Annotated in this window: 100 protein-coding genes and 2 pseudogenes (2 of these 102 running past the window's edge); 35 read left to right on the top strand and 67 right to left on the bottom strand. The window is 72.0% G+C overall.

Features of this window, described 5'->3' with window-relative positions; genetic code table 11:
• A protein-coding gene (locus AB0E67_RS06805; protein ID WP_362021944.1) for a 5'-nucleotidase C-terminal domain-containing protein crosses the window boundary here: on the top strand, positions 1–1,394 show its 3' portion. It extends 412 nt beyond the left edge of the window; only the last 1,394 of its 1,806 coding nucleotides appear in the window; its start codon lies off the left edge, out of view; the stop codon is at positions 1,392–1,394.
• A gap of 217 nt (positions 1,395–1,611) precedes the next feature.
• Here the strand turns inward: AB0E67_RS06805 and AB0E67_RS06810 are convergent, their stop codons facing one another.
• Entirely contained in the window at positions 1,612–2,154 is a 543-nt protein-coding gene (locus AB0E67_RS06810) for a nucleoside-triphosphatase (RefSeq protein WP_362021947.1), read from the bottom strand.
• Between the two features lie 250 nt (positions 2,155–2,404).
• On the opposite strand from AB0E67_RS06810, the gene AB0E67_RS06815 reads away from it, so the two are divergent.
• The gene (locus tag AB0E67_RS06815) at positions 2,405–3,430 is read left to right on the top strand and encodes an alcohol dehydrogenase catalytic domain-containing protein (protein ID WP_362023524.1); all 1,026 of its coding nucleotides are present in this window, start codon (positions 2,405–2,407) and stop codon (positions 3,428–3,430) included.
• Positions 3,431–3,444: 14 nt separating this feature from the next.
• A complete protein-coding gene (locus AB0E67_RS06820; protein WP_362021950.1) occupies positions 3,445–4,077 on the top strand; it encodes a GPP34 family phosphoprotein in 633 nt (210 codons plus the stop codon).
• Positions 4,078–4,162: 85 nt separating this feature from the next.
• Here AB0E67_RS06820 and AB0E67_RS06825 read toward each other — a convergent pair whose 3' ends face one another.
• From AB0E67_RS06825 to AB0E67_RS06850, 6 genes are all read right to left on the bottom strand, one after another.
• Complete coding sequence (locus tag AB0E67_RS06825; RefSeq protein ID WP_362021953.1) at positions 4,163–5,581, bottom strand: SidA/IucD/PvdA family monooxygenase; 1,419 nt, start codon at positions 5,579–5,581, stop codon at positions 4,163–4,165.
• Complete coding sequence (locus AB0E67_RS06830; RefSeq protein WP_362021956.1) at positions 5,578–6,978, bottom strand: aminotransferase class V-fold PLP-dependent enzyme; 1,401 nt, start codon at positions 6,976–6,978, stop codon at positions 5,578–5,580. The genes AB0E67_RS06825 and AB0E67_RS06830 overlap by 4 nt, the downstream gene beginning before the upstream one ends.
• A 465-nt stretch (positions 6,979–7,443) precedes the next feature.
• The gene (pepN, locus tag AB0E67_RS06835; RefSeq protein ID WP_362021959.1) at positions 7,444–9,963 is read right to left on the bottom strand and encodes an aminopeptidase N; all 2,520 of its coding nucleotides are present in this window, start codon (positions 9,961–9,963) and stop codon (positions 7,444–7,446) included.
• Positions 9,964–10,338: 375 nt separating this feature from the next.
• Positions 10,339–10,614, bottom strand: coding sequence for a hypothetical protein (locus tag AB0E67_RS06840; protein WP_362021961.1), 276 nt, complete (start codon positions 10,612–10,614; stop codon positions 10,339–10,341).
• Entirely contained in the window at positions 10,611–10,808 is a 198-nt protein-coding gene (locus AB0E67_RS06845; protein WP_362021963.1) for a hypothetical protein, read from the bottom strand. The genes AB0E67_RS06840 and AB0E67_RS06845 overlap by 4 nt, the downstream gene beginning before the upstream one ends.
• A gap of 124 nt (positions 10,809–10,932) precedes the next feature.
• Positions 10,933–12,117, bottom strand: a complete 1,185-nt coding sequence (locus AB0E67_RS06850) for a helix-turn-helix transcriptional regulator (protein ID WP_362021965.1) — start codon at positions 12,115–12,117, stop codon at positions 10,933–10,935.
• Positions 12,118–12,261: 144 nt separating this feature from the next.
• On the opposite strand from AB0E67_RS06850, the gene AB0E67_RS06855 reads away from it, so the two are divergent.
• Complete coding sequence (locus AB0E67_RS06855) at positions 12,262–12,831, top strand: flavoprotein (RefSeq protein WP_362021968.1); 570 nt, start codon at positions 12,262–12,264, stop codon at positions 12,829–12,831.
• A 345-nt stretch (positions 12,832–13,176) separates the two neighbouring features.
• Positions 13,177–13,452, top strand: coding sequence for a hypothetical protein (locus AB0E67_RS06860; protein WP_362021970.1), 276 nt, complete (start codon positions 13,177–13,179; stop codon positions 13,450–13,452).
• Between the two features lie 176 nt (positions 13,453–13,628).
• Here the strand turns inward: AB0E67_RS06860 and AB0E67_RS06865 are convergent, their stop codons facing one another.
• Positions 13,629–13,955, bottom strand: coding sequence for a chorismate mutase (locus AB0E67_RS06865; protein WP_362021972.1), 327 nt, complete (start codon positions 13,953–13,955; stop codon positions 13,629–13,631).
• Between the two features lie 52 nt (positions 13,956–14,007).
• On the opposite strand from AB0E67_RS06865, the pseudogene AB0E67_RS06870 reads away from it, so the two are divergent.
• Positions 14,008–14,097, top strand: a pseudogene (locus tag AB0E67_RS06870) (IS5/IS1182 family transposase); the annotation flags it as partial.
• Positions 14,098–14,248: 151 nt separating this feature from the next.
• Here AB0E67_RS06870 and AB0E67_RS06875 read toward each other — a convergent pair.
• Positions 14,249–15,142 carry an AraC family transcriptional regulator gene (locus AB0E67_RS06875; RefSeq protein ID WP_362021975.1) on the bottom strand — a complete coding sequence of 298 codons (894 nt, stop codon included), beginning with the start codon at positions 15,140–15,142 and terminating at the stop codon, positions 14,249–14,251.
• 253 nt (positions 15,143–15,395) lie between these two features.
• On the opposite strand from AB0E67_RS06875, the gene AB0E67_RS06880 reads away from it, so the two are divergent.
• A complete protein-coding gene (locus tag AB0E67_RS06880) occupies positions 15,396–17,249 on the top strand; it encodes a beta-galactosidase family protein (RefSeq protein ID WP_362021978.1) in 1,854 nt (617 codons plus the stop codon).
• Positions 17,250–17,501: 252 nt separating this feature from the next.
• On the opposite strand, the gene AB0E67_RS06885 is transcribed toward AB0E67_RS06880, so the two are convergent.
• Positions 17,502–18,278 (bottom strand): serine protease, encoded by a 777-nt coding sequence (locus AB0E67_RS06885; protein WP_362021981.1) that lies wholly within the window; start codon positions 18,276–18,278, stop codon positions 17,502–17,504.
• 251 nt (positions 18,279–18,529) lie between these two features.
• Here AB0E67_RS06885 and AB0E67_RS06890 point away from each other — a divergent pair, with 251 nt between their 5' ends.
• Positions 18,530–19,456: a hypothetical protein gene (locus AB0E67_RS06890; protein ID WP_362021984.1), complete on the top strand. Its 927-nt coding sequence runs from the start codon at positions 18,530–18,532 to the stop codon at positions 19,454–19,456.
• A gap of 30 nt (positions 19,457–19,486) precedes the next feature.
• Here AB0E67_RS06890 and AB0E67_RS06895 read toward each other — a convergent pair whose 3' ends face one another.
• Positions 19,487–20,716, bottom strand: coding sequence for an NADH:flavin oxidoreductase (locus tag AB0E67_RS06895; RefSeq protein WP_362021987.1), 1,230 nt, complete (start codon positions 20,714–20,716; stop codon positions 19,487–19,489).
• 218 nt (positions 20,717–20,934) lie between these two features.
• Positions 20,935–21,930, bottom strand: a complete 996-nt coding sequence (locus AB0E67_RS06900; protein ID WP_362021990.1) for an SDR family oxidoreductase — start codon at positions 21,928–21,930, stop codon at positions 20,935–20,937.
• Positions 21,931–22,016: 86 nt separating this feature from the next.
• On the opposite strand from AB0E67_RS06900, the gene AB0E67_RS06905 reads away from it, so the two are divergent.
• The 4 genes from AB0E67_RS06905 (at position 22,017) to AB0E67_RS06920 (ending at position 25,637) form a co-directional block, all read left to right on the top strand.
• Positions 22,017–22,766: an enoyl-CoA hydratase family protein gene (locus AB0E67_RS06905; RefSeq protein WP_362021993.1), complete on the top strand. Its 750-nt coding sequence runs from the start codon at positions 22,017–22,019 to the stop codon at positions 22,764–22,766.
• A 101-nt stretch (positions 22,767–22,867) separates the two neighbouring features.
• Positions 22,868–23,722, top strand: coding sequence for a CoA-transferase (locus AB0E67_RS06910; RefSeq protein WP_362023527.1), 855 nt, complete (start codon positions 22,868–22,870; stop codon positions 23,720–23,722).
• A gap of 95 nt (positions 23,723–23,817) precedes the next feature.
• Positions 23,818–24,525: a CoA-transferase gene (locus tag AB0E67_RS06915; protein WP_362023529.1), complete on the top strand. Its 708-nt coding sequence runs from the start codon at positions 23,818–23,820 to the stop codon at positions 24,523–24,525.
• Positions 24,525–25,637 carry a nitronate monooxygenase gene (locus AB0E67_RS06920; RefSeq protein ID WP_362021996.1) on the top strand — a complete coding sequence of 371 codons (1,113 nt, stop codon included), beginning with the start codon at positions 24,525–24,527 and terminating at the stop codon, positions 25,635–25,637. The genes AB0E67_RS06915 and AB0E67_RS06920 overlap by 1 nt, the downstream gene beginning before the upstream one ends.
• Positions 25,638–25,781: 144 nt before the next feature.
• Here the strand turns inward: AB0E67_RS06920 and AB0E67_RS06925 are convergent, their stop codons facing one another.
• The 5 genes from AB0E67_RS06925 to AB0E67_RS06945 form a co-directional block, all read right to left on the bottom strand.
• Entirely contained in the window at positions 25,782–27,458 is a 1,677-nt protein-coding gene (locus tag AB0E67_RS06925) for a DEAD/DEAH box helicase (protein WP_362021999.1), read from the bottom strand.
• Between the two features lie 185 nt (positions 27,459–27,643).
• Entirely contained in the window at positions 27,644–27,847 is a 204-nt protein-coding gene (locus AB0E67_RS06930; protein ID WP_351517856.1) for a cold-shock protein, read from the bottom strand.
• A 241-nt stretch (positions 27,848–28,088) separates the two neighbouring features.
• Positions 28,089–29,246: an acetyl-CoA C-acetyltransferase gene (locus tag AB0E67_RS06935; RefSeq protein WP_362022002.1), complete on the bottom strand. Its 1,158-nt coding sequence runs from the start codon at positions 29,244–29,246 to the stop codon at positions 28,089–28,091.
• 47 nt (positions 29,247–29,293) lie between these two features.
• The gene (locus AB0E67_RS06940; protein ID WP_362022005.1) at positions 29,294–29,905 is read right to left on the bottom strand and encodes a TetR/AcrR family transcriptional regulator; all 612 of its coding nucleotides are present in this window, start codon (positions 29,903–29,905) and stop codon (positions 29,294–29,296) included.
• A gap of 60 nt (positions 29,906–29,965) precedes the next feature.
• Positions 29,966–30,748 carry an SDR family oxidoreductase gene (locus AB0E67_RS06945; protein ID WP_362022008.1) on the bottom strand — a complete coding sequence of 261 codons (783 nt, stop codon included), beginning with the start codon at positions 30,746–30,748 and terminating at the stop codon, positions 29,966–29,968.
• A 93-nt stretch (positions 30,749–30,841) separates the two neighbouring features.
• Between AB0E67_RS06945 and AB0E67_RS06950 the strand changes: the two genes are divergently transcribed.
• From AB0E67_RS06950 to AB0E67_RS06960, 3 genes are read left to right on the top strand one after another with little or no spacing between them, the layout of a single operon-like run.
• Complete coding sequence (locus AB0E67_RS06950; RefSeq protein ID WP_362022011.1) at positions 30,842–31,825, top strand: enoyl-CoA hydratase; 984 nt, start codon at positions 30,842–30,844, stop codon at positions 31,823–31,825.
• Entirely contained in the window at positions 31,825–32,970 is a 1,146-nt protein-coding gene (locus tag AB0E67_RS06955) for an acyl-CoA dehydrogenase family protein (protein WP_362022014.1), read from the top strand. The genes AB0E67_RS06950 and AB0E67_RS06955 overlap by 1 nt, the downstream gene beginning before the upstream one ends.
• Positions 32,970–34,001, top strand: a complete 1,032-nt coding sequence (locus tag AB0E67_RS06960; protein ID WP_362022017.1) for an acyl-CoA dehydrogenase family protein — start codon at positions 32,970–32,972, stop codon at positions 33,999–34,001. Before AB0E67_RS06955 ends, AB0E67_RS06960 begins: the two co-directional genes overlap by 1 nt.
• A 13-nt stretch (positions 34,002–34,014) precedes the next feature.
• Here the strand turns inward: AB0E67_RS06960 and AB0E67_RS06965 are convergent, their stop codons facing one another.
• Both AB0E67_RS06965 and AB0E67_RS06970 read right to left on the bottom strand, forming a co-directional pair.
• A complete protein-coding gene (locus tag AB0E67_RS06965; protein WP_362022020.1) occupies positions 34,015–34,521 on the bottom strand; it encodes a pyridoxamine 5'-phosphate oxidase family protein in 507 nt (168 codons plus the stop codon).
• A gap of 131 nt (positions 34,522–34,652) precedes the next feature.
• Positions 34,653–35,399, bottom strand: a complete 747-nt coding sequence (locus AB0E67_RS06970) for a VWA domain-containing protein (RefSeq protein WP_362022023.1) — start codon at positions 35,397–35,399, stop codon at positions 34,653–34,655.
• Between the two features lie 300 nt (positions 35,400–35,699).
• Here AB0E67_RS06970 and AB0E67_RS06975 point away from each other — a divergent pair, with 300 nt between their 5' ends.
• Positions 35,700–36,623 (top strand): rhomboid family intramembrane serine protease, encoded by a 924-nt coding sequence (locus AB0E67_RS06975; protein WP_362023532.1) that lies wholly within the window; start codon positions 35,700–35,702, stop codon positions 36,621–36,623.
• 226 nt (positions 36,624–36,849) lie between these two features.
• Here AB0E67_RS06975 and AB0E67_RS06980 read toward each other — a convergent pair whose 3' ends face one another.
• From AB0E67_RS06980 to AB0E67_RS06990, 3 genes are all read right to left on the bottom strand, one after another.
• Positions 36,850–38,310: a glutamate synthase subunit beta gene (locus tag AB0E67_RS06980; protein ID WP_362022025.1), complete on the bottom strand. Its 1,461-nt coding sequence runs from the start codon at positions 38,308–38,310 to the stop codon at positions 36,850–36,852.
• Positions 38,303–42,943: a glutamate synthase large subunit gene (gltB, locus tag AB0E67_RS06985; protein WP_362022028.1), complete on the bottom strand. Its 4,641-nt coding sequence runs from the start codon at positions 42,941–42,943 to the stop codon at positions 38,303–38,305. Before gltB ends, AB0E67_RS06980 begins: the two co-directional genes overlap by 8 nt.
• A gap of 612 nt (positions 42,944–43,555) precedes the next feature.
• The gene (locus AB0E67_RS06990) at positions 43,556–44,290 is read right to left on the bottom strand and encodes a VIT1/CCC1 transporter family protein (RefSeq protein WP_362022031.1); all 735 of its coding nucleotides are present in this window, start codon (positions 44,288–44,290) and stop codon (positions 43,556–43,558) included.
• Between the two features lie 262 nt (positions 44,291–44,552).
• Between AB0E67_RS06990 and AB0E67_RS06995 the strand changes: the two are divergent.
• From AB0E67_RS06995 to gap, 7 genes and pseudogenes are all read left to right on the top strand, one after another.
• Positions 44,553–45,581, top strand: a pseudogene (locus AB0E67_RS06995) (ADP-ribosylglycohydrolase family protein); the annotation flags it as partial.
• 486 nt (positions 45,582–46,067) lie between these two features.
• Positions 46,068–47,282 carry an ADP-ribosylglycohydrolase family protein gene (locus AB0E67_RS07000; protein ID WP_362023535.1) on the top strand — a complete coding sequence of 405 codons (1,215 nt, stop codon included), beginning with the start codon at positions 46,068–46,070 and terminating at the stop codon, positions 47,280–47,282.
• A 90-nt stretch (positions 47,283–47,372) separates the two neighbouring features.
• On the top strand, positions 47,373–48,257 hold the full coding sequence (gene rbsK / locus AB0E67_RS07005; protein WP_362022033.1) for a ribokinase: 885 nt from the start codon (positions 47,373–47,375) through the stop codon (positions 48,255–48,257).
• Positions 48,254–49,453: a CoA transferase gene (locus AB0E67_RS07010; RefSeq protein ID WP_362022036.1), complete on the top strand. Its 1,200-nt coding sequence runs from the start codon at positions 48,254–48,256 to the stop codon at positions 49,451–49,453. The genes rbsK and AB0E67_RS07010 overlap by 4 nt, the downstream gene beginning before the upstream one ends.
• Positions 49,450–50,262, top strand: coding sequence for a CoA ester lyase (locus AB0E67_RS07015; RefSeq protein WP_362022038.1), 813 nt, complete (start codon positions 49,450–49,452; stop codon positions 50,260–50,262). The genes AB0E67_RS07010 and AB0E67_RS07015 overlap by 4 nt, the downstream gene beginning before the upstream one ends.
• A gap of 292 nt (positions 50,263–50,554) precedes the next feature.
• Positions 50,555–51,511, top strand: a complete 957-nt coding sequence (locus AB0E67_RS07020; protein WP_362022041.1) for a helix-turn-helix domain-containing protein — start codon at positions 50,555–50,557, stop codon at positions 51,509–51,511.
• 103 nt (positions 51,512–51,614) lie between these two features.
• Positions 51,615–52,613 carry a type I glyceraldehyde-3-phosphate dehydrogenase gene (gene gap / locus AB0E67_RS07025; RefSeq protein ID WP_362022043.1) on the top strand — a complete coding sequence of 333 codons (999 nt, stop codon included), beginning with the start codon at positions 51,615–51,617 and terminating at the stop codon, positions 52,611–52,613.
• A gap of 546 nt (positions 52,614–53,159) precedes the next feature.
• On the opposite strand, the gene lgt is transcribed toward gap, so the two are convergent.
• The 11 genes from lgt to hisI all read right to left on the bottom strand — a co-directional run bounded on the left by lgt (position 53,160) and on the right by hisI (position 62,517).
• Positions 53,160–54,149: a prolipoprotein diacylglyceryl transferase gene (gene lgt / locus AB0E67_RS07030; RefSeq protein ID WP_362022045.1), complete on the bottom strand. Its 990-nt coding sequence runs from the start codon at positions 54,147–54,149 to the stop codon at positions 53,160–53,162.
• 229 nt (positions 54,150–54,378) lie between these two features.
• The gene (locus AB0E67_RS07035; RefSeq protein WP_362022048.1) at positions 54,379–55,374 is read right to left on the bottom strand and encodes a thioredoxin domain-containing protein; all 996 of its coding nucleotides are present in this window, start codon (positions 55,372–55,374) and stop codon (positions 54,379–54,381) included.
• Between the two features lie 125 nt (positions 55,375–55,499).
• Entirely contained in the window at positions 55,500–56,312 is an 813-nt protein-coding gene (trpA, locus tag AB0E67_RS07040; protein ID WP_362022050.1) for a tryptophan synthase subunit alpha, read from the bottom strand.
• Positions 56,309–57,589: a tryptophan synthase subunit beta gene (trpB, locus tag AB0E67_RS07045; protein WP_362022053.1), complete on the bottom strand. Its 1,281-nt coding sequence runs from the start codon at positions 57,587–57,589 to the stop codon at positions 56,309–56,311. The genes trpA and trpB overlap by 4 nt, the downstream gene beginning before the upstream one ends.
• A gap of 133 nt (positions 57,590–57,722) precedes the next feature.
• Positions 57,723–57,998 (bottom strand): tryptophan synthase subunit(beta), encoded by a 276-nt coding sequence (locus AB0E67_RS07050; protein ID WP_362022056.1) that lies wholly within the window; start codon positions 57,996–57,998, stop codon positions 57,723–57,725.
• A gap of 8 nt (positions 57,999–58,006) precedes the next feature.
• On the bottom strand, positions 58,007–58,816 hold the full coding sequence (gene trpC / locus AB0E67_RS07055; protein ID WP_073788761.1) for an indole-3-glycerol phosphate synthase TrpC: 810 nt from the start codon (positions 58,814–58,816) through the stop codon (positions 58,007–58,009).
• A 115-nt stretch (positions 58,817–58,931) separates the two neighbouring features.
• Positions 58,932–59,321: a DUF2752 domain-containing protein gene (locus AB0E67_RS07060; protein ID WP_362023537.1), complete on the bottom strand. Its 390-nt coding sequence runs from the start codon at positions 59,319–59,321 to the stop codon at positions 58,932–58,934.
• Positions 59,322–59,530: 209 nt separating this feature from the next.
• The gene (locus AB0E67_RS07065; RefSeq protein WP_351517824.1) at positions 59,531–59,779 is read right to left on the bottom strand and encodes an HGxxPAAW family protein; all 249 of its coding nucleotides are present in this window, start codon (positions 59,777–59,779) and stop codon (positions 59,531–59,533) included.
• A 127-nt stretch (positions 59,780–59,906) separates the two neighbouring features.
• Positions 59,907–60,560: a TIGR02234 family membrane protein gene (locus AB0E67_RS07070; RefSeq protein WP_362022059.1), complete on the bottom strand. Its 654-nt coding sequence runs from the start codon at positions 60,558–60,560 to the stop codon at positions 59,907–59,909.
• A 68-nt stretch (positions 60,561–60,628) separates the two neighbouring features.
• Positions 60,629–62,122, bottom strand: a complete 1,494-nt coding sequence (locus AB0E67_RS07075; protein ID WP_362022062.1) for an anthranilate synthase component I — start codon at positions 62,120–62,122, stop codon at positions 60,629–60,631.
• Between the two features lie 11 nt (positions 62,123–62,133).
• A complete protein-coding gene (hisI, locus tag AB0E67_RS07080; protein ID WP_362022065.1) occupies positions 62,134–62,517 on the bottom strand; it encodes a phosphoribosyl-AMP cyclohydrolase in 384 nt (127 codons plus the stop codon).
• An 83-nt stretch (positions 62,518–62,600) separates the two neighbouring features.
• Here hisI and AB0E67_RS07085 point away from each other — a divergent pair, with 83 nt between their 5' ends.
• Positions 62,601–63,233, top strand: a complete 633-nt coding sequence (locus AB0E67_RS07085) for a TIGR03085 family metal-binding protein (RefSeq protein ID WP_362022067.1) — start codon at positions 62,601–62,603, stop codon at positions 63,231–63,233.
• Between the two features lie 87 nt (positions 63,234–63,320).
• Here AB0E67_RS07085 and hisF read toward each other — a convergent pair whose 3' ends face one another.
• Genes hisF through hisD form a run of 8 tightly spaced genes read right to left on the bottom strand, consistent with a single transcriptional unit; the run spans position 63,321 to position 69,120 of the window.
• Positions 63,321–64,076 carry an imidazole glycerol phosphate synthase subunit HisF gene (gene hisF, locus AB0E67_RS07090; protein WP_073788768.1) on the bottom strand — a complete coding sequence of 252 codons (756 nt, stop codon included), beginning with the start codon at positions 64,074–64,076 and terminating at the stop codon, positions 63,321–63,323.
• Positions 64,073–64,471, bottom strand: a complete 399-nt coding sequence (locus AB0E67_RS07095; protein ID WP_073788769.1) for a RidA family protein — start codon at positions 64,469–64,471, stop codon at positions 64,073–64,075. Before AB0E67_RS07095 ends, hisF begins: the two co-directional genes overlap by 4 nt.
• Entirely contained in the window at positions 64,468–65,193 is a 726-nt protein-coding gene (gene priA / locus AB0E67_RS07100) for a bifunctional 1-(5-phosphoribosyl)-5-((5-phosphoribosylamino)methylideneamino)imidazole-4-carboxamide isomerase/phosphoribosylanthranilate isomerase PriA (protein WP_351517817.1), read from the bottom strand. The genes AB0E67_RS07095 and priA overlap by 4 nt, the downstream gene beginning before the upstream one ends.
• The gene (gene hisH, locus AB0E67_RS07105; protein WP_362022071.1) at positions 65,193–65,849 is read right to left on the bottom strand and encodes an imidazole glycerol phosphate synthase subunit HisH; all 657 of its coding nucleotides are present in this window, start codon (positions 65,847–65,849) and stop codon (positions 65,193–65,195) included. Before hisH ends, priA begins: the two co-directional genes overlap by 1 nt.
• A 10-nt stretch (positions 65,850–65,859) precedes the next feature.
• On the bottom strand, positions 65,860–66,027 hold the full coding sequence (locus AB0E67_RS07110) for a hypothetical protein (protein ID WP_351517814.1): 168 nt from the start codon (positions 66,025–66,027) through the stop codon (positions 65,860–65,862).
• Entirely contained in the window at positions 66,024–66,626 is a 603-nt protein-coding gene (gene hisB, locus AB0E67_RS07115; protein ID WP_073788772.1) for an imidazoleglycerol-phosphate dehydratase HisB, read from the bottom strand. Before hisB ends, AB0E67_RS07110 begins: the two co-directional genes overlap by 4 nt.
• Positions 66,623–67,801, bottom strand: a complete 1,179-nt coding sequence (locus tag AB0E67_RS07120; protein WP_362022075.1) for a histidinol-phosphate transaminase — start codon at positions 67,799–67,801, stop codon at positions 66,623–66,625. The genes hisB and AB0E67_RS07120 overlap by 4 nt, the downstream gene beginning before the upstream one ends.
• The gene (gene hisD, locus AB0E67_RS07125; RefSeq protein ID WP_362022076.1) at positions 67,798–69,120 is read right to left on the bottom strand and encodes a histidinol dehydrogenase; all 1,323 of its coding nucleotides are present in this window, start codon (positions 69,118–69,120) and stop codon (positions 67,798–67,800) included. Before hisD ends, AB0E67_RS07120 begins: the two co-directional genes overlap by 4 nt.
• A gap of 177 nt (positions 69,121–69,297) precedes the next feature.
• Here hisD and AB0E67_RS07130 point away from each other — a divergent pair, with 177 nt between their 5' ends.
• The 4 genes from AB0E67_RS07130 to ybaK all read left to right on the top strand — a co-directional run bounded on the left by AB0E67_RS07130 (position 69,298) and on the right by ybaK (position 73,493).
• Complete coding sequence (locus AB0E67_RS07130) at positions 69,298–70,899, top strand: oxidoreductase (protein ID WP_362022078.1); 1,602 nt, start codon at positions 69,298–69,300, stop codon at positions 70,897–70,899.
• 213 nt (positions 70,900–71,112) lie between these two features.
• On the top strand, positions 71,113–72,150 hold the full coding sequence (locus tag AB0E67_RS07135) for a hypothetical protein (protein ID WP_362022080.1): 1,038 nt from the start codon (positions 71,113–71,115) through the stop codon (positions 72,148–72,150).
• Positions 72,151–72,155: 5 nt separating this feature from the next.
• Positions 72,156–72,899 (top strand): LON peptidase substrate-binding domain-containing protein, encoded by a 744-nt coding sequence (locus AB0E67_RS07140; protein WP_362022083.1) that lies wholly within the window; start codon positions 72,156–72,158, stop codon positions 72,897–72,899.
• A gap of 90 nt (positions 72,900–72,989) precedes the next feature.
• Positions 72,990–73,493: a Cys-tRNA(Pro) deacylase gene (gene ybaK, locus AB0E67_RS07145; RefSeq protein ID WP_073788779.1), complete on the top strand. Its 504-nt coding sequence runs from the start codon at positions 72,990–72,992 to the stop codon at positions 73,491–73,493.
• A 183-nt stretch (positions 73,494–73,676) separates the two neighbouring features.
• Here ybaK and AB0E67_RS07150 read toward each other — a convergent pair whose 3' ends face one another.
• From AB0E67_RS07150 to AB0E67_RS07165, 4 genes are all read right to left on the bottom strand, one after another.
• Positions 73,677–74,417, bottom strand: coding sequence for an ABC transporter permease (locus tag AB0E67_RS07150; RefSeq protein ID WP_362022086.1), 741 nt, complete (start codon positions 74,415–74,417; stop codon positions 73,677–73,679).
• Between the two features lie 34 nt (positions 74,418–74,451).
• Positions 74,452–75,204 (bottom strand): ABC transporter permease, encoded by a 753-nt coding sequence (locus tag AB0E67_RS07155; protein WP_362023539.1) that lies wholly within the window; start codon positions 75,202–75,204, stop codon positions 74,452–74,454.
• Between the two features lie 211 nt (positions 75,205–75,415).
• Positions 75,416–76,390, bottom strand: a complete 975-nt coding sequence (locus tag AB0E67_RS07160; RefSeq protein WP_362023541.1) for an ABC transporter ATP-binding protein — start codon at positions 76,388–76,390, stop codon at positions 75,416–75,418.
• 207 nt (positions 76,391–76,597) lie between these two features.
• A complete protein-coding gene (locus AB0E67_RS07165; protein ID WP_362022088.1) occupies positions 76,598–77,872 on the bottom strand; it encodes an NYN domain-containing protein in 1,275 nt (424 codons plus the stop codon).
• 235 nt (positions 77,873–78,107) lie between these two features.
• On the opposite strand from AB0E67_RS07165, the gene AB0E67_RS07170 reads away from it, so the two are divergent.
• On the top strand, positions 78,108–78,284 hold the full coding sequence (locus tag AB0E67_RS07170; protein WP_362022091.1) for a hypothetical protein: 177 nt from the start codon (positions 78,108–78,110) through the stop codon (positions 78,282–78,284).
• 199 nt (positions 78,285–78,483) lie between these two features.
• Here AB0E67_RS07170 and dnaE read toward each other — a convergent pair whose 3' ends face one another.
• Positions 78,484–82,023, bottom strand: coding sequence for a DNA polymerase III subunit alpha (gene dnaE, locus AB0E67_RS07175; protein ID WP_362022094.1), 3,540 nt, complete (start codon positions 82,021–82,023; stop codon positions 78,484–78,486).
• A 189-nt stretch (positions 82,024–82,212) separates the two neighbouring features.
• On the opposite strand from dnaE, the gene AB0E67_RS07180 reads away from it, so the two are divergent.
• The 5 genes from AB0E67_RS07180 to AB0E67_RS07200 all read left to right on the top strand — a co-directional run bounded on the left by AB0E67_RS07180 (position 82,213) and on the right by AB0E67_RS07200 (position 88,284).
• Positions 82,213–83,538: a DUF2252 domain-containing protein gene (locus AB0E67_RS07180; protein ID WP_362022097.1), complete on the top strand. Its 1,326-nt coding sequence runs from the start codon at positions 82,213–82,215 to the stop codon at positions 83,536–83,538.
• 67 nt (positions 83,539–83,605) lie between these two features.
• A complete protein-coding gene (locus tag AB0E67_RS07185) occupies positions 83,606–84,325 on the top strand; it encodes a hypothetical protein (protein WP_362022100.1) in 720 nt (239 codons plus the stop codon).
• Between the two features lie 41 nt (positions 84,326–84,366).
• Positions 84,367–85,182: a DsbA family protein gene (locus tag AB0E67_RS07190; RefSeq protein WP_362022102.1), complete on the top strand. Its 816-nt coding sequence runs from the start codon at positions 84,367–84,369 to the stop codon at positions 85,180–85,182.
• Between the two features lie 146 nt (positions 85,183–85,328).
• Entirely contained in the window at positions 85,329–86,990 is a 1,662-nt protein-coding gene (locus tag AB0E67_RS07195) for an alkaline phosphatase D family protein (RefSeq protein ID WP_362022105.1), read from the top strand.
• A gap of 316 nt (positions 86,991–87,306) precedes the next feature.
• Complete coding sequence (locus AB0E67_RS07200; RefSeq protein ID WP_362023544.1) at positions 87,307–88,284, top strand: zinc metalloprotease; 978 nt, start codon at positions 87,307–87,309, stop codon at positions 88,282–88,284.
• Between the two features lie 96 nt (positions 88,285–88,380).
• On the opposite strand, the gene AB0E67_RS07205 is transcribed toward AB0E67_RS07200, so the two are convergent.
• From AB0E67_RS07205 to AB0E67_RS07225, 5 genes are all read right to left on the bottom strand, one after another.
• The gene (locus tag AB0E67_RS07205) at positions 88,381–88,950 is read right to left on the bottom strand and encodes a dienelactone hydrolase family protein (RefSeq protein ID WP_362022108.1); all 570 of its coding nucleotides are present in this window, start codon (positions 88,948–88,950) and stop codon (positions 88,381–88,383) included.
• Positions 88,951–89,118: 168 nt separating this feature from the next.
• On the bottom strand, positions 89,119–90,705 hold the full coding sequence (locus tag AB0E67_RS07210; RefSeq protein ID WP_362022111.1) for a Na+/H+ antiporter: 1,587 nt from the start codon (positions 90,703–90,705) through the stop codon (positions 89,119–89,121).
• Between the two features lie 165 nt (positions 90,706–90,870).
• Entirely contained in the window at positions 90,871–91,812 is a 942-nt protein-coding gene (locus AB0E67_RS07215) for an RluA family pseudouridine synthase (RefSeq protein WP_362022114.1), read from the bottom strand.
• Between the two features lie 100 nt (positions 91,813–91,912).
• A complete protein-coding gene (gene lspA, locus AB0E67_RS07220) occupies positions 91,913–92,503 on the bottom strand; it encodes a signal peptidase II (protein ID WP_362022117.1) in 591 nt (196 codons plus the stop codon).
• A gap of 58 nt (positions 92,504–92,561) precedes the next feature.
• A complete protein-coding gene (locus AB0E67_RS07225; RefSeq protein ID WP_362022119.1) occupies positions 92,562–93,503 on the bottom strand; it encodes a TraR/DksA C4-type zinc finger protein in 942 nt (313 codons plus the stop codon).
• Between the two features lie 550 nt (positions 93,504–94,053).
• Here AB0E67_RS07225 and ileS point away from each other — a divergent pair.
• Positions 94,054–97,254, top strand: coding sequence for an isoleucine--tRNA ligase (gene ileS / locus AB0E67_RS07230; protein WP_362022121.1), 3,201 nt, complete (start codon positions 94,054–94,056; stop codon positions 97,252–97,254).
• 418 nt (positions 97,255–97,672) lie between these two features.
• Here the strand turns inward: ileS and AB0E67_RS07235 are convergent, their stop codons facing one another.
• The 16 genes from AB0E67_RS07235 to rsmH all read right to left on the bottom strand — a co-directional run.
• Entirely contained in the window at positions 97,673–98,800 is a 1,128-nt protein-coding gene (locus tag AB0E67_RS07235; protein ID WP_362022124.1) for a DivIVA domain-containing protein, read from the bottom strand.
• Between the two features lie 49 nt (positions 98,801–98,849).
• Positions 98,850–99,134, bottom strand: a complete 285-nt coding sequence (locus tag AB0E67_RS07240; protein ID WP_073788809.1) for a YggT family protein — start codon at positions 99,132–99,134, stop codon at positions 98,850–98,852.
• Between the two features lie 69 nt (positions 99,135–99,203).
• Positions 99,204–99,839 (bottom strand): cell division protein SepF, encoded by a 636-nt coding sequence (gene sepF, locus AB0E67_RS07245; protein WP_073788811.1) that lies wholly within the window; start codon positions 99,837–99,839, stop codon positions 99,204–99,206.
• Between the two features lie 126 nt (positions 99,840–99,965).
• Entirely contained in the window at positions 99,966–100,685 is a 720-nt protein-coding gene (locus AB0E67_RS07250) for a YggS family pyridoxal phosphate-dependent enzyme (RefSeq protein WP_362022128.1), read from the bottom strand.
• 6 nt (positions 100,686–100,691) lie between these two features.
• On the bottom strand, positions 100,692–101,420 hold the full coding sequence (gene pgeF / locus AB0E67_RS07255) for a peptidoglycan editing factor PgeF (protein ID WP_362022131.1): 729 nt from the start codon (positions 101,418–101,420) through the stop codon (positions 100,692–100,694).
• Between the two features lie 26 nt (positions 101,421–101,446).
• A complete protein-coding gene (gene ftsZ / locus AB0E67_RS07260; RefSeq protein WP_362022134.1) occupies positions 101,447–102,658 on the bottom strand; it encodes a cell division protein FtsZ in 1,212 nt (403 codons plus the stop codon).
• Between the two features lie 277 nt (positions 102,659–102,935).
• Complete coding sequence (locus AB0E67_RS07265) at positions 102,936–103,724, bottom strand: FtsQ-type POTRA domain-containing protein (protein WP_362022137.1); 789 nt, start codon at positions 103,722–103,724, stop codon at positions 102,936–102,938.
• A 50-nt stretch (positions 103,725–103,774) separates the two neighbouring features.
• On the bottom strand, positions 103,775–104,869 hold the full coding sequence (gene murG / locus AB0E67_RS07270) for an undecaprenyldiphospho-muramoylpentapeptide beta-N-acetylglucosaminyltransferase (RefSeq protein ID WP_351523877.1): 1,095 nt from the start codon (positions 104,867–104,869) through the stop codon (positions 103,775–103,777).
• Positions 104,870–104,875: 6 nt separating this feature from the next.
• On the bottom strand, positions 104,876–106,321 hold the full coding sequence (gene ftsW / locus AB0E67_RS07275) for a putative lipid II flippase FtsW (protein ID WP_362022140.1): 1,446 nt from the start codon (positions 106,319–106,321) through the stop codon (positions 104,876–104,878).
• Between the two features lie 98 nt (positions 106,322–106,419).
• Positions 106,420–107,838: a UDP-N-acetylmuramoyl-L-alanine--D-glutamate ligase gene (gene murD, locus AB0E67_RS07280; protein WP_362022143.1), complete on the bottom strand. Its 1,419-nt coding sequence runs from the start codon at positions 107,836–107,838 to the stop codon at positions 106,420–106,422.
• Positions 107,835–108,905, bottom strand: coding sequence for a phospho-N-acetylmuramoyl-pentapeptide-transferase (gene mraY, locus AB0E67_RS07285; protein ID WP_362022146.1), 1,071 nt, complete (start codon positions 108,903–108,905; stop codon positions 107,835–107,837). Before mraY ends, murD begins: the two co-directional genes overlap by 4 nt.
• On the bottom strand, positions 108,902–110,308 hold the full coding sequence (gene murF / locus AB0E67_RS07290; RefSeq protein WP_351523883.1) for a UDP-N-acetylmuramoyl-tripeptide--D-alanyl-D-alanine ligase: 1,407 nt from the start codon (positions 110,306–110,308) through the stop codon (positions 108,902–108,904). Before murF ends, mraY begins: the two co-directional genes overlap by 4 nt.
• Positions 110,309–110,312: 4 nt before the next feature.
• The gene (locus AB0E67_RS07295; RefSeq protein ID WP_362022149.1) at positions 110,313–112,040 is read right to left on the bottom strand and encodes a UDP-N-acetylmuramoyl-L-alanyl-D-glutamate--2,6-diaminopimelate ligase; all 1,728 of its coding nucleotides are present in this window, start codon (positions 112,038–112,040) and stop codon (positions 110,313–110,315) included.
• 17 nt (positions 112,041–112,057) lie between these two features.
• Positions 112,058–114,040 (bottom strand): penicillin-binding protein 2, encoded by a 1,983-nt coding sequence (locus tag AB0E67_RS07300; RefSeq protein WP_362022152.1) that lies wholly within the window; start codon positions 114,038–114,040, stop codon positions 112,058–112,060.
• Positions 114,041–114,044: 4 nt separating this feature from the next.
• Complete coding sequence (locus tag AB0E67_RS07305; protein ID WP_362022154.1) at positions 114,045–114,620, bottom strand: septum formation initiator family protein; 576 nt, start codon at positions 114,618–114,620, stop codon at positions 114,045–114,047.
• A gap of 46 nt (positions 114,621–114,666) precedes the next feature.
• Positions 114,667–115,343, bottom strand: the 3' portion of a protein-coding gene (rsmH, locus tag AB0E67_RS07310) for a 16S rRNA (cytosine(1402)-N(4))-methyltransferase RsmH (protein ID WP_351623602.1). It continues 289 nt past the right edge of the window; 677 of the gene's 966 nt are visible here — the last part of the coding sequence; the start codon falls outside the window, past its right edge; it ends in the stop codon at positions 114,667–114,669.

Raw genomic sequence — 115,343 nt, forward strand, 5'->3', positions numbered from 1 at the left:
ACGCGATCGGCTATGACGCGGCGGCTCTGGGCAACCATGAGTTCAATTACGGAATCCCGGTGCTGCGGAAGTTCGAGGAGCAGTGTGACTTCCCGTTGCTGGGTGCGAACGCATTGGACGCGAAGTCGTTGCGGCCGGCGTTCACCCCGTATGTGATCAAGCGGATGCGTACGCCGTTCGGCCGGGATGTGCGGGTGGCGGTTCTGGGGTTGACCAATCCGGGTGTCGCTATCTGGGACAAGGCGAATGTGAGCGGGAAGATCGTGTTTCCCGGTCTGGAGGAGCAGGCGGCGAAGTTTGTGCCGAGGCTGCGTTCCATGGGTGCGGACGTGGTGATCGTTTCGGCTCATTCGGGGACGAGTGGTACGTCGTCGTACGGTGATCAGGTTCCGCATGTCGAGAACGCGGCGGCTCTGGTGGCCGAGCAGGTTCCGGGTATCGACGCGATTCTGGTGGGGCATGCGCACCTGGAGATTCCCGAGTATTTCGTGGAGAACGAGCGGACGGGCAAGAAGGTGGTGTTGTCCGAGCCGTTGAAGTGGGGGCAGCGGCTGACGCTGTTCGACTTCGATCTGGTGTGGGAGCGGGGTCGTTGGGTGGTGGAGCGGGCGGGTTCGCGGGTGCTGAACTCGAACGCCGTGGCCGAGGACCCGAGGATCACGAGGTTGTTGGCGGACGAGCACCGGAAGGTCGTGGCGTACGTCAACCAGGTCATCGGTACGTCGTCGGCGGCGATGTCGACGGCCGAGGCGGCGTGGAAGGACGAGCCGATCATCGATCTGATCAATGTGGTGCAGACGGAGACGGTGAAGGCGGCACTGGCGGGCGGTGCTTATGCGTCGCTTCCGGTGCTTTCACAGGCGTCGTGTTTCTCGCGTACGGCGCGGATTCCGGAAGGGGACGTGACGATCAGGGATGCGGCGGGGTTGTATCCGTTCGAGAACACCCTGGAGGCTCGGGTGTTGACGGGTGCGCAGATTCGCGAGTATCTGGAGTTCTCAGCGCGTTATTACGTGCGGACGGCCGCGGGTGCTCCGGTGGACACGTCGAAGCTGACGAACGCGGAGAACATTCCGGATTACAACTATGACGCGGTGTCGGGTCTGACGTATGAGATCGATATCGCGAAGCCGAATGGTTCGCGGATCGTGAATCTGTCGTTCGAGGGGAAGCCGATCGATCCTGCGGCGGAGTTCGTGCTGGCGGTGAACAACTACCGGGCGAGTGGTGGCGGCAATTTTCCGCATGTGGCGGGTGCCAAGCAGGTGTGGGCGAATTCGGAGGAGATCCGTAACACGATCATCTCCTGGGTGCGGGCGAAGGGTTCGGTGGATGCCGCGCAGTTCGCTTCGGTGGACTGGCGTCTGACGCGGGACGGCTCGCCGGTGTTCTGAGGGCTGTTCGGTGGTCCGTGGTGGGGCGTTCCGTGTGGGGTGGTCGTCGCCCGGGGACGTGGGTGGGAGTTCTTCGGGCCGTATCCGCCGGTCGGCGGGTACGGCCCGTGGCCCGAGCGGCTGCGGCGGTGGTCCGAGGGGCTGGTCGGACGGTTCGGGAGGGTGGCGAGGGGCGGCGATCCGTCGTCGTGCGCCCGCCAGGATTACGGGACAGCCCTCAGGGCCTGTCCAGACGTGCTGCCAGCCGTTCCGGGAGGGTGTCGCGGTTCGCCGGGGTCACTTGGAGGAGTTCGATGTCGGTGCGGCGCTTGAGGGCGTCGGTGAGCGGGCCGTGCTGTGCCTGGACGGTGGCGACGACATCGATGTCGGCTGCGAACAGTGCCCGGACGGCGTCCTGGAACGGGCGGTGGGCCAGTTCCATCTTTCCGAGCTCGTCGATGAGGACGAGGCGTCCGGGGGTCGGCGTGGCGGTGGGGGTCGGAGGCGGCCACGACAGGGACGGCAGGGCCAGTCGTTCCATGACTTCGAGGTCGACGCCGTAGCGTCCGACCCGTGGTGGGCCCGGGAGGTCGACGTGGGCGAGCACGGCCCGTCGGCCGGCCAGGGTCTCCAGGGCGAACCCCACCCGTGTACCGCCTTCGCGGATCTCCTGGGTGGTGAAGCCGGTGGCCCGCCGGGCGTGCAGCAGCTCCGCCAGTCGGCGGATGGCGGTGGTCTTTCCGCTGCCGGGGCGTCCTTCCAGCAGGATCCTCGTCGGCATCGTGTGCTCCGAGGTGTGGGCGGGTGCGGGTGGCCGGGTGGTGCGGCCCTGCTGCCAGTGTCCCATCGGGGTGGGTGGCCGGGCCTCCGCGCGGGCCGGGCGGGGTGCCCCCGGGGCGTCCGGTTCGTGGGGCCAGGACCTGCCCGGCTCGGGCGGTCGGATCGGCTCCGGCCCGTTCGGCGCGCGCGATCGGGCCGGAGCTGATCTGCTGGGGAGGAGGGGGCCTCGCGTGCTTTCGGGAGTGGTGTGGATGGGTACGTACCGAGTCGCTCAGGTCGCCACGGCGGGCGGGCCCTTCGAGCTCGTCGAGCGTGAGGTGCCGCAGCCGGGGCCTTGTCATGTGCGGATCGCCGTGGACGCCTGCGGGATCTGTCACAGCGACGTGCTCTTCGTGGATGCCGGAGTGCCTGGCGTGCGGTTTCCGCTGGTGCCCGGGCATGAGATCGCCGGTCGTGTCGAGGCGCTGGGCGAGGGGGCGCAGGAGAGTGGTTGGCGGGTCGGGGATCGGGTGGCCGTGGGCTGGTTCGGGGGCAGCTGTGGTCACTGCACGCCCTGTCGGCAGGGTGATTTCATCGTGTGCGAGAACCTCAAGGTTCCCGGGTGGGCGTACGACGGGGGCTTCGCCGAGTCCGTGATCGCTCCGGTCGACGCCCTGGCGCGGATCCCCGACGCGCTGGCGGCGACCGATGCGGCGCCCATGGCGTGCGCGGGGGTGACCACGTACAACGGGCTGCGGCGCAGTGGGGCCCGGCCGGGTGACCTCGTGGCCGTTCTCGGTATCGGTGGTCTGGGTCATCTCGGGGTGATGTACGCGGCCGCGATGGGTTTCGAGACCGTGGCCATCGCGCGTGGGGGCGACAAGGCCGATCTGGCCGAGCAGCTCGGGGCCCGGCATTACGTCGACAGCACGGGGAGCACGGGGGTCGCGGATGCGCTGCGGGCTCTGGGCGGTGCAAAGGTGGTCCTGGCCACGGCTGCCAATGCCGATGCGATCGCGGCGACCGTGGACGGGCTGGCGCATCGGGGTGAGCTGGTGGTGATCGGTGTGAGTCCCGAGCCGCTGGGGATCAGTCCGGTTCAGCTGATCATGAGTGGCAAGGTTGTGCGTGGTCATCCGTCCGGGACGGCACAGGACGTGCAGGACACGATGGCGTTCAGTGCTCTGCACGGTATCCGTCCGATGGTGGAGGTCGTGCCGCTGGACCGGGTTGCGGAGGGGTATCGGAAGATGGTTTCGGGTGCTGCCCGTTTCCGTGTGGTGCTCGCGGCTCGTTGATGCGGCTGTCTACCATGACCACGTCACGCGACCTGTTGTTCGTCAGCCTGGACCAGGTGTCCGGTGGTGCTGTGGAGCAGGGTGACTTGTCGCTCGCTCTGGCGGGGGCAGAGGTGATCGATCTGCTCGGTGTCGAGGCCGTCGCTCTGGATGGTGATCGCATCGTGCCGGGTCATGTCCCGTCCTTGCCCGATCCGTTGCTGGATCGGGCCGCGTCGTCGCTTGTTCGTGACGCGCCGTACGAGTCGGTGGGTGACTGGTTGTGGCGCAGGGGGCGGGGTTTGTCGGCGGCGTATCTGGCCGCTCTCGTGGCGGAGGGGAAGCTCGCTCGGCGGCACCGTCACGGGGTGCCTTTCGGGGCGGGCCGGATCGTGCCGGAGGATTCGCCGGACCGCAGTGACGCGGCGAGTCGTTGGGCGTCGGGGGAGCCCGTCCTGGTCGGTCTGGCGGCGGCTCTCGGGATCCGTGGCGGGGACGGTGGGGAGGGTGAGGAGGACGTGGGCGCTGCCGACTCGCCCGGCGTGGACGACGACGCCGTGGACACCGTGCTCGCCGCCGTCCATGACGCGTTGACGCGGTTGGAGGCCGTGCGGTTGCGGCGTTCCGTCGAGCAGGCCGCCTTCGACAACATCTGGCGGGGCGAATGATGCGGTGGGGGTTCTTCGGTGGGTCGGTGCGGAGCGGCCGTCTTCTCCTGGGGAGGGGCGGCCGCGTTGTGTGGTGTGTGCGGGGTCAGTGGTTGTGGGTGAGCGGGATGCGGTCGGGGTTCTGGGTGGGGACGGGTGGGGTGGTGGGGGTGAGGCCGAAGGTGGTGAAGGCGGTGCGTTGTGGGAGTGGGTAGGGGGTGGTGCCGGTGAGGTGGTTGAGGATGGTGGCGCTGCGCCAGGCGGCGAGCCCGAGGTCGGGGGTGCCGACGCCGTGGGTGTGGCGTCCGGCGTTCTGTACGTAGATGTTGCCGGTGATGGTGGGGTCGAGGGTGAGGCGGAAGTGGTGGTCGATGCGGGGGCGGGCGGAGTCGTCGCGGTGGAGGTGGGGTTCGAGTCCGCCGAGGATGCGGTCGAGGGGGCGTTCGTGGTAGCCGGTGGCGAGGATGACGGCGTTGGTGGTGAGGGTGGTGCGGGTGTTTTGTTGGGTGTGTTCCAGGTGGAGTTCGATGCGGGTGTCGGCGATGCGCCCTGCGGTGCGGACGGTGACGCCGGGGGTGAGGGTGGTGCTGGGCCAGCCGCCGTGGAGGGTGCGGCGGTAGAGCTCGTCGTGGATGGCGGCGATGGTGTCGGTGTCGATGCCTTTGTAGAGCTGCCATTGGTGGGGGACGAGTTCGTCGCGTACTGCTTCGGGGAGGGTGTGGAAGTAGTGGCTGTAGTCGGGGGTGAAGTGTTCGAGGCCGAGTTTGGAGTATTCCATCGGGGCGAAGGCGGGGGTGCGGGCGAGCCAGTGGAGGTTTTCTCGGCCGGCGGGGCGGGCACGGATGAGGTCGAGGAAGATCTCGGCGCCGGATTGTCCGGAGCCGATGATGGTGATGTGTTCCGCGTCGAGGATGCTCTGGCGGTGGTGGAGGTAGTCGGCGGAGTGGAGGACGGGGACCGAGGGGGCTTCGGCGAGGGGTTTGAGGGGGTCGGGGATGTGGGGTTCGGTGCCGATGCCGAGGACGATGTTGCGGGTGTGGGTGCGGCCCAGGGCTTCGGCTTCTCCGTCGGCGTCGAGGTGGGTGTAGTCGACTTCGAAGCAGTCGTGCCGGTCGTTCCAGCGGATCGCGTCGACCTGGTGGTTGAAGTGGAGTCCGGGGAGTTGGTGGGTGACCCAGCGGCAGTAGGCGTCGTATTCGGCGCGTTGGATGTGGAAGCGTTCGGCGAAGTAGAAGGGGAAGAGGCGGTCGCGGGTGCGGAGGTAGTTGAGGAAGCTCCAGGGGCTGGTGGGGTCGGCGAGGGTGACGAGGTCGGCGAGGAAGGGGACTTGGAGGCTGGCTCCGTCGATGAGGAGGCCGGGGTGCCAGTGGAAGGCGGGGCGTTGTTCGTAGAAGGCGGTGGTGAGGGAGCGGGTGGTGGCGGGGATGCCGTGGGCGAGTGCGGCGAGGGAGAGGTTGAAGGGGCCGATGCCGATGCCGACGAGGTCGTGTGGCTGGTCGGTTCGGGGGGCGGGTCGGTCGGTCATCGGGGGGTGTTGCCTTTCGTGAGTTCGTGGGTGAGGTCGTCGACGAGGTCGAGGAGGGTGTGGAGGTCCTCGGGGGTGGTGTGGGGGTTGAGGAGGGTGGCTTTGAGCCAGAGGCGGTCGCCGGTGTGGGCGCGGCCGAGGACGGCGTGGCCTCGGGTGAGGAGGGTGCGGCGGATGGTGGCCACGGTGTGGTCGTCGGTGTCGGTGGGGCGAAAGAGGACGGTGGTGATGGTGGGGCGGTCGTAGAGGTCGAGGGTGGGGGCTTTGGTGATGAGGTCGGCGAGGTGGTGGGCGGTGGTGACGGTGCGGTCGATGAGGTCGGCGAGTCCGTCGCGGCCGAGGGCTTTGAGGGTGACGGCGATCTTGAGGGTGTCGGGGCGGCGGGTGGTGCGCAGGGAGCGGCCGAGGAGGTCGGGGAGGCCGGCTTCGGTGTCGTCGTCGGCGTTGAGGTAGGGGGCGTGGTGGTGGAGTGGGTGGAGGGTGGTGTGGTGGGGGACGGCGAGGATGCCCGCGGGTGCGGGTTGCCAGCCGAGTTTGTGGAGGTCGAGGGTGACGCTGTGGGCGCGGTCGAGGCCGTGGAGTTTGCCGCGGTGGGTGGGGCTGAGGAGGAGGGGTCCGCCGTAGGCGGCGTCGATGTGGAGTTCGGCGCCGTGGGTGGCGCAGAGGTCGGCGATGTCGGTGAGGGGGTCGATCTGGCCGGTGTCGGTGGTGCCGGCGGTGGCGGTGACGAGGAGGGGGCGGTGGTGGTGTCGGGTGAGGGTTTCCTGGAGTGCGGCGAGGTCCATGACGCCGGTGGGGGCGGGGATGACGACGGGTTCGGGGAGGCCGAGGAGCCAGGCGGCCCGGGTGATGCTGTGGTGGGCGTTGGTGGCGTGGATGGTCTGGACGGGGCCGTTGCGTTCGCGGGCGAGGAGGAGGGCGAGTTGGTTGGCTTCGGTGCCGCCGGTGGTGAGGAGCGCGTCGGGTGAGGGGTGGCGGGGGTAGACCTCGGCGGCGAGGGCGGCGGTGGTGTCGGCTTCGAGGGTGGAGGCGGCGGGTGCCTGGTCCCAGGAGTCCATGGAGGGGTTGAGGGCGGAGGCGGCGAGGTCGGCGGCGGTGGCGAGGGCGAGGGGTGGGGTGTGGAGGTGTGCGGCGCAGAGGGGGTGTGCGGGGTCCGCGGCGCCTTCGGCGAGGGCGGTGACGAGGGTGCGGAGGGCTTCGTGGGGGCCGGTGCCGTGGTCGGGGATGAGGGGGTGGGTGCTGGTGCGGGTGTGGCGGGTGACGGTGTCGGGTCCGCCGGTGGGCAGGGGGCCGTCGCGTCGGTGCGCGCCGTCCTGGAGTGCGGTGAGGACGGTGTCGAGGAGGGGGCGGAGCGCGTCGGGGCCGGTGGTGGAGCCGGCGAGGGGCGGGGTGGGCATGACGGCGGGGCCCTTCGGATGTGGTGCGTGGCGTGGGTGGACATGCCAGCTTGTCCGGGATTCGGAGGGCGCGGCCGTGGAGCGCGGTGATCTGAACTCGAAAGGGGGATGTGGGGTGCTTGTGGGGTCGATGTGGCAGGTGGTGGTGGTAGTGGGGGCGTGACGGTGGTGGGAGGCGCGGCTCATGGGTGTGCCCGGCGCCTCCGTGGGTGGAGGGTGCGCCGGGCACGGGGGGTTGGGCGGTGATGGGTGATGCGGGTGATGTGCGGATGTGGGTGTTGTACGTGGTGCGGGTGGGGCGAGTGGGTCGGGGTGCGGCTGGTGGGCTGCCGCGGGTCGGTGGGTGGCGGTGGTTGGGCGGGTGGTGCCGGCCGGCGGGCAACCGGTGATGGATCGGCGCCCGGCCGGCACCAGTGGTGACGGGTTGGTGCCGGCCGGCGGGTGACGGTGGTGGGGCGGTGCGGATCAGTGGGCTTCGCGTACGGCGAGGGCGCGGCGGAGGTCGTCGAGCTGGTCGATGAGCTTGCGGCGCAGGGCCGGGATGAGGTCGGTGTCGTTCAGGGCCTGCTCGCCGAGGTTCAGGTTGTCGGCGTCGACGGCGTACCCGGGGAACGCGTAGCGGCCCGCGGCTTCGGCGATGGCGGGGCCTCGGCGGGAGGCGAGGCGGGTGGCCTCGGGGTAGTAGCGCGGCACGTAGTCCCGTACGAGATCGGCCTGTTCGGGCTGCCAGAAGCCTTGGGCGGTGGCGGTGAACAGGTAGTTGGAGAGGGTGTCGTCGTTGAAGAGGGTGTGCCAGGCGGTGGCCTTGGCCTCGGGGGTGGGGAGGGCGGCGCGGCAGCGGGCGGCGCCTTCCTGTCCGGTGGCGCTGGGGTCCTGTTCGAGTTCGGTGGCGATGTGGGCCTCGTCGATGGCGCCGAGGACGGCGAGACGGGTGAGGATGCGCCAGCGCAGTTCGGGATCGAGTTCGGGTCCGCCGGGGACGGAGCCGTTGGCGAGCCAGTCCTGGATGGTGTCGGGCTGGGTGGCGGCGTCGATGAGGTGGCGTACGGCGATGAGGCGGAGGCCGGGGTTGTGGCCGTCCTCGGTGCGGCGGATGAGGTCACGGCAGAGTGCGGTGATGGTGGCGAGAGCGGCGGGCCGGTTCTCGGGGGTGAGGTAGTGGCCGGCGATGTGGGTGCCCGCGAAGGCGAGCACGCCCTGGGCGAGGGCGAGGTCGGTCTCGTGCGGAAGGTGGCTGCGGGCGGTGTCGAGATAGGTGGTGGGGGCGAGTTCGCCGTCGCGGACCATGTCGCGGGCGGCGTTCCAGACGACGGCGCGGGTCAGCGCGTCGGGGATGCCGGACAGGTGCTGGAGGGCGGTGTCCCAGGAGGTGGCGTCGAGGCGGACCTTGGCGTAGCTGAGGTCGCTGTCGTTGAGGACGACGAGTGCGGGGCGTCGGCCGGGCAGCGGGTCGGCCGGGCCGTCGCCGGGGACGTCGGTCTCGAAGCGGTCGCGCAGGACCAGGCGGCCGGGTCCGGTGTGGGTGGGGGTTCCGGAGAAGTCGGGGGCGTGGTCGTAGGCGCCGACGGCGATGCGGTGGGGGCGGCTGCCGCCGTGGCCGACGGTGACGGACCAGGTGCCGTCGGACTCCTGGACGCGGGAGGTGAGGGTGTCGACTCCGGTGGTGCGCAGCCATGTGTCGGCCCAGGCGTGGACGTCGCGGTCGGTGGCCGATGCGAGGCTGTCGATGAAGTCGGCGAGGGTGGCGTTGGCGAACTTGTGGCGGGCGAAGTGGGTGTTGATACCGGCCAGGAAGTCCTTCTCGCCGAGCCAGGCGACGAGTTGGCGCAGGGCGGAGGCGCCCTTGGCGTAGGAGATGCCGTCGAAGTTGAGCATCGCGGAGGCGGTGTCGGGGACGGCGGCGGGGTCGGGGGCGACGGGGTGGGTGGAGGGGCGCTGGTCGGCGTCGTACCCCCAGCCCTTGCGTGCGACGCCGAAGTCGACCCAGGTGTCGGTGAAGCGGGTGGCTTCGGCGAGGGTCTGGTAGCCCATGTACTCGGCGAAGGACTCGTTGAGCCAGATGTCGTCCCACCAGGCGAGGGTGACGAGGTCGCCGAACCACATGTGGGCCATTTCGTGGGCGATGACCATGCCGCGGGTCTGGCGTTCGGTGTCGGTGACGGCGGAGCGGTAGACGAATTCGTCGCGGAAGGTGACGAGTCCCGGGTTCTCCATGGCGCCCGCGTTGAATTCGGGGACGAACGCCTGGTCGTAGGAGTCGAAGGGGTAGGGCTCGTCGAACTTCTCGTGGAAGCGGTCGAAGCAGGCCCGGGTGATGTCGAGGATCTCGTCGGCGTCCGCGTCGAGGTGGGGGGCCAGTGAGCGGCGGCAGTGGATACCGAAGGGCAGTCCGGCGTGTTCGGTGGTCACGGAGTGCCAGGGGCCGGCGGCGACGGCGACGAGGTAGGTGGAGATGAGGGGGGTGGGGGCCAGGGTCCAGCGGCCGTCGCCGCGGTGTTCGGCGATGCCGTTGCCGAGGACGGTCCAGCCTTCGGGGGCGGTGACGGCGAGTTCGAAGACGGACTTGAGGTCCGGCTGGTCGAACGCGGCGAAGACGCGCTGGACGTCTTCCATGAAGAGTTGGGTGTAGGCGTAGGTCTCGCCGTCGGTGGGGTCGGTGAAGCGGTGCATGCCTTCGCCGGTGCGGGAGTAGCGCATGGCGGCGTCGACGCGCAGTTCGTGTGCGCCGGCGGTGAGGGCGGTGAGCGGGAAGCGGTTCTCGACGAGGTCGGCGGGGTCGAGAGGCTGTCCGTCGAGGCTGATCGAGCGCAGGGTGGCCGGCTTGAGCTCGACGAACGTGTCTCCGGCCGCGGCTGCGGTGAACTGGATGACGGTACGGGAGTCGAAGGTCTCCTCCCCCGCGGTCAGATCGAGGTCGATCGTGTACCGCTGTACGTCGAGGAACTGGGCTCGGGTCTGCGCTTCGTCGCGCGTCAGTACGGACATGTGTCCATGCTGCCGTACGGGCCGGGCGCCGCGCAGGCGGGTTCTCACAGGGCTGAGGAGTACGCCGGGGCGCGGGGTCACGCCGGGGCGCGGGAATGTGCCGGACCGGGCACGGGAGGCTGCGTGGCGGGTCCGCCGGCCGCCCTCGGTGCGCCCCGGTGTCGTACGGGCGATCAGGAGTCGCGGCGTTCGTGGGACCAGGGGTCACGAGTCGCGGCGCGGGACCAGGGGATCACAGGCCAGGAAGGTCGCGGGGCGAGGAGGTCACGGGACCAGGAGATCACCGGCCGGGGAGGCCACGGGGCGAGGAGGTCACGGGGCTGGAAGTCCCGGGACCAAGAAATCACCGGCCGGGGAGGCCAACGGGCGAGGGCGTCAGCGGGCGAGGCCGTCAGGGCGCGGTCCTTTTGCGGTCCGCCGGGCTCCGGGGGCGGGCGTGACACGGAGGAGAGCGGTGACGGTCTCCCGGTACCCGTCGTGTCCGCTCAGGGCGGCGTGGCGCAGCGCCCAGGCGTCCGGGCCGAGTTGTGAGGTGCACTCCTCGGACCGTTCCCGGCATGTCGTGCACTCCACCTGTCGCACCGGTGGCGACGCCTCCTCGCTCCGGTCCGGGCCGATCGACCAGCCGGTGTCCCGGATCGCCTTGCTCATCCGGTCGTTCCCCCGTCGTGTGCGGGTTTGGTGGCGCAGCCCCCGTAGAGAGGGGCGTGCCCCGGGCAGGCGTACACCTTGGTGCCGACGCCGGACGCGGCGTACACCTCGTCGACCTTGATCGGTAGCCGTGTCACCTTTCCGTCGTGGCAACAGCGTTCCAGCCGTGCCGGCACATGGACGATCTCCGTCATGATGACCCTCGTTCGCCGTTGAATCGGGTGGTAGGGAACCAGCGTGCCGGACGGCGGCGGGCTCAACACTCACACATCCGTGAGTGCCGGTGGCGTCGTCGGGGCGGCCGGGTGGCCGGGGACTTCACAGGCCGATCCAGGCGGCCAGGTGTCCCAGGGTCTCGGGGGTGCGGCGCGACGTGTGCACCAGGCCCTTGACGGTCTCCCGCGCCCCGGGGTGGTAGCGCGTCTGCTCGGGAGCCGTGCGGCGGGCGGCGGCGATGCTCGCGAGGGCCGCTTCGGTCCGGCCGGTCTCCATCTCCGAGCGTGCCCTGTCGATCAGGAAGTGGGCGCGTCGGGACGCGGCCAGGGTGGGGGGCAGGCTGATGCTCCTCGCCTGGGTGAGTGCCTCGTCGTACTGGTGCATCTCGACGGCGGCGGACATGCGGTGCAGGGCCACGTTCGTCGGGCCGAAGGAGAGCCAGTGGATCTCCGGGACCTCCCCCACCAGCCCGGCGCAGCGTTCGGCTTCCGCGAGGTGGACGTCGACGGTCGTCGCCCGGCCGGCGCGGGCCGCGATCACGGAGGCGCCCAGGTGCAGTTGTCCGGTGACGGTGATGGTCCGTGTCGTCGGTGGGACGGAGGCGATCAGCCCGTGTCCGGCGCGGACGAGCCGCCGGCCGATGGCGTATTCGCCCTCGCGGAAGTACGCCAGTGCCCGCATGTACTGGCGGATGGCGGCCAGGCAGGGGTCGGAGGCGCGTTGGGCGGCCCAGTCCATGCGGTCGAGGGCCACGGAACTGAGGTCGTAGTAGCCGAGTTTGACCGCGATGTCGTGGGCGGTGCGGTAGGTGGAGGCGAGGGCCTGCCACAGCCCGGTGGAGGGGTCCCGTGAGACCGCGGTGGTCAGTTGGGCGATCGTCCCGGGCAGGCGTCGGGCGGCGCTGCACAGCCTGGCCGCCCGGACGTCGGCGCACAGTCGGTCCGCGGCCGTGTGGAGTGCGTGGGCGGGTACGTGGGGCAGTGTTTCGTCGGCCCCGAGGTCGTAGAGGTCGAGTGCCTCGCGGATGGGGCGTACGAGTGCGGCGAGCCGGCCCTGTTGCGGTTCGGTCGCGTACGGCTCCCCCGTCAGGGTGGTGACGTCGATCCGCAGGGCGTGCGCGACGGCCGTGACGAAGTCGGCGCCCGCCGGTTTCGCGCCGCACTCGACCTGGTTGAGCAGGCTGTAGGAGTAGGGGATCCGCTCGGCCAGCTGTCTCTGTGTCAGTCGGGCCAGCCGGCGCTGTTCCCTGATCCGGGCTCCTACGGCATCGTCATGCGCATTGCACACTCTGGCCTCCGTTCCTCGCTCGTGAGCATGAGGAAGGTACACACGGAAGATCGTTCCGGGGTTGGGCATCGTCCCCAATCCACCCGTATCGGGGGGTGGATGGGTGGTTGCGTGTGCTGTCGTCCTCGGTGTGGGATGGCGCCCATGACCGCCAGAACGCTGTACCTGTTCGGTTCCGCCGCACCCCCTGTTCTCGATGCTTCCCTGGTCATCGGCCTGTTGCGGGACCGGGGTTGGGATGTGTGCCTCGGTCTGACACCGACTGCGGCGCGGTGGCTGCGGGAGGAGTTACCGGAGTTGGAGAAGTTGACCGGACATCCCGTACGTTCTGAGTACAAGCGGCCGGGTGATCCGGACGTCTGGCCGCGGGCCGACGCAATCCTGCTGGCGCCGGCCTCGTTCAACACCATCAATCAGTGGGCGCTCGGTCTCACGTCCTCGTTCGTCGTCGGTGTCGTGGCCGAGGGGATCGGCAAGAGGATCCCGACGGTGACCATGCCGTGCGTGAACACCGCCTTCGTACGGCATCCGCAGTTCGAACGGTCGGTGGAGACGTTGCGGTCGGCGGGGGTGCACGTGCTGTACGGGAACGGCGGCTTCGTGCCGAACCAGCCGGGCGAACGGCGCCCCGGCGGGTATCCGTGGGAGATCGCGGTCGATGCGCTGGACGCGCTGGACGGTACGTTGAGCGGGGTGGAGTCCGGCTCGCCTTGAGCGCGTCGGTGTTGCCGCGGGCCGGATGCCGCGCCGCGTCGACCAAACGGCCGAGGTCATGACCGCGGTGCGCCCCGGGTGGTGATGGCTGTGTGACCGACGGCCATGTGCGGGTGGTTTCTCGGGGCGGGGAGGGACGGCGGTTGAGTACTGCGCGGAGCGGAAGGTTCGTGGGGGTCGTGCCGTGGGGTGTCGCGGCGGGTGCGGTCTCCTGGTGTCTCGTGGGGGTCCGGCGTGCGGCGCACCTGCGGAACTACCCGTGGAACGCGTGGACGCCGATCGGATACGGGGCGGTCGAGGGGGTGTTCCTGGGGCTACAGGGTGGTGCCGGCGCTCGGTTGCGCGGTGCTTCTGACGGCCGGTGTGCTGGTGTCCGCCCGGTTCTCGCGTCCCGCACGCGTCGGCTGGGCCGTACCGGCCCTGGTGGGGGCGGCGCTGCTGGTCCTCCCGGACATCGCGGCGTCCGGGGCGCCCGCGCCGGTCGGCAATGGCGATCACGTCGACGAATCGTCCTCGGCCGGGCTCGTGGTCCTGGCCACGGGGCTCGGGCTGCTGGTGAGTGCCTGGGTGGTGTGGTCGAGGCGTCGGCGGGCGGTCCGGCCCCCGCACCCTCGTGGCTGAGCGTCCCGCGTCCTCGTGACCGAGCAAGCCGCGCCCTCATGACCGAGCAGGCCGGGTTCTTGCGGCCGAGCCACCGTGGCCGGGCGACCGAGCGATCGTGTCCTCGTGGCCGGGCCGCCCGATTCCTCGTGGCCGAGGACGAGGAGGGCGGAGGAAGGCGGGCCCGGCCCGGGGACTCAGGCGTTCTGGCCGGTCGCCGACTCCTCCGCGATCCGCTCGTGGTGCCGGATGACCTCGGCGACGATGAAGTTCAGCAGCTTCTCCGCGAAGGCAGGGTCGAGATGCGCGCTCTCCGCCAGTTGCCTCAGCCGGGCGATCTGCCGGGCCTCCCGGGCCGGGTCGGCCGGGGGCAGGTGGTGGGCGGCCTTGAGATGGCCGACCTGCTGGGTGCACTTGAAGCGCTCGGCGAGCATGTGGACGACCGCCGCGTCGATGTTGTCGATGCTCTCGCGCAGGCGGTTCAGTTCCGTGCTCACGGACTCGTCGATGTCCTTCGTGGTCATGGTCAGCGAGCTTAGACGGTGTCCTGTGCGGGGTTCGGCCGTCGGTCCGGTCATGGGGCGGGGTACGTGGAGCCGGCTTGTTCCGGGCGGGCGGTGGGAGATCACCGAGCCGCTGATCGCACGGTCGAAGATGCGGCCACAGGCGGCGGAGAGTCGGCCATACCGCGTTACCTGCTCCCCAAAAACGAACAAATAGGGTCATCGCCCACAGGGCGAGCCGCCGCGTTCCCGGCCCTGCGGCACCGTGCCGCTCCGAGCCGGCCCGACTCTGCGGCCCCGCGAAGGGGGCCGGCTCAGAGCGCCGGACCGAGCGGAGGGATGGTCGGCGGGTTCTCCGGGTCCGGCACCTGGTCGCTCCAGCCGCCCGGGACGTTGCGGCCCTGCTGTTCGCGGAACCGGACCGGTGCCGAGCCCACGCGGCGGGCGAAGAGCCTGGAGAAGTACGCCGGGTCGTCGTAACCCACGCGCCGGGCGACCGCGGCGACCGGCAGGTCCGTGGCGACGAGGAGTTCCTTGGCGCGGCCGAGGCGGATGCCGAGGAGGTAGTCCTTGGGGCTGCAGCCCGCCCCGCGCCGTACCGCCGTGCGCAGTTCGGCGGGTGTCATGCCGTGCCGGGCGGCGTGCTCGGCGACGGACAGCGGCTGGAAGGCGTCCCGGGCGAGGGCCTGGAGCACGGGGTCGCCGTCGGGGCTGACATCGGCGCGGGCCCGGCGCAGGGCGACGAGGAGTTCGTGGACGGCGGCTCCGGTCTCGACCTCCAGCAGGGGGTTGTCGCGTCGGGCGGCCCGGACCATCCGGCCCACCGCGGCGCGGGGCCCGGCCGTGTCGGCGAGCGGGACGAGCGGGCGGTCGGGTTCGATGTAGCCGAGCTCGGTGTACGTGGTGGTGGCGGGGCCGGTGAAGTCGACGAAGCTCTCGTCCCAGCCGGTGCCCGGATCGGCACCGTAGTGGTGCGGGGTGCCGGGGGTCAGCCAGATCAGACTGGGTGCGACGACGGGGATCCGGCGGCCGTCTGGCCCGCCGAACCAGCCGCTGCCGGAGTGGACGACGACGGCCACGTGGTGGTCCAGGGTGCGCGGGCCGACCGTCGGCAGGGTGCCGTGCTGCAGCCCCACGCCGAGGCAGACGAGGCCCAGCCGGTGGTGGAGCGGGCTGGGGGTGAAGAAGCGCATCCAGGTGTGATACATCGGCCTTCCTTTCCTCCCCCTCGTCGTGCTGCCCGGTCGGACATCCTTCCTGGTCGGACATGGTGCCTGGTCGGGCAGGGTCCGAACAATTGTGTCCAAACAGCAGTGATCTTTGTCCATGGACCGGTCGCTCGCCAGGGGGCGAGGCTTGGGTGCGACATTCCTCCCGGGTTCGCCCGCTCCGTGGCGCGTGCCCTCGTGCGACGGTCGGCATGCCGCGCCGGGACCGCACGTACAGGAGACGACGAGCACGATGGCTGACTTCACCGTGGGGGACGACCACTTCCGGATCGACGGGAAGCCCGTACGGCTGCTGTCGGGTGCCCTGCACTACTTCCGGGTCCACGAGGCGCAGTGGGACCACCGGCTGGGGATGCTGCGCGCCATGGGCCTGAACTGCGTCGAGACGTACGTTCCGTGGAACCTCCACGAGCCGCGTCCCGGCCGGTACCGGGACGTGGGGGCGCTGGGCCGCTTCCTGGACGCGGTGCAGCGGGCCGGGCTGTGGGCGATCGTCCGCCCGGGGCCGTACATCTGCGCGGAATGGGAGAACGGGGGGCTGCCGGTCTGGGTGACCGGGCGGTTCGGGCGCCGGGTGCGGACCCGTGACGAGGAGTACCTGGACGCCGTGGAGCGGTGGTTCACGGCACTGCTGCCGCAGGTGGTGCAGCGGCAGACCGGCCGGGGCGGTCCGGTGATCATGGTTCAGGCGGAGAACGAGTACGGGAGCTATGGCACCGACCAGGTCTACCTGCGGCGGGTGGCGGGGATGCTGCGCGAGCTCGGGGTGACCGTTCCGCTGTTCACGTCCGACGGGCCGGAGGACCACATGCTCACGGGGGGTTCCGTGCCGGGGCTGCCGGCCACGGCGAACTTCGGTTCGGGGGCGCGGGAGGCTTTCGAGGTGCTGCGCCGCCATCAGCCGAAGGGGCCGCTGATGTGCATGGAGTTCTGGTGCGGGTGGTTCGATCACTGGGGTGCCGAGCCGGTCGTGCGCGATCCGGAGGAGTCCGCCCGGGCGCTGCGGGAGATCCTGGAGTGCGGGGCGTCGGTGAACATCTACATGGCGCACGGCGGGACGAACTTCGCCGGGTGGGCCGGGGCCAACCGTTCGGGCCCGTTGCAGGACCAGGACTTCCTGCCGACGGTGACGTCGTACGACTACGACGCGCCGATCGACGAGTACGGACGTCCCACGGAGAAGTTCTGGCGGTTCCGCGAGGTGCTGGCCGAGTACGCGGACGGGCCGCTTCCGGAGCTTCCGCCGGAGCCCGCGCCGCTGACCGCCCCGGTGCGCGCGGAGTTGACGGACTGGGCCCCGCTTCCCGCTGTGCTGGAGGCGCTGGGCGACGAGGAGCCTGCGCCGTTGGGGGTTCCGCCGACGTTCGAGGAGCTCGGGGTCGACCGGGGGCTGGTGCGCTACCAGGTCGCGGTGCCGGGGCCGCGCATCCCGTACGCCCTGGGGACGGTGGGGCTGCGGGACCGGGCCGTGGTGTACGTGGACGGTGTCCGCGCGGGTGTGCTGAGCGAGGAGAACGGCACCCTGGACGAGCCGGTGGCCGGTCCCGCCGAGGTCGAGCTGTGGGTGGAGTCCCTGGGCCGGGTCAACTACGGGCCGCGGCTCGGTGAGCCCAAGGGGATCACGGGCGGGGTGGTGCACGAACGGCAGTATCTGCACGGGGTACGGGCGCGGGCGCTGCGGCTGGAGGCGTTCGAGGAGCCGGACGCGCTGGCCGGGGTGGCGTTCGAGGACATCCGATGTGCCGGGGAGACCGGGGAAGCGGCGCGGGCCGGGGGCGTCGGCGAGGCGCGGCGTACCGGGTTGTTCCGGGGCACCTTCGAGGTCACGGGCGCGGCGGGCACGGGACACGCGGGACTGGAACTGCCGGGCTGGACGCGGGGGTTCGTGTGGGTGAACGGCTTCGGCCTGGGCCGGTACTGGTCGAGCGGCCCGCAGCGGACGCTGTACGTGCCGGGGCCGGTACTGCGGGAGGGCGCCAATGAGGTGTGGGTGCTGGAGCTGGAGGACGCGGGCGCCCCGTACGCCGGACTGGGTCCGGGGGTGCCCGTCCGGGCCGCGGATGCCCCGGGGGACGTCCGGATGTGAGCCGGGGTCCGGAACGCGGCACCGGGGCCGGAACGTGACGCCCGGGTCCGGAGCACGGAATCCGGCACCGGCCCATGGCCCCGGCGGATCGCCGGGACCGGGGCCGGTGCCGGGCCGATGGCCCGGAGCCCGTTCCGGAGCCCCCTTCGCGGGTTCCGGGCCCGGTCGGGCTCCGGGTTCAGGAGCCCCGGCTCACGGACTTACGGACGGACTCATGGCCTTACGGTCTTACGGACGTGCGGGTTTCCCGGATCAGAGCGTGGACGCGGCCGAGGCGATCTGGGACGCGAAGGTCGAGACCTCGGTGTAGACGCCCGGGTAGCCGGGCCTGGCGCAGCCCTGGCCCCAGCTGACGATGCCGACCTGGATCCAGGATCCGGAGTTGTCCTTGCGGAACATGGGGCCGCCGGAGTCGCCCTGGCAGGTGTCCACGCCGCCGGTGTCGATCAGACCGGCGCAGATCTCCTCGCCGGGGACGAGGTCGCCGCCGTACGCGGCCTGGCACTCGGCGTCGGAGACGAACGGCACGGTGGCCTTGAGCAGGTAGCGCTGCTGCGAGCCGCCCTCGGTGGCCGCGCCCCAGCCGGCGATGGTGAAGGTGCCGTTGTTGTACGCGGTGCTGGTGGCGATCTTGAGGGTCGGCTGGTCGATCGGCTTGGCCAGCTTGATCAGTGCCCAGTCCTTGCCCGTGCCGTTGTAGCCGGGGGCCTGGAGGACCTTGGTGGACTTGACCTTGATGGCGCTGGAGGACTGCAGGTCGACGACGCCGGCGGTGGCGGTGATGGAGGTGTCGTTGCCCGATCCGTCCACGCAGTGCGCGGCGGTGAGCACGATGTCCTTGGCGTAGAGGGCGCCGCCGCAGCCCATCGACAGCCGGACCATGAACGGGAATTCGCCCTGGGCCGCCCGGGTCCCGCCGACGACGGGCGCGGGCGCCGCGGAGGCTCCGGCGGGCTGGAGGCTGACGGCCGCGAGGGCCACGGCGGCCATGACGGTACATCTTTTCAGGGCGCGCAGAAGCTGCTTCAAGGGACTGCCTTCTTTCGTGGGGGGTGTCGTAGGAGATCTCGTGAGGGATCTCCCGGATCTCGCGGGGTGTGTCCGCCCTCGCCCGGCGCACGGGCAGGGTCACCCGAATTGGTCATGCTCCCGACAAAGGCGTGCTTGGGATTATCGGGAAGCGATCACGACCTCCACAAGGTTCGCTTTTCAGCCAAGATCACCAATGCCGTCGCGGTTACAGTGGAGACCGATCGGACGTCGCGGACGGGGGTGGACACGTGACGGACAGCGGTCGGGGCGGCAGCCGGGTCGGTGGTGGGCCGGTCGTCCACGGTTTCCCTCATCTCGGGACCGTCCGTTCCGCGATCACGGCGCTGTACCGGAGGCTGTCGTACGACGGGGTGCACGGCTACGCCACGAGCCTCGCCGCGGCCGATGTCGCCTTCTCCGACCACGACGACCTGCACCTCGGGGCCCAGCGGGTGGCCCGGGCCGTGGTCCAGCACCTGCACCTGCCCGACGCCCGGATGATCGTCGCCTTCCGGACCACGGAGCACGCCGCCACGGTCGAACTCACCGCGGGACCGGAGTACTTCATCGAACTCAACGACCGGTTCCGCACCCACCGCAGGGACGTCGGCGCCGCTCTCACGCACGAGATCACGCATGTACTGCTGCACCGGCTCGGCCTGGAGTTCCCGGGGACGCGGGACAACGAGATCCTCACCGACACCGTGACGGTCTACCTCGGCGCCGGCTGGCTGCTGCTGGACGCCTTCCGCGAGGACGCCGTATCCAGCCAGAAGCTCGGCTACCTCACCCCGGAGGAGTTCGGGTACGTCCTCGCCAAGCGGGCGTTCGCCTTCGGCGAGGACCCCTCCCCCTGGTTCACCAGCCCGCAGGCGTACACGGCTTACACGAAGGGGCGGGCGCAGGCTCTGCGTGACAACCGACAGCCCCCGCTCGCCTCCGCCGGCTGGGCGTCCCGGCACCGCTACGCCCGCGACCGGCGGGCCGCCCAGGAGCCTCGCGACGCGCCCGCGCGGCCGGCCTCCGACGTCCCGTACGCCTTCGAGGACGGCCCGCGGGGACTCCGGGTCTCCTTCCCCTGCCCCACCTGCCACCAGCGCCTGCGCGTTCCGGTGCGCGGCCGGATGCGGGCCCGGTGCGGACTGTGCCGGACGGTCCTGGACTGCGACACCTGAGCGTACGGGCGCCGCGACGACGGTGTCCGGTCATCCCCCGTCCGTAGGAGGCCGGGCCGGTGCACCGGCCGGAGGACCGACGAGCGGGCAGTGGGTGCCCCGGTAGATCGTCGGCATGCACTTGTTGCAGTGGATGCACAGGGATCGTGCGTCGGGCTCCTCCCTCATGCGGTCCACCAGGTCCGGTTCGCGCAGCAGCGCGCGGGCCATGGCCACGTACTCGAAGCCCTCCGCCATGGCCAGTTCGACGGTCGCACGGCGGGTGATGCCGCCGAGCAGGATCAGCGGAAGGCTCAGCGCGGCCCTGAACTGTCGGGCCGCGGGCAGCAGGAAGGCCTCCTCGTAGGGGTACGCGCGCAGGAACCGGCCACCGGCGAGACGTATGCCCAGGCGCACCGGCCGACGGAAGACGGCGGCGAACTCGGTGACCGGCGCGTCGCCCCGGAACAGGTACATCGGGTTGAACAGGGAACTCCCGGCGGTCAGTTCGAGGGCGTCGACCGTGCCCTCCTCCTGGAGCCGGCGGGCGACCTGGAGGCTCTCGTCGAGCCAGAAGCCGCCGGGCACCCCGTCGTCCATGTTGAGTTTGGCGGTGACCGCGATCGTGTCGCCCACCTCCTCGCGGACGGCGCGGGCGATGCCGAGGGCGAGCCTGGCGCGGTTGTCGAGGCTGCCCCCGTAGGCGTCGTCGCGATGGTTGAGACGGCGGCTGAGGAAGGAACTGGCCAGGTAGTTGTGGCCGAAGTGCAGCTCGACCGCGTCGAATCCGGACTCGACGGCCAGCCGGGCGGCGGTGGCGTGGGCGCGGATCACCCGGGCGATGTCCTCGGGGGTGGCCGCCCGGGTCATCCGCATGCCGAGCGGGCTGAGGAACCGGCCGGGGGCCAGGGCGGGCAGCCGGTTGGAGCGGGCGTCGGCCACCGGGCCCGCGTGGCCGAGCTGGGCGCTGACGGCGGCGCCCTCGCGGTGCACGGCATCGGTGAGCCGGCGCAGCCCCGGCACCGCCTCGGGGCGCATCCAGATCTGGCGGCGCTCGGTACGGCCCTCGCGGGCGACGGCGCAGTACGCGACGGTGGTCATCGCGACTCCGCCGGCGGCGGGCCGACGGTGGTACGCGATCAACTCGTCGGTGACCAGGCCGTCGGGCGTCACGCCCTCGAAGGTGGCGGACTTGATGACGCGGTTCCGGAGGGTGAGGGGGCCCAGACGGGCGGGGGCGAAGGGGTCCGGTGGGGCGGGAAGTCGCTGTCGGCGGTCCATGCCGGTCTCCGATCGTTGAGAGTACGGCCGGTACGGGCGGGGCGAAGCCGGTACGGCGGGAATGGCGAAGTGCGGCCGGTACATCCGGTTCGGCGAGGCGAGGCCGGTACGGCGGGAATGGCGAAGTGCGGCCGGTACATCCGGTTCGGCGAGGCGAGGCCGGTACGGCGGGGTGGGGCGAAGTGCGGCGGTGGTGCGTCGGCCGGCGGCACACCGCCCTACCCGGCTCCGTACACCGGCCGCGACGCCTCCGCGCGGGCGAGCAGCTTCCGGGCCGCCTCCCCCGCCTCGGCCGGCGCCCACCGGGCCCTGCGGTCCTCGGTGGGGCCGGGGCGCCAGCCCTCCATGACCGTGATGCGCCCGGCCTCCGCCTCGAAGACGCGCCCGGTCACCCCGTCGCTCGCGGCCGAGCCGAGCCACACCACCAGCGGGGACACGTTCTCGGGGGCCATCGCGTCGAACTCCCCCTCCCCCGGCGCCGCCATGGTCTCGGCGAACGTCCGCTCGGTCATCCGGGTCCGGGCCGCCGGGGCGATCGCGTTGACCTGGACCCCGTACCGCCCCAGCTCCGCGGCGGCGACCAGGGTCAGGCCCACGATGCCGGCCTTCGCGGCGGAGTAGTTGCCCTGGCCGACGCTCCCGAGCAGCCCCGCGCCGGAGCCGGTGTTGACGACCCGGGCGACCGGTGGACGGCCCGCCTTGGCCTCGGCCCGCCAGTGCCGGGCGGCCTGACGCAGGGGCAGGAAGTGCCCCTTCAGGTGGACCCGCATCACCGCGTCCCAGTCGTCCTCGTCCAGGTTCACCAGCATCCGGTCGCGCAGGAATCCGGCATTGTTGACCAGGGTGTCCAGCCGCCCGAAGGTCTCCAGCGCGGCGGTGACCAGTGACGCGGCCCCGTCCGCGGTGGCGATGTCGCCGGTGTGGGCGACCGCCTCGCCGCCCGCCGCCGAGATCTCGTCGGCCACCTGCCGGGCCGGGCCGTCCGATCCCCCGGCTCCGTCGGCACCGACACCGAGATCGTTGACCACGACCCGTGCCCCTTCGGCGGCGAACGCGAGCGCGTGCGCCCGGCCGAGCCCGCGCCCGGCACCGGTCACGACCACCACCCGCCCGGCACACAGCCCCTTCTCCGTCCGCTCCGCCCGCCCTGCCTGCTCCGCTCGCTCGGGTCGCTCGGGTCGTGCCGCGCCGTATCCGTCCCTGCTCGTGGCCATCACACCTCTCCCTGTTGGCGATGCGGGGGCAGACTGCTACCTTCCATACCTAACAAATGTTTGGTGGAAAGGTAGCTGATTCGCTCATGGGTGTCTCCACCACGAGCCCGGACAAGGGCATCCGCCTGATCACGGTCGACCACCCGCCCGTCAACGCGCTGCCCGTGCGGGGCTGGTACGACCTCGCCGACGCCCTGCGCGCGGCGGGGCGCGACCCGGAGGTCCGTTGTGTCGTCCTGACCGCCGCGGGGCGCGGTTTCAACGCGGGCGTCGACATCAAGGAGATGCAGCGCGACACCGGACACGACGCCCTGATCGGCGCCAACCGCGGCTGCTACGAGGCGTTCTCGGCGGTGTACGAGTGCGAGGTGCCGGTCGTCGCCGCGGTGCACGGCTTCTGTCTCGGCGGCGGCATCGGGCTCGTCGGCAACGCGGACGCGATCGTCGCGAGCGAGGACGCCACGTTCGGCCTGCCCGAGCTGGACCGGGGCGCGCTGGGTGCGGCGACCCACCTCGCCCGGCTCGTGCCGCAGCACCTGATGCGCGCGCTGTACTACACCTCGCGCACCGCCACCGCCGCCGAGCTGCACGCCCACGGATCGGTCTGGAAGGTCGTCCCGCGCGAAGAACTCCTGGACGCGGCCATGGAGTTGGCGGGTGAGATCGCTCGCAAGGACGGATATCTGATCCGGCTGGCCAAGGCCGCCATCAACGGCATCGACCCGGTCGACGTCCGCCGCAGCTACCGCTTCGAACAGGGCTTCACCTTCGAGGCCGGTCTCAGCGGTGTGGCCGACCGGGTCCGCGACACCTTCGGCAGGGAGGCACGACCGTGACCGAAACCGATCCCAGGGCCACAGCCAGGACCGCCACCGGGGCCGGCCCCGACCCCGCCACCGGGGCCGGGGCCGGCCCGGACGCGAGGACCGACAAGAGCATGACCGCGCGCGAGGTCGTCTCGCGCCTCTCCAGCGGGATGACGATCGGTATCGGAGGCTGGGGCTCGCGCCGCAAACCGATGGCTCTGGTACGGGAGTTACTGCGTTCCGACGTCACCGATCTCACCGTGGTCTCCTACGGCGGCCCCGATGTCGGCCTGCTCGCCGCCGCCGGCCGGATCCGCAAGCTGGTCGCGGCCTTCGTCACGCTCGACTCGATCCCGCTCGAACCGCACTACAGGGCGGCCCGCCAGCGCGGCGCGTTCGAACTGATGGAGCTCGACGAGGCCATGCTCATGTGGGGACTGCACGCCGCCGCGAACCGACTGCCGTTCCTCCCCGTCCGCGCCGGTATCGGTTCGGACGTGATGCGGGTCAACCCCGTGCTGCGCACGGTCACTTCACCGTACGCGGACGGCGAGGAGTTCGTCGCGATGCCCGCCCTGCGGATGGACGCGGCGCTGGTGCACATGAACCGCGCCGACCGGTTCGGCAACGGCCAGTACCTGGGCCCCGACCCGTACTTCGACGACCTGTTCTGCGAGGCCGCCGACACCGCGTACGTCTCCTGCGAACGCCTCGTGGAAACCGCCGAGTTGACGGAGAAGGCCGCGCCGCAGACCCTCCTCGTGAAACGGCACTACGTCACCGGGGTGGTCGAGACGCCCAACGGCGCGCACTTCACCTCGTGCACGCCCGACCACCCCCGCGACGAGTCGTTCCAGAGGGCGTACGCCACCGCCGCCGCCGACCCCGCCGCCTGGGCGGAGTTCGGCGACCGCTTCCTGCCCGCGCACGGCGACGAGAAGAGCTATCAGGCGGCCGTCCGGACCTGGCACGAGGAGCAGCAGTGACCACGGATCGCACCACGGACCACACGACGGCCGAAGCGGCCGACCGCGCCCCCGCCGGCACCGGCGCGCCCCCCGCCACCCGGGCCGAGTACTGCGTGATCGCCTGCGCCGACGCCTGGCGGGGCGACGGCGAGGTACTGGCCAGTCCGATGGGCGCCGTCCCGTCCATCGGCGCGCGGCTCGCCCGGCTCACCTTCGCCCCCGATCTGCTGCTCACCGACGGCGAGGCGCTGATCGTCGGCCCGGACGGCACGCCGGAGGGCTGGCTGCCCTACCGTCAGCACCTCTCCATGGTCACGGGCGGCAGGCGTCACGTGATGATGGGGGCGAGCCAGCTCGACCGGTTCGGCAACCAGAACATCTCCTGCATCGGCGACTGGCACCGGCCCGACCGGCAGCTGCTCGGGGCGCGCGGCGCACCCGTCAACTCCCTGAATAATCCGGTGAGTTACTGGGTTCCCAAACACTCCCGCCTGGTCTTCGTCGAACGTGTCGACATGATCTGCGGCGTCGGGTACGACAGCGCGGCGGCGGCCGGTCCGTCGGCGCGGCGCCACCACGGCCTCCGGCGTGTCGTCACCGATCTCGCCGTTCTCGACTTCGCGACCCCGGACCATTCGATGCGCCTGGTCTCGCTGCACCCGGGCGTCACCGTCGAACAGGTCCGCGCGGCCACCGGTTTCACCCTCGCCGACGCGCAGGACGGCGTCCCGTCCACCCGGGAACCCACCGCCACGGAGCTGCGCCTGATCCGCGAGGTCATCGACCCGGCGGGCGCCCGGAACCGCGAGGTGCGGGTCTGATGCGGACCGCGCTCACCGAACTCGTCGGTGTCCGCCACCCCGTCGTGCAGACCGGCATGGGATGGGTCGCGGGCCCCCGGCTGGTCTCCGCCACCGCCCGCGCCGGAGCGCTCGGCATCCTGGCCTCCGCGACGATGACACCGGAGCGGCTGCGGGAGGCGGTGCGCGAGGTCAAGTCCCGTACGGACGAGCCGTTCGGCGTCAATCTGCGGGCCGACGCCGGGGACGCGCGCGAGCGGGTACGGATCATCATCGAAGAGGGCGTGAAGGTGGCGTCCTTCGCGCTGGCCCCCTCGAAGGACCTGATCGCCGAGCTGAAGGACGGGGGGGTGGTCGTCATCCCGTCGATCGGTGCCCGGCGCCATGCGGAGAAGGTGGCGGCGTGGGGCGCGGACGCGGTGGTCGTGCAGGGCGGCGAGGGCGGCGGCCACACCGGCGACGTCGCGACCACGGTGCTGCTGCCGCAGGTGGTCGACGCGGTGGACATCCCGGTGATCGCGGCGGGCGGATTCCACGACGGCCGCGGCCTGGTCGCGGCGCTGGCGTACGGGGCGGCGGGCATCGCCATGGGCACGCGGTTCCTGCTGACGTCGGACTCGACGGTGCCGGACGCGGTGAAGGCCCGCTACCTGGCCGCGGGTGTCAAGGACGTCACGGTCACCACGGCGGTGGACGGGCTGCCGCACCGGATGCTGCGTACCGAGATGGTCGCCTCGCTGGAACGCGCGGGCCGGGTACGGGCGCTGGCCCAGGCGGTGCGCCGGGCGGCGGGCTTCCGGCGGATCTCCGGCCTCGGCTGGTCCCGGATGGTGCGCGACGGTCTCGCGATGCGGCACGGCAAGGACCTGTCCTGGAGCCAGGTCCTGCTCGCCGCCAACACCCCGATGCTGCTGAAGGCGTCCATGGTCGACGGTCGCACCGATCTCGGCGTGATGGCGTCGGGGCAGGTGGCCGGGGTGATAGAGGATCTGCCCAGCTGCGCGCAGCTGGTGGAACGGGTGATGGCGGAGGCCCATGCGGCCCTGGGCACGGTGACACGCGCCCTGGCCCCGTCCCCCGAGACACCGTCCCGGCCCTCGCCCCCGCCGGGCGACGGAGCGGCGGTGCGGTGACCACGACGGTGGCCGTGACCGGGCGCACCCCGGTCACGGCCGCCGCACCTCGTCCGCGCGTGCGCCCGGACGTCTCGGCACGTTTCCCGCACGCCTCCGCACGCCTCCGCGCGTCTCCGCACGTCGCGTGTACGGGGGCGACGGCTACGCGGCCCGGCGGCCACGCCCCGTCCGCTCGGCGCCACCGTTCCCGGCACCGGCCCGGGTCCGGGAGCGCCCGGCACCGGCCGCGCGGGAGGAACCGCCGCCGGTGGAACCGCCCGAGCCCCGGCGCTCTCCGTCCCCGGCACCCCGGCGCTCGCCGCCTCCGGAGACCCGGCCCGTGCCGTCGCCGCCCCGGCCGGTGCCGCCGCGGCGGCGACGGCGCCCGCCCGAAGAGGTGCCGGGACCGCCCGGCTCGACACCGCCGGACCGGGTGCGCTGCTTCGGCGGGGTGACCGGCTGGGGGACCTCGATGACGACCGCGCCCCCGGACGGTTCCCGGGCCCCGGTGATCCGTACGAGTTCCTCGTCGCCGGAACGGACCCGGGTGGTGCGCGGGGAGATGCCCGCGTCGGCCATCAGCCGGTTCATCTCCCGCTTCTCCTCGGGGAGCACCAGGGTGACGACGCTGCCGGACTCACCGGCCCGCGCCGTGCGCCCGCCCCGGTGGAGGTAGTCCTTGTGGTCGGTCGGCGGGTCCACGTTCACGACCAGGTCGAGGTCGTCGACGTGGATGCCGCGTGCCGCCACGTTCGTCGCGACAAGGGCGGTGACCTGGCCGTTCTTGAACTGGTCCAGCGTCCGGTTGCGCTGCGGCTGGGAGCGCCCGCCGTGCAGGGCCGCGGCCCGTACCCCGTTGGCGAGCAGCCGCTTGGCGAAGCGGTCGGCGGACCGCTTGGTGTCCACGAACATGATCACCCGGCCGTCGCGGGCGGCGATCCGGATGGCGACGGCCTTCTTGTCCGTCTCGTCGACCACGTGCAGCACATGGTGTTCCATCGTGGTGACCGCGCCTGCGGACGGGTCGACCGAGTGCACGACGGGATCGGTGAGGAACATCCTGACCAGCCGGTCGATGTTCGCGTCGAGCGTCGCGGAGAACAGCATCCGCTGACCGCCCGGCTCGACCTGCTTGAGCAGCGCCACGACCTGCGGCATGAAGCCCATGTCGGCCATCTGGTCGGCCTCGTCGAGCACGGTGACGGCGACCTGGTCGAGGCGGCAGTCCCCACGCTCGATGAGGTCCTTCAGCCGGCCCGGCGTGGCGACGAGCACCTCGGCGCCCCGTCGCAGCGCGAGGGACTGCCGGTTGATCGACATGCCGCCGACGACGGTGGCCAGGCGCAGGTGCACGGAGGTGGCGTACGGCGTCAGCGCGTCGGTGACCTGCTGGGCGAGCTCGCGGGTCGGGACGAGGACCAGCGCGAGAGGCGCCCGCGGCTCGGCACGCCGCCCGGCGGTACGGGCCAGCAGCGCGAGGCCGAAGGCGAGGGTCTTGCCGGATCCGGTGCGACCGCGGCCGAGGATGTCCCGGCCGGCCAGCGAGTTCGGCAGCGTGGCGCCCTGGATCGGGAAGGGATCGGTGACTCCCTGCGCCGCCAGGGTCTTCAGCAGGGCCGCCGGCATGTCCAGTTCGGCGAACGCCTCGACGGCGGGCAGTGCGGGGGTCAGGGTCTCGGGCAGGGCGAACTCTCCCTGCGACGGCATGGCCCTGCGACGGGACGACGCCTTGCCGGGGCCCTTGCCTGCGCCCTTGGCGGCCGCCTTCGCCGGGGCCGTGCCGCGCCCCCTCGACGGGCGGTTGCGGGCGGGGCGGTCCTGGCGTTCGGAACGGGTCATACGGAATTGCCCTCCTGGGGATTCCTGGAATTTCCCAGGACCCCGGGGGAACTGCCGGGACCGCTGGGAACACAGCGTGATGGGACGACGGACCGCGTGAGCGGGCCCGGGGCCACTGGGACAGCACAAGCCGGGACCCGCACCTCGACGGTGCGGGCCCCGGCTGCGGGTTGCGCGTCCGACGGTCAGGCCGGGACGATGTTCTCCGCCTGCGGGCCCTTCTGGCCCTGCGTCACGTCGAACGTGACCTTCTGGCCCTCGTGAAGCTCACGGAAGCCGGTGGCGCTGATGTTGGAGTAGTGGGCGAAGACGTCGGCGCCGCCGCCGTCCTGCTCGATGAAGCCGAAGCCCTTTTCCGAGTTGAACCACTTCACGGTTCCAGTGGCCATGTCATTCTCCTCAAGAGGTGCAGTGCCGGAAATCCGCACTTCACGAATTCCGCGTCGCCGCATTGAGCCCCATCCGGAGAAAGCCGGAAAACAATAATGCGCCCGACGAAGCATTCCCGTCAGGCGCACATCATGTTCATGGGTACCAAAACTGCAACGCGGCAACCGTAGCACGTTCCGTCGGCCGCGGCGGGGACGCGCCACGCCGCGGCCGACGGTCTCCGGCCCGGGCCGGAGGAAATCAGAGCCGTTCGATGATCGTCACGTTCGCCTGACCGCCGCCCTCGCACATGGTCTGGAGCCCGTAGCGGCCCCCGGTGCGCTCCAATTCGTGGAGCAACGTCGTCAACAATTTCGCACCGGTTGCGCCGAGCGGGTGCCCCAGAGCGATCGCACCGCCGTTGACGTTCACCCGGTCGGGGTCGGCGCCGGTCTCCTTCAGCCAGGCCAGGACCACCGGGGCGAAAGCCTCGTTGATCTCGATCAGGTCCATGTCGTCGATGGTCATGCCGGTCCTCGCGAGCGCGCGGACGGTGGCCGGGATCGGGGCGGACAGCATGCGGATCGGGTCCTCGCCGCGCACGGAGAGGTGGTGGACGCGGGCGCGCGGAGTGAGGCCGTGCTCGGCCACGGCGCGTTCGGAGGCCAGCAGTACGGCGGCCGCCCCGTCGGACACCTGCGAGGAGCAGGCCGCGGTGATCGTGCCGCCCTCCATGACCGGCTTCAGCGCGGCCATCTTCTCCAGGGTGGTGTCGCGGCGCGGGCCCTCGTCGGTGGTGATGTCGCCCACGGCGACGGTCTCGCGCGCGAAGCGGCCCTCGTCGATGGCGCGGAGCGCGCGCCGGTGGGAGCGCAGGGCGAACTCCTCCATGTCGAGACGGCTGATGCCCCACTTCTCGGCGATGAGCTGGGCACCGTGGAACTGGTTGACCGGCGCGTCGCCGTACCGGGCGCGCCAGCCCTCGCTGCCCGCGTACGGCCCCTCCGTCAGGCCCAGCGGTGCGGCGGCCTGGCGTGAGGCGAAGGCGATCGGGATCTGCGTCATGCTCTGCACGCCGCCCGCGACGACCAGGTCCTGGGTGCCGGAGAGCACGCCCTGGGCGGCGAAGTGCACGGCCTGCTGGGAGGAGCCGCACTGGCGGTCGACGGTGACGCCGGGGACCTCTTCGGGCAGTCCGGCCGCCAGCCAGCAGGTGCGGGCGATGTCGCCGGCCTGCGGCCCCACGGTGTCGAGGCAGCCGAGGACCACGTCGTCGACGGCCGCCGGGTCGATCCCGGCCCGCTCCACGAGGGCCCGGAGGGCGTGGGCGCCGAGGTCGGCGGGGTGGATCCCGCCGAGGCCGCCCCCGCGCCTGCCGACCGGGGTGCGTACCGCTTCGATCACATATGCCTCGGCCATGACTGCCACTCCTTCACGGGGCTCGCGGGTTCGGGTCCGCCCAGGGGTCAGGTGTCCAGGGCGATGCCGTCCAGGACCATCGAGAGGTACTGACGGGCGATCTCGTCGGGGCTGTGCTGTCCGCCGGGCCGGTACCAGGAGGCCGCGACCCAGACGGTGTCGCGGACGAACCGGTAGGTGAGGCGGATGTCGAGGTCGGCGCGGAAGGTCCGGTCGGCGACGCCGCGTTCCAGCGTGCCGAGCCACGCCTGCTCGAACTCGCGCTGGGAGTCGACGAGGTACTGGAAGCGCGGCTGGGTCGCCAGGTGCTTGGACTCCTTCTGGTAGATGGCGACGGCGGCGCGGTGCCGGTCGATCTCCCGGAAGGACTCGGTGACGAGGGCCTCGATGGTCTCCCGGGGGTCGAGTCCGGCGGCGAGCACCGCCTCGTAGCCCTCCCGGAGCTCGGTGAGGAAGGTCGAGAGGATCTCGTCGATCATCGACTCCTTGGAGTCGAAGTGGTAGTAGAGGCTGCCCGCGAGCATCCCCGCCGCGTCCGCGATCCCGCGGACGGTGGTGGCGTTGTATCCCTGCGCGGCGAACACCTCGGCGGCGGTGTCGAGCAGTTCGCGGCGGCGCTCGGGCGAGGGGGTCACCTGGGGCTTCTTCTTGGTAGGCACCTGCCCATTCTCCGCCCGCGACCCCCTGCCCCGGACGTCGCGGGCACGGCGGCCGTCCGCTCAGGCACGCTGGCTGCTCACCGCGACGACCTCGCCCGTCATGTACGAGGAGTAGCCGCTGGCGAGGAAGACGATGACGTTGGCGACCTCCCACGGTTCGGCGTACCGGCCGAACGCCTCCTTCGCGGTCAGTTCGTCGAGGAGCTCGGCGGAGGTGACCTTCACCAGGTGGGGGTGCATGGCGAGGCTGGGGGCGACGGCGTTGACGCGTACGCCGTACTCGGCGGCCTCGATCGCGGCGCACCGGGTGAGCGCCATGACGCCCGCCTTGGCCGCCGCGTAGTGGGCCTGGCCGCTCTGGGCGCGCCAGCCGACGACGGAGGCGTTGTTGACGACGACGCCGCCGTGCCCCGCCGCCCGCAGCGAGCGCAGGGCGGCCCGGGTGCAGCGGAAGGTGCCGTTCAGGGTGACGTCGAGGACCTTGGTCCACTGCTCGTCGGTCATCTCGGTGAGCGGCGCGGTGCCGCCGAGGCCGGCGTTGTTGACGACGATGTCGAGTCCGCCGTGGGTGCGTTCGGCGAGCGCGAGAAGGGCCCGGACCTGCGCCTCGTCGGTGACGTCGCAGGGCAGTGCGGCGACGCGGTCGGCGCCGAACTCCTCGGCGAGGGCGTGCTCCGTCTCGCCGAGGCGGCGGGCGTGCGCGTCCCCGATGACGACGCGGGCGCCCTCCTCCAGGAATCTGCGGGCGGTGGCGCCGCCGATTCCGGTGCCCGCGGCGGCGGTGACGACCGCGCTCCGGCCGGTCAGCAGCCCGTGTCCGGGTTCGTACTGCGGTGCGCTCACGCCCGTGCCTCCTCGGTCCCGGTCCGCGGGGTTCTCGACGGTGCCCAGCCCGTACGTTAACCTACCAAACACTTGTTAGGGAAGGATGAGCCGATGCCCGATGCCCACGACACGTCCGCCGGTCGTCCCCCCACCGACACCGGCGCCCACGGCCGGACCGGCACCGACACCGACGAGGTCGTGCTGTACGAGCGACGGGGCCCCGTCGCGTACGTGACGCTGAACCGCCCGCGCTACCGCAACGCGCAGAACTCGGCGATGACCTACGCCCTGGACGCCGCGTTCTACCGGGCCGCCGAGGACTCCGAGGTGAAGGTCGTCGTGCTGGGCGGTGCCGGGGACCATTTCTCGGCGGGCCACGACATCGGCTCCCCCGGGCGCGACGCCCACCTGCCGTTCCGGCGCCGGGCGGGGCTGTGGTGGGACCACTCCGACAAGGCGGGCGCGGAGAGCCGCTTCGCCCGTGAGTCGGAGGTGTATCTCGGCATGTGCAGGCGCTGGCGCGAACTGCCGAAGCCGGTCGTCGCCGCCGTCCACGGGGCGTGCGTGGCGGGCGGGCTGATGCTCGCCTGGGTCTGTGACCTGATCGTGGCGAGCGAGGACGCCTTCTTCGCCGATCCGGTGGTCCGGATGGGCATCCCCGGTGTCGAGTACTTCGCGCACCCGTGGGTGATGCCGCCCCGGATCGCGAAGGAGTTCCTGTACACCGGCGACCGGATGAGTGCCCGCCGCGCCTACGAGATCGGCATGGTGAACAAGGTGGTGGCGCGCGACGGACTCGCCGTCGCCACCGAGGAGCTGGCCCTCCGGATCGCGCGGATGCCGCGTCTGGGGCTGGCGCTCACCAAGCGCGCGGTCAACCAGGCCGAGGACCTCCAAGGGCTGCACACCGGCCTCGACTCGGTCTTCGGGCTGCACCACCTGGCGCACGCGCACAACGCGGAGACGGCGGCGGACCCGCTCGGCGGCATGGACGTCGCCTCGATGAAGCGGGCGGGGAACACGGAACCGCCGGAGACCGCGGGGACGAGGGGACCGGCGGGCGCGGCGGAGACGGCGGGAGGGGCGGAGGGCTGATGGACCTGTCGTACACCGCCGACGAGGAGGCGTTCCGGGCCGAGGCCCGGACATGGCTGCGGGCCCACGTGCCCGACGAGCCGCTGCCGTCGCTGGAGACCGCCGAGGGCTTCGCCGCACACCGGGAGTGGGAGGCGCGGCTGCACGCGGACCGCTGGTCGGTCGTCTCCTGGCCGCGCGCGTACGGCGGGCGGGGGCTCGGCCTCTTCCACTGGCTGGCCTTCGAGGAGGAGTACTACGCGGCCGGCGCCCCCGGCCGGGTCTCGCAGAACGGCACCCATCTGCTGGCCCCGACCCTCTTCGACCACGGCACCGAGGAACAGCGGGCCCGGATCCTGCCGTCGATGGCGAGCGGCGAGGTGATCTGGGCGCAGGCGTGGTCCGAGCCGGAGGCGGGCTCGGACCTGGCGTCGCTGCGGTCGCGGGCGGTGCGCACGGAGGGCGGCTGGCTGCTGTCGGGGCAGAAGACCTGGTCCTCGCGGGCGGCGTTCGCGGACCGGGCGTTCGGCATCTTCCGTACGGACCCGGGGGCCGCGAAGCCGCACCACGGGCTGACGTATCTGATGTTCGACCTGGCGGCGCCGGGGGTGACGGTGCGTCCGATCGGGAGGCTGGACGGCAAACCGGCCTTCGCCGAACTCTTCCTGGACGAGGTGTTCGTGCCGGACGAGGACGTCATCGGGGAGCCGGGGCAGGGCTGGCGCATCGCCATGGCGGCGACGGGCGCCGAGCGGGGGCTGACGCTCCGCTCCCCCGGCCGCTTCCTGGCCGCCGCGGACCGGCTGGCCGCGCTGTGGCTCGACCGGGGCGACCCGTCGGACTCCGCGCTGCGCGACCGGGTGGCGGACGCGCTGATCGGGGCGCGCGCGTACCAGCTGTTCACCTGCGCGGGCGCGTCACGGTTCGCGGCGGGGTCGGCCGTCGGCGCCGAATCGAGCCTCAACAAGGTGTTCTGGTCCGAGTACGACATCGCGCTGCACGAGACGGCGCTCGATCTGCTGGGCCCGGACGCGGAACGGGCCGACTCCGCGTGGGTCGAGGGATACGTCTTCTCGCTCGCCGGCCCCATCTACGCGGGCACCAACGAGATCCAGCGCGACATCATCGCCGAGCGTCTGCTGGGCCTGCCGAAGGGACGGCGCTGATGCGATTCCTCCTCGACGACGAGCAACGGGACTTCGCCCGCTCGTTGGACGCGATGCTGACGGCGGCCGGTACCCCGTCGGCGGTACGGGCCTGGGCCGCGGGGGACTTCGGGCCGGGGCGGGCGCTGTGGGCGCGCCTGGCGGAGGCCGGGGTGTTCGCGCTGGCGGCACCGGAGCAGTACGGGGGTGTGGGGCCGCTCCCGGTCGAACTGGCCGTCGCTTTCACCGAGTTGGGGCGGCACGCGGTGCCGGGGCCGGTGGTGGAGACGGTCGCGGCGGGGGTGCTGCTGGCGGGCGTGGGGGGCGCGGCGGCGAAGGAATGGCTGCCGCGTCTGGCGTCCGGCACGGCGTCGGCGACGTTGCGGATGGACGGGTACGGACCGTACGCGCTGGACGCGGACGCGGTGGACGCCGTGTTCACGGTGACCGGTGACGTGTTGTGCTCGGCGCCGGGTCCGGGGGCGCTCTCGCCGTCGTCGGACCCGGCCCGGCGGCTGCTGAGCCCCCCGCCGGGCGGAGACGTCCTGGCGTCCGGGCCCGGGGTGGTCCGGGCGGCGGCGCGGGCCGGGCAGTGGGCGGCGTTCGCGACGGCGGCGCAGGCGCTGGGCACGGGCGAGGCGCTGCTCGCGGCCACGGTCGATCACGTGAAGCGGCGTTCCCAGTTCGGCACGGCCATCGGGTCCTTCCAGGCGGTCAAGCACCGGCTCGCGGACGTGCTGACCGGGCTGGAGTTCGCCCGTCCGCTGCTGTACGGGGCCGCGCTCGCGCTCGCCGAGGGGGCGCCGGACGCCGACGCCCAGGTGGCGGCGGCCAAGGTGAGCGCGGGCGAGGCGGGGTACGCGGCGGCGCGCGCGGCGCTGCAACTGCACGGCGCGGTGGGCTACACGCAGGAGCTCGACCTGTCGCTGTGGCTGCGCAAGGCGCGTCCGTTGCGGGACGCGTGGGGGACGCCGGGGGCCTGCCGGGCGCGGGTGCTGGCGGGGCTCGCGGACTCCTCCCGCGCGCCGCGGGGAGCGACGGGAGAAGCCTGAGAGGCCCGGGCGGTCAGGTCTCGTACGGGGTGCCGTCGGCGGGCCGGTGGATGGTGCGCACCGGTGCCCCGGGCCGCCACACCCGCAGCACCATTTCGCCGGAGTCCAGGTTGGTCAGGACCACCTCGCCCAGTTCCGCGCGGAAGAGCTGGAACGGCTCCGGCGGTTTCGCCTCCTCGGTGAAGCGGGCCAGGAACGCGGGGTCGGTCACCTCCACCGCGCGGCCGGAGACCCTGACGTCGCCGTCCGCCAGCTCCGCGTCCGGCCCCGGATTGGCCTGCACGGCGAAGCGCGGATCGCGCAGCAGGTCCAGCGCCTTGCGCGAGTCGGGCATCATGCCGAGCAGCAGCTCGCCGAAGCGGAAGTCAACCTCCAGTCCGGTGACCCGTGGCGCACCGTCCTTGCGGAGGGTGGCCAGGACGTGGTGCCGGTACAGCCCGAAGCGGGTCCGAACAGTGTCGGCGAAGGCGGGGTGGGCGGCCTCGAACGCCGCCCAGGAATTCCGTGGGGTCGATGTCATGGGGACATGAAATCCGGGAAACCCGACATCCTCTGTCCGCTTTTCCGGGGCATTCGACCGGATTCCCGGGGCGTTCGCCCGGAGGGCCGCCTCTCGGTGGACGCGTCCGCGGCTGCTGGGGTGAGCGGCGGTCACTCTCTGACGATGCCCTGGGCCCGTGCGGCGGCCAGCCAGCGCGGGAACTCGGCGATCAGCCGGTCGTACAGCTCGGCGTCCGGCATCCGGCTCGGCTTGCGTCCGGCGTGGAAGAAGCCCGCGTTGTCGACGGGTCGCCGCTCCGGAACGGGCAGTTCGTCGAGCTTGCGCAGGAAGTCGAACTGGCTGCTGCGCCTGTTGCCGAAGCCGACGAACTGCCAGAACAACGGCAGCCCGGCGGCCTTGCAGAGGTAGCGTTCCGCCGCGTGCTTGCTGCTCGGGCCGCCGTCCGTCTGGAAGACCACCAGCGCGGGGGCGGTCGACCCGCTGTCCAGGTAGTGGTCGATGACCGTGTCCATGGCCAGGTGGTAGTTGGTCAGCCCCATGTGGCCCAGACCCGCCGCTATCGCGTCGATCCGGCCCCGGTGGTTGTCGAGGGCGATGTCGGTGACGGCATCGATGTCGGTGGAGAAGAAGACGACGGGAACCCGGCCGTCGTCGTCCAGGTGTGCCGAGAGGCCCAGGACCCGCTCGGCCAGGGCCTGGACACTGCCGTCCCGGTAGTACGGGCGCATGGAGCCGGAGTGGTCGAGCACGAGGTAGACAGCGGCCCGCAGCCCGCCCATGCCGTGCTTCGTCAGGGAGACCGACGCACTCTTGTAGAGGCTGACCAGCGCGGGTGCGGTCTCCTCGATCCGCTGGAGACCGATCGCCGGGCCTGCGGTGCTGAACGGGTCGGCCATACGGGTGCTCCGATCCTCGGTGGTGCCGGACCCCCGAGCTTAAGGGCTGTCCCGTGGTTCCTGGCGGGCGCGCGACGACAGCTGCGGCACCTCGCCACGCAGTCGGAGGGGCCCGCATGCGTCCCGTACGCGGGCCCTCCGCCCGGCGATGCACCCGTCCGACGCCGCGCAGCGATCCGCCACGGATTGCGGGACGGTCCTTAGGACACCCGCGCGCACCCCCGTCGGCGGCCGTTCGCTATTTTGATCGCCGCCGCCCCCACCGGCCGCTTCATGTCCGCCCACCGTGAGGAGCCCGCCGTGGATGCCGCGGCCACCACCTGCTTCCGTCATCCGTCCTACGAGACGTATGTGAGCTGCGTCCGCTGCGAACGGTTCATCTGCCCCGACTGCATGCGGGAGGCGGCCGTCGGTCACCAGTGCGTGGAGTGCGTGAAGGAGGGGCAGCGGTCGATCCGGCAGGCCCGTACGGTGTTCGGCGGTGTGGTGTCGAGGACCGCCGTGCCGCTCGTGACGTATGTGCTGATCGGCCTCAACGTCCTCGCCTACCTGGTCGAGTTGGTCCGTCCGGGGATCGTCGACCGGTTCGCGATGCTGGGTGCCGGGCTGACCGCGCCCGACGGGAGCCAGTACCTGTACGAGAACGGGGACTTCACCGGCTTCGACGTGATCGGGGTGGTGGACGGGGAGTGGTACCGGCTGCTGACCGGGGCGTTCCTGCATCTCCCGCCGACCGGGACGTCGTTCGGCGCGCTGCCCTTCGGGATCCTGCACATCGTCTTCAACATGTACGCGCTGTGGAACCTGGGCCGGGTCGTCGAGGAGCAGCTGGGCCGGGCCCGGTATCTGGCGCTGTATCTGCTGTCGGCGCTGGGCGGTTCGGTGCTGGTGTATCTGATCGCGCCGTTCGACGGCGCGGTGGGGGCCTCGGGCGCGGTCTTCGGTCTCGGGGCGGCGTTCTACGTCATCAACCGTCGCCTGGGGCGCGACATGCGGGCGGTCAACCGGTTCATGGCCGGGTTCCTCGTCTGGATGCTGATCTCGGCCGGATTCACCTCGTGGCAGGGGCATTTGGGCGGGCTGCTGACCGGCGGCATCGTCACGGTCGCGTACGCGTACGCCCCGGCGAAGGGCCGTACGGCGGTCCAGGCCGCCGCGTGCGTGGTGCTGCTCGCCGTGCTGGCGCTGCTGGTGGTGCTCAAGACGTCCGCGCTGCTGGAGTGAGCCGGGCCGCGGCCCGTTCGCGGCAGCGGCGCACGAGGCACGGCGGCCATCCCCGACGCACCGCGCCACCCGCCCCGGACGTACCGCGCCCCCGCCCCGGGACACGCCCGCGTACGGCACCGGACGCCCCGGGCACGCCGCGGCGCCCGCCGATGGCCCGGGTCGGGGACAGGCGGACGCCGCGTTCGGTTCCGTACGCCGTCGTACGGGACACCCTCGGGGGTGATCAGACCGCCAGGGCGCGGTCCGTCGGACGGATCGGGGCCGGCAGGGCGCTGGCACCGGTCAGGTAGCGGTCGACGCCGCGCGCCGCGGAACGGCCCTCGGCGATGGCCCACACGATGAGGGACTGGCCGCGCCCCGCGTCACCGGCGACGAAGACCCCGTCGACGTTGGTGGCGAAGTCCGCGTCGCGCGCGACGTTGCCGCGCTCGTCGAGCTCCACGCCGAACTGCTGGACCAGGCCGTTGGAACGGTCGGTGCCGGTGAAGCCCATGGCCAGGGTGACCAGCTGGGCGGGGATCCGCCGCTCGGTGCCGGGCTTCGGCTCCGGCCTGCCGTCCTTGAACTCCACCTCGACCAGGTGCAGGGCCTGGACGTTGCCGTCCTCATCGCCCTCGAAGTGGGTGGTGGAGACGGAGTACACCCTCTCCCCGCCCTCCTCGTGCGCGGAGGTGACCTTGTAGAGCATGGGGAACGTCGGCCAGGGCTGGTTGGTGTTCCGTTCCTCGCCCGGCCTCGGCATGATCTCCAGCTGGGTGACGGACAGCGCGCCCTGGCGGTGGGCGGTTCCGACGCAGTCGGCGCCGGTGTCGCCGCCGCCGATGACGACGACGTGCTTGCCCTCGGCGCTGATCGGGGAGACCGTCAGGTCGCCCTCCTGCACCTTGTTCGCGAGCGGCAGGTATTCCATCGCGAAGTGCACACCGTTCAGCTCGCGGCCCGGGACGGGCAGGTCGCGGGAGACGGTGGCACCGGCGGCGATGACGACCGCGTCGTAGCGGCGGCGGAGCCCCGCGGCGTCGATGTCGCGGCCGATCTCCACCTCCGTACGGAACTTGGTGCCCTCCGCGCGCATCTGCTCGATGCGGCGGTTGATGTGCGACTTCTCCATCTTGAACTCGGGGATGCCGTACCGGAGGAGCCCCCCGATGCGGTCCGCACGCTCGAAGACGGCGACGGTGTGACCGGCCCGGGTCAGCTGCTGGGCTGCGGCGAGACCCGCCGGACCCGAACCGATCACGGCGACGGTCTTGCCGGAGAGCCGCTCGGGCGGCTGCGGGGTGACGTCTCCGTTGCCCCACGCCTTGTCGATGATGGAGACCTCGACGTTCTTGATGGTGACGGCCGGCTGGTTGATGCCGAGCACGCACGCCGACTCGCACGGCGCCGGGCAGAGCCGCCCGGTGAACTCCGGGAAGTTGTTCGTGGCGTGCAGACGCTCGGACGCGGCCGTCCAGTCCTCGCGGTAGGCGTAGTCGTTCCACTCGGGGATGAGGTTTCCGAGCGGGCAGCCGTTGTGGCAGAACGGGATGCCGCAGTCCATGCAGCGGCCGGCCTGCTTGCTGATGATCGGGAGCAGCGAGCCGGGGACGTAGACCTCGTTCCAGTCCTTGACGCGCTCGGCCGCGGGACGGGTCTCGGCGACCTCGCGCCCGGTGGTCAGGAAGCCCTTGGGGTCAGCCATGAATCGCCGCCTCCATCATCTTCTCGGTGGTCTCCTGCTCGGAGAGACCGGCGAGCTCAGCGGCGTCCTTGGCGGCGAGCACGGCCTTGTAGGTGGACGGGATGATCTTGCTGAAGCGGGTCACCGAGGTGTCCCAGTCGGCGAGCAGCTTCTCGGCGACCGTGGAGCCGGTCTCCTCGTGATGGCGGCGCACCACGTCGTGCAGCCACTGCCGGTCGGTGTCGAGGAGCTCCTCGATCGCGCCGCGGTTTCCGGCGTTGACGTGGTCGCGGTCGAGGTCGACGACGTAGGCGACACCGCCCGACATGCCCGCGGCGAAGTTGCGTCCGGTCTCGCCGAGGACCACGGCGTGGCCGCCGGTCATGTACTCGCAGCCGTGGTCGCCCACGCCCTCGGAGACGACGGTGGCCCCGGAATTGCGGACGCAGAACCGCTCACCGGTCCGGCCGCGCAGGAACATCTCGCCGCCGGTGGCGCCGTAGGCGAGGGTGTTGCCCGCGATGGTGGAGTACTCGGCGAGGTGGTCGGCGTTCCGGTCCGGGCGGACGACGATCCGGCCGCCGGAGAGGCCCTTGCCGACGTAGTCGTTGGCGTCGCCCTCCAGCCGCAGGGTCACGCCACTGGGCAGGAACGCGCCGAAGGACTGGCCGGCCGAGCCGGTGAAGGTGAGGTCGACGGTGTTCTCGGGCAGCCCGCCGCCGCCGAACCGCTTCGTCACCTCGTGGCCGAGCATGGTGCCGACGGTGCGGTTGATGTTGCGGATCGGGAGCTGGGCCCGCACCGGCTGGGCGTTCTCGGCGCTGTCCGCGTCGAGGGCGTCGGCGGCCAGCCGGATGAGCTCGTTGTCGAGGGCCTTGGCGAGGCCGTGGTCCTGCTCGACGCGCCGGTGGCGGACGGCGCCCTCGGGCAGTTCGGGGACGTGGAAGAGGGGGGCCAGGTCGAGGCCCTGTGCCTTCCAGTGCCTGACCGCGCGGTCGGTGTCGAGGAGTTCGGCGTGGCCGACGGCCTCCTCGATCGAGCGGAAGCCCAGCTCGGCGAGGAGTTCGCGGACCTCCTGGGCGATGAACTCGAAGAAGTTGACCACGTACTCGGCCTTGCCGGAGAAGCGGTCGCGCAGCACCGGGTTCTGGGTGGCGATGCCGACCGGGCAGGTGTCCAGGTGGCAGACGCGCATCATGACGCAGCCGGAGACGACGAGCGGCGCGGTCGCGAAACCGAACTCCTCGGCGCCCAGCAGCGCGGCGATGACGACGTCGCGGCCGGTCTTCAGCTGGCCGTCGGTCTGCACGACGATCCGGTCGCGCAGGCCGTTGAGCAGCAGGGTCTGCTGGGTCTCGGCCAGGCCGAGCTCCCAGGGGCCGCCCGCGTGCTTCAGGGAGGTGAGCGGGGAGGCGCCCGTTCCGCCGTCGTGGCCGGAGACCAGGACGACGTCCGCGTGCGCCTTGGAGACACCGGCGGCGACCGTTCCGACACCGACCTCGGAGACCAGCTTCACGTGGATGCGGGCCGCCGGGTTGGCGTTCTTGAGGTCGTGGATCAGCTGGGCCAGGTCCTCGATGGAGTAGATGTCGTGGTGCGGCGGCGGCGAGATCAGCCCGACGCCCGGGGTCGAGTGCCGGGTCTTCGCGACCCACGGGTAGACCTTGTGGCCGGGCAGCTGGCCGCCCTCGCCGGGCTTGGCCCCCTGGGCCATCTTGATCTGGATGTCGTCCGCGTTGACCAGGTACTCGCTGGTCACACCGAAGCGGCCGGAGGCGACCTGCTTGATGGCCGAGCGGCGCTCCGGGTCGTGGAGGCGCTCGGGGTCCTCGCCGCCCTCGCCGGTGTTGGACTTGCCGCCCAGCCGGTTCATGGCGATGGCGAGGGTCTCGTGCGCCTCGCGGGAGATCGATCCGTACGACATGGCGCCGGTGGAGAACCGCTTGACGATCTCGGAGACGGGCTCGACCTCGTCGACGGGGATCGGCGCACGGTCCGACGCGAAGGCGAACAGGCCGCGGAGCGTCATCAGGCGCTCGGACTGCTCGTTCACGCGGTCGGTGTACTTCTTGAAGATGTCGTAGCGCTTGGTGCGGGTGGCGTGCTGGAGGCGGAAGACGGTCTCCGGGTCGAACAGGTGCGGTTCGCCCTCGCGGCGCCACTGGTACTCGCCGCCGATCTCCAGCGCGCGGTGCGAGGGGGAGATGCCCGAGGCCGGGTACGCCTTGGCGTGGCGGGCGGCGACCTCGCGGGCGACGACGTCGAGACCCGCGCCGCCGATCTTGGTGGCGGTGCCGTCGAAGTACTTCGTCACGAAGTCCTCGTCCAGGCCGACGGCCTCGAAGACCTGGGCGCCCCGGTAGGAGGCGACCGTGGAGACACCCATCTTGGACATGACCTTCAGGACGCCCTTGCCGAGCGCGTGGATCAGGTTGCGGATGGCCTTCTCGGGCTCGACGCCCTCGATGAACGTACCCGCGCGGACCAGGTCCTCGACGGACTCCATCGCCAGGTACGGGTTGACGGCGGCGGCCCCGTAGCCGATCAGCAGCGCGACGTGGTGGACCTCGCGGACGTCCCCCGCCTCGACCAGCAGCCCCACCTGGGTGCGCTGCTTGGTGCGGATGAGGTGGTGGTGGACGGCCGAGGTGAGCAGCAGCGACGGGATCGGCGCGTGCTCGGCGTCGGAGTGCCGGTCGGACAGGACGACGAGGCGGGCGCCGTCCACGATGGCGGCGTCGACCTCGGCGCAGATCCGCTCGATCCGTGCCGCGAGGGCCTCGGCGCCGTCGGCGACCCGGTAGAGCCCGGAGAGCGTGGCGGCCTTCATGCCCGGCATGTCGCCGTCGGCGTTGATGTGTATCAGCTTGGCCAGCTCGTCGTTGTCGATCACCGGGAACGGCAGCGTGACGCTGCGGCAGGACGCGGCGGTCGGTTCCAGGAGGTTGCCCTGGGGGCCGAGCGAGGAGCGCAGCGAGGTGACGAGTTCCTCGCGGATGGCGTCCAGCGGCGGGTTGGTGACCTGGGCGAACAGCTGGGTGAAGTAGTCGAAGAGCAGCCGGGGGCGCTCGGACAGCGCGGCGATCGGCGAGTCCGTGCCCATGGAGCCCAGCGGCTCGCCGCCGGTGCGGGCCATCGGCGCGAGGATGACGCGCAGCTCCTCCTCGGTGTAGCCGAAGGTCTGCTGGCGGCGGGTGACGGAGGCGTGCGTGTGCACGATGTGCTCGCGCTCCGGGAGGTCCCCGAGCTCGATGACGCCGGCCTCCAGCCACTCCTGGTAGGGGTGCTCGGCGGCCAGCGACGCCTTGATCTCGTCGTCCTCGATGATGCGGCCCTCGGCCGTGTCGACGAGGAACATGCGGCCCGGCTGGAGGCGGCCCTTGCGGACCACCTTCGCGGGGTCGACGTCCAGGACGCCGACCTCGGAGGAGAGCACGACGAGTCCGTCGTCGGTGACCCAGTAGCGTCCGGGGCGCAGCCCGTTGCGGTCGAGGACCGCGCCGACCTGGGTGCCGTCGGTGAAGGTGACACAGGCCGGGCCGTCCCAGGGCTCCATCATCGTGGAGTGGTACTGGTAGAAGGCGCGGCGGCCGGCGTCCATGGTGTGGGTGGCCTCGGGGCTCTCCCACGCCTCGGGGACCATCATCAGCACCGCGTGCGGCAGCGAACGGCCGCCGAGGTGGAGCAGTTCCAGGACCTCGTCGAAGGAGGCGGAGTCGGAGGCGTCGGGGGTGCAGACGGGGAAGATCCGGTCGAGCCGCGCGGAGTCACCGTGCCCGTGGTCGGCGGAGCCGCTGTGCCCACGGTCGGCGGAGCCGCTGTGCCCACGGTCGGCGGAGCCGAACAGGTCGGAGGCCAGCTGCGACTCGCGGGCGCGCATCCAGTTGCGGTTGCCCTTGACGGTGTTGATCTCGCCGTTGTGCGCGACGAAGCGGTACGGGTGGGCGAGCGGCCAGCTCGGGAAGGTGTTCGTGGAGAACCGCGAGTGGACCAGGGCGACGGCGGTGGCGAAACGGCGGTCGGAGAGGTCGGGGAAGAACGGCTCCAGCTGCCCGGTGGTGAGCATGCCCTTGTAGACGATGGTCCGGGCGGAGAGCGAGGGAAAGTACACCCCGGCCTCCCGCTCGGCGCGCTTGCGCAGCACGAACGCCTTGCGGTCGAGAGCGATGCCGGTGGACTCGCCGTCCGCGACGAAGAACTGGCAGAACTCGGGCATGGTGGCGCGGGCGCCCTTGCCGAGGATGTCGGGAGCGACCGGGACCTCGCGCCGGCCGAGGACCGTCAGGCCCTCCTCGGCGGCGATCTTCTCCAGCTTCCGGAGGGCCTCGGCGGGCTCTCCCGCCGGGAGGAAGGCGATGCCGACGGCGTACGCACCGGCCTCGGGGAGGTCGAAGGCGACCACCTCGCGCAGGAAGGTGTCCGGCACCTGGAGCAGGATCCCGGCGCCGTCGCCGGAGTCGGGCTCGGATCCGGTGGCACCGCGGTGTTCGAGGTTGCGCAGTACGGTCAGCGCCTGTTCGACCAGCTCATGGCTGGCCACACCGGTGAGGGTGGCCACGAACCCGACACCGCAGGCATCGTGTTCGTCACGGGGGTCGTACAGCCCCTGCTGGGCGGGGCGACCGTCCATGGGCGACCAGGCGTCGGTACGCATGGGCTCTCCCGTCGTCGTCGTGGCATGTGCTGTGCCGAGGGACGACGTTGGCCCTCTGCGAAAGTGCGTGCAGGTTACATAATGGGGAGCTTCTCAAGACGCGAAAAGTTCATTCCAACATGCGGACATCAGGTGATACGGGATGACGCGATGAGGGGGGTATGTCGCAGTCGGAGATCGGCGCCCGGAGGGGGACCGCAGAGAGCAGGCGTCGTTGCCCGCGGTGTCTACGGCTCTTGCCCGGCGGCGGAGAAAACAAAACCGCCGGGTAACGGCTGCTGATGAGCAGCTCTGTCGTGGACGACGATTTTACGCCGGGCGGAGCCGTCCCGCCCAGAGCCGGTTCCCAGGACGTACATCACACGACCGGCCGAAGCCCGTCACACGGACGGAGGACGGCCGGCCGGGTCCGCGGCGGACGGCCCGGGACCGGACGCGGAGCGGCCTCGCACCGGGCGGCGAACGGCCGCGCACCGGGCGACGATCGGTCCGTACGCCGGACGCCGGGCGGGCACACGCCCGACGCCGAACGGTCCCCGCGCCGCACGCCGAAGGGGCGGGCATGCGCGCCCGCCCCTTCCGTTCCGGGTCTTCCCGGCGCCCGAGGACCCGTCAGCCGCCGACGGCCACCCCGAACAGCGTGCCCAGACCGTAGGTGACCGCCGCGGCGGCCCCGCCCAGCGCCAGCTGACGCAGCCCGCTGTACATCCAGTTGCGCGCCGTCACCCTGGCCACCACCGCACCGCAGGCGAACAGTCCGATCAGCGCCAGCAGCACGGCCGGCCACAGCGCGCTCGCCCCCAGCAGATACGGCAGCACCGGCAGCAGGGCGCCCAGCGCGAACGAGCCGAAGGAGGACACGGCGGCGACGAGCGGCGAGGGCAGATCGCCGGGATCGACGCCGAGCTCCTCGCGGGCGTGGATCTCCAGGGCCTGCTCGGGGTCGCGCGACAACTGCCGTGCCACCTCGCGGGCGAGCCCCGGCTCGACACCCCGGGCCTCGTACAGCGCGGCGAGCTCCCGTTCCTCGTCCTGGGGGTGCTTGCGCAGCTCGCGCCGCTCGACGTCCAGCTCCGCCTCGACCAGCTCGCGCTGCGAGGCGACGGAGGTGTACTCACCGGCCGCCATGGAGAACGCGCCCGCGGCGAGACCCGCGAGACCGGTGATCACGATCGTCTGCTGGGAGACGGCACCGCCCGCGACCCCGGTCATCAGCGCGAGGTTGGAGACCAGGCCGTCCATCGCACCGAAGACCGCCGGGCGCAGCCAGCCACCGTTCACATCGCGGTGGGTGTGGTTGTCGCGGTGTGCTTCGTGCAGTACGGCGTCGGTCTCGATGATGGCCACGGTTCTCCCCTTCCGGCGGCGGGTTCATGTGCTCCACCCCGCCCAGCACCATCGAAAATACGCACGAAAAATGGCTCCCGCCAGCAAGGAAGGCCGTACTTACCACCCTGAGTGACCGAGTAAGTACGGCCTTCCTTGCTGTCCGGACCCCCTCATCCGACTGGGCCTTTTGTCTTGGATATCAGCCTTTGTCGGTTCCTGATGTGGCACAGATCGATCAAGTACCAGAACCGGTCCGGTACGAGCGAAGGGTCGGTGCACGATGGATTCGACTTCAGGAAGTCCGGCGCGGACGCGGGCGCGGGGCGTCCCGGGCGAGGGGCCCCGCGTCGACCGGGCCGACCGGGCCCGCGGCTGTCTGCTCGGCCTCGCGGTCGGTGACGCGCTGGGCGCACCCGCGGAGAACCTCCGGCCGTCCGAGATCCGTCGTCGCTGGGGCCGTATCGAGGGCTTCGTGCGGGACGACCCGGCGGGCACGGACGACACGGAGTACGCGATCTTCTCCGGGCTGCTGCTCGCCCGGCACGGTTCGGCGCTGACCGTGACCCATGTGGAACGGGCCTGGCACCTGTGGATCGCCGATCTCGACGAGGGGCCGTTCCGGGGCGCCGGGTTCAGCGAACGGGGCACGCTGGAGAACCTCCGCCGGGGCCTCGCCGCCCCGATCTCCGCCCAGCACCGGCACGCCTGGAGCGACGGGCTGGCGATGCGGGCCGCGCCCTTCGGCGTCTTCGCGGCGGGCCGGCCGGACGAGGCGGCGCGGCTGGTCGCGGTGGACGGGCAGGTCAGCCATGACGGGGAGGGCATCTACGGGGGCCGGGCGGTGGCCGCGGGGGTGGCCGCCGCGATGGCGGGCGACGGGGTCGTCCCGGTGATCGCCGCCGCGCTGTCCGTCGTCCCCATGGACTCGTGGACGGCGCGCTCGCTGCGGCGCGCGGTGACAGCCGCGCAGCGCGCGTACCCCGACCGGCTGACCATGGAACGGGCGGTGCGTTCCGCGGTGGTCGTCGGCGGCTACCCGTGGACGGACCTGGCGCCCGAGGCGGTCGGCCTGGCCTTCGGCGCGTTCGCTGCGGCGCGCGGCGACTTCCGTACGGCGGTGCTGACCGCCGTCAACATGGGCCGGGACGCGGACACCACGGCCGCGGTGGCGGGGGCCCTGGCCGGTGCGCTGAACGGGGCGTCCGCGATCCCCCGGCCCTGGGCGGAGGCGATCGGCCCGGTCCGGGGCAGCTGTCTGCCGTCGGTGCGGGGCCACCACGTCCTGGACGTCGCGGAACTCCTCACCCCGCCGGACACGGCGCACGAGAAGGACGCCGGGGAGCCGCCCGGCACCGTGCGGGGGGACGGGGCCCCGGGCCGTGCCCGACGGGTCGCGCCCCGCGCACCGGCCGGGGCGCGCACCCCCCGCCCGGTCGCGCCACCCGCGACCGTCGACACGCCGCACACGGGGGCAGGCACGGCCCGTACCGGAGACGGCACGGCCCCCACGACCGCCGACACGTCCCGAGCGGCGACACGTACGACCACCGGCACGACCCGCACGGAAGCGGGCACGCCCCGCGGAAACAGCGACACGACCCGCACGGAGGCAGGGACGGCGCCCGGGACGGACCGGCCGGACGCCGCACCCGCCCCGTACGTCACCACCCGCCCGGACACGCCCCCGCCCCCGGCACCGCCGCCGCACGGCGCCCGGACCGAGCGCGACGCCCCGGTCGCCCGGTACCGGACCGGCTCCGGACGCACTCCCGGGCACCGCGCCCGGGTCGAGGGGCTGCTGCTCGGCCTCGCCGCGGGGGACGCCGCGGGCTGGCCGGCCGCGCGGCACCGGGCGGCCCGGATGCCCGAGTGGACCCGTCGCCTCACCCGTGAGCTCGACACCTTCGCCGAGCAGAACGCCACGACCACGCTGCCCGTCCCCATCGCGCTCAACCAGCCGCCCGAGCCCCTGCGGCTCGGCCCCTCCGACGACGCCGAATGGGCGGCGTTCGCCGCCGGGACCGTGCTCGCGTCGGTGGCCGGACCGCCGCACGGGCTGTCCCCGGGGCGACGGCTGCGCGCCGCCGTCGACATCGCCTGGAACGCGCTGGCCGCCGAGGTCGCCGAGGCCGCCGCCCGGGCCCCCGAGGTCGAGTCGGCGGTGCTCCCGCTGCGGGCCCGGATCTCGGTGCGGGCCGGGCTCGGCAATCTCGCCGCCGGACTGCGCCCGCCCGCCACCGGTCACGACAACCCGCACTACTTCGACGACGCGGCCTGCGTGCGGGCCGCCGTCCTCGCCGCCGCCCACCCGGGGGACCCGGCCGCCGCGGCCGACCTCGCCGAGTTCGACGCCCGCTACACCCAGGACGGCGACGGGGTGCACGGCGCCCGCGCCATGGCCGCCGCGATCGCCTCGGCACTGGGCGGCGCGGACGTGGACGGGGTGGTGGACGCCGCGCTCGCGCAACTCCCCGACGGCACGGAGATCGCCCGCAACGCCGCCCACGCCGTGCGGATCGCGCGCGGCTTCGTCGGCGAGGAGGCGGGCGTGTTCTCCCTCGTACCGGTGCTGGAGCACCAGATCGTCGACCACGTCTACAGCTACGGGATCGCCGCCGCCGAGACCGTCCCGGTCGCCCTCGCCCTGGCCACCGCCGCACGCGGCCGGATCGCCGAGGCCGTCCCCGCGGCGGCGTGCCTGTCGCGGGTGGCCGACTCCGCGCCCGCCCTGGCCGGTGCGCTGACCGGTGCGCTCGGCGGCATCGGCGCCGTACCGGACGGATGGCGCGAGGCGTGCCGCACCCTCGCCGGATGCGCGCTGCCCCGGCTCGCGGGGACCGATCTCGTCGAACTCGCCGGGCTGCTGGCAGACACGGAACCGAGGCCCCCGGGTGGACAATTCGCACATGACGTTCCCGGCGTTCCCGAGGCCCATGACCTCCCCGGCATCCACGACGGCCGTGACGGCACCGGGGTCCGGAGCGGGGGCCGCGGCACCCGCTCCCGCTGAGCGCCGCACCGGGACGCCCTCCGACGACGCACTCACCGGGCCGGCCACCGGACCGGCCCATCGGACCGACCCCGAGGAGGCACACCGCCCATGACCGGCATCGCGGTGCTCGGCAGCACCAACATGGACCTTGTCGCATACGTCGCACGGGCTCCGCGGCGTGGAGAGACCGTCACGGGACGGGAGTTCCGCACCATTCCCGGCGGCAAGGGCGCCAACCAGGCCGTCGCGGCCGCCCGCGCGGGCGGCGACGTGACGATGATCGGCGCGGTCGGCAACGACACGTACGGCACCCTGCTCCGCAGCGGACTGGAACACGCGGGCGTCGACACCGATCTGCTGCACACCGCCGAAGGACCCAGCGGCACCGCGCACATCGTCGTCGACGACCTGGGCGGCAACTCCATCGTGGTGATCCCCGGCGCCAACGGCACCGTCACCGCGCTCGGCCACGGCGAGACGGCCGCGATCGCCGCCGCCGAGCTGCTGCTCCTCCAGCTGGAGCTGCCGCTGTCCGTCGTGACGGACGGGGCGCGGGTCGCCCGCGCCCACGGCGTGCGCACCCTGCTCACCCCCTCCCCCGTACGGCCGCTCCCCTCCGAACTCCTGGACTGCGTCGACCTGTTGATCCCCAACGAGCACGAGGCGTCCACCCTGACCGGCGTCACCGACCCGCACGCGGCGGCCCAGATCCTGCTCGGCCGGGTCCCCGAGGTCGTCGTCACCCTCGGCGCGAAGGGCTGCCTGTACGCGGCCCGGGACGGCGAACCCGTCCTCCTCCCCGCCCCCGAGGTCACCGCCGTCGACACCACCGGTGCCGGGGACACCTTCGTCGGCACCCTGGCCGTGGCACTCGGCGAACGACGGCCCGTGTCCGAGGCACTGGCCTGGGCGACGTCCGCCGCCGCGCTGTGCGTGCAGCGGCCGGGCTCGTCGGTCTCCATGCCGTACCGCAGCGAGATCGACGCCGCGTGAACGCGCCCGCGCAGCCACCCCTGACCGGTCTGCGGGTCGTCGACCTCGCCACGCTCTTCGCGGGCCCGCTCGCCGCCACCATGCTCGGGGACTTCGGCGCCGAGGTGATCAAGGTGGAGCACCCGCGCAGGCCCGACCCCTCGCGCGGGCACGGCCTCTCGAAGAACGGTGTCGGCCTGTGGTGGAAGATCCTCGGCCGCAACAAACGCAATCTGACCCTCGATCTCTCCGCCCCCGCCGGGCGCGACCTCCTGCTCCGGCTGGCCGCGGGCGCCGACGTGATCATCGAGAACTTCCGGCCCGGGACGCTGGAGCGCTGGGGCCTGGGCCCGGCCGAGCTGCGCGCCGCCAACCCCCGGCTGGTGCTGACCAGGGTCACCGGCTTCGGCCAGTTCGGCCCGTACGCGCACCGCCCCGGCTTCGGCACCCTGGCGGAGGCCATGAGCGGGTTCGCCGCGATCACCGGGGAGCCGGACTCCCCGCCCACGCTGCCGCCGTTCGGACTCGCCGACTCGATCGCGGCACTCGCCACCGCGTACGCCGTGATGACCGCGCTCGCCGGCCGCGACCGGACCGGCGAGGGGCAGGTCGTCGACATGGCGATCATCGAGCCGATCCTGACCGTGCTCGGCCCGCAGCCCCTCTGGTACGACCAGCTCGGCCACGTCCAGCCGCGCACCGGCAACCGTTCCCGCAACAACGCCCCGCGCAACACGTACCGCACCTCGGACGGGCAGTGGGTCGCGGTCTCCACCTCCGCGCAGTCGGTCGCGGAACGGGTCATGCGGCTGGTCGGCCGCCCGGAACTGATCGACGAGCCCTGGTTCGGCTCCGGCACCACCCGCGCCGAGCACGCCGACGAACTCGACGAGGCGGTCGGCGCCTGGATCAGCCGGCACACCCGCGCCGAGGCGCTCCGCGCGTTCGAGAAGGCGGAGGCGGCGATCGCGCCCGTGTACGACATCCGCGACGTGATGGAGGACCCCCAGTACCGGGCGCTGGGCTCCATCGCCGAGGTCGACGACCCGGAGCTGGGACCGCTACGGATGCAGAACGTCCTGTTCCGCCTCTCCGGGACACCCGGCGCGATCCGCTGGGCGGGACGGCCGCACGGCGCGGACACCGACGAGATCCTCACCGGGCTCGGCCTGTCGGCCCCGGAGATCGCCGCGCTGCGGGCGGAGCACGTCCTGTGACGGCGGCGGTCCCGCTCACCCTGCTCTACGTCCCCGGCGACCGGCCGGAGGTGGTGCGCAAGGCGCGCGGCGCTGGCGCGGACGTGGTGATCGTCGACCTGGAGGACGCGGTCGCCCCCGACCGCAAGGAGTACGCCCGGTCGGCCACCGCCGAGCTGCTGTCCGAGGCGTCCGGCGACACCGCCGTGCCGCTCCACGTCCGGGTCCACACCGAGGCGGACGTGCGCGCCCTGGCCGGCCTGCCGGGTCTCACCGAGCTCCGGCTGCCCAAGATCACGCACGCGGCCACCGTCCATCACCTCGCGGCCGTGGCCCCGGGGGTGGCGTTGTGCCCGCTGCTGGAATCGGCCCTCGGCGTCGAGCACGCGTACACAATCGCCACCGCCCATCCCCAGGTGCGCTCCGTCGCCCTGGGCGAGGCCGACCTCCGGGCCGATCTGGGGGTACGGGACGACTCCGGGCTCGACTGGTCGCGCAGCCGGGTCGTGGTCGCCGCCCGCGCGGCCGGGCTCGCTCCCCCCGCCCAGTCGGTGTTCCCCGACGTGCGCGACCTGGACGGGCTGCGCGCGTCCTGCGCGCACGGCCGGTCCCTGGGCTTCCTGGGCCGGGCGGCGATCCACCCCTGCCAACTCCCCGTCATCGAGCGGGCGTTCCGGCCCACGGCCCAGGAGGTGGAGGCGGCGGAGGAGATCGTGGCGGCGGCGGTGACGGAGCAGGGCGCACTCGCCCTGCCGGACGGCCGGTTCGTCGACGCGGCCGTGGTGACCTCGGCCCGCCGCACCCTCGCCCTGGCACACCGGGCGCGCTGACGGTCCGGGTCCGGGGCGGGCCCGGACCGAGACGGCCATGTCCGTGCCCCGGGCCGCGCGGCACGTCGGTTCCGAGCGGCGTGGCGCCCGTGACGAAGAGAGCCGGACCGGCCCGCCGGTTCCAACCCACGTGTCACGTCACAGGAGTGCCGTCGGGGTGCTTCTCGGAACGGCTGGAGGCGGTGCGAGGAGCGGGACGGCCGACGGGCCCACGACGGGGGAAGACGGTCCCGCCGGTGTCATCCGCCTGGTCCACGCGGTGGGCGTGCACACCCCACGTAACCTCTCTTCTGTGCCAGCCTCCCGCCTGTATCGCGTCGCCGTCCTCGTGCTCGAGGGTGCGAAGCCGCTCGATGTCGGAATTCCCGCGCAGGTTTTCGCGACCCGCGCGAGCATGCCGTACGAGGTGCGGGTGTGCGGGGCGGCACCCGGTCCCGTGACCGGTGGCGATGGCCTGTCGTACGGCGTCGCCCACGGCCTCGACGCACTTGCCTGGGCCGACATCGTCTTCGTCCCCGGCTACCGGTTCCCGGACCGCGACGACCCCCCGCAGGCCGTCCTCGACGCACTGATCGCCGCCCATGCCCGGGGCGCCCGGCTCGCCGCCATCTCGACGGGCGCCTTCGCGCTCGCCGCCACGGGCCTGCTCGACGGCAAACGCGCCACGACGCACTGGCACTACGCTCGGGCACTGGTGGCACGGCATCCGCTCGTTCAGGTCGACGAGAACGTTCTGTTCGTCGACGAGGGCAGCGTCCTGACGTCGGCCGGCGCCGCCTCGGGCATCGACCTGTGCCTGCACATCCTGCGCGGCGACCTCGGAGTGGCCGCGTCGAACCATGCGGCCCGGCGCCTCGTCGCGGCCCCCTACCGCAGCGGCGGTCAGGCGCAGTACGTGCCACGCAGCGTGCCCGAGCCACTCGGCGAGCGGTTCGCCGCCACTCGCGAGTGGGCGCTTCACCGGCTCGACCAGCCCCTCACCCTGGAGGCGCTCGCCCGGCAGGCGGCGGTGTCGCCGCGCACGTTCTCGCGGCGCTTCGTCGAGGACACGGGATACACGCCGATGCAGTGGGTCATGCGGGCCCGCGTCGACCTGGCCCGCGAACTGCTCGAGCGTTCGGAGCGGAGCGTCGAGCAGATCGCCACCGACGTCGGTCTCGGCACCGGTGCCAATCTGCGGTTGCACTTCCAGCGGATCCTCGGCACGACGCCGAGCGAGTACCGGCGCACCTTCACACAGGGAGAGTAGCCCGCTGCCACCTGGCGAGATGCTTTTGAACCGTGGCGATCATGCCGCTGTCGCGTGCGGACGAAGCAGGCGACATTGATGGCGAACCGAAGGGACACCATTCATGACTCGCATCGCCATCAACGGATTCGGCCGCATCGGACGCAACGTGCTCCGCGCACTGCTGGAGCGCGACAGCGACCTGGAGGTCGTCGCCGTCAACGACCTCACGGAGCCCGTCTCCCTGGCGCGGCTGCTCGCCTACGACACGACGGCCGGTCGGCTCGGCCGCCCGGTGACCGCCGACGGGGACGCCCTCGTTGTGGACGGCCGTCGCATCAGGGTGCTCGCCGAGCGCGAGCCGGCGCGGCTGCCGTGGGCCGAACTCGGCGTGGACATCGTGCTCGAGGCGACCGGCCGCTTCACGTCGGCCGAGGCGGCCCGCGGCCACCTCGACGCGGGCGCGAAGAAGGTGCTCGTCAGTGCTCCGTCGGACGGCGCCGACGTCACGCTCGCGTTCGGGGTCAACACGGATGCATACGACCCGGACGTGCACACCATCGTCTCGAACGCCTCGTGCACGACCAACGCGCTGGCGCCGCTGGCCTCGGTGCTCGACGACCTCGCCGGCATCGAGCACGGCTTCATGACGACGGTGCACGCCTACACGCAGGAGCAGAACCTGCACGACGGTCCGCACCGTGACGCCCGCCGGGCCCGTGCCGCCGCTGTCAACATCGTGCCGACCACGACGGGCGCCGCCAAGGCGATCGGCCTCGTGCTGCCGAACCTCGACGGCAAGCTGTCGGGTGACTCGATCCGCGTGCCGGTTCCGGTGGGCTCGATCGTCGAGCTCAACACGACCGTCGCCCGCGACGTGACGCGCGACGAGGTGCTGGCCGCATACCGCGTCGCGGCGGAGGGGCCGCTCGCCGGCGTGCTCGAGTACTCGGACGACCCCCTCGTGTCGTCCGACATCACGGGCAATCCGGCTTCGTCGATCTTCGACTCGGCCCTCACCCGGGTCGACGGGCGCCACGTCAAGGTGGTCGCCTGGTACGACAACGAATGGGGCTTCTCGAACCGCGTGATCGATACGCTCGAACTCCTCGCCACCCGCTGACCCGCCACCTCCGGCAAACGCCCCGCCCCTCCTGTGAGCGCTTCAGTCGGCCAGTCGGGCCGGCTGAAGCGCTCCTTGCCTTGTCGGCGAATCGATTCCGGCCCCAAGGGCATGGGGCGCGGGACGCGAGGTGAGTACCGACCCGGTCGGCGCGAAGTCCCGCATCGGTGTCGTCTCCCAGGCCGACACCCTGGGCCGGGCGCTCACCGTCGCGGCCGCGTGAGCGGGCTGGACCGGGGGCCGCGGGCCCGGATCTCACCGGCGAGACCGCCGGCCGACCGGGACCACCGGGACCGGGCTGGATGACCCGAAGGCGTCCCGGCACCGGACGCGGACCAGCGCCTACAACGCGGGCGAACGTGCGAGCGAGACGGTCACCGCGGTGCTTGATCCGCGTCGGGACGTGGACCGGCTGCACAACGGACTCGAAGAACCGCGCCGCCACGTCCAAAGGGGTGCTGTCGCTCCTGCGCACCACGGCACCGGTGGCTGTCGGCAGGCGCGGGGACACCGGGCCGAACGGTCCGGCGTCCCCGCGCACAAGGCTCAGGCCTTCTCGGCCGCCTCCGCTGCGGCGTTCTTCTCCGACGGCTTCGCGTCGGTCGCGGCCGCGGTGTCCGAGCCGCCCGCCGTGCCCGGGGCATCACCGGCCTCGGCGTCCTCGACGTTCTTGCCGTCCGTCGCGTCCTTCGCGGCGTCGGCGTCCTGCGCCGCCTCCTCGGCCGCCGCCGGCTCCACGATCTCCTCGCGGCCCGGTCGCAGCTTCGCGGAGAGCACCATGTAGACACCCGCCAGCACGAACACGATCAGCGCGGTCCACACGTTCAGGCGCAGGCCCAGGATGTGGTGGGCCTCGTCGACCCGCATGTACTCGATCCAGCCGCGCCCCGCGCAGTACGCGGCGACGTACAGCGCGAACGCCCGGCCGTGTCCGAGCCGGAATCGGCGGTCCGCCCAGATGACCAGCAGGGCGACGCCGATGCACCACAGCGACTCGTACAGGAACGTCGGGTGGTACGTGCCGGCGACGCGGTTGGGGCCCTCGCTGATCTTCAGCGCCCACGGCAGATCGGTCGGCCGGCCGTACAGCTCCTGGTTGAACCAGTTGCCCCAGCGGCCGATCGCCTGGGCCAGCGCGAGGCCGGGGGCGAGGGCGTCCGCCCAGGCGGGCAGCGGGATGCCGCGACGGCGGCAGCCGATCCAGGCGCCCACGGCACCGAGCGCGACCGCGCCCCAGATGCCGAGGCCGCCCTGCCAGATCTTGAAGGCGTCGACCCAGTTCTCGCCCTCGCCGAAGTACAGCTGGTAGTCGGTGATGACGTGGTAGAGCCGGCCGCCGACGAGGCCGAAGGGCACCGCCCAGACGGCGATGTCGGCGACGGTGCCGGCGCGGCCGCCCCGGGCGACCCAGCGCTTGTTGCCGAACCAGACGGCGACGAAGACACCGATGATGATGCAGAACGCGTAGCCGCGGAGCGGGATCGGGCCGAGATTGATCACGCCGGTCGACGGGCTGGGAATGTAGGCAAGGTCCATGGCAAGGTCGACGCTACCCTGCTGGGTGGGGCCCGGGGCAAGCCACTCGCAACGTCTGCGTAACAGGCACGTCGTCCCCGCGCCTCGCGGCCCTCGCCTTCCCCCGCCCGTTTCCCGCGTCCCGCGCCCTCCCGGCTCACGCCTTCGCGACCCGTTTTCCCGGCCCGGGAGGCGGCTCTCCGCGGGCCCGGGAAGGCGAGGCGCTCCCCGGGCCGTCAGCACGCAGCGGTCAGGAACCCGACGGAGCGGGCGGTGCCACGGCGGGCGGGGGCGCGGCCGGCTGGGTCGTGGCGGAAGCGCCCACGGCGGGCGTCGGCGCGGCGGACGCGGGGGCGGACGTGTGGGCCGCGGACGCGCCGGAAGCAGGGGTGCCGGAGGCGGGGGCGCCGGACGCAGGGGCGCCGGACGCGGGCGTGGGCGTGCCCGTGGCGGGCTTCCTGCCCTTCTCGGCCTCGGCGACCCACTTCTTCAGGTTCGCCACGGTGATCGGTTCGTTCCCCTTCTTCGGGAAGATCGGTTCGCCGTTGAGCAGCACGGTCGGCGTGCCGTTGAATCCGCTGTTCTGGAACGCCGCGTTGGACTTCTGGACCCAGCTGTCGTGCTTCCCGTCGTTCACACAGCCGCGGAAGGCCGGGGTGTCGAGGCCCGGGACCTTGCCCGCGAGATCGATCAGCTTGTCGTTGTCGGCGAAGGCGTCGACGGACTCCTGCGGCTGGTTGCGGTAGAGGATGTCGTGGTAGGCGGAGAACTTGCCGACGTCCTGCGCGCAGGCCGCCGCGTTGGCCGCCCGCAGCGATCCCGAGCCGCCGAGATTGCCGTCGATGATCGTGGCCAGGTGGTACTCGGTCCTGATCCGGCCAGCCCGCTCCAGCTCGTGGAAGGTGTCCCGGAAGGCGTTCTCGAACTGGGCGCAGACCGGGCAGCGGAAGTCCTCCCAGACGGTGAGCGTGGACGGGGCGTCGTCCGGGCCGGACCGGATGGCGAGGCCGTCCTTGCCGGTGGCGCCGGACGGTGCGACGAGGGGGCCCGCCGCCTTCTCCTTCTCCCCCTTGCCACCGGTGTTCGCGGCGATCACGCCGACGACGGCGGCCAGCCCCAGCACCCCCACCACGGCGCCGCCGACGATCATCGACCGCCTGCGGCGCTCGCGGGCCTTCTCGCGCTCGCGCTGCTGGACGAGCCGGTCTCGCGCGGCCCTTTTTCCCTGTTCGTTCTTCTCGCTCACACCCGCAGCAACGAACCGGGGAGGCACACGCGTGCCTCCCCGGTCCAGGTCCACCCGTTCGGATGACTCCCGATGCGGGTCGTCCGGGCGGGTTGTCCGGCCGCGGATCTCGCGGCCGGACCGGCTCAGCGCTTGCGGACGCCCTCGGCGAGTTCACCCGCCAGCGTGCGGACCGCGGCCAGGCCGGCCTCCTCGTCGGGGGCGTCGAGCATCCCCTTGACGAAGGCGGAACCGACGATCACCCCGTCCGCGAAGCCCGCGACCTCGGCGGCCTGCCGGGCGTTCGAGACGCCGAGGCCGACACAGACCGGGAGCGACGTGGTGGCGCGGGTGCGCTCGACCAGGTCCTGGGCCTGCTCACCGACGGACTCGCGGGTGCCGGTGACGCCCATCAGCGAGGCCGCGTAGACGAAGCCGGAACCGGCCGCCGTGATGGTGGACAGGCGCTCGTCCTTGCTGCTGGGGGCGACCACGAAGACGGTCGCAAGACCGCGCTCGTCGGCGTGCTCGCGCCACAGAGCGGACTCCTGGACCGGCAGGTCGGGCAGGATGCACCCGGCGCCGCCCGCCTCGGCGAGCTCGGCGGTGAAGCGCTCGACGCCGTACCGGTCGATCGGGTTCCAGTACGTCATGACGAGGATCGGGGCGCCGGTCGCCTCGTGCGCCTCGCGGACCGTGCGCATCACGTCCGCGATCCTGACGCCGCCGCGCAGGGCGATGTCGTCGGCGGTCTGGATGACCGGGCCGTCGAGGACCGGGTCGCTGTGCGGCAGCCCCACCTCGACGATGTCCGCGCCGCCCGCCACGACCTCCTTCACCGCGGCGATCGCGCCGTCGACGGTCGGGAAGCCCGCCGGGAGGTACGCGATGAGCGCCGCCCTGTTCTCGGACTTCGCCCGCGCGAGGGTGGAACTCAGCAACTCGACATTGCCGCTCACTTGGTGACCTCCTCTTCCCCGTCGGCCACATCGGCCTCGACGACCCCGTCGGTCTCGTCGTACAGCCCGAAGTAGCGGGCCGCCGTGTCCATGTCCTTGTCGCCGCGGCCGGACAGGTTGACCACGAGCAGTCCGTCCTTGCCGAGCTCCTTCCCGACCTCCAGGGCCCCGGCCAGCGCGTGGGCGCTCTCGATCGCCGGGATGATCCCCTCGGTGCGGGAGAGGAGACGCAGCGCCTGCATGGCGGCGTCGTCGGTGACCGCGCGGTACTCGCCGCGGCCGGTGTCCTTCAGGTACGCGTGCTCCGGGCCGATGCCCGGGTAGTCCAGACCGGCCGAGATGGAGTACGGCTCGGTGATCTGGCCCTCGTCGTCCTGGAGGACGTAGCTGCGCGAGCCGTGCAGGATGCCGGGCTCGCCCTCGGTCAGGGTCGCCGCGTGCTCCCCGGTCTCCACGCCGTGCCCGGCGGGCTCGCAGCCGATCAGCCGGACGCGGGCGTCCGGGATGAAGGCGTGGAAGAGGCCGATGGCGTTGGAGCCGCCGCCGACGCAGGCGATCGCGGCGTCCGGCAGCCGGCCGGTGTGCTCCAGGATCTGGCGGCGCGCCTCGACGCCGATGACCCGGTGGAAGTCGCGGACCATGGCGGGGAAGGGGTGCGGTCCGGCGACGGTGCCGAAGAGGTAGTGCGTGTGGTCCACGTTGGCGACCCAGTCGCGGAACGCCTCGTTGATGGCGTCCTTGAGCGTCCGGGAGCCGGACTTCACGGCGATGACCTCGGCGCCGAGCATCCGCATCCGCGCCACGTTCAGCGCCTGGCGCCGCGTGTCGATCTCGCCCATGTAGATGGTGCAGTCGAGTCCGAAGAGCGCGCAGGCGGTGGCGGTGGCGACGCCGTGCTGGCCGGCCCCGGTCTCGGCGATGACCCGGGTCTTGCCCATGCGCCGGGTGAGCAGCGCCTGGCCGAGCACGTTGTTGATCTTGTGCGAGCCGGTGTGGTTCAGGTCCTCGCGCTTGAGGAAGATGCGGGCCCCGCCCGCGTGCTCGGCGAAGCGCCGGACCTCGGTCAGCGCGCTGGGGCGGCCGGTGTAGTCGACCATCAGCGCGTTCAGCTCGGCGGCGAAGGAGGGATCGGCCTTCGCCTTGTCGTACTCGACGGCGACCTCGTCCACGGCGGCGACGAGCGCCTCCGGGATGAACTTGCCGCCGAACGCGCCGAAGTACCCCTCGGCGCTGGGGATCAGACCCTCCGGGTCCGGGATGAAGAAGTCAGATGACATCCGACATGCTCCTCGACATCGCAACAGGTGGGTTCACCGTATGCGCCATGAGCGGAGCGCCGCCGCGACCGGGAGCGGTCGGGCGGTGCGGTCATACGTACAGAGGTGGTGCGGGTACGTCGGCCGGGGCTCGCTACGGCGCGGACCCCGTGCGCCATCGCATCCCGTTGACCTGACCGGGCTCGTCGCCGATCACGTACCGCACCCTTCGGCCGTGCACCCGGCGCGCCGGGGCGCGGCAGCCCCGGTGCCAGAAGGGCGGTGCGCAGCGCCTCGGCTGGGGATGGTCGAGGGGGACGGGCGGGTGACCGCCGCGCGCCGACGGCGCGTACGGGTCCCGGGCAGCCGTCGCACCGGCCGGGCACGGGGCCTGCCGGGTGCGGGACGGCTCGGGACGGTCGGCGGTCACGGTCGCGGTCAGCCCCGTCCGTGCCGCAGCGCCGGGTGGGCGCCCGCGGCGACCAGGTCGGCGACGGCGCCCCGGGGGTCGCGGCCGGTGACCAGGGACTCGCCCACGAGCACCGCGTCGGCGCCCGCGTTGGCGTACGCGATCAGGTCGTGCGGGCCTCGGACACCGGACTCCGCGATCTTGACGATGTGGTCCGGGATCTCGGGGCCGACGCGCTCGAAGGTGGAGCGGTCGACCTTGAGGTCCTTCAGGTTGCGCGCGTTGACGCCGATCACCTTCGCCCCGGCGTCCACGGCACGCTCGACCTCCTCCTCGTCGTGCACCTCGACGAGCGGGGTGAGGCCGATGGACTCGGCCCGCTCGATCAGGGAGACCAGGGCCTCCTGGTCGAGGGCGGCGACGATCAGCAGGGCGAGGTCGGCGCCGTAGGCCCGCGCCTCCCAGAGCTGGTACGAGGTGACGATGAAGTCCTTGCGCAGGATCGGGATGTCGACCTTGGCGCGGACGGCCTCCAGGTCGGCGAGCGAACCGCCGAACCGGCGCTCCTCGGTGAGGACCGAGATGACGGACGCGCCGCCCGCCTCGTAGTCCGCGGCGAGCGCGGCCGGGTCGGCGATCGCGGCGAGCGCTCCCTTGGAGGGGCTGGAGCGCTTGACCTCGCAGATGACACTGACGCCCTCGCCGCGCAGGGCGGCGGCCCCGTCCTTGGCCGCGGGAGCGCGCCGCGCGCGTTCCTTCAGCTCGTCGAGGCCGACACGCGCCTGCCGCTCCGCGAGGTCGGCACGTACGCCGTCGATGATCTCGTCGAGCACACTCACGCGAGCGGCCCCCCTTCCGGGAAGGTGATGAGGGAACAGGATCAGCCATGTCAATGCTATCCGCAGGAGGGCCGAGGCCCGAATCCGGTCGGCGGGCGTCCCACCAGCTGAACGGTCAGGGCGCCAGCGCCGCCCCGAACGGGAGGTTCCGGACGACCGAGAAGACGATCAGCACGGCCCCGATCCCCCACCAGACGGCGGGGCCCGCGGCGATGCTCATGGGCCTTCCCCGGGCGGCGCGGGCCGTCCAGACCACCCACAGGACGGCGAAGAGCGCGTATCCGGCCACGGCGAGGGCGTTGGAGCCGAGGGCGGCGGCGATGTCGCCGTGTGCGAAGGCGTGGGCGCTGCGCAGACCTCCGCAGCCCGGGCAGTACAGGCCGGTGAGCCGGAGCAGCGGGCAGGCGGGGTAGTGGCCCGGCTCGTTGGGGTCGACGGCACCGACGTAGCCGAAGGCCCCGACGACGGCGGCCATGACGCCCACGGGGACGGCGAGCCGCCGCAGGCGTGCGCCGGGCCCGGGGGCCGCGGCAGGGGGTAGGAACGGCGGCCGACCGGGCGTCGGCGGGCGGGCGGCGTCGGCGGGCCCGGGGCCGTGCGACGGCGGTGCGGCGGAAGTCGGCGATGCGTCCACCCGGTGATTGTCCCCGCTGACGCGGAAAGGCGCAGCCCGTTCCCGGACTGCGCCTCGCGTTCGTGCGGCTTTCGCGCGTGTCAGGAGATCTGCGCCTGCGCGGCGCGTGCCCGGGCGGCGGCCACCTCCGGCGTCTCCTTCGGCGTACCGAGGCCGGCCATCTTCATCGCGAGGCCGACGATCCCCCCGAGGAGGATGACGCCCATGCTGGCCCAGAACCCGACCGGGTTGGCCGCGACCATGAAGACGCCCCCGGCGCAGAAGCCGATGAAGGAGATGATGACACCGGTCCAGGCGGCCGGGGTGTGTCCGTGGCTGCTGCCCGCCATGAGTTGCTCCTTGTTGGTGTTGCGCTGTTGGTGTCGCTGTACGCAAAGCTGGTGGCGCTGTGGTGCCGCTGTGCAGAAAGCTCCGCCCCATTGTCCCGTACGTGCGGGTAGGACGTGAGCTGGGGGTCTAGCGGGTCGGGTCCTCGCCCCGGTCCAGGGCCTTCCAGAGGTCCTCGGGCCGGTCCGGGTCCGGGGCCCTGCCCGCGGCCCGGCGCGGGCGGGGTGTGCCGTCCCGCTCGTACCGGCCCGACATGCTCGGCCAGAATCTGCCGTAGCGCAGGGCGAGCAGCCCGGCGAGGAGGATCAGCAGGCCGCCCGCGGCGGTGACGTAGGGCCACGCGGTGTGGGCGAGGGCCTGCACGGTGGCCGAGGTGTCGCCGGTGGCCTGCGCGGCCTTCTCGTCCAGCGCGGAGCTGTCGGAGGCGCCGAGGCCGGCGCTCAGCGCGGCGCCGAGGCCGCTGAGCGCGAGCAGCCCGGCCACGACCAGCCGTCCGCCGCCGCGGACGGCGAAGACGGCGACGAGGGCGGCCAGGCCGACGACCGCGAGGGCCGCCGGGAGACCGGTGACGTCCTGGCCGTCGGCCGTCAGGGGCAGGGCGCCGCCGACGACGGCCGCCCGGCCCTCGGCCCAGGTCTGGCCGGAGGCGAGCAGGACGACGGTGGCGCCGGCCGCCCCGAGGAGCAGGCCGGCGGCCAGGCTGCGGCGGCTCACCGCGGCGCCGGGTGCGGCGGCCGTGCGGGTACGGGGCTGGGGTACGGGGACAGCACTCACGTACCCCACTATCCCTCACGGCCCGGTCCGCGGCCGGACGCGGGGTCCCCCGCCCGCCCGCGGGGGCCGTCACCGCCTCATGCGCCGCCGAGCCGGTTGGCGGTGTGGACGGCCCGGAGCACCGCCGCCGCCTTGTTGCGGCATTCGGTGTCCTCGGCGACCGGGTCGGAGTCGGCGACGACGCCCGCCCCGGCCTGGACGTACGCCGTGCCGTCACGGAGCAGCGCCGTCCGGATCGCGATGGCGGTGTCGGAGTCCCCGGCGAAGTCGAGGTAGCCCACGCAGCCCCCGTACAGGCCGCGGCGGCTCGGTTCCAGCTCCTCGATGATCTGCATGGCGCGGGGCTTGGGGGCGCCGGAGAGGGTGCCCGCGGGGAAGCAGGCGGTCAGCACGTCGAAGGCGGTGCGGCCCTCGGCGACCCGGCCGGTGACGGTGGAGACGATGTGCATCACGTGCGAGTACCGCTCGATCGACATGAAGTCGACGACCTCGACGGTGCCGGGTTCGCAGACCCGCCCCAGGTCGTTGCGGCCGAGGTCGACGAGCATGAGGTGCTCGGCGCGTTCCTTCGGGTCGGCGAGGAGTTCCTCGGCGAGGGCCTGGTCCTCCTGCGGGGTGGCGCCGCGGTGCCTGGTCCCGGCGATCGGGTGCACCATGGCCTGTCCGTCCTCGACCTTGACGAGGGCCTCCGGGCTGGAGCCCACGACGTCGAAGCCGTCGAAGCGGAAGAGGTACATGTACGGGGACGGGTTGGTGGCGCGCAGCACCCGGTAGACGTCCAGGGCGCTCGCCGTGCACGGGGTCTCGAAGCGCTGGGATGGCACGACCTGGAACGCCTCCCCGGCCCTGATGCGTTCCTTCACGTCCTCGACGGCGCGCTGGTACGACTCGCCGCCCCAGCGCGCGGTGTACGGCGGCAGCTCGGAGGGCGGGAGGACGGCGGGGGCGTTCTCGACGGGGCGCGAGAGGTCCCGTTCCATGGCGTCGAGGCGGGCGACGGCGTCCGTGTACGCCTCGTCGACGCCGGTCGCGAGGTCGTTGTGGTTGATCGCGTTGGCGATCAGCAGGACGCTGCCGTCCCGGTGGTCGAGGACGGCCAGGTCCGAGGTGAGCAGCATGGTCAGCTCGGGGAGGCGCAGGTCGTCCGTCGCGCTGTCGCCGATCCGCTCCAGACGCCGCACGACGTCGTAGCCGAGGTAGCCGACCATGCCGCCGGTGAACGGGGGCAGCCCGGCGTCGGCGACCAGGTCGCGCGGGGTGTGGAGGGTTTCGACGGTGGCGCGCAGGGCCTCCAGCGGATCGCCGTCGACGGGGACGCCGACGGGCGGGGTGCCCAGCCAGTGCGCCCGACCGTCGCGTGCGGTGAGGGTGGCGGCGCTGCGCACGCCGATGAAGGAGTAGCGCGACCAGGTGCGGCCGTTCTCCGCGGATTCGAGGAGGAAGGTGCCGGTGCGCCCGCCCGCGAGTTTGCGGTAGAGGCCGACCGGGGTGTCGCCGTCCGCGAGGAGTCTGCGGCTGACGGGGATGACGCGCCGTTCGACGGCCAGCTTGCGGAACGTGTCGAGATCCATGGCGCCGAACCCTACTGGGCGAGTGGGAGGACGTCGGCGTCGAAGCAGGTGCGGTCGCCGGTGTGGCAGGCGGCACCCGTCTGGTCGACCTTGACGAGGACGGTGTCGGCGTCGCAGTCGAGGGCGACGGACTTGACCGTCTGGAGGTGGCCCGAGGTGTCGCCCTTGACCCAGTACTCGCGGCGGCTGCGGGACCAGTAGGTGCAGCGGCCGGTGGTGAGGGTGCGGTGCAGGGCCTCGTCGTCCATCCAGCCGAGCATCAGCACCTCGCCGGTGTCGTACTGCTGGGCGATGGCCGGGAAGAGCCCGTCGGCGCCGCGCTTGAGGCGGGCGGCGATGTCCGGGGCGAGGTTGCTCTGCGGCGTCGGGGTGCCTGGGGCGGGCGCGCTGGTCATGCGCCCATTGTGCCGTGGCCGGGGCCCGGTCCGGGGCGGCGTCCGCTGGGCGGACCGGGCGCGATGGTCGTACGCTGGCGGGCATGTCGACCCATGCGAAGCGTGAACGACTCCTGCTCGCCGACCTGTTGGAAGCGGCGGGACCGGAGGCCCCGACCCTGTGCCGGGGCTGGACGACCCGGGACCTGGCCGCCCATGTGGTGGTGCGGGAGCGCCGGCCGGACGCGGCGGGAGGTGTGCTGCTGGGCGTCCTGAAGAACCGGCTCGACCGGGTGCAGGCGGAGTACGCGGCGAAGCCGTACGAGGAGCTGATCCAGCTGATCCGCACGGGACCGCCGCGGATGTCCCCGTTCGGCCTGAAGCAGATCGACGAGGCGGCCAACACCGTCGAGTTCTACGTCCACGCGGAGGACGTGCGCCGGGCCCAGCCGGACTGGTCGCGGCGCGAGCTGGACCCGGTCTTCGCCGATCTGCTGTGGTCGCGGGCCGAGCGGACGGCCCGGGTGCTGGGCCGCAGGTCCCCGGTGGGGCTGGTGCTGCGCCGCCCGGACGGCCAGACGGTGGTGGCCCACAAGGGCGCCCCGGTGGTGACGGTGACCGGCGAGCCGGGCGAGCTGCTGCTGTTCGCGTTCGGCCGCCAGGACGCGGCGGTGGTGGGGCTGGACGGCGACCAGGAGGCGGTGTCCCGGCTGCGGACGGCGGAGCTGGGGATGTAGGGCGGGGCCTGCCCCGACGGAGTTCGGCAGGAGCCGTCCGCCGTACCGGCCGATGCGCGGCGGGTACGGCGGACGGGACCCGTACGGTCAGCGGACCGGGTGTCCGGCTTCCCGGAGCGCCGCCTTGACCTCGGAGATCCGCAGGTCGCCGAAGTGGAAGACGGACGCGGCGAGCACGGCGTCGGCTCCCGCGGCGATGGCCGGAGCGAAGTCCGCGAGCCGGCCGGCGCCGCCGGAGGCGATGACGGGGACGGTGACGTGCTTGCGCACGGCCGTGATCATCTCGGTGTCGTAGCCGTCCTTGGTGCCGTCGGCGTCCATCGAGTTGAGCAGGATCTCGCCCGCGCCCAGCTCGGCGGCCCGGTGCGCCCATTCGACGGCGTCGATGCCGGTGCCCCGGCGCCCGCCGTGCGTGGTCACCTCGAAGCCGCCGGTGGGGGTGCGCCGGGCGTCCACGGAGAGCACCAGGACCTGGCGGCCGAAGCGCTCGGCGATCTCCCGGACGAGGTCGGGGCGGGCGATCGCGGCGGTGTTGACGCCGACCTTGTCCGCGCCGGCCCGCAGCAGCCTGTCGACGTCGTCGGCGGTGCGGACGCCGCCGCCGACCGTGAGCGGGATGAACACCTGTTCGGCGGTGCGCCGCACCACGTCGTAGGTGGTCTCGCGGTCGCCGCTGGACGCGGTGATGTCCAGGAAGGTCAGCTCGTCGGCGCCCTCGGCGTCGTACAGCTTCGCCATCTCGACGGGGTCGCCCGCGTCGCGCAGGTTCTGGAAGTTGACACCCTTGACGACCCGGCCGGCGTCCACGTCCAGGCACGGGATGACGCGTACCGCGAGGCTCATCGCGCACCTCCCCGGTACGCCTCGACCTCGACCTCGACGACCAGGCTCGGGTCCACGAGGCCTGCCACGATCAGCATCGACGCGGCGGGGCGGACGTCGTCGAACAGCTCCTTGTGGGCGCGGCCCACCTCGTCCACGTCCCGGGCGTGGGTGACGTACATCCGGGTGCGGACGACATCCTCGCGGCCCAGGCCGAGCTGCTTCAGCGCGTCGAAGGCGACCCTGAAGGAGGTGACGGTCTGCTCGTACGGGCCGCCCGCGGAGATCTGCCCGTTCTCCACCGAGGTGCAGCCGGAGACCAGGACGAGGCCGTTCGGCAGCTGGACCGCGCGGGAGTAGCCGAACCTCTCCTCCCAGGGTGCGCCGGAGGAGACGCGGTTGACGGATTCGGTCATTCCGAGACCACCCTCAGTGCTTCTTCGAGGGTGAACGCCTTCGCGTACAGCGCCTTGCCGACGATCGCGCCCTCGACGCCGTCCGGGACGAGCGCGGAGATGGCGCGCAGGTCGTCGAGCGAGGAGACGCCGCCGGAGGCGACGACGGGCTTGTCGGTGGCGGCGCAGACGTTCTTCAGGAGGTCCAGGTTGGGGCCCTGGAGGGTACCGTCCTTGGCGATGTCGGTGACGACGTAGCGGGCACAGCCCTCGGAGTCGAGGCGGGCGAGCGTCTCGTAGAGGTCGCCGCCGTCGCGGGTCCAGCCCCGGCCGCGCAGCGTGGTGCCGCGCACGTCGAGGCCGACGGCGATCTTGTCCCCGTGCTCGGCGATGACCTTGGCGACCCACTCGGGGGTCTCCAGGGCGGCGGTGCCGAGGTTGACCCGGGTGCAGCCGGTGGCGAGGGCGGCGGCGAGCGAGGCGTCGTCGCGGATGCCGCCGGAGAGCTCGACCTTGATGTCCATGGAGCGGGCGACCTCGGCGATCCGCTCCCGGTTGTCCCCGGTGCCGAAGGCGGCGTCCAGGTCGACGAGGTGCAGCCATTCCGCGCCCGACCGCTGCCAGGCGAGGGCCGCCTCCAGCGGGTCGCCGTAGGAGGTCTCGGAACCGGACTCGCCGTGGACGAGGCGGACGGCCTGGCCGTCGCGGACGTCGACGGCGGGGAGGAGTTCAAGCTTCGGCATTACAGCGTCTCAATCCAGTTGGTCAGCAGCTGGGCGCCGGCATCGCCGGACTTCTCGGGGTGGAACTGGGTGGCCCACAGGGCGCCGTTCTCCACGGCGGCGACGAACGGCTCGCCGTGGGTGGCCCAGGTGACCCGGGGCGCGCGGATCTTGGGGTTGGTGACCTCCAGGGTCCATTCGTGCACGGCGTAGGAGTGCACGAAGTAGAACCGGGCGTCCGGGTCGAGCCCGGCGAACAGCCGGGAGTCCTCGGGCGCCCGCACGGTGTTCCAGCCCATGTGCGGCACGACCGGGGCCTTCAGCGGGCCGACGGTGCCGGGCCACTCGTCCAGCCCCTCGGCCTCCACGCCGTGCTCGATGCCGCGCTCGAAGAGGATCTGCATCCCGACGCAGATGCCCATGACGGGCCGGCCGCCGGCCAGCCTGCGGCCGATGACCCATTCGCCGCGGGCCTTGCGCAGCCCCTGCATGCAGGCGGAGAACGCGCCGACGCCGGGCACCAGCAGCCCGTCGGCGTTCATCGCCGCGTCGTAGTCGCGGGTGATCTCGACGTCCGCGCCGACGTGGGCGAGGGCCCGTTCGGCGGACCGGACGTTGCCGAAGCCGTAGTCGAAGACGACGACCTTCTTCTTCCCGCTCTTCGTGTTGTCGCTCACCAGTCGTACCTCAGTCCCAGAGTCCCTGGATCCGCATGACGCCCGCGACCAGGCACATCGCGGACCCGAGCCCGAGCAGGACGATGACGCCCCTGGGCATCTTCTGCTTCGAGAAGGAGTAGACGCCGCCGGCCAGGAACAGGCCGACGACGATCAATATCGTGCTGAGGCCGGTCACAGCGCGCCCTTCGTGGAGGGGATGATCCCGGCGGCCCGGGGGTCGTGTTCGCTGGCGTAGCGCAGGGCGCGGGCGAGCGCCTTGAACTGGCACTCCACGATGTGGTGGGCGTTGCGCCCGTACGGAACGTGGACGTGCAGGGCGATCTGCGCCTGGGCGACGAAGGACTCCAGGATGTGGCGGGTCATCGTCGTGTCGTAGGTGCCGATCATGGGCGCCATGTTCTCCGGCTCGGTGTGCACCAGGTAGGGGCGTCCGGAGAGGTCGACGGTGACCTGGGCGAGCGACTCGTCCAGCGGGACGGTGCAGTTGCCGAAGCGGTAGATGCCCGTCTTGTCGCCGAGGGCCTGCTTGAACGCGGCCCCGAGCGCGAGGGCGGTGTCCTCGATGGTGTGGTGGGTGTCGATGTGCAGGTCGCCGTCGGTCTTGACCGTGAGGTCGAACAGCCCGTGCCTGCCGAGCTGGTCGAGCATGTGGTCGTAGAAGCCGACGCCGGTCGACACGTCGACCGAGCCGGTGCCGTCGAGGTCGATCTCGACGAGCACCGAGGTTTCCTTGGTGGTGCGTTCCACTCTGCCTACGCGGGCCGCGCGGGTCATGCGTCGTGCTCCTTCTTGATCTCACGTGCGGCCGGCGCCGTCGGTGCGTCGGCCGCGGGTCCGTCGAGCAGTCCGTCGAGCGCGTCGAGGAACGCGTCGTTCTCCGCCGGGGTGCCCGCGGAGACCCGCAGCCATCCCGGTACGCCGTTGTCCCTGACCAGGACGCCCCGGTCGAGGATCCGACGCCAGGCGGTGTGGCTGTCGGCGAAGCGGCCGAACTGGACGAAGTTGGCGTCCGACTCGACGACCTCGAAACCCTTGGCGCGCAGCTCCTCGACGATCCGGTCCCGCTCGCTCTTGAGCTGGGCGACGTACCCGAGCAGCGTATCGGTGTGCTCCAGGGCGGCGAGGGCGGTGGCCTGCGTGATGGAGGACAGGTGGTACGGCAGCCGCACGAGCTGGACCGCGTCGACGACGGCCGGGTCGGCGGCGAGGTAGCCGAGGCGGAGCCCGGCGGCGCCGAACGCCTTCGACATCGTGCGCGAGAGCACCAGGTGCGGACGGCCCTCGATCAGCGGGAGCAGCGAGGGGTGATGGCTGAACTCCCCGTACGCCTCGTCGACGACGACCATCGACGGCCCGGCCGCCTGGGCCGCCTCGTACAGGGCGAGGACGGTCTCCGCGTCGACGGCGGTGCCGGTGGGGTTGTTGGGCGAGGTGATGAAGACGATGTCGGGCCGGTGCTCGGCGATCGCCTTCTTGGCGGCCTCGACGTCGATGGTGAAGTCCTCGTTGCGCGGACCGGAGATCCAGCCGGTGCCGGTGCCGCGGGCGATGAGGGCGTGCATGGAGTACGAGGGCTCGAAACCGATCGCGGTGCGGCCGGGGCCGCCGAAGGTCTGGAGCAGCTGCTGGAGCACCTCGTTGGAGCCGTTGGCGGCCCAGACGTTGGCGAGGCCGACCTCGTGCCCGGCGGTGCGGCTGAGGTAGCGGGCGAGCTGCGTGCGCAGCTCGACGGCGTCCCGGTCGGGGTACCGGTTGAGGTCGCGGGCGGCCTCGCGGACGCGTTCGGCGATCCGGTCGACGAGCGCCTCGGGCAGCGGGTAGGGGTTCTCGTTGGTGTTCAGCCGTACGGGCACGTCGAGCTGCGGCGCGCCGTAGGGGGACTTGCCGCGCAGTTCGTCCCGGACGGGGAGGTCGTCGATGCGCACGGGGCGTTCGGAGGAAGTGCTCACCGGTTCGGCACCTTCCATCCGAAGCGGGCCTTGATGGCCGCGCCGTGGGCGGGCAGGTCCTCCGCCTCGGCGAGCGTGACCACGTGGTGCGCCACGTCGGCGAGGGCGCCGCGCGTGTAGTCGACGATGTGGATGCCGCGCAGGAAGGACTGCACGGAGAGCCCGGAGGAGTGGCAGGCGCAGCCGCCGGTCGGCAGCACGTGGTTGGAGCCCGCGCAGTAGTCGCCGAGCGAGACCGGGGACCAGGGGCCGACGAAGATCGCGCCCGCGTTCTTCACGCGCTCGGCGACGGCGGCGGCGTCGGCGGTCTGGATCTCCAGGTGCTCGGCGCCGTACGCGTCGACCACGCGCAGCCCCTCGTCGAGGCCGTCGACCAGGACGATCGCGGACTGCCTGCCGTTCAGGGCGGGGAGGATCCGGTCCTCGACGTGCTTGGTGGCGGCGACCTGCGGCTCCAGCTCCTTGGCGACCGCGTTCGCGAGTTCCTCGGAGTCGGTGACGAGCACGGCGGCCGCGAGCGGGTCGTGCTCGGCCTGGCTGATCAGGTCGGAGGCGACGTGCACCGGGTCGGCGGTGTCGTCGGCGAGCACGGCGATCTCGGTCGGTCCGGCCTCGGTGTCGATGCCGATGCGTCCCGTGAAGTAGCGCTTGGCGGCGGCGACCCAGATGTTGCCGGGGCCGGTGACCATGTTGGCGGGGGCGCAGGTCTCGGTGCCGTACGCGAACATCGCGACGGCCTGGGCGCCGCCGGCCGCGTACACCTCGTCGATGCCGAGGAGGGCGCAGGCGGCGAGGATCGTCGGGTGCGGCAGGCCGCCGAACTCCTTCTGCGGCGGGGACGCGAGCGCGACGGAGGCGACGCCGGCCTGCTGCGCGGGCACGGCGTTCATGATCACGGAGGAGGGGTAGACGGACCGGCCGCCGGGCGCGTAGAGCCCGACCCGCTCGACCGGGACCCACTTCTCGGTGACGGTGCCGCCGGGCACGACCTGGACGGGGTGCGGGGCGCGGCGCTGCTCGGCGTGGACGAGCGTGGCGCGCGCGATCGACTCCTCCAGGGCCGCGCGTACGAGCGGGTCCAGTCCGGCCAGCGCCTCGGTGAGCGCGGCGGCGGGGACGCGCACCTGGTCCAGGCGCACGCCGTCGAACCTCTCCGCGTACTCGATCAGCGCCGCGTCGCCCCGATGATGCACGTCCTCGCAGATGGGCCGCACCTTCTCCAGGGCGGCTTCCACGTCGAACTCGGCACGGGGCAGCAGGTCGCGCAGTGCTCGGCCCTCGGGGAGGGCGTCGCCGCGCAGATCGATTCGAGAGATCACACCGCAATTCTCGCAGACCGCACCCGTCGTCCCGGTGTCCGTATCACTGGCTGATACGTGTCCCCCACCGTCACCGCTTCACTGGCTGATACGCGCCCCGGCCGTGACCGCTGCCCATAGCGTTCACCTCGTCACTCAGAGGGAAGAACAGCTCCGAGAGCGGAAGGGGGTACACCCGTGACCGAAGCGCATGACGGCGATTTCCCGGACGGTCTCAGCGCGGCGGAGCTGGGCATGTGGCAGGCGTTCCGGAACGGCAGCACCTACGATCTGCGGGCCCGCGACCCGGCGCGGGACGACCCGTTCGCCCCGTGCGTCTGGGGTCCGGAACGGAGTGTGGACGGGCGGGTCGTGGCCCGGCTGCTGCTGTCGGGGCCGCCGCCGCGTCCCGGGCGGGTCGCGGCGCTGAAGCTCCGCGGGGTGCGGATCAGCGGCACGCTGGATCTGGCGGGCGGGCGTGTCGCACCGTACGTCGAGCTGACCGGCTGCCGCTTCGAGAACGAGGTGGTGTTCCCGGAGTGCCACTTCACGACCCTGCGGATCGTCGGCTGCGCGATGCCCCGGCTGGAGGCGGCGCGGCTGCGGACCGAGGGCGATCTGCATCTGCCGCGCTGCCGGGTCCGTCACGGGATCCGGCTCACCGACGCCCAGATCGGCACCGATCTGCTGATCAACCAGATCGAGATCGGCCCCGACCGCAATGGGCGCGCCCTGGCCGCCGACGGTCTCGCGGTCGCCCAGGACCTCCAGGCGGAGCTGGTGGAGGCGCGCGGCGAGCTGAGCCTGCGCGGGGCGAAGGTCGGCGGTTCGCTCAGTCTGCGCGGCAGCCGGCTGCGCGGCCGGGAGGGCCGGCGCGCGCTGAACGCGCCGCAGCTGACGGTGGAGCGGTCGCTGTACATGAGCGAGGCGTGGGTGAGCGTCGACACCGGGATCCAGGGCACCACTCCCCCGTACGGCATCGTCATGGCGCCGACCCCGGCGCGCGGCACGCGTTCGCAGACCTTCGAGTGCCGGGGCGGGGCGCGGCTGGACGACGGGCGGTTCGGGGACGCGGTCGACCTGCACAGGGCGCGGTTCGTGCTGGCCCGGCACGAGGAGCTGTCGCTGCGCCGGATCGTGACCCCGGAGCTGCGGTTCAACGCGGAGCGGCCGGAGGAGGGCCGGGTCGTGCTGAACGGCGCGCGGGTGGCCACGCTGATCGACGTGTCGACCAGCTGGCCGGGCCCCGGCGGTCTGGCGATGGGCGGGTTCGTGTACGAGAACCTCGTCCCGTACGGGCACTTCCCGCTCGCCCGGCGCCTGGAGTGGGTGGCCGCCGCGACCCCGGAGTACGTGCCGGAGCCGTACGAACGCCTGGCGACGGTGCTGCGGAACTGCGGGGAGGACGCCGACGCCCGCGAGGTGCTGCTGGCCAAGCAGCGGCGGCGGCGCGAGACGCTGCCGCTCGCCGCGAAGCTCTGGGGGTTCCTCCAGGACTGGACGGTGGCGTACGGCTACCGGCCGGGGCGGGCCGCGGTGTGGATGGCGGTGCTGTGGGCGGCGGGGACGCTGGCCTTCTCACGGCACGCCCCGGCACCGATCAAGGAGGACGAGCACCCGGAGTGGAACCCCGCGCTGTACGCGCTCGACCTGCTGATACCGGTGATCAACCTCGGCCAGGACGGCTACTGGCGGATGAAGGACGGCTGGCAGTGGGGGTCGGCCGCGTTGACCCTGCTGGGCTGGATCCTGGCCACGACGGTCGCGGCGGGCGCCTCCCGGCTGCTGCGCCGCGGCTGAGAGCCTGTCGGGTGACCTCTGACCGGGGGAAGGTCATCCGACAGGCTCTGAGGCGCCCGCGGGGCCGGGCCGCCGTGCCGCGCCCCTCGCCGTGGACCGGCCGCCCGACCCCGCGTTCCTTCACTTTTTATCGACCTTGCCCGGCACAACTCGTCCACTCGGCACCAAAGCTTCACAGCACCCCACTGGCGCCGCCCCGACCAGCGCCTTTCAATGGTCTGCACCATGTCACTCCTTCGTTCCCTGCTCCGTGCCACGCGCACGGCCCGGCGCTCCCCGCAGGAGTCCGCCGGGCTGACGGCGGACGGCGCGGTGCTGCTCGACGCTCCCGACGAACGGCTCTCCCCCGCGCTCGTCGCCGCCGCCGTCGGGGCGTACGAACCGGCCGCGGAACTCCTCGCCGCCACCCGGGACGGCGCCGAGTGGGAGAACCGCGACCGGTACCTCGGCCGGCTCGCCACGTTCGCCCGCAGCCGTGACGGCTGGCTGACCGCGTGGCTGGCCGCCGCCCCGCACGATCCCGACGCGCTCCTCGTCAAGGCCGAGCTGGCGGTCCACCGGGCCTGGGAGTCGCCCGTACGGGCCGAGCAGCTGCGCGAGGTGACGCCGCTGATCACCGCGGCGGCACAGAGCGATCCGCGCGACCCGGTGCCGTGGCGGCTCGCGCTCGACCACGCCCGCGGCACCCGGGCCACGCACACCGCGTTCGAGGCGCTGTGGGAGCAGGCGGTCCGGCGTTCCTCGCACCACTACGGCTGCCATGTCGCGGCCCTGCGGTACCTCTCGGCCGCCTGGTACGGCTCGCACCGCGAGTGCTTCGACTTCGCCGAGCGGGCCGCCGAGGACTCGTTGCCCGGCTCGCTGGTGCGGGCGCTGCCCCTGCGCGCGGCGTACTCCCTGCTGGTCGAGGGGCCGGGGGCACGGACCACCCCGGTGCAGGAGGAACGGATCGACGCGGCGGCGGACCTGGCGGCCGCGCTGTCCGCCTCGTTCGCGCCGGGCGACCCCTGGCCCGCCGAGGTCCGCAACCTGCTGGCGTACGTGCTGGTGGCCCGGGGCCGGTGGGACGCGGCGCTGGAACAGTTCCGGCGGATCGGGCCCCACGCGACGTCGTTCCCGTGGGCGTCGGTCTCCGAGGACCCGCTGGGACGGTTCCTCGAAGCGCGGCAGGAGGCACGGTTCCGGGCGCCCGGTGCGGGGCCCCTGCCGGGACGGGCCCGCAGGGGCCGTCCGCGCGGCCATTACGCTTGACCGCTGTGACCACCGCTCGCCTGCCCCTGTTCCCGCTGAACGCGGTGCTTTTCCCGGGCCTCGTGCTGCCGCTGAACGTTTTCGAGGAGCGATATCGCGCCATGATGCGCGAACTGCTCCGGATCGACGAGGACGAACCCCGCCGTTTCGCGGTGGTCGCGATCCGGGACGGCCACGAGGTCGCCCCGACGGCCACCGGAATGCCGGGAGAGGCACCCGACTCCCCCGGGCGCGGCCCCGCCGACGGCTTCGGTCCCGACCCGATCCGGGCCTTCCACCCGGTGGGCTGCGTCGCCGACGCGGCGAAGATCCGGGAACGGCCGGACGGCACCTTCGAGGTCCTCGCGACCGGCACCACCCGCGTCGAGCTGCTCTCCGTCGACGCGAGCGGCCCCTACCTGACGGCGGAACTCCGCGAACTGGACGAGGAACCGGGCGAGGAGGCGGGCGCGCTCGCCGAGGGCGTGCTGCGGGCGTTCCGCGGCTACCAGAAGCGCCTGGCCGGGGCGAGCCGACGTTCCCTGACGACGGGGGCGGAGCTGCCCGACGACCCCTCGGTCGTCTCCTATCTCGTCGCGGCCGCGGCCGTGCTGGACGTCCCGGCGAAGCAGCGGCTGCTCCAGGCCCCCGACACCGCGACCAGGCTGCGCGAGGAGCTGAAGATGCTGCGCGCCGAGACCGCCGTCATACGGCATCTCCCGTCGCTGCCGGCCGTGGAACTGACGCGCGCCCCGACCCACCCCAACTGACCGGACCGACGGTCCACCGGGGCCCGAGCACTCCGGCCGACGAACCGGATCGCTCCGGCCGACGAACCGACCACCCGAGGAATCCTCACCGTGGCGAAGAAGCCGAAGAAGCAGCAACAGTCCGGCGGCACCCCGGCGACGGTCGCGCTGACCGCGGCCGGCGCGGCGTTCACCGTCCACTCCTACGACCACGATCCGGCGTCGGCCTCGTACGGCGAGGAGGCCGCCGAGGCCCTGGGCGTCTCCCCCGACCGGGTCTTCAAGACCCTGGTCGCCGACGTGGACGGCACCCTCACCGTGGCGGTCGTCCCGGTGGCCGGCACCCTCGACCTCAAGGCGCTGGCCTCCGCCGTGGGCGGCAAGCGGGCCTCGATGGCCGACCCGGCCGCGGCGGAACGCACCACCGGTTACGTGCGGGGCGGCATCTCGCCGCTGGGGCAGCGCAAGCGGCTGCGCACGGTGCTGGACGCGTCGGCCCGCGCGCACGGGACGATCTGTGTGTCGGCGGGCCGCCGCGGCCTCGAGGTCGAGCTGTCCCCCGACGATCTGGCGTCGCTGACGGGGGCGGTGTTCGCGGAGATCGGCCGCGGGTAGCGCCTGCCCCGGCCGACGCGGGCAGCACAGGCGATGCCCGCGCACGGCGGTCACGGGCCGCACGAAGCTTGGCGCCCGCGCACGGCGGGCAAGGGCAACACGAAGGGCTGCGCCCGCGCACGGCGGGTGCGGACACGTCTGCCCGCACCCCCGGGCAGGTGCTGCCCGCCCCTTCGTCCGCGCCTACGAGCCGGTCGGCGGAACCGGCGGGACACTTCCGCCGGGGGCCGTCCCCGGCCCCGCGGCCCCGTGTCCCGCGCCCGGAACCGGGCCGCCGGCCGCCCACCCCGGGAAGGTGCCCCACTCCGGCTCCGGGTCCCTCGGCCCGAACAGCGCCGTCAGCGCGAGGTGCACCACCATCGCCGCCACCGGCCAGGCCAGCCATGCCGCGGCCGCCGTCCTCAGCTGGAGCGGCGCGTCGAAGACCACGCCCTTGCCGACCGCCCGCGCGTGGGCGACCACGTCCTGGTCCGGCCCGAGCCACACGCCGAGCCGCCAGGCGAGCAGCGATCCCAGCACCCCGCCCACCGCGAGCGCCACCACCATGGCGACACCACCGCGGCGCCGGAACCAGAAGACCAACGCGGCGGTCAGGGCCCCGAACCCCAGGGCCAGCAGCACGAACGTGCCGTCGGCGCCGATCGCCTCCTCGCCCTCGCTGTCCTGGAGGTAGACGGCCGTACCGTCCGAGATCAGCGGAACCTTCGGCGCGAGCCACACCCACAGGAGCCCGAGCCCGGCACCGGCCACGGTCACCAGCAGGGCGACGGCCACCGCGCGCAGCAGTTCCGGTCCGGGATCCCCCTCCCCCTCCGCAGCCGGCCCGGATCCGGGGCCGGCCTTCCCGGGACCGTCCCAGTGCTGCGGGGTCTGCCAGGGGTTGTCGGACGAGGGCCGGTGAGGCGGCGTCAGAGGTGCGGTCACCGTGCCATCGTGCCAGGCATCCCCGCGCACCGCCTCATCGGACCGCCGCCCTGCGGTACGCCCAGGTGGCCGCGGCCAGCGAGAGGACGCCGACGACCGCGCAGACCGCGAGGTCCAGGGCGACGGCCGCCCAGTCCGGGTGGGTGTCGAAGGACCGTGCGAGCGCCTCGACCCCGTACGTCGACGGCAGCAGATCGCGCGCCCAGCCGACGGGGGTGGGCAGCCGGTCGGCCGGCAGGACTCCGAGCAGCAGTGCCGCCGACATGCCGAGCTGCCCGAGCAGCGTGGCCAGCTCCTGCCGGGGCGCGAGCAGCCCCAGCGCGGCGCCGAGCCCGGAGAGCGCCGCCCCGGACAGCGGGATGACGGCGACGAGCACCCACAGATGCGTCAGCGGAAGCCCGAACAGCACGCTCCCCGCGACCGCCGTGACGATCGTGCCGGGCACGGTGAAGGAGGCGTACGCCCCCGCCGCGCCCAGCACCACGGCGGCGGGCGGCACCGGCAGGGTGGCGTAGTGGTCGAGCCCGCCCCCGGCCCGCAGCTGCCCGAAGTACTGGGCGAGCAGGTTGAGCGCGACGAACGCCACCACGAGGACGCTGGAACCGGCGACGACCGCCCGTGCCTCGGAGCCGCCGTCGACGACCCCGCGCATCAGCACCATGATCCCGACGGACTGGAACGTCGCGACGAACAGCAGCGGAATACGGGCCACCCGGGCCCGGGACAGCTGGGCGCGGTACACGGCCGCGAGCGAGGGGAACAGCCGGGCCCGCGGCGCGAGCGGCACGGGAGCCGCCCCGTCGTGGCCGTCGCCGCCGTCGGCCCGGACGTCGGCGGCGGGCCCGACCGGTCCGGCCACCGCCTGTGCGGGAACGATGCTCGTCACCTGGCGCTGCTCCTGTCCACTCGCCGCCCGGCCACGCGCGCGCACCCGGCCTCCCCTGCCACCCCCGACACCTCGGCCTCCTCGGCCGCCCCCGCCGTCGCGCCCGTACCGGTCACGACTTCACCAGCCCCTTGCGCACGTCCCCGCCGAGCGCGAGATAGACGTCCTCCAGGCTGGGCGTCGCCAGGGTGAAGTCGTCGAGCGCGGCGAACGCCGCGCCGCCGGTCACCGCGGCGACCGCGGCCCGTGCCTCGTCGGCCCCGAGCCGCAGCACCCAGCGCCGCCCGGACTCCTGCGCCGAGCCGCGCAGCGCGGCCACCTCGGGGACGTCCAGTGGCGCCCGTTCGCGCCACACCAGCTCCACCCGGACCTCACCTGCGACGCGCTCCTTGAGCCCGTTCGGCGTGTCGCAGGCGATGACCCGGCCGTGCTCGATCACCGCGACCCGGTCGAGGACCGTCTCGGCCTCGATGACGTTGTGGGTGACCAGCAGGACGGTCGTGCCGCGCTCGGCCCGGCGCCGGTCCACGGCGGCCCACACCGCGCGGCGCGCGACCGGGTCCATTCCGGTGGTCGGTTCGTCCAGGACGAGCACGGGCCGCTCGCCGACCAGCGCGGCGGCGAAGCAGGCGAGCCGCCGCTGTCCCCCGGAGAGCTTCTTCAGCGGGCGTCCGGCGATGCCGGTGAGGCCCAGTTCGTCGAGCACGTCGTCGCGCTCCGCCCGGGCCTCGGCCACCGCGAGACCGCGCAGCCGGCCGGTGGTCTCGGCGGCGAGCGACACGGTCAGCTCGTCGAGGGCGGTGGACTCCTGCCCGAGGTAGCCGATCAGCCGGGAGGCCCGTTCGGGGTGGCGCACCAGATCGTGGCCCAGCACGGTGACGCTGCCGGAGTCGGGCCGCATCAGCCCGGTGAGCTGCCGTACCAGGGTGGACTTCCCGGCGCCGTTGGGGCCGAGCAGTCCGAAGATCTCGCCGCGCCGCACGTCCAGGCTGATGCCGTCGGTGGCGCGGACCTCCGGTGTGGCCGGTGCGCCGCGACGGCCGCGTGCGGCGGGGTAGGTCTTGACCAGGTCACGCACCGCGCACACGGTCCCGGTCCCCGTCTGCGCCTGTGCTGTGCCCGTGCTCACGAGGTACGAGAGTACGGGGTCGCACGACCCGGATCACGCCCGGGGCCGGGCCCGGCCGACGTCGGCGCCGCTCCCACCGGCCGCTTGGTCCCTCCCCGCGCCCGGTGCGCCTCCGGGCGCGCGGACGGGGCGCGTCCGGTCCCGGGCCGGGCACCCCGGAGGCCGTCAGTCCCCGGAAGAACCCGTGCGCTCCGGCACCGGGGTGCGCCCCGCAGCCGCGCGTACGTCGATCTCCCGCCAGAATCCCGCACGGATGGCATAGCGGTCGTGCTCGTCGATCTGGTCGTCCTTGTGGGCGAGCAGGCCGAAGCGTGCCGCGTAGCGCAGCAGTTCGCCGTCGATGCGGTGCGGGACGCGCGGGTACATCGACGACAGCTTCTGCAGATGGGTGTGGTCGGACAGCCGCTCCATCCAGCGTCGGGCGAAGACCTGGCCCACCTCGAAGGGGTCGCCGCCGACGGTGGTGATGTCCTCCTCCCGGTCCGCCCAGCGCTGCTCGGCGCTGGTGAGCTGGGCCAGCGTGGGGAGGGACGCGGTGTCGGCGGGTTCGCCGAGCGGTCCGCCGCGCTCGATCCAGCCCTTGTCGGAGGACCAGCGCAGCGTGGCGCCCGCCGACGTGGACGGGACGGAGGGCTGGGTGCCGGGACCGCGCAGGCTGCCCGCCAGATCCTTCGGGGTGGGGACGCCCCTTCCGCCGGGGCCGGGCCGCCCGGCGGCGCCGTCCTCCTCGGGCTGCGGGGCGCCCCCGTCGGCCTCGGCCGCCGTCCGCGCCTCCGACGCCCGCTCGGCGGACGCCGCGAGGGCCGCCTCCGGGAGCGGAGCGGAAAGGATCGCGGCGATCTCCGGACCGGGTGCGGGCGGTGGGGCGCAGACGCCGCCGGTCTCCTTGGCCCGCACGGCCTGGGTGATCCAGGTCCGGTCGAGCACCCGGCGTTCGTCGGCCTCGGCTACCAGGTCCTCGGACTGGTTGTAGTCGCCGTCGGCGGCCTGCACGGCCCACAGGTGGACGGCGACGCCGTGTTCCTTCGCCGACATCAGGCCCGGCAGCAGGTCCCCGTCGCCGGTCACCAGCACCACGTCGGAACAGGCCCGGTTCCTGGCCAGTTCGGTGAGCTCCGCGTGCATCGCGGCGTCGACGCCCTTCTGCGCCCAGCGCCCGTCGCTGCGGGTCAGGGCGCCGAGCCGGACGGTCACCCGGGGCATCACGCGCAGTCGGCGGTGCTCGGGCTGCGGCACCCGGTCGGGGGCGCCGTCGAACCAGTAGATCCGCAGCAACGGCTGCCGCGTATCGGCCTCCGCCAGCTCGCGCAGCCCCCGGATGAGGGCCGCGTGGTCGACGGTGATGCGGGAACGGGCGGGTTCCCCGGCCAGCAGGCTCGCGGCCGCACCCAGCAGGTAACCGGCGTCCACCAGGACGACGCAACGGTCCACGCGTTCCACCCTCTTCCGGGAGTTCGGGTGTGGTCTTTGCGAAGAGTTTCCTTCGAGTCTGCCCGAATGCGCGGGGGTAAACGGCCGGAACTCGATCATCGGCGTGGCGAACCCGGGAGGGCGCGAATTATACACCCTGACCACATCATCATTACGCACGGTAATGATCCAACATGCGCGGTTCATCCCATTATGTGAGCCTGAACGCGGTCCTGGCCCCGAGAGTCTCCCCAGGAGGAACACCATGGCCAAGAACAAGAACCGCAAGCAGAGCAGCCGGCAGAACCGCACGTCCGCACCCCAGCAGGGCACGGAAGAGGCCAAGCAGACCTCGTACGAGTCGCAGATACAGCAGTCGCAGGCGCAGGGCAGCCCTTCCGATGTCGCCCGTAAGCACCAGCGCCGCTTCGGCCACAACTGACCGACGATTTTCGGTCGTCCGGCGACAGACCGCGGGACCGACAGGGGGCGCCCCCGCCATGTGCGGGGGCGCCCCTGTGCACGCCGTCCGTGCACGCTCGCCTTCCGTGCGCGCACGCCCCGGCGCAATGTGTCCCGGTGCGCGCGTGCCCGAGGCGCGTGTCCCGGTGCGCGCGTCCCGCCGTCGCCCGACCGGTGGTTCAGCCGGCCAGGCAGGACGGTCCGAGCAGCACCTTCAGGTCGCCGTAGAGCGCCGGGTCGGGCTTCACCCGGTGCCGGTCGAGCCGGAGCACCGTGGTCTTGCGGGGGCCCTGGAGCCTGATCCGCACCTCGGTGTCGCCCCGGTGGTTGCTGAGCACCTCGCCGAGGCGGCTGACCATGGGCGGGGTGACCTTGACCGTGGGGATGGTCAGGATCACGGGGGCGTTGGTGCCCGCCGCCGAGACGTCGGGGACCTGCATCTCCATCGCGACCAGCCGGGGCACGTCCTCGCGCTTGTCGAGGCGGCCCTTGACGAACACGATGGTGTCCTCGACGAGCTGGGTGGACACCAGCTGGTAGGTGGCCGGGAAGAACATGCACTCGATGGAGCCGGCCAGGTCCTCGACGGTGGCGATCGCCCAGGCGTTGCCCTGCTTGGTCATCTTGCGCTGGAGGCCGGAGATGATGCCGCCGACGGTGACGATGGCGCCGTCCGCGTGCTCCCCGCCGGTCAGCTGGGAGATCGAGGCGTCGGCCTTGTCGGACAGCACGTGCTCCAGGCCGAAGAGCGGGTGGTCGGAGACGTAGAGGCCCAGCATCTCGCGCTCCTGCGCCAGCAGATAGGACTTCTCCCACTCGACGTCGGAGAACTCCACGTCGAGCCCGAAGCCCGGCTCGTCGCCGTCCTCGTCGCCCATGCCGCCGAAGAGGTCGAACTGGCCTTCGGCCTCCTTCCGCTTGACCTGCACCACGTTGTCGATCATCGGTTCGTGGTGGGCGACCAGGCCCTTGCGGGTGTGCCCCATCTCGTCGAAGGCCCCGGCCTTGATCAGCGACTCGACGGTCCGCTTGTTGCAGACCACGGCCTCGACCTTGTCCAGGAAGTCCGGGAAGCTGCTGTACTTCCCCTTCGCCTTGCGGCACCGGATGATCGAGTCGACCACGTTCTGGCCCACGTTGCGCACGGCCGTCAGGCCGAAGAGGATCACGTCGTCGCCCTGGGCCGCGAAGTTCGACAGCGACTCGTTCACATTGGGCGGCAGCACCTTGATGCCCATGCGGCGGCACTCGTTGAGGTAGACCGCGGACTTGTCCTTGTCGTCCTTGACCGAGGTCAGCAGCGCCGCCATGTACTCGGCGGGATAGTTCGCCTTCAGATACGCGGTCCAGTACGTGACCAGGCCGTACGCGGAGGAGTGCGCCTTGTTGAACGCGTATCCGGCGAACGGGACCAGCACGTCCCACAGCGCCTGGATCGCCGCGTCGGAGTAGCCCTTCTTCTTGGCGCCGGCCTGGAAGAGGACGAAGTTCTTCTCCAGTTCCTCGGGCTTCTTCTTGCCCATCACGCGGCGCAGGATGTCGGCCTCGCCGAGCGAGTAGCCGGCGACGATCTGGGCGGCCTTCTGCACCTGCTCCTGGTAGACGATCAGGCCGTAGGTCAGGCCGAGGGTCTCCTTGAGCGGCTCCTCCAGCTCCGGGTGGATCGGGGTGATCTCCTGGCGGCCGTTCTTGCGCTCGGCGTAGTTCGTGTGCGAGTTCATGCCCATCGGGCCCGGCCGGTACAGGGCCGAGACGGCGGAGATGTCCTCGAAGTTGTCGGGCTGCATCTGGCGCAGCAGGGAGCGCATCGGGCCGCCGTCGAACTGGAACACGCCGAGCGTGTCGCCGCGGCAGAGCATCTCGTACGTCTTGGGGTCGTCCAGCGGGAGGCCGAGCAGGTCCAGCTTGACGCCCTTGTTGCTCTCCACCATCTTGACGGCGTCGTCCATGATGGTGAGGTTGCGCAGGCCGAGGAAGTCCATCTTCAGCAGGCCGAGCGACTCGCACTGCGGGTAGTCCCACTGCGTGATGGTGACGCCGTCGGTGTGCCTCACCCAGACCGGTGCGTGGTCGACGATCGGCTCGCTGGACATGATCACGCCGGCGGCGTGCACGCCCATCTGCCGGACCAGGCCCTCCACACCCTTCGCGGTGTCGATGACCTTCTTCACGTCCGGCTCGTTCTCGTACATCGACCGGATCTCGCCCGCCTCGCTGTAGCGCGGGTGCTTGGGGTTGGTGATGCCGTCGAGGTCGATGCCCTTGCCGAGGACGTCGGCGGGCATGGCCTTGGTGAGCCGGTCGCCCATCGCGTACGGGTAGCCGAGGACGCGCGCGGAGTCCTTGATGGCGTTCTTCGCCTTGATCTTGCCGTACGTGCCGATCATGGCGACCTTGTCGGCGCCGTACTTCTCCGTCACGTACCTGATCACCTCGACGCGCCGACGCTCGTCGAAGTCGATGTCGACGTCGGGCATCGAGACGCGCTCGGGGTTGAGGAACCGCTCGAAGATCAGTCCGTGCTCGATCGGGTCGAGGTCGGTGATGCCCATCGCGTACGCCACGATCGAGCCGGCCGCGGAGCCTCGGCCGGGGCCGACCGCGATGCCGTTGTTCTTCGCCCACATGATGAAGTCGGCGACCACGAGGAAGTAGCCCGGGAACCCCATCTGGATGATGACGTCCATCTCGTACTCGGCCTGCTTCTGCCGGTCCTCGGGGACGCCGCCCGGGAAGCGGCGGGCCATGCCGCGCCGTACCTCCTCCTGGAACCAGGTGACCTCGGTGAAGCCCTCCGGGATCTCGAACTTCGGCATCAGGTCGCGCTTCTCGAACATGCCGCTGGTGTCGATCTGCTCGGCGACCAGCAGCGTGTTGCGGCACCCCTCCTGCCAGGCGTCGGAGGAGTCGACGGCGTACATCTCGTCGGTCGTCTTGAGGTAGTAGCCGGTGCCGTCGAAGCGGAAGCGGTCCGGGTCGGAGAGGTTCTTGCCGGTCTGGATGCACAGCAGCGCGTCGTGCGCGGTGGCCTCGTGCGCGTAGGTGTAGTGCGAGTCGTTGGTCACCAGCGGCGGGATGCCGAGCTTCCGGCCGATCTCCAGGAGCCCGTCACGGACCCGGTGCTCGATGTCGATGCCGTGGTCCATCAGCTCCAGGAAGTACTTGCCCTCGCCGAAGATGTCCTTGTAGTCGGAGGCCGCCTGGAGCGCCTCGTCGAACTGGCCCAGCCGCAGCCGGGTCTGCACCTCTCCGGAGGGGCAGCCGGTGGAGGCGATGAGGCCCTCGGACCACTGGGCGATGGTCTCCTTGTCCATGCGCGGCCACTTCTGCAGCCAGCCCTCGGCGTACGCGTCCGAGGACAGCCGGAAGAGGTTGTGCAGGCCCGTGCTGTTCGACGCCCAGATCGTCTTGTGGGTGTAACCACCGGAACCCGAGACGTCGTCGCGCTTCTGGTGCGGCTGTCCCCAGAGGATCTTCCGCTTGTGCTTGCGGGACTCCGGGGCGACGTACGCCTCGATCCCGATGATCGGCGTCACCCCCGCCTTCTTCGCCGAGTGGAAGAAGTCGTACGCCCCGTGCAGGTTGCCGTGGTCCGTCATCGCGATGTGCGTCATGCCCATCTCGTTGCACGCCTCGAACATGTCCTTGAGCCGCGCGGCACCGTCCAGCAGCGAGTACTGGGTGTGGACGTGCAGGTGCGTGAAGGGCGGCTTGCTCACGGCGCTGTGCCTCCGGGGAACGGGCTGCGGGTGACGGGTGGGGACAGCGTGGAAGTCTACGTCTCCGGGAGGGGGAGACGCCGGGCACTCCCGGACCCGGTCGCGCGTTGGAGGTGCTGGGAAAACCGTCCCGTTCGTCCCGGTGCCGTGACCGGCACCGACACGTCAGGCACCAGGAGGCACCCAGAGATGTCGGAACCGCAGACCGGCGCGGCGCAGCGCGGGGAGCAGATCCTCGAGGTCTTCGACACCGCTTTCGGAGAGCTGCTGGCGGCGGACCCCGCCGCCTTCCGGGTGAAGTTCCGCAGGATGGCGGGGTCGGCATTCGCCTTCTACCGGGGCACGGCGTGCCTGTTCTACCGGGACCTGGAGCGGGAGCGGAACGGCGGCCCGTATCTGGACGAACGGACCGGCCGGGTGTGGATCCACGGCGATCTGCACGCGGAGAACTTCGGCACGTACATGGACGCCAACGGCCGGCTGGTCTTCAACGTGAACGACTTCGACGAGGCGTACGTCGGCCCGTTCACCTGGGACCTGAAGCGGTTCGCCGCCTCGGTCGCGCTGATCGGCTACGCGAAGGCGCTGAGCGACGACCAGATCACGGAGCTGGTCCGGATCTACGCGGCGGCCTACCGGGAGCGGATCCACGCCCTGGCGACGGGTGCGAAGACCGACGAGCTGCCGCCGTTCACGCTGGACACGGCCGAGGGCCCGCTGCTGGCCGCGCTGCGCGACGCACGGTCGCAGACGCGGTTCTCGCTGCTGGACTCGATGACGGAGATCCGGGACTTCGAGCGCCGGTTCGCGCCGGGCGGCGGCGCGATCGACCTGGACGCGGCGACGCGCTACAAGGTGCTGGCCGCGTTCGACGGGTATCTGGAGACGCTCCCGGAGTCGAGCCTGGCCCGCCCCGACTCGTACCGGGTGAAGGACGTCGTGGGCCGTCGCGGCATCGGTATCGGTTCGGCCGGGCTGCCGTCGTACAACATCCTGCTGGAGGGCAACAGCGACGCCCTGGAGAACGACGTGGTGATCTATCTCAAGCAGGCGCAGACCCCGGCGGTCTCCCGGCACATCACCGACCCGGCCGTGCGGGGGTACTTCCACCACGAGGGCCATCGCACGGTCATCTCGCAGCGCGCCCTCCAGGCGCACGCCGACCCGTGGCTGGGCTGGACGGAGCTGGACGGCGCCGGGCAGCTGGTGGCCGAGGTGTCGCCGTACGCGGTGGACCTGGACTGGTCGGACATCGACGAGCCGGAGGAGATCGCGGCAGTCGTCGCCGATCTGGGCCGGGCGACGGCGACGATGCACTCCGCGGCGGACGACGAGAGCGGGCACTCGCTGGTGCCGTTCTCCACGGAGCGGGCGATCGACGCGGCGATCGCGGCGGACGAGGAGGGCTTCGCCGAGCTGCTGGTGGACTTCGCCCACGCGTACGGCTCGCGGGCCCGCGCCGACCATCAGATCTTCGTGGACCTCTTCCGCAACGGTCGCATTCCGGGGCTGTAGGCGCTTCGCAAGCCGTAGGCCGCCCACCCCTTCGGGCTCACAGATTCGCATGGGACACTCCTCGACGATGGACATATCCGGGACGCACCTCAGAGTCGTTCGCGCGGCGCTCTTCACGGCGCTCGTCGTGACGCTCTCCACCGCGTCCCACGTGCTGCTCTCCCGGGTGCCGCTGCCGCTGACCGCCGTGGCCGTGCTGGCCGGGGCGGTCTTCGCCGTGGCGTACGCGCTGGCAGGCCGGGAGCGCGGCTTCTGGGCCATCGCCGGGCTGCTGGTCCCGCTGGAGCTGGCCGCCGACACCTTCTTCACCACCGGTCAGCACCTCTGTTACGGCGCGGCGGGCGGCCCGATCGCGGGGCCGCTGCGCTCGGTCGGGGTGGACGTGCTGTGCGGCGGCGACATCGGCGTCGGCGCGTCACCGGCCGGTGACATCGGCGCCCCGCTCGCCTCGGTGACCGGCGCCGGGCACCCGGCGGCGGCGCTGCTGGCCTCTCCCGGCCCCGCGGTGCCGTGGCTGCTGCTCGCCGCCCATGTGTCGGTCGGGCTGCTCGCCGCGGCCTGGCTCCGGCGCGGCGAGTCCGCGCTGGTCTCCCTGCTGGGGGCGGCCGCCGCCCTGGCGTTCCGGCCGCTGCTGGTCGCGGTCGCCGTGGTGGGCGCGGCCTGCCGGACCGTACGCCTCAAGGTGCGCCCCGCCGGGCACGGCCCGCACCCGCTCCTGCACGCCCGTGTGCTCGTGCACTCCGTGGGACGGAGGGGACCACCGCGCTCGGCCCGCACCACGGCCTGAGCACGTACGTCCCCACGACCTCACACCACGGAGAGAACAACATGAGCAAGCGCAACAGCCAGGCCAACAAGGCGGCGGCCCGCGAGCGTCTGCGCGCCGAGCGCGAGCGGCAGGCGAAGCGGGAGAAGACCCGCCGGCAGGTGGTCGTCGGCCTCTCGATCGTCGCGGTGCTGGCGATCGCCGGCGGCGTCGGCTGGGGTGTCATGGAGATGAACAAGCCGTCCCACTGGGAGGCGGCCAAGGACGAGAAGAACGTCACGGCGCCGAAGAACACCTCGGGCGAGAACGGCACGACCGTCGTGATCGGCAAGTCGACCGCCAAGAAGACGCTGGAGCTGTACGAGGACTCGCGCTGCCCGATCTGCGGCACGTTCGAGCAGACCATCGGCGAGACGGTGCACAAGGACGTCGACGCCGGCAAGTACAAGATCAAATACGTCGGTGCCACGTTCATCGACGACGCCACCAACGGCGAGGGCTCGAAGAACGCGCTCAGCGCGCTCGGCGCGGCTCTCGACGTCAGCCCGGAGGCCTTCCTCGACTACAAGTACGCGCTCTACTCCGCGAAGTTCCACCCGGAGGAGAACGACGACAAGTTCAAGAAGGACTCCTACCTGATCGAGATCGCGAACACGGTCGACGCCCTGAAGGGCAACAAGGAGTTCCAGAAGAACGTCGAGGACGGCACGTTCGACGCCTGGGCGATGAAGATGTCCGAGGCGTTCGACAAGAGCGGCGTGCGGGGCACCCCCACCCTGAAGATGGACGGCAAGCTGGTCACCAGCGCGGGCAGCGAGAACGCCCCGATGACGGTGGAGGAGTTCAACACCGCGGTCGACGCCGCGCTGAAGGGCTGAGACCCGCCCGCCGCACCGGAGCCGCGTGTTCCGGGCGGAACGGCTCCCACCGTATGGCCGATTCCTGACGACTGTTCAGCAACGGGCAGGCGAACTTCCTCCGTTCGCCTGCCCGTTGGGCTTACCGGTCAGTAAGGTCCTGGCCCATGACCTCTCGACACCTTCCGCCGCAGTCGGCCGCCCCCAGTCGCCGCACGGTCGTCAAGGCCGCCGCCACCGCCGCCGTCGCGCTCCCCGTGCTCGGCTCCGCCACCACCGCGCGCGCCGCCGACGGACCCGCCTTCCTGCACGGCGTCGCCTCCGGCGATCCGCTCCCCGACGGCATCCTCCTGTGGACCCGCGTCACCCCCACGCCCGACGCCGTGCCCGGTTCAGGCCGCGGTGCCGACACGACGGTGAGCTGGGAGGTCGCCGAGGACAAGGGCTTCTCCCGGATCGTCTCCCGCGGCTCCACCGTCGCGCGGGCCGCCTCCGACCACACCGTCAAGGCCGACATACGCGGGCTGCGCCCGGCCACCACGTACTGGTTCCGCTTCTCGGCGGGCGACGGCTCGGCGGTCCTCTCGCCCACCGGCCGCACCCGCACCGCGCCCGCCGCCGGGGCCACCGTCGCCGGTCTGCGCTTCGGCGTGGTCTCGTGCGCCAACTGGGAGGCCGGCTTCTTCTCCCCGTACCGGCACCTCGCGGCCCGCACCGACCTCGACGCGGTACTGCACCTGGGCGACTACATCTACGAGTACGCGTCGGGCGTCTACCCGGCCGCGAAGTACGTCGTACGGCCGCACGAGCCCCGGCACGAGATCCTCACCCTCGCCGACTACCGCACCCGGCACGGTCACCACAAGACGGACACCGACCTCCAGACCCTGCACGCCACCCACCCGATGATCGCGATCTGGGACGACCACGAGATCGCCAACGACACCTGGTCGGGCGGGGCCGAGAACCACACGCCGGACACGGAGGGCTCCTGGGCCGACCGCGCCGCGGGCGCCAGGCAGGCGTACTTCGAGTGGATGCCGGTCCGCCCCGCCACCGAGGGGACCGTCTACCGGCGGCTGCGCTTCGGCGACCTGGCCGACCTCCACCTCCTGGATCTGCGCACCTTCCGCTCGCAGCAGTCGACGGTGGGCAACGGCTCGGTCGACGACCCGGACCGCACGATCACCGGCCGGGCGCAGCTGGACTGGCTGAAGGCGGGCCTGGCCGGTTCGGACGCCGCCTGGAAGCTGGTCGGGACGTCGGTGATGATCTCGCCGGTCGCGTTCGGCTCGCTGCCCGCGCACCTGCTGGAGCCGCTGGCCGAGCTGCTGGGGCTGCCGAAGGAGGGGCTCGCCGTCAACGTCGACCAGTGGGACGGCTACACCAGCGACCGCAAGGAACTGATCACGCATCTGCGGGACCGGTCGATCACCAACACGGTGTTCCTGACCGGCGACATCCACATGGCCTGGGCCAACGACGTGCCGGTGAAGGCGGCCACGTATCCGCTCTCGGCCTCGGCGGCCACCGAGTTCGTGGTGACGTCGGTGACCTCGGACAACCTGGACGACACCCTGCACGTGGCGCCGGGGACCCTCTCGGCGGTCGCGAGCGCGGCGGTGAAGGCCGCCAACCGCCATGTGAAGTGGGTGGACATGGACTCGCACGGCTACGGCGTCCTGGACGTGACCGCGGAGCGCTCGCAGATGGACTACTACGTCGTGTCCGACCGTTCGAAGCGGGACGCGACCTCGTCCTGGGCGCGTTCGTACCGGACGCTGAGCGGAACGCAGAAGGTCGAACGGGTGAACCAGCCGGTGCTCTGAGGGTTCATTTTCAGCCATCCAGACTCGCGTTGACGAGGTGTTGCATCGCTACGGCGGGTGGTGTGCCTCCACGCACCAATGGGGACACACCGCCCGCCGGGGTAACGCGTGACATCGCGTCCGCGTCTCAAACCCTGGAACGCGAGGATTCTTTCCTCCCTGTTCCGACCGATTCACCCCTCGGCCGATGCGGCTTGATCATCTCTGCTGCCGACCTGTCATGCGCACGTAATCTCCCTGGCGGCGAGGAGGAAGTTCCTCCTCCACATATCCGCGAGGAGACCCCGTGCAGGCTCTTGCCCGTATTTCGCCGCGTATGCGCAACCGCGCGCTCGGCACCGCCGTCCTGGCCGGAACCCTGGCCCTGGCACCGCTCTTCGCCGCCCCTGGATCCGCCTCCGCGAAGGTGTCCGCCACCTCTGCCACCTCCGCGACCGCCGCATCCGCCCAGGAGTGCGCGGACGGCACGGCCACCGACGCCACGGCGCGCAGGGCGCACCCCGAGAAGACCACGAACGCCCACGACCCCAACGAGCTGTCCGCCGCCCAGGCCAAGGCCATGGACACGCAGCTGCGGCAGAGACTCGCGGACCGCCGGGTCAGCGGCTCCGCGCTCGCCGCGGGCGCCACGATCCCGGTGTACTTCCACGTCATACACTCCGGGACGACCGGCAAGCTGAGCGCTACCGCCATCAACAACCAGCTGAGCGTCCTGAACGCCGCCTACAGCGGCCAGGGCACCGGCAACACCGACTCCGGCTTCCGGTTCACGCTGGCCGGCACGGACTACACGGACAACAGCTCCTGGTACGGCGTCTCGCCGGGCTCCTCCGCCGAGAAGTCGATGAAGTCCGCGCTCCGCAAGGGCGGCGCCAACGCCCTCAACGTCTACACCGCCAACCTCGGCGGCGGGCTGCTCGGCTGGGCGACCTTCCCCAGCTCGTACAAGTCCAACCCGTCCGACGACGGCGTCGTCATCCTCAACTCCTCGCTGCCCGGCGGCTCGGCCACCAACTACAACGAGGGCGACACCGCCACCCACGAGGTCGGCCACTGGCTGGGTCTGTACCACACGTTCCAGGGCGGCTGCACCGGCAACGGCGACTACGTCTCCGACACGCCCGCCGAGAAGAGCGCCGCCTCCGGCTGCCCGACCGGGCGGGACACCTGCACCAGCCCGGGTCTGGACCCGGTCCACAACTTCATGGACTACTCGTACGACTCCTGCATGTACCAGTTCACCCCGGGCCAGGTCCAGCGGATGAGCGACAGCTGGATCGCCTACCGCGCCTGACCCGCCCGGTTCGCCGAGTGTCCGCCGAGGGGCCCGCGCACCGCGCCGGGCCCCTCGCGCGGGCGTCCTCCCGGCGAGGTCACCCTTCCCGCGCGGTCACAGGGTGGCGAGGAACCCGAGCGCGACCTTCCAGGCCAGTTCGGCCGACGCCGCGTCGTGGTCGGGCAGTTCGTGGTCGGTGAAGAGGTGCCCCGCGCCCGGGTAGCGGTAGACCTCGACATCGGCACCGGTCCGCTGCATCCGCAGGTACCAGGAGTTCAGCCAGTCGTGCGTCTCGAACGGGTCGGGATCGGCGACGTGCAGCTGTACGGGCAGCTCGTCCACCGAGGCGTTCTCGGCGATGTCCGAGGTGCCGTGGAACAGCAGCAGGCCGCGCGCCTTCTCGTCACCGAGCGCCAGCGTCTGCGCGGTGGCCGCCCCCAGGGAGAAACCGGCGTACACCAGGCCCCGGTCGGAGTAGGGCGCGGCGGCCAGCACGGCCCGCCGCAGCAGTTCGTCCTTGCCCAGCTCCTCCTTGAACGCCAAGCCTTCCTCGACGGTGTCGAAGGTGCGTCCCTCGAAGAGATCGGGCACGTGCACCTCGTGCCCGGCGGCGCGCAGCCGGGCCGCCGCCGCGTGCACCGCGGGGCGCAGACCGTATGTCGAGTGGAAAAGCATGATGTCCATGGGGCCATGGTGCCAGTCGCGGCCGTGCCTCGCGGCGCACGGGGGCCCGGCCGCGGGGTGACCGCCGGAGCGGCCCGGCCCGGCATCCCCGATCGCCGGAACAGCGCTCCCGGGCACCGCCGCGCACCGCATGTACCGGACCGCCGCCACTCCGGTCCGGCGCCGGCGTCACCGCAGGCTGCGCACGTCCAGCTGTCTCAGCACCCGGTCGACCACCTCGGGGTCGTTGCCCGCCTCGTTGCGGGCGGACAGCACCGCGTGGCGCGCGGCGGACATCATCTCGCGCTGGACGCGGTTGACCGCCTTGAAGCGCTCGGCACGCTGGGCGTACGCCTCGCGGCGCTCCTCGTCGACCATGTCGGGGCTGATCCGGGCCCCCATGTCGTACGCCAGCCGCTGCAACCGCTCGGCGACCTCCTCCGGGAACTCCTCGTCCTCCTGGATCTCCCTGAGCCGCTGTTTCGCGGCCTTGGCGGCACGGATCGCGAGGTCCTTCTCCAGCGCCTCCTCGGCCGCCGTGTCGGCCTTGACGTGGAGCTTGCGGACCAGCCACGGCAGGGTGAGCCCCTGGACCACGAGCGTGGCCATGATCACGGCGAAGGCGATGAAGATGATCTCCTCGCGCCCCGGGAAGGGCTGCCCGTCGTCCGTCTTCAGCGGGATCGCGAGCGCCAGGGCCACCGAGGCGACCCCGCGCATCCCGGACCACCACATGACGACGGTCTCCCGCCAGCTGGTGGGGATCTCCTCGCTGACGTCGCGCCGGGTGTGCAGCCGCTTGGCGAGCCAGGTCGCGGGCAGCAGGTAGAGCAGCCGTACGCCGACGACGACCGCGACGACCGCCAGGCCCCAGCCGAGCATCTGGAGCTCGCGGCCGTCCGCCGTGCCGAAGACGTTGTGGAGTTCGAGGCCGATCAGCCCGAAGGCGACCCCCGTCACGAGGGTGTCGACGATCTCCCAGAAGGAACGGCCGGTGAGCCGGCCGAGCACGTCGTCGGCGTCGGCGGTGTGCTCCGCGAGGAAGAGTGCGGTGGTGAGCACGGCCAGGACGCCCGACCCCATCAGCTCCTCCGCGAGCACGTAGCTCACGAACGGCACCAGCAGGGTGAGTCCGACCTGGAGGGTGGCATCGCCGAGCAGGCCCATGAGCTTGATGGTGAGCCAGCCGAGCGCCAGCCCCACCACCACGGCGACGACCGCGGACAGGATCAGCTGCCCGAACGCCTCGGGGAGCGAGAAGGTGCCGCTCACCGCGGCGGCGATCGCCACGTGGTACAGCACGATCGCGGTCACGTCGTTGAACAGCCCCTCGCCCTCCAGGATGGAGACGAGCCTGCGCGGCAGTCCGACCGAGCCCGCGACGGCCGTCGCGGCGACCGGGTCGGGCGGGGCGACGAGCGCGCCGAGGGCCACGGCGGCGGCGAGGGGCAGTCCGGGGACTATCGCGTTGGCCACGGCGGCGACGGCCGCCGTGGTGACGAAGACCAGCGCCACGGCCAGCAGGAAGATCGGCCGCTTGTTGGCGGCGAACTGCCGCCAGGAGGTGCGCTGCACGGAGGCGTAGAGCAACGGCGGCAGGACCGCCGGCAGGATGATCTCCGGCGGGATGTCCACGTTCGGCACGAAGCTGAGGAACGCCATGCCGACCCCGGCGAGCGTCATCAGCACCGGCGCGGGCAGCCCGAGCCGCTCCCCCAGTGGCACCGTGACCACGGCTCCGAGCAACAGCAGGAGGAGCAGTGCCATTTGGTCCACGAGGTGCCTTCCGGAGCGCGGCGGACCGGCCGTCGCGGCCGGGCGGTCTGGGACCTCAAGCCTGCCACGTACCGGTCGCTACCCGGACAACACCCCCCTTCTCACCCCTGCGGGCACCCCGCCCCGCCGACCGCGGCCCGCGGGGCACCGGCCCTCACCGGCTGCTCACCGGCTCTCGGCCACGATCTTGTCCAGGGCCCGCTGGAGGTCGTCCGGGTAGTCGCTGGAGAACTCCACCCAGCTGCCGTCGGACGGGTGCTCGAAACCGAGCCGGACGGCGTGCAGCCACTGCCGCGTCAGTCCGAGGCGCTTGGCCATCGTCGGGTCGGCGCCGTAGGTGAGGTCCCCGACGCAGGGGTGGCGGTGGGCGGACATGTGCACCCGGATCTGGTGCGTGCGGCCGGTCTCCAGCTTGATGTCGAGGAGGCTGGCGGCCCGGTACGCCTCGATGAGGTCGTAGTGCGTCACGGAGGGCTTGCCGTCGGCGGTGACGGCCCACTTGTAGTCGTGGTTGGGGTGGCGCCCGATGGGGGCGTCGATGGTGCCGCTCATCGGGTCCGGGTGGCCCTGCACCAGCGCGTGGTACTTCTTCTCGACGACCCGGTCGCGGAACTGCGCCTTCAGCAGGGTGTAGGCCCGCTCCGACTTGGCCACGACCATCAGGCCGGAGGTGCCGACGTCGAGGCGGTGGACGATGCCCTGGCGCTCGGCCGCGCCGGACGTCGAGATCCGGTACCCGGCCGCGGCCAGCCCGCCGATCACCGTCGTACCGGTCCAGCCGGGGCTCGGGTGGGCGGCGACCCCGACCGGCTTCACGATGACCACGATGTCGTCGTCGTCGTGCACGATCTCCATGCCCTCGACGGGCTCGGCGACGACCTGCACCGGCGCGGGCGCCTGCGGCATCTCCACCTCGAGCCAGGCACCGCCCCGCACCCGCTCGGACTTCCCGACCACCGCACCGTCCACCTGCACCTTTCCGGCGGCGGCCAGATCGGCGGCCTTGGTGCGGGAGAAACCGAACATCCGGGAGATGGCGGCGTCGACGCGCTCGCCCTCCAGGCCGTCCGGTACGGGCAGGGTGCGGACCTCGGGATACGTACTCACCCGATCGAGTATGCCTTGCGGCGGCCGGTCCTCGTGCACGGTCCCGCCCGGTCCTCGCGCACGGCCGCGCCCGTCCGGCGCCGCCCGGTCCCGTGCGCTGTCAGTCCTTGTGCACGGTCCCGTCCGGGTCCAGGCCGCGGAAGGAGAGAAGCACGATCAGGATGCCGCCGCAGACGATCGCGGAGTCGGCGAGGTTGAAGACGGCGAAGTGCTCGACGGAGATGAAGTCCACCACCGCGCCCTCGAAGACGCCGGGGGTACGGAAGAGGCGGTCCGTCAGGTTGCCGAGCGCCCCGCCGAGCAGCAGTCCGAGCGCGATGGCCCACGGCAGGCTGTAGAGCTTGCGCGCCAGCCGGGCGATCACCACGATCACCGTCGCCGCGATGGCGGTGAAGATGATCGTGAACGCCTCGCCGAAGCTGAACGCGGCGCCCGAATTGCGGATCACCTCGAACTTCAGCCAGTCGCCGATGACCTCGATCGGCTGGTGGTGCTCCAGCCTCGCGACCACCAGCAGCTTGCTGACCAGGTCCAGCAGATAGGCGAAGGCGGCCACGCCGAAGAGCACCGCGATCTTCCGCTTGCCCCCGGCCCGGGGCGTCTCCTCGGCCGGGCTCTCGGTCCCCTCCCCCTCGGTCCCCTCAGCGTCGGGGATGTCCGGCGTACCGATGATGCGCTCCGCCTCTGCCACGTGAGTCCCTCAACCTAGGTTCCTGACTGAGGACGAGGGTACGGCACGGCGCGCCGGATCAGCCGCGTCGCTCCTGCTTCTGTTTGTCCTCGACACAGAGGGTGGCGCGGGGGAACGCCTGCATCCGGGCCTTGCCGATCGGCTTGCCGCAGACCTCGCACAGTCCGTACGTCCCGGCGTCGAGCCGGGCCAGCGCCCGCTCGGTCTGGTCCAGCATCTCCTGGGCGTTGGCGGCGAGCGCCATCTCGTGCTCGCGGGTGATGTTCTTGGTACCGGTGTCGGCCTCGTCGTCGCCCGCCCAGTCGCCGGAGTCGCGCATCAGCCCGGCGAGCGCGATGCCCGCGGCCTCCAGTTCGTTGCGCAGCCGCGTGATCTCGCCGCTCAGCACGGCCCGCGCCTCGTCGACCTCCTCCGGGGTCCAGGGGTCCTCGTCCGGCCGGACCGCCAGCTCGCCGGGGGCCGTCGTGACGGCTCCCCCGCCCGACGGCGTGACGGACGCCGCGGCCTCGCCGGCCATGCGGGTCCGGGCCTCGCTCTTCTTGGCTACCACCGTATGGGCTCCCGTCTGCTCGGCGGACTCGGCCGCCTCCGTGGCCGCCGCGGCGGCCTTCTTCGAGGACTTCCTGGCCACGCTCTTCTTCGCGGGGGCCTTCCCGGCCGGTGCCGCGTGCCCGGCGTCCGTGCGTGCGGCGGACACCGCCTTCGAGGCCGCGGCCTTCTTCCTCGTGGTCTTCTTCACTGCGGTCTTCTTCGCCGCGGCCTCCTCAGCCGTGGACGCCTTCGACGTGCTCTTCCTCGCCGCGGCCTTTCTCGCCACGGCCTTCTTCGCCGCGGGCTTCTCCGCGGCCGCCTTCTTCCCGGCCCTTCCGGTCGCCTTCCTCGCGGTCGTCCTCTTCTCCGCCGCGGCCCCGGGGCCGCCCTCCGCGCCCGTTTCCGCGGCCGCCGCACCCGTGGATCTCGTCGACGCCGTCTTCTTCGCGGCGGTCTTCTTCGCCACCATGGCCGCGGCCCCTTCACATATTGTGATCTTGCACGCGAATCGTGCTGGGACGATAAATCGGCCCCGGCCCCGCGGCAACGGGGCACGCCGCCGATTCGCCACCGCCCGCGTCCGGACGCCGACCTGCCTGAATCCGTTGTGCCCAGCTCACAGCCCGATAATCCGACTCCCGTGACGCCCCGGCCGGCTCCCCCGGACCCTTCCGTCCCCCTCTCCCCATTCGGGTCACGCCCCGCACCGCCCTGTATCCGGTCGGCCGACGCCCCGGCGGGCCCGTACACTGGCCTGAGCGAGAGGCGTGGATGGGACGAGTAGCGTCGTACGCAGCCAGGAGCGACCCGGGGACGGTGGAAGCCCGGGGGCGAGCGCGTCGTGAAGATCACCCGGAGCCGCCGGAAGAACGCCACGAGGCAAGTAGAACCGGCATCGCGACCCCAATGAGGGGGCCACGGGTGCGTGCCCGGGGCCAAGGAGGGTGGTACCGCGGGAGTCGACGAGGCTCTCGTCCCTCCGACGGAAGTGGAAATCGTCCGCCGGAGGAAGTCCGCCCATGACATCGCCGCAGTACCGCCAGGTACCCGCCCAGGTCGACCTGCCCGCGCTGGAGCACGCCGTGCTCGATTTCTGGCGCGAGAGCAAGGTCTTCGCCAAGAGCCTCGAACAGTCCGAGGGCCGCCCCGAGTGGGTCTTCTACGAGGGCCCGCCCACCGCCAACGGCATGCCCGGCGCCCACCACATCGAGGCCCGCGTCTTCAAGGACGTCTTCCCCCGCTTCCGCACCATGCAGGGCTACCACGTCGGCCGCAAGGCCGGCTGGGACTGCCACGGCCTGCCGGTCGAGCTCGCGGTCGAGAAGGAGCTGGGCTTCAACGGCAAGAAGGACATCGAGGCGTACGGCATCGCCGAGTTCAACGCCAAGTGCCGCGAGTCGGTGACCCGCCACACCGACGCCTTCACCGAGCTGACCACCCGGATGGGCTACTGGGTCGACCTCGACGACGCCTACCGCACCATGGACCCCGAGTACGTCGAGTCCGTGTGGTGGTCGCTGAAGGAGATCTTCGGCAAGGGCCTCCTGGTGCAGGACCACCGCGTGGCCCCCTGGTGCCCCCGCTGCGGCACCGGCCTGTCCGACCACGAGCTGGCGCAGGGGTACGAGACGGTCGTCGACCCGTCGGTCTTCGTCCGCTTCCCCCTCACCTCCGGCCCGCTCGCCGACGAGGCCTCCCTGCTCGTCTGGACCACCACTCCCTGGACGCTGGTCTCCAACACCGCCGTCGCCGCGCACCCCGACGTCACCTACGTCGTCGCGACCGACGGCAGCGAGAAGCTCGTCGTCGCCGAGCCGCTCGTCGGAAAGGCCCTGGGCGAGGGCTGGGAGACGACCGGGCAGACCTTCACCGGCCGCGAGATGGAGCGCTGGACCTACGAGCGCCCCTTCACGCTCGTCGACTTCCCGAGCGCGAGCGAGGGAAGCGATGGACACGGCCCGGCCGGGGCCCACTACATCGTCAACGCCGAGTACGTGACGACCGAGGACGGTACGGGTCTGGTCCACCAGTCCCCCGCGTTCGGTGCCGACGACCTCCAGGTCTGCAAGGCGTACGGTCTTCCCGTCGTCAACCCGGTCCGCCCCGACGGCACCTTCGAGGAGGACCTGCCACTGGTCGGCGGCGTCTTCTTCAAGAAGGCCGACGAGGCGCTCACCGAGGACCTGGCCGCCCGCGGCAAGCTCTTCCGGCACGTCCCGTACGAGCACAGCTACCCGCACTGCTGGCGCTGCCACACCGCGCTCCTCTACTACGCGCAGCCGTCGTGGTACATCCGCACGACCGCGATCAAGGACCGGCTGCTCGCGGAGAACGAGAAGACCAACTGGTTCCCGGAGTCGGTCAAGAACGGTCGCTTCGGCGACTGGCTGACCAACAACGTCGACTGGGCGCTGTCCCGCAACCGTTACTGGGGCACCCCGCTGCCGATCTGGCGCTGCGAGGACGGCCACCTCACCTGCGTCGGCTCGCGCGCCGAACTGGGCGAGCTCGCCGGCACGGACCTGTCCGGTCTCGACCCGCACCGCCCGTTCATCGACGAGATCACGTTCACCTGCTCGCACGAGAACTGCCAGCTGGAGGCGTACCGCGTCCCGGAGGTCATCGACGCCTGGTACGACTCGGGCTCCATGCCGTTCGCTCAGTGGGGCTACCCGTACAAGAACAAGGAGCTGTTCGAGAGCCGCTACCCGGCGCAGTTCATCTCCGAGGCCATCGACCAGACCCGCGGCTGGTTCTACACGCTGATGGCGGTCGGCACGCTGGTCTTCGACAAGTCGTCCTACGAGAACGTGGTCTGCCTGGGCCACATCCTCGCCGAGGACGGCCGCAAGATGTCCAAGCACCTCGGCAACATCCTCCAGCCGATCCCCCTCATGGACCAGCACGGCGCCGACGCGGTCCGCTGGTTCATGGCGGCCGGCGGCTCCCCCTGGGCGGCCCGCCGCGTCGGCCACAACGCCATCCAGGAAGTCGTCCGCAAGACCCTCCTGACCTACTGGAACACGGTGGCCTTCCAGGCCCTGTACGCCCGTACGTCTGGCTGGGCCCCCTCCGCGGCCGACCCGGCCCCGGCGGACCGCACGGTCCTGGACCGCTGGCTGCTGAGCGAACTGAACGCCCTGGTGGACCAGGTCACGCAGGCGCTGGAGGGATACGACACCCAGCGCGCCGGCAAGCTCCTGTCCGCCTTCGTCGACGACCTGTCCAACTGGTACGTCCGCCGCTCGCGCCGCCGCTTCTGGCAGGGCGACGAGGCCGCGCTGCGCACGCTGCACGAGGTCGTCGAGACCGTGACCCGGCTGATGGCCCCGCTCACCCCGTTCATCACCGAGCGCGTCTGGCAGGACCTGGTGGTCCCGGTCACCCCGGACGCCCCCGAGTCGGTGCACCTGTCCGCCTGGCCGAAGGCCGACCTCACGGCCGTCGACCCGGAGCTGTCGGTCCAGATGGCGCTGGTCCGCCGACTGGTCGAGCTCGGCCGGGCGACCCGCGCCGAGTCGGGCGTCAAGACCCGCCAGCCGCTGTCCCGCGCCCTGGTCGCGGCGGCCGGCTTCGAGTCCCTCTCGCCCGAGCTGCACGCCCAGATCACCGAGGAGCTGAACGTCGAGTCCCTGGCCTCGCTCACTGATTCCTCCGCTGGTCCAGCGGGCGGCGGCTCGCTGGTCGACACGACCGCGAAGGCCAACTTCCGCGCCCTCGGCAAGCGATTCGGCAAGGGCGTCCAGGCGGTGGCCAAGGCGGTCGCGAACGCCGACGCTGCGGCCCTCTCGCTGGCCCTGCGCGAGGGCACGGCGTCGGTCGAGGTGGACGGCGAGACCGTCACCCTCGCTCCCGACGAGGTGATCATCACCGAGACGCCGCGCGAGGGCTGGTCGGTGGCCTCCGACTCGGGCGCGACCGTCGCCCTGGACCTGGAGATCACGCCGGAGCTGCGGCGCGCGGGCCTGGCCCGTGACGCCATCCGTCTCATCCAGGAGGCCCGCAAGAACAGCGGCCTGGACGTCGCGGACCGCATCGCCGTCCGCTGGACGTCCACCTCGCCCGCCACGGTGGAGGCACTGACCGAGCACGCGGCCCTGATCGCGGACGAGGTCCTGGCACTGGACTACGCACAGGGCGAGGCGGACGCGGCCTTCGGCGAGCCGTTCGAGGACGAGGGCCTGGCCCTGACGTTCCGCCTCCGCAGGACGGAGCGGTAGGACCTGTCTTCGAACCGCCGTCGTCGGGCCGCAGGCCGCGCCGTTCGGCATCCGGTGCTTCCCCGAGTTCCCGGCTCCGCTCGAACAGGGGAGACCCCATTGAGGGCAAGGCGGAGGACCGTCCTCGTACCGGACGTACGAGGACGACTCCGACCGCATCGCGAACGTGCGTGACAGGCGTCGCACGGCAGGGGCGGTTCGACCGCAGAACCTGGGACCGAGCCGGGGCAGCGTCCCCGGCTCCTCGGCGGGCCCGTCCGGAACCAACCGTTCCGGACGGGCCCGCCGACATTTGCCCCGGCCCGCGGCCGTATCCCCCGCACCCACCGGAACACGCAAAGGGCCGGGCCCCGGGGGAAAACCCCGGGGCCCGGCCCTCAGCCTGCCGACGGCTACGCGTTCACCGCGCGCACCCGGCTCAGTTGTCGTCCTCGTCGATCAGGAAACCGCGCATCGGCGACGGGGCCTGCTGCATCGGCTGCGGCGCCTGCGGCCGCACCGGCGCCATCGGCTGGGTCATCGCCGGCGACATCTGCTGCTGACCGCCGTACGAGGGCCCACCGCTCATGGACGGGTTGCCGCCCATCGGCTGGTTGCCGTGGTTGCCACCCATGCTGTGGCCCATGGCGCCTGCACCGGCCGGGGCCAGCGAGGGCGACGGCGGCAGCGAAGCGGTCGCCGGGGTGCGCGGCGGGGCGAGCGAGTCGTCCGCCTGGGTCTCCAGCTGACGCAGCTGGCTCTCCAGGTAGGACTTCAGCCGCGTGCGGTACTCGCGCTCGAAGCCGCGCAGGTCCTCGACCTTGCGCTCCAGCGTCGCGCGGGCCGACTCCAGCGAGCCCATCGCCACGCGGTGCTTCTCCTGCGCGTCCCGCTCCAGCGCGTCCGCCTTGGCCCGCGCGTCGCGCTCCAGCCCCTCGGCACGGCTGCGCGCCTCGCCGACGATCTTGTTGGCCTCGGAACGGGCCTCCGCGATCGCCTGGTCGGCCGTCTGCTGCGCGAGCGAGAGAACACGGGCGGCGCTGTCGCCGCCGGGGCCCTGACCGGGCTGCTGCATCTGCGGCGGCTGCTGCATCTGCTGCTGCGGGGCGTGACCGCCCATGGGGCCGCCCATCGGGCCACCCATGGGGCCGCCCTGCATCGGGCCGGGGCCGTGCGGACCCTGCGGACCGGGACCGTGCTGACCCTGGGGGCCCGGGCCGTGACCACTGGGGCCGGCGGGCAGCTGCGGAGCGCCACCGGGCAGCTGGGGCGGACCCATCTGCGGGGGCTGCTGCTGGACCGGCGGTCCCGATATGGCGGCGGGCACGGGGGCCCCGGGCCGGTCCTGCGGCTCCGGCTTGCGCATGCCCTGCTGCTGCTGGTTCTGCGCGGCGGCACGCGTGGCGGCGGCCAGCTTGGCGCGCAGGTCCTCGTTCTCACGGAGCAGGCGGGTCAGCTCGGCCTCGACCTCGTCGAGGAAGGCATCGACCTCGTCCTCGTCGTAGCCTTCTCGGAGACGGACGGTTGTGAACTGCTTGTTCCGCACGTCCTCGGGGGTCAGCGGCATCTCTTCTTCACCTCTACGTAGTCGTCGGCAGTCGGCAAGACCGTATCGCTCACAACCCGATCACGATGCCTCTCAGGATGAAAACGATGATCATCAGAACGAAGAAGGACAGGTCGAGTGCCACGCCCCCGAGACGCAGCGGCGGGATGAACCGCCGCAGAAGCTTGAGCGGTGGATCGGTGACCGTATAAGTGGCCTCGAGTATGACCACCATCGGCTTGCCGGGCTGCCATGAACGCGCGAACTGGAAGACGTAGTCCATGACCAGCCGGAAGATCAGCACGATGAGGAAACACGTCAACGCGATATAGACAACCTGCAGTGCGACGCCCATTTCGCGCTTCCCTCTCCCCTGGCTCTCTGGCTCCGGCCTCCCGGCCGGGTCGTTCTCGGTGTCGTGTTCTCAGCTCTGGTTGAAGAATCCGCCCTCAGCGATGCGGGCCTTGTCCTCCGCCGTGACATCGACGTTAGCAGGAGACAGCAGGAACACCTTCTGCGTCACGCGCTCAATGCTGCCATGGAGTCCGAAGACGAGTCCTGCCGCAAAGTCGACAAGTCGCTTCGCGTCCGTATCGTCCATCTCCGTGAGGTTCATGATCACCGGAGTGCCCTCACGGAAGTGTTCACCGATGGTACGGGCCTCGTTGTAGGTCCTGGGGTGCAGCGTGGTGATGCGGTACGGCTCCCGCTCGGACACGACCTTGGGCATGATCACCGGTGCGTTCTTCTCCATGTTCGGGCGTTCGGGTGTGATGGATGCCACGGGTGCGATCCGGGCGGGTCGTTCCCTTTCCACCGGGATCTGCACCGGCTCCCGCTGCGCGGGAGGCTGCACCGCTCGCACCGGTTCGTCCTGTTCGCGCTCCCGCTCGCGGTCCCGCTCCCGTTCGACCTGATGCGCGGGCTGATGCCGCCGCCGGTCGCGCTCGGGCTCCGGCTCGGGTTCGAATTCGTCATCGGGGTCGAACCCCGGACCGTCGTACCCATCGTCCTCCACGAGGCCGAGGTAGACCGCCATCTTGCGCATCGCGCCGGCCATGCTCTGAATCCTCCGCTCTGTGGTGGATCGGCATCTGTCACCAAGTGCCCCGCGATCCACTGTGGTCTGCCCGCCATCAGCGGGATTGACCATATTTTCTGCCGTGGTCCGACTCGTTTGGCGACGTTACCCGAGGCTCGGTCGGACTCCGAGTACCGCCGTACCGACGCGTACATGTGTCGCTCCGGCCGCGACAGCGTCCTCGAGGTCCGAACTCATCCCCGCGGAGACCATGTTCGCAGCCGGATGGTCCGCGCGCAGGCAGGACGAGAATTCCATCAGCCGATCGAAGGCGGCACGCCGCCGTCCCGCGTACGGTCCGGCGAGCGGCGCGACGGTCATCAGACCGGCGAGCCGCAGTCCGGGCGCCGCGGCGACCGCGGCGGCCAACTCCTCGATCCCGTCCGGCGCGACACCGCCTCGGACACCCCGCTCGCCACTCTCCGCGTCGAGCGCCACCTGTACGAGGCAGCCGAGTTCGCGGCCTTCGCGCACGGCCGCCCCCGAGAGTGCCGTGACCAGTTTGACCCGATCCACCGATTGCACAAAATCGGCATAACCGGCCACAGAACGAACCTTATTCGTCTGCAACTGACCGACAAAATGCCACGTGAGTGGCAGATCCGCACACGCGGCGGCCTTGGGGGCGGCGTCCTGGTCGCGGTTCTCCGCGACATGGCGCACACCGAGTTCACTCAGAATCCGCACATCGCTCGCGGGATAGGTCTTGGTGACCACGATGAGGGTCACCTCCTCCCGCGCGCGGCCCGCGGCGGAGCAGGCGGAAGCGATACGTTCTTCCACCCGTGCCAGATTTCCGGCGAGTTGGGTTCTACGGTCCGTCATGCCCTATCAGTCCAACCAGACATATCCGGCGAGCCGCCCGGTGGTGCGGTCGCGGCGGTACGAGAAGTGATCGCCCGATTCGAGGGTGCAGATCGTCGACGCCTGCCGGTCCTCCACCCCGAGCGCTTCGAGCTGGGCGTGGACCCCCGCGGTGACGTCCACGGCCGGGGTGCCCCAACTGGTCTCGGACCAGGAGGCCGGAACGGTCTCGGCGACCGCTGCCCGCATCGCGGCGGGGACCTCGTAGCACCGTCCGCAGACGGCCGGTCCGGTCCGGGCGACGATCCGCGAGGCCTTCGCGCCGAGCGCGGTCATCGCCTCGACCGCGGCGGGGACGACTCCGGCGACCAGTCCGGGGCGGCCCGCGTGCGCCGCAGCCACGATCCCGGCGTCGGGATCGGCGAGGAGTACGGGGACGCAGTCGGCGGTGAGCACGGCGAGCGCGAGCCCGCGCCGCGCGGTCACCAGCGCGTCCACGGCGGGGATCTGCGAGGCGTCCCCCCAGGGGGCGTCGACGACCGCGACGTCCCGTCCGTGCACCTGGTTCATCCAGACGACCCGCGCCGGGTCCAGGCCGAGGGCCCCGGCGGCGCGCTCCCGGTTCGCCAGAACGGCGGCGGGGTCGTCACCGACCGCGCCGCCGAGGTTGAGCTCCTCGTACGGAGCCGCGCTCACCCCGCCCCACCTGTCGGTGAAGGCGAAGTGCGCGCGGTCCGCCGAGGTCTCCGAGGCCACCGCAGGAACCGAGCGGTGCGGGACTATCACTTCAAGAAGTCCGGGACATCCAGCTCTTCGATCTGGGAGTCCGGGTAGGGCCGGGCCGGCGGGATGTGCGGCGCGGCGGTGACCGGCGGCAGGTGCTTCTCGGCCACCGGAGCGGGTTCGGCCGGCGGCGCGGGCTCCTCGCGCGGAGGCAGGGAACCCAGCCCGCCGGTGTGGCGCACGTGCTCGGACCGGACCGACGGCGCCGGCTCCTCGCGCTTGGCGGAGTTCGCGCTCAGGACGTTCTCGCGGCGGGCCGGCGGCTGCCCGCCGTCGAAGCCGGCCGCGATCACGGTGACGCGCACCTCGTCGCCCAGCGCGTCGTCGATGACGGCGCCGAAGATGATGTTCGCCTCGGGGTGAGCCGCCTCGCTCACCAGCTGGGCGGCCTCGTTGATCTCGAAGAGACCGAGGTCGCTGCCACCGGAGATGGAGAGCAGGACACCGCGGGCGCCGTCGATGGACGCCTCCAGGAGCGGCGAGGAGATCGCCATCTCCGCGGCGGCCACCGCGCGGTCGTCGCCGCGGGCGGAACCGATGCCCATGAGCGCCGATCCGGCCTCGGACATGACCGACTTGACGTCGGCGAAGTCGAGGTTGATCAGACCGGGCGTCGTGATGAGGTCGGTGATGCCCTGGACGCCCGAGAGCAGCACCTGGTCGGCCGACTTGAACGCGTCGAGCACGCTGACCTGCCGGTCCGAGATGGACAGCAGCCGGTCGTTGGGGATGACGATGAGGGTGTCGACCTCTTCGCGGAGCTCGGCGATGCCGTCCTCCGCCTGGTTCGCGCGGCGCCGACCCTCGAAGGTGAACGGGCGGGTGACCACGCCGATCGTCAGGGCGCCCAGGGAGCGCGCGATGTTCGCGACGACGGGTGCGCCGCCGGTGCCGGTGCCGCCGCCCTCCCCGGCGGTGACGAAGACCATGTCGGCCCCCTTGAGGACCTCCTCGATCTCCTCGCGGTGGTCCTCTGCCGCCTTGCGACCGACGGCCGGGTTGGCCCCGGCGCCGAGTCCGCGGGTGAGTTCGCGGCCGACGTCGAGCTTGACGTCGGCGTCGCTCATCAACAGGGCTTGCGCATCCGTGTTGATCGCGATGAACTCGACGCCCTTGAGACCGACCTCGATCATTCGGTTGATGGCATTGACACCACCGCCGCCGACACCGATGACCTTGATGACTGCGAGGTAGTTCTGCGGTGCTGCCACGTCGAAGGCCTCTCGCCTCGAGTTACGTGTCGTCGCTTGACGGTGTTCCCGCCGCGACGACGGATGCCGATTGGGGCGGTCCGAAACGCCGACCCAAACCCTAACGTTGAAGTTTAGGGTTACCAGTGTGTCTGCTTCATGGACTCTTCCGAACAGGACACTAAGTCGACAAGTGGCGCGTGTTCAACGAACACGCCGAACCTCCCGTTTTTCTTTTCACCCTATGTGATCACCCGTAGCGCTGACCAACCAGGGTGCTGGCCAGGCCACATATGCGTCAACCGTCCGATACCGCAGGGGCGGTGGGCGCACTCACGTCGAAGTGTCCCGCTTTGGGGGCGGCTTTCATCAGAGCGGTGAGAACCTCGGCCTTCACCGACCCGTCCTCGCCGCTGCCCCAGTTCACCGTACGGCCCCGGGTGAGTTCCAGGGAGATCGCATCGTACGAGGTGATCCGTACGACCTCGGTGTCCTTGGCGACATCGCCCGGGAGTCCGCCCGCGACCCGGACCGCCTCCCGCACCAGCCGATCGCTGCCGAAGCGGCGCAGACCGGGGGACTGACGAGGAGTCAGTTCCAGGATCGGTACGCGCCCGGGTGCTTTGTCCACGGTCGCGAAACGCACGCCCTTCGCATCCACTTCGACGAACTTCGCACCCTTTTTCATCAGCAGGACCGGCTGCCGTTCGGTCACTTTAAGTCCGATTCCGTGCGGCCATGACCGCACGACATCCACCGAGTCGACACGACGCACCTTCTGGCGCAACCGGTCGGCGATGGCATCGGTGTCCACGGAGATGAGCGGGGCGCCGATCGGCACCGCCGCGGCGGCCTCGACCTCGGCCGGGGTCAGCACGTCGACACCGGTCGTCCTGACCCGTTCGACCCGGAGCCAGGGCGAGCCGTAGAGCGCCCAGACGGCTCCCGAACCGAGCAGCAGGACCAGCACGCCGGTCACGATCGACTGGGCACGGCTGGGCCGCCAACGCCCTTCGGGGCTCGGCGGGTCGGCCGGGGAGTCCTTCTGCTGCGCTGCACCGCGCTGGGCGGTCGTCGGTCCGGCCACGCTCGCTCCTCACACCGGGTCCGGGAGCCGCGCCCCCGGACCCGTCCGCCTCACACGCCTCGGCGTGCGGCAATCGCCTCGTACACCATCCCGACGAGCAGGTCGTCGGCGTCCCTGCGGCCGAACTCGGCGGCGGCGCGGGACATTTCGTACAGCCGGTGCGGATCGGCGAGCACCGGGAGGACGTTGCCCTGCACCCACTCGGGGGTGAGCGCCGCGTCGTCCACCAGCAGACCGCCGCCCGCGTTCACCACCGGCTGCGCGTTGAGCCGCTGTTCGCCGTTGCCGATGGGCAGCGGCACATAGGCGGCGGGCAGCCCGACGGCGGAGAGCTCGGCGACGGTCATCGCGCCCGCGCGGCAGAGCATCATGTCGGCCGCCGCGTACGCAAGATCCATCCGGTCCACGTACGGTACCGGGATGTACGGCGGCATACCGGGCATGTTGTCGACGTGCGGCAGTTCGTTCTTCGGGCCGACCACGTGCAGGATCTGGATCCCGGAGCGCTGCAGCAGCGGGGCGACGCGCTGGACCACCTCGTTGAGGCGGCGCGCGCCCTGGGAGCCGCCGGAGACCAGCAGCGTCGGCAGGTTGGGGTCCAGGCCGAAGGTGGCGCGCGCCTCGGGACGGACCCGGGCGCGGTCCAGGGTGGCGATGGTCCGGCGCAGCGGGATGCCGATGTAGCGGGCGCCGCGGAGCTTGCTGTCGGGGGTGGAGACGGCGACCCCGTGGGCGTACCGCGAGCCGATCTTGTTGGCCAGACCGGGCCGGGCGTTGGCCTCGTGGACGACGATCGGCACACCGGCGCGCTTGGCCGCCAGATAGCCGGGCAGGGCGACGTAGCCGCCGAAGCCGACCACGCAGTCGGCCTTGGTGCGCTCCAGGACCTGCTCGGCGGCCTTGATGGTGCCGCGCAGCCGTCCCGGGACGGTGATCAGTTCCGGGGTGGGCTTGCGCGGCAGCGGTACGGCCGGGATGAGGGCGAGTTCGTACCCCCGCTCGGGTACGAGCCTGGTCTCGAGTCCGCGCTCCGTGCCGAGGGCAGTGATCCCCACGGTCGGGTCCTGCCTGCGCAGGGCGTCCGCGAGGGCGAGCGCGGGCTCGATGTGGCCGGCAGTCCCCCCGCCGGCGAGTACGACATGCACCGAAATTCACCGCTCTCCGGACGGACGCTTCTTGACGCGCCGTCTCATCGTCTTCCATCTCACCCCGGGCCTCCGCATGGCCAGGGCCGCCTTCGCGGCGGGTTCCTCTCGCGCGAACGCGATCAGCAGCCCGACGGCGAACATGGTCGGCAGCAGGGCCGACCCTCCGTAGGAGAACAGCGGGAGCGGGACACCGGCGATCGGCAGCAGGCCGAGCACCGCACCGATGTTGATCACGAACTGCACCATGATCCAGGTGGTCACGCCTCCCGCGGCGTACCTCACGAAGGGGTCCTCCGTGCGTCCGGCCACGCGGATACTCGCATAGCCTAGAGCCGCGAAGAGAGCGAGCACCGACAGCGTCCCCGCCAGCCCCAGTTCCTCCCCGGTGATGGCGAAGATGAAGTCGGTGTGAGGTTCAGGCAGTTGACCCCATTTTTCCACACTCGCGCCGAGCCCGGAACCGAACCATCCGCCGGAGGCCAGGGCGTAGATGCCGTGCACGGCCTGCCAGCAGGAGTCGTCGGGGCCCGGCTCGGTGGCGCCCACGCAGGCGAGGCGGGACATCCGGTTCGGGCTGGTCTTGATCAGCACGAAGGCGATCACGGTGGCGAAGGCGAGCACCCCGGCGAAGAGCCGGGTGGGGGCACCCGCCAGCCAGAGCAGTCCGAACAGGATCGCCGTGAGAATGATCGCAGTGCCCATGTCACCGCCGAGCATGATCAGCCCGAGGAGCAGGAAGGCGACCGGGACGAGCGGCACGAGCATGTGCTTCCACTGCGTGAGCAGTTGCTTGTCCTGTTTACGGGCGAGCAGGTCGGCGCCCCACAGGACCAGCGCGAGCTTGCCGAACTCGCTGGGCTGGAGCTGGAAGGGGCCGCCCAGCGAGAGCCAGTTCTGGTTGCCGTTGATCGACATCCCGATCCCCGGCACCTGGACCAGCGCCATCAGGAAGACGGCTCCCAGGAGCAGCGGGTAGGACAGCGCCCGGTGGAGCTTGACGGGCATCCGGGCGGCGATCGCCATCAGAACGGCGCCGATGACGGCGGCGAGGAACTGCTTGCGGAAGAAGTAGCCGCCGGGCTTGTTCAGCTCCAGGGCCTTGATCATCGAGGCGGAGTAGACCATCACCAGGCCGAGCACGGTGATCAGCAGGCCTGCGCCCAGGATCAGGTAGTACGCGGTCAGGGGACGGTCCCAGGCCCGCCGTGCCCGCTCGTACAGCCGCCGTGCCGCGCCGCCGCGAGGGGCGCGGGGCGAACCGGCGGTCCGGCCCTTGGGGCGGGGTGCGGCGGGGCGCCGGGGACCGGTGGCGGAGCGGACACGCAGGAGGGGCCCGAGGGGTGCCCCGGCGCCCGCGGGCAGGGGCGGGGCGAGTGCCCGGCTGATCGCCGCGGGGACCCGTGGGCGGTTCCCACGGGCCACTGCGGCAGAACTCTCTTCGGCCGGCATTGTCGCTGTCCCCTCCACTGTGCGTGCCCGGGGCCGCCGCCGAGGGCCGGGCGCCCGCGCCCGGTCGTGCGGACGGTGCGGCGCGGAGACCGGCCCCGTCAGTCGCTCTCGGCCGCGAGCGCGCGGACCGCGTCCGCGAACGCCTCGCCCCGCTTGTTGTAGTTGACGAACATGTCCATCGAGGCGCAGGCCGGGGCCAGCAGGACGGTGTCCCCCGGTCCGGCGAGCCGGGCCGCCTCGCGGACCGCCTCGGACATCGCCCCAGTGTCGGTCCGGTCGAGGTCGACCACCGGGACCTCGGGGGCGTGTCGCGCGAGGGCTTCGCGGATCAGCGCCCGGTCCCGGCCCATCAGCACCACACCCCGCAGCCGCCCGGCGGCCCCGGTCACCAGTTCGTCGAAGGTGGCGCCCTTGGCGAGGCCGCCGGCGATCCACACGATCGGGTCGTAGGCGGCGAGGGACGCCTCCGCGGCGTGGGTGTTGGTGGCCTTGGAGTCGTCGACGTAGGCGACGTCCGCGACGTCCGCGACGTGCTCGATGCGGTGCGGGTCGGGGCGGAAGGCCCGCAGGCCGTCCCGTACCGCCGCGGGCTCGACGCCGAAGGCGCGGGCCAGGGCTGCCGCCGCCAGGGCGTTGGCGACGTTGTGCGGGGCGGCCGGGACGACGTCGGAGACCTCGGCGAGCTCCTGGGCCTGCTCGTGCCGGTTCTCCACGAAGGCCCGGTCGACGAGGATGCCGTCGACGACGCCCAGCTGGGAGGGGCCGGGCGTGCCCAGGGTGAAGCCGATGGCGCGGCAGCCCTCCTCGACGTCCGCCTCGCGGACCAGGTCCTCGGTCGCCTTCTGAGCCGCGTTGTAGACGCAGGCGACGCGGTTGCCCTCGTAGATCCGGCCCTTGTCGGCGGCGTACGCCTCCATGGAGCCGTGCCAGTCGAGGTGGTCGGGGGCGAGGTTGAGGACGGCCGCGGAGTGGGCGCGCAGCGAGGGCGCCCAGTGCAGCTGGTAGCTGGACAGCTCGACGGCGAGGACGTCGTACTCCTCGTCGCCGAGGACGGCGTCGAGGAGGGAGACGCCGATGTTGCCGACGGCCGCGGTGCGCAGCCCGGCCGCCTCCAGGATGGAGGCGAGCATCCGTACGGTCGTGGTCTTGCCGTTCGTGCCGGTGACCGCGAGCCAGGGCGCGGCGCCGGGCCCGCGCAGCCGCCAGGCGAGTTCGACATCGCCCCAGACCGGGACGCCCGCCTCGGCGGCCGCGGCGAACAGCGGCTTGTCGGGCCTCCAGCCGGGGGCGGTGACGACGAGCTCGGTGGACTCGGGCAGGGTCGCCCCGTCGCCGAGGCGGACGGTGATGCCCTCGGCCTCCAGTTCGGCGGCCTGTGCGCGGGAGCGCTCGTCGTCCCCGTCGTTGACGACCGTGACGACGGCGCCCAGGCCGTGCAGCGCGCGGGCCGCGGGGATTCCGGAGACGCCCAGTCCGGCGACGGTGACGTGCTTGCCCTGCCAGTCCACTGTGCTCACTTCTCGGCTGCCCATCCCGCGTAGAAGAGTCCGAGGCCGACGATCACGCACATGCCCTGGATGATCCAGAAACGGACCACCACGAGGACCTCGGACCACCCCTTGAGTTCGAAGTGGTGCTGGAGCGGTGCCATCCGGAAGACCCGCTTGCCGGTCATCTTGAAGGAACCGACCTGGATGACCACGGACATGGTGATCATCACGAAGAGACCGCCGAGGACGGCCAGCAGGAACTCCGTGCGGGAGCAAATCGCCAGGCCGGACAGCGCGCCGCCGAGGGCGAGCGAGCCGGTGTCGCCCATGAAGATCTTGGCGGGCGAGGTGTTCCACCACAGGAAGCCGAAGCAGGCGCCCATCAGCGCGGAGGCGACCACGGCGAGGTCGAGCGGATCGCGTACCTGGAAACAGGCGTTGGGGTTGGTCAGGGCCTCCGCGTTGGCGCAGGACTCCTGGAACTGCCACAGCCCGATGAAGGTGTACGCGCCGAAGACCATCACGGACGCGCCGGTGGCCAGGCCGTCGAGGCCGTCCGTGAGGTTCACGCCGTTGGACATGGCGAGGATCATGAACAGGGCCCAGACGACGAACAGCACCGGGCCGATCTTCCAGCCGAAGTCCGTGACGAACGACAGCTTGGTGGAGGCCGGGGTGTTGCCGCGGGAGTCGGCGAACTGGAGCGAGAGCACCGCGAAGGCGACGCCGACGATCAGCTGGCCCGCCATCTTCGCCTTGGCCCGCAGGCCCAGCGAACGCTGCTTGACGATCTTGATGTAGTCGTCGAGGAAGCCGACGAGGCCCATGCCGGCCATCAGGAAGAGCACCAGCACGCCGGAGAAGGTCATCGGCTCGCCGGTGATCACCTTCGCCAGGAAGTACGCGATGATCGTGGCCAGGATGAAGGCGATCCCACCCATGGTGGGGGTGCCCTTCTTGGACCCGTGGGTGCGCGGGCCGTCGTCCCGGATGAACTGGCCGTAGCCCTTGCGGGCCAGCAGTTTGATCAGCAGCGGAGTCCCGACCAGGGTCAGGAAGAGCCCGATGGCCCCCGCGAACAGGATCTGCCTCATCGGCCGGCGACCTCGCCCTCGGACGCGTTCTCCAGCAGTGCCATGGCGACCTGCTCCAGGCCGACCGACCGGGACGCCTTCACCAGCACGACGTCTCCCGGGCGCAGTTCACTGCGCAACAGGTCGACCGCAGCCTGTGCGTCGGACACGTGCACCGACTCCTCACCCCACGAACCCTCGTTGTATGCGCCCAGTTGCAGCCAGGAGGCCTCTTTGCCCCCCACCGCGACGAGCTTGCTGACGTTGAGCCGGACGGCGAGCCGTCCGACCGCGTCGTGCTCGGCGAGCGAGGCGTCGCCCAGCTCGGCCATGGGGCCGAGCACCGCCCACGTACGGCGGCCCCTCCCCATGGCGGCCAGTGCGCGCAGCGCTGCCTTCATGGATTCGGGGTTCGCGTTGTAGGCGTCGTTGACGATCGTCACGCCGTCCGGACGCTCGGTGACCTCCATGCGCCAGCGGGAGAGGGTGCCCGCCTCGGAGAGCCCTTCGGCGATCTCGTCTGCGGACAGGCCCAGCTCATGGGCGACGGCGGCCGCGGCGAGCGCGTTCGACACGTGGTGCTCACCGTACAGGCGCATCGTCACATCGCTGCACCCGGTGGGTGTGTGGAGCGTGAAAGCGGGGCGGCCGTCGTCGGTGAGACGTACGTTCTCGCCCCGTACGTCCGCTTCCGCGGCCTCGCCGAAGAGCAGCACCCGTGCCTTCGTGCGGGAGGTCATGGCGCGGACGAGCGGGTCGTCGGCGTTGAGCACGGCGACGCCGTCCTCGGGCAGGGACTCGACCATCTCGCCCTTCGCCCGGGCGATCTGCTCCCGGCCGCCGAACTCGCCGATGTGGGCGGTGCCGACGTTGAGGACGAGGCCGATCCGGGGCGGGACGAGACCGGTGAGGTAGCGGATGTCGCCGATGTACCGTGCACCCATCTCCAGGACCAGGTGCCGGGTCTCCTCGGTGGCGCGCAACGCGGTCAGCGGCAGGCCGATCTCGTTGTTGAGGTTGCCCGCCGGATAGACGGTGGGGCCCTTGCGTTCGAGGAGTTGGGCGATGACGTCCTTGGTGGAGGTCTTGCCCGCGGAGCCGGTGAGGGCGACGACGGTGGTGCCGAGGCGGCCGACGACGGCGCGGGCGAGCGCGCCGAGCGCGGCCACGACGTCGTCGACGACGATCGCCGGAACACCGACCGGGCGGGCGGCCAGCACGGCTGCCGCGCCCGCCTCGACGGCGCGCTGCGCGTAGTCGTGGCCGTCGACCCGCTCTCCGACGAAGGCGGCGAACAGGCTGCCCTGCTCCACCTCTCGGGAGTCGATGACGACGGGCCCGCTGACGACCGCTGCCTGATCGGGTATGTCGTGTGGCTGCCCGCCGACGATTTCGGCGATCTCGGCGAGGGAAAGGGCGATCACTTGGTCATCCCTGACTGTTGTTCTCGTGGGTGTGGGCGCGGTCGGCGGTCCCGGAGGTGCCGCCGTGTCCCAGGGAGCGTTCGATGGCCGCGCGCAGGACCACGCGGTCGTCGAAGGGGCGTACCACGCCATGGATGTCCTGCCCCTGCTCGTGGCCCTTGCCGGCGACCAGCACGGTGTCACCGGGCTCGGCTCGGGCGACCGCGGCGGCGATGGCGGCGGCCCGGTCGGCGTCGACCAGGACGTCGCCCCGCTCGTGGACGGGCACCTCGGCGGCGCCCGCGAGCATGGCGGCGAGGATTCCGAGCGGGTCCTCGGAACGGGGGTTGTCCGAAGTCAGTACGGCGGTGTCGGCGAGCCGGGCCGCGGCTGCGCCCATCGGGCCGCGCTTGGTGGTGTCGCGGTCGCCGCCGCAGCCGAGGACGACGTGCAGCCTGCCCCGGGTGACCTTGCGCAGCGAACGGAGCACGGACTCGACGGCGTCGGTCTTGTGCGCGTAGTCGACGACGGCGAGGTAGTCCTGCCCGGCGTCGACGCGCTCCAGCCGCCCGGGGACGCCGGGGACGGCGGCGACGCCGTCGGCCGCGGTCTGCGGGTCGAGGCCCGCGACGGCGAGCGTGACGACGGCGGCGAGGGCGTTGGCCACGTTGAACGGGCCGGGCAGCGGAGCCCTGGCGGCGATCCGCTCGTCCTTGGGGCCGACGACGGTGAACGTGGAGCCCAGCGGGCCCACCTCGACGTCCTCGGCACGCCAGTCGGCGTCCGGGTGGCCCTCGGCGGAGAAGGTGACGACCGGGACCGACGCCTCGGCGACCAGCCTGCGGCCGTAGGCGTCATCGAAGTTGACGATGCCCTGCCGGCTGCGGCGCGGGGTGAAGAGCTGCGCCTTGGCCTGGAAGTAGTCCTCCATCCCGGAGTGGAACTCCATGTGCTCCGGGCTGAGGTTGTTGAAGACCGCAACGTCGAAGACGCATCCGTCGACCCGGCCGAGGACCAGCGCGTGGCTGGAGACCTCCATGGTCACCGCGTCGACCCCGCGCTCGCGCATCACGGCGAGCAGCGCCTGGAGGTCGGTGGCCTCGGGGGTGGTGCGCTCGGACTTGATGCGTTCGTCGCCGATCCGCGTCTCCACCGTGCCGATCAGTCCGGTGGCCCGGCCGGCGGCGCGCAGGCCGCCCTCGACGAGGTACGCGGTGGTGGTCTTTCCGGAGGTTCCGGTGATGCCGATCCGCAGGAGGTCCTCGCCGGGACGTCCGTAGATCTCGGCGGCGAGTTCGCCCATACGGGCGCGCGGGTCCTCGGTGACCAGGACCGGCAGTCCGGTGGCGGCGGCGCGCTCGGCTCCGGCCGGGTCGGTGAGGACCGCCGCGGCTCCGAGGCCGGCCGCCTGGGCGGCGAAGTCGGCGCCGTGGAAGCGGGCACCCGGCAGAGCGGCGTAGACGTCGCCGGGGCGGACCGCCCGGGAGTCGTGGGTGATGCCGGTGACCTCGGCGGTCCCCGGCGGCTCGACTCCCAGCCGGGCTGCCAGCTCACCGAGCGGCGTCGGCCTGAGCCGATCCGGGCGGGGCGCTCCCGGCTGGTTCACGGGGGCGGCCTTCTGGGTGGTTTGGAACTGATCAGCGTGGGGCACGGCGGTGAGCGTACCGGGCTCACCCGGCCTCTCGCGAAGTGAGGGGCCGGGGTCCCGGTGGTTCCCGTTCCGGTTCCCGGGATCGGGGGTGATGGTCGTCACTGATCGGTTCCCCGTGTTCACTGGCCGGGATCGAAGGACACCGGCAGCCTGGCCGGCGGCCGGCCGGACGGCGGGGTCTGGAGGGTCTTCAGCGCGAACTCCATGACCTCCTTGTAGATCGGCCCGCAGATCTGGCCGCCGAAGTAGCTGCCCCTGGTGGGGTTCTGGATCGCGCAGTAGACGGTGACCTGCGGGTCGTCGGCCGGTGCGAAGCCCGCGAAGGACGCGGTGTAGCCGCGGTAGCCGCCGCGTACGGGATCGACCCGGTTGGCCGTACCGGTCTTGCCCGCCACCCGGTAGCCGGGGATCTTCGCCTTCGTCCCGGTGCCCTCCTCGTCGCCGACCACCGACTCCAGCATGGCGGCGAGCGTCTTGGCTGTCTTCTCGCCGACCACCCGGGTCTTCTTCGGCTCGGGCGCGGACTCGAAGCGCCCGTCGGGGCCCTTGGTGCCGCGTACCAGCGTGGGGGCGATGCGGACGCCGCCGTTCGCGATCGTCGAGTAGATGGAGGCGGCCTGCATCGCGTTGACCGAGAGGCCCTGGCCGAACGGGATCGTGTACTGCTGCGAGGTCGACCAGTCCCCGGGCTTGGCGAGGATGCCGGGGGTCTCGCCCGGGTAGCCGAGTCCGGTCGGCGAGCCGATCCCGAACTTGCGCAGGTAGGAGTAGAGGACCCGGTTGGCCTCGGCCTGCGTCTCGCCGAGTTCGCCGGTGGCCAGGATGGTGCCGATGTTGCTGGACTTGGCGAGTACGCCGTTGAGCGTCAGGTACCAGGTGGCGTGGTCGATGTCGTCCTTGAAGAGCCGGTCGCCGCGGTGCAGCCGGTTCGGGACGGTGACGTGGGTGCCGGGGGTGGCGACACCCTCCTCCAGCACGGCGGCCATGGACATGACCTTGCTGGTGGAGCCGGGTTCGTAGGCGTCCTGGAGCGCCGCGTTGCCCAGGGACGCCGCATCGGCCTTCGAGAGGTCGTTGGGGTCGAAGCCGGGCGCGTTGGCCATGGCGAGGACCTCTCCGGTCCTGGTGTTCTGCACGACCACGTAGCCGCGGTCCGCCTTGGACTTCTTCACCTGGGCGGTGATGGCCTGCTGGGCGGCCCACTGGATGTCGCGGTCGATGGTCAGCTCGATGTCGGAGCCGGGCACGGCCGGGACCTCCTTGGTACCCGCGGTGGGCACCCTCCGGCCGCCGGACTGGGCGTAGCTGATCGTGCCGTCCTCACCCGCGAGCTGCTTGTTCAGCTGCGCCTCCAGGCCGCCCGCGCCCTTGCCCTCGGCGTTGACGTAGCCCAGTATCCCGGCGGCGAGTCCCCCGTTGGGATAGACCCGCTTGGTGGTGGCCTCCTGGAAGACGCCCGCCAGTACATTGCCCCCGGGGCCGCCCGCCGCCTTGTCCTTGGCCGCCTTCTCGGCGAAGACGGACTTGAGGTCCCTGATCTGGTTCCAGACCTGCGGGGTCTGCCGGCGGGCAAGGACGGCGTAGCGGCCCTTGCCCGTCAGCTTGGCGGTCAGCTCGGTGGCGTCGGCGCCGAGGATCGGGGCGAGGAGTTCGGCCGCCTGCCGGGGCGCGTCGGGGATCTTGCTGAACTCGGGCGTGAACATCGACGGGTCCGCGGTGATGTCGTACGCGTCGACGCTGGTGGCCAGCGCGACGCCGCGGCGGTCGGTGATCTGGCCGCGTTCGGCGGCGACGGTGTGCTTGAAGTAGCGGTTCACCTCGGCCTTGGCCGCGTACGCGTTGGCGTCGACGGCCTGGACCTGGAGGAGCCGGACCACGAACACCAGCATGACGAGCGTCAGGGTGAAACCGACCAGGCGGAGGCGGGGGCGCGGACTGCCGAGCCGCAGGCGGCGCGCGGGTCGGTCGCGGGGCGCGCGGGAGCGGGACGCAGGGGGCGCGGACCTGCGGGGGGCGGGCCGGGGGCGACCCTTGCCCCCCGCGGAGCCGCGCGGGCGTGCGGGGCCGGGGACCCGGCGGCGCGGTGGTTCCTTGGGCGGCACTGCGTCACCTGCCGGGGCTCGTCGAGGGCTGGTCCGCCGGGGTGCTCGGCCCGGCGGAGGGGTTCGGGGCGGCGCCCGTGGGAACGGTCGTCGCCGAGGGGGCGGGCGAGGGCGGTACCGGATCGGTGGCCCGCACGGTCGCGGTCGCCGTTCCGGAGGCGGGCGGGACGGGCTTGCGCGGCGGTGCGGTGGTGGGCTCGGGGGCCGGTTCGGCGGTGGCCTCGTCGGGTACGCCCTGCACCTTGCCGTTCGGGCCGAGGAAGGCGGGGCTGCCACCGGGCACCATGCCCAGTTCGCGGGCCCGCCGCTCCAGCGCGTCCGGCCTGGAGAGGCCGTCGACGTCGTGCTGGAGGGCCTGCTCCTCGTCGGTCAGCTCGGTGGTCCGCTTCTTCAGCTCGCTCAGCTTGAACGATCCTTCGTTGATGGCCGAGTTGAGCATCAGGAGCGCGATCAGACCACCGCCGAGGAGCAGGACGACGAGCAGGACGAAGGGGGTACGGGCCGCGGTGCTGGGACCGGACGGCATCAGCCGGGCGAGCCGCGCGGCCCGCCCCCTCGCCTGCCGGGCCGGTCCGCTCACCGCCCCGCCCCGCTCGTCGTCGCTGTCGGGACCCCCGGACGGGTGCTCATCGCTCGTCCTCGCGGATCCGCTCGGCGCCGCGCAGCCGGGCGGGGGCGGCGCGCCGGTTCTCGGCGACCTCCTCCTCCGTGGGCAGCTCCGCGCCGCGCGTCAGCAGCTTCAGCCGGGGCTGGTAGCGCTCGGGCACGACGGGCAGTCCGGGCGGTGCCGTGGTGGCGGCGCCCGCCGCGAAGACCTGCTTGACCAGCCTGTCCTCCAGCGAGTGGTACGAGAGGACGGCGATGCGTCCGCCGACCGCGAGGCTCCGCACCGCGGCCGGAATGGCCCGTTCCAGGACGGCGAGCTCGCCGTTGACCTCGATGCGCAGCGCCTGGAACGTGCGCTTGGCGGGGTTGCCCCCGGTGCGCTTGGCGGCCTGCGGCAGAGCGTCACGGATCAGCTCGACGAGCCGGGCGCTGTTGCTGAACGGCTCCTTCTCGCGCTCGCGCACGATCGCCGAGACGATCCGCTTGGCCTGCTTCTCCTCGCCGTACGCGCGCAGGATCCGGACCAGTTCGCCCGGGGGGTAGGTGTTGAGGACCTCGGCGGCGCTGACGCCCGTGGTCTGGTCCATGCGCATGTCGAGCGGGGCGTCCTGGGCGTAGGCGAAGCCGCGGTCGGCCTCGTCCAGCTGCATGGAGGAGACGCCGAGGTCGAACAGGACGCCCTGGACCTTCGGGACGC

Origin of the sequence: Streptomyces sp. NPDC032161 (assembly GCF_040636995.1) — a bacterium.
GTDB lineage: Bacteria > Actinomycetota > Actinomycetes > Streptomycetales > Streptomycetaceae > Streptomyces.

What these genes read in the sequence shown, in the direction of transcription:
- AB0E67_RS06810 (WP_362021947.1), bottom strand. Translation starts at nt 2,154, where the DNA reads ATGCCGACGAGGATCCTGCTGGAAGGACGCCCCGGCAGCGGAAAGACC.
- AB0E67_RS06815 (WP_362023524.1), top strand. Translation starts at nt 2,405, where the DNA reads ATGGGTACGTACCGAGTCGCTCAGGTCGCCACGGCGGGCGGGCCCTTC.
- AB0E67_RS06820 (WP_362021950.1), top strand. Translation starts at nt 3,445, where the DNA reads ATGACCACGTCACGCGACCTGTTGTTCGTCAGCCTGGACCAGGTGTCC.
- AB0E67_RS06825 (WP_362021953.1), bottom strand. Translation starts at nt 5,581, where the DNA reads ATGACCGACCGACCCGCCCCCCGAACCGACCAGCCACACGACCTCGTC.
- AB0E67_RS06830 (WP_362021956.1), bottom strand. Translation starts at nt 6,978, where the DNA reads ATGCCCACCCCGCCCCTCGCCGGCTCCACCACCGGCCCCGACGCGCTC.
- pepN (WP_362021959.1), bottom strand. Translation starts at nt 9,963, where the DNA reads ATGTCCGTACTGACGCGCGACGAAGCGCAGACCCGAGCCCAGTTCCTC.
- AB0E67_RS06840 (WP_362021961.1), bottom strand. Translation starts at nt 10,614, where the DNA reads ATGAGCAAGGCGATCCGGGACACCGGCTGGTCGATCGGCCCGGACCGG.
- AB0E67_RS06845 (WP_362021963.1), bottom strand. Translation starts at nt 10,808, where the DNA reads ATGACGGAGATCGTCCATGTGCCGGCACGGCTGGAACGCTGTTGCCAC.
- AB0E67_RS06855 (WP_362021968.1), top strand. Translation starts at nt 12,262, where the DNA reads ATGACCGCCAGAACGCTGTACCTGTTCGGTTCCGCCGCACCCCCTGTT.
- AB0E67_RS06865 (WP_362021972.1), bottom strand. Translation starts at nt 13,955, where the DNA reads ATGACCACGAAGGACATCGACGAGTCCGTGAGCACGGAACTGAACCGC.
- AB0E67_RS06875 (WP_362021975.1), bottom strand. Translation starts at nt 15,142, where the DNA reads ATGTATCACACCTGGATGCGCTTCTTCACCCCCAGCCCGCTCCACCAC.
- AB0E67_RS06880 (WP_362021978.1), top strand. Translation starts at nt 15,396, where the DNA reads ATGGCTGACTTCACCGTGGGGGACGACCACTTCCGGATCGACGGGAAG.
- AB0E67_RS06895 (WP_362021987.1), bottom strand. Translation starts at nt 20,716, where the DNA reads ATGGACCGCCGACAGCGACTTCCCGCCCCACCGGACCCCTTCGCCCCC.
- AB0E67_RS06900 (WP_362021990.1), bottom strand. Translation starts at nt 21,930, where the DNA reads ATGGCCACGAGCAGGGACGGATACGGCGCGGCACGACCCGAGCGACCC.
- AB0E67_RS06905 (WP_362021993.1), top strand. Translation starts at nt 22,017, where the DNA reads ATGGGTGTCTCCACCACGAGCCCGGACAAGGGCATCCGCCTGATCACG.
- AB0E67_RS06910 (WP_362023527.1), top strand. Translation starts at nt 22,868, where the DNA reads ATGACCGCGCGCGAGGTCGTCTCGCGCCTCTCCAGCGGGATGACGATC.
- AB0E67_RS06920 (WP_362021996.1), top strand. Translation starts at nt 24,525, where the DNA reads ATGCGGACCGCGCTCACCGAACTCGTCGGTGTCCGCCACCCCGTCGTG.
- AB0E67_RS06925 (WP_362021999.1), bottom strand. Translation starts at nt 27,458, where the DNA reads ATGACCCGTTCCGAACGCCAGGACCGCCCCGCCCGCAACCGCCCGTCG.
- AB0E67_RS06930 (WP_351517856.1), bottom strand. Translation starts at nt 27,847, where the DNA reads ATGGCCACTGGAACCGTGAAGTGGTTCAACTCGGAAAAGGGCTTCGGC.
- AB0E67_RS06935 (WP_362022002.1), bottom strand. Translation starts at nt 29,246, where the DNA reads ATGGCCGAGGCATATGTGATCGAAGCGGTACGCACCCCGGTCGGCAGG.
- AB0E67_RS06950 (WP_362022011.1), top strand. Translation starts at nt 30,842, where the DNA reads ATGCCCGATGCCCACGACACGTCCGCCGGTCGTCCCCCCACCGACACC.
- AB0E67_RS06955 (WP_362022014.1), top strand. Translation starts at nt 31,825, where the DNA reads ATGGACCTGTCGTACACCGCCGACGAGGAGGCGTTCCGGGCCGAGGCC.
- AB0E67_RS06960 (WP_362022017.1), top strand. Translation starts at nt 32,970, where the DNA reads ATGCGATTCCTCCTCGACGACGAGCAACGGGACTTCGCCCGCTCGTTG.
- AB0E67_RS06965 (WP_362022020.1), bottom strand. Translation starts at nt 34,521, where the DNA reads ATGACATCGACCCCACGGAATTCCTGGGCGGCGTTCGAGGCCGCCCAC.
- AB0E67_RS06970 (WP_362022023.1), bottom strand. Translation starts at nt 35,399, where the DNA reads ATGGCCGACCCGTTCAGCACCGCAGGCCCGGCGATCGGTCTCCAGCGG.
- AB0E67_RS06980 (WP_362022025.1), bottom strand. Translation starts at nt 38,310, where the DNA reads ATGGCTGACCCCAAGGGCTTCCTGACCACCGGGCGCGAGGTCGCCGAG.
- gltB (WP_362022028.1), bottom strand. Translation starts at nt 42,943, where the DNA reads ATGCGTACCGACGCCTGGTCGCCCATGGACGGTCGCCCCGCCCAGCAG.
- rbsK (WP_362022033.1), top strand. Translation starts at nt 47,373, where the DNA reads ATGACCGGCATCGCGGTGCTCGGCAGCACCAACATGGACCTTGTCGCA.
- gap (WP_362022043.1), top strand. Translation starts at nt 51,615, where the DNA reads ATGACTCGCATCGCCATCAACGGATTCGGCCGCATCGGACGCAACGTG.
- lgt (WP_362022045.1), bottom strand. Translation starts at nt 54,149, where the DNA reads ATGGACCTTGCCTACATTCCCAGCCCGTCGACCGGCGTGATCAATCTC.
- trpB (WP_362022053.1), bottom strand. Translation starts at nt 57,589, where the DNA reads ATGTCATCTGACTTCTTCATCCCGGACCCGGAGGGTCTGATCCCCAGC.
- AB0E67_RS07065 (WP_351517824.1), bottom strand. Translation starts at nt 59,779, where the DNA reads ATGGCGGGCAGCAGCCACGGACACACCCCGGCCGCCTGGACCGGTGTC.
- AB0E67_RS07075 (WP_362022062.1), bottom strand. Translation starts at nt 62,122, where the DNA reads ATGGATCTCGACACGTTCCGCAAGCTGGCCGTCGAACGGCGCGTCATC.
- hisI (WP_362022065.1), bottom strand. Translation starts at nt 62,517, where the DNA reads ATGACCAGCGCGCCCGCCCCAGGCACCCCGACGCCGCAGAGCAACCTC.
- AB0E67_RS07085 (WP_362022067.1), top strand. Translation starts at nt 62,601, where the DNA reads ATGTCGACCCATGCGAAGCGTGAACGACTCCTGCTCGCCGACCTGTTG.
- hisF (WP_073788768.1), bottom strand. Translation starts at nt 64,076, where the DNA reads ATGAGCCTCGCGGTACGCGTCATCCCGTGCCTGGACGTGGACGCCGGC.
- AB0E67_RS07095 (WP_073788769.1), bottom strand. Translation starts at nt 64,471, where the DNA reads ATGACCGAATCCGTCAACCGCGTCTCCTCCGGCGCACCCTGGGAGGAG.
- priA (WP_351517817.1), bottom strand. Translation starts at nt 65,193, where the DNA reads ATGCCGAAGCTTGAACTCCTCCCCGCCGTCGACGTCCGCGACGGCCAG.
- hisB (WP_073788772.1), bottom strand. Translation starts at nt 66,626, where the DNA reads ATGACCCGCGCGGCCCGCGTAGGCAGAGTGGAACGCACCACCAAGGAA.
- AB0E67_RS07135 (WP_362022080.1), top strand. Translation starts at nt 71,113, where the DNA reads ATGGTCTGCACCATGTCACTCCTTCGTTCCCTGCTCCGTGCCACGCGC.
- AB0E67_RS07170 (WP_362022091.1), top strand. Translation starts at nt 78,108, where the DNA reads ATGGCCAAGAACAAGAACCGCAAGCAGAGCAGCCGGCAGAACCGCACG.
- AB0E67_RS07180 (WP_362022097.1), top strand. Translation starts at nt 82,213, where the DNA reads ATGTCGGAACCGCAGACCGGCGCGGCGCAGCGCGGGGAGCAGATCCTC.
- AB0E67_RS07185 (WP_362022100.1), top strand. Translation starts at nt 83,606, where the DNA reads ATGGACATATCCGGGACGCACCTCAGAGTCGTTCGCGCGGCGCTCTTC.
- AB0E67_RS07190 (WP_362022102.1), top strand. Translation starts at nt 84,367, where the DNA reads ATGAGCAAGCGCAACAGCCAGGCCAACAAGGCGGCGGCCCGCGAGCGT.
- AB0E67_RS07195 (WP_362022105.1), top strand. Translation starts at nt 85,329, where the DNA reads ATGACCTCTCGACACCTTCCGCCGCAGTCGGCCGCCCCCAGTCGCCGC.
- AB0E67_RS07200 (WP_362023544.1), top strand. Translation starts at nt 87,307, where the DNA reads ATGCGCAACCGCGCGCTCGGCACCGCCGTCCTGGCCGGAACCCTGGCC.
- AB0E67_RS07205 (WP_362022108.1), bottom strand. Translation starts at nt 88,950, where the DNA reads ATGGACATCATGCTTTTCCACTCGACATACGGTCTGCGCCCCGCGGTG.
- AB0E67_RS07225 (WP_362022119.1), bottom strand. Translation starts at nt 93,503, where the DNA reads ATGGTGGCGAAGAAGACCGCCGCGAAGAAGACGGCGTCGACGAGATCC.
- ileS (WP_362022121.1), top strand. Translation starts at nt 94,054, where the DNA reads ATGACATCGCCGCAGTACCGCCAGGTACCCGCCCAGGTCGACCTGCCC.
- AB0E67_RS07235 (WP_362022124.1), bottom strand. Translation starts at nt 98,800, where the DNA reads ATGCCGCTGACCCCCGAGGACGTGCGGAACAAGCAGTTCACAACCGTC.
- AB0E67_RS07240 (WP_073788809.1), bottom strand. Translation starts at nt 99,134, where the DNA reads ATGGGCGTCGCACTGCAGGTTGTCTATATCGCGTTGACGTGTTTCCTC.
- sepF (WP_073788811.1), bottom strand. Translation starts at nt 99,839, where the DNA reads ATGGCCGGCGCGATGCGCAAGATGGCGGTCTACCTCGGCCTCGTGGAG.
- AB0E67_RS07250 (WP_362022128.1), bottom strand. Translation starts at nt 100,685, where the DNA reads ATGACGGACCGTAGAACCCAACTCGCCGGAAATCTGGCACGGGTGGAA.
- ftsW (WP_362022140.1), bottom strand. Translation starts at nt 106,321, where the DNA reads ATGCCGGCCGAAGAGAGTTCTGCCGCAGTGGCCCGTGGGAACCGCCCA.
- mraY (WP_362022146.1), bottom strand. Translation starts at nt 108,905, where the DNA reads ATGAGGCAGATCCTGTTCGCGGGGGCCATCGGGCTCTTCCTGACCCTG.